This window comes from Collinsella aerofaciens, from assembly GCF_028209625.1.
GTDB classification, from domain to species: domain Bacteria; phylum Actinomycetota; class Coriobacteriia; order Coriobacteriales; family Coriobacteriaceae; genus Collinsella; species Collinsella aerofaciens_AM.
Window position 1 is genome coordinate 1 of record NZ_JAQLDU010000008.1, and the last position, 110,282, is coordinate 110,282.

General features: G+C 61.3%; 90 protein-coding genes and 1 tRNA gene. 60 read left to right on the forward strand and 31 right to left on the reverse strand.

What is annotated here, in order from left to right:
- The first annotated feature begins 214 nt into the window (after nt 1–214).
- The 3 genes from PMW70_RS05065 to PMW70_RS05075 all read left to right on the forward strand — a co-directional run bounded on the left by PMW70_RS05065 (nt 215) and on the right by PMW70_RS05075 (nt 5,001).
- A complete protein-coding gene (locus tag PMW70_RS05065; RefSeq protein ID WP_271744059.1) occupies nt 215–928 on the forward strand; it encodes an ABC transporter ATP-binding protein in 714 nt (237 codons plus the stop codon).
- Nucleotides 929–936: 8 nt separating this feature from the next.
- The gene (locus PMW70_RS05070; protein ID WP_271744060.1) at nt 937–3,603 is read left to right on the forward strand and encodes an ABC transporter permease; all 2,667 of its coding nucleotides are present in this window, start codon (nt 937–939) and stop codon (nt 3,601–3,603) included.
- Nucleotides 3,604–3,795: 192 nt separating this feature from the next.
- Nucleotides 3,796–5,001, forward strand: a complete 1,206-nt coding sequence (locus tag PMW70_RS05075; protein WP_271744061.1) for a DUF362 domain-containing protein — start codon at nt 3,796–3,798, stop codon at nt 4,999–5,001.
- 251 nt (nt 5,002–5,252) lie between these two features.
- Here PMW70_RS05075 and PMW70_RS05080 read toward each other — a convergent pair whose 3' ends face one another.
- Nucleotides 5,253–6,218 (reverse strand): alpha/beta hydrolase, encoded by a 966-nt coding sequence (locus PMW70_RS05080; protein ID WP_271744062.1) that lies wholly within the window; start codon nt 6,216–6,218, stop codon nt 5,253–5,255.
- A 186-nt stretch (nt 6,219–6,404) separates the two neighbouring features.
- Here PMW70_RS05080 and trhA point away from each other — a divergent pair, with 186 nt between their 5' ends.
- The 8 genes from trhA to PMW70_RS05120 all read left to right on the forward strand — a co-directional run bounded on the left by trhA (nt 6,405) and on the right by PMW70_RS05120 (nt 15,635).
- Nucleotides 6,405–7,088 carry a PAQR family membrane homeostasis protein TrhA gene (gene trhA, locus PMW70_RS05085; RefSeq protein ID WP_199407916.1) on the forward strand — a complete coding sequence of 228 codons (684 nt, stop codon included), beginning with the start codon at nt 6,405–6,407 and terminating at the stop codon, nt 7,086–7,088.
- A 111-nt stretch (nt 7,089–7,199) separates the two neighbouring features.
- Entirely contained in the window at nt 7,200–8,573 is a 1,374-nt protein-coding gene (locus PMW70_RS05090) for a hemolysin family protein (protein ID WP_271744063.1), read from the forward strand.
- A gap of 24 nt (nt 8,574–8,597) precedes the next feature.
- Complete coding sequence (locus PMW70_RS05095) at nt 8,598–9,431, forward strand: cyanophycin synthetase family protein (protein ID WP_233504106.1); 834 nt, start codon at nt 8,598–8,600, stop codon at nt 9,429–9,431.
- A 136-nt stretch (nt 9,432–9,567) separates the two neighbouring features.
- A complete protein-coding gene (locus tag PMW70_RS05100; RefSeq protein ID WP_117778776.1) occupies nt 9,568–9,957 on the forward strand; it encodes a YtxH domain-containing protein in 390 nt (129 codons plus the stop codon).
- The gene (locus PMW70_RS05105) at nt 9,957–10,712 is read left to right on the forward strand and encodes a PRC-barrel domain-containing protein (protein WP_271744064.1); all 756 of its coding nucleotides are present in this window, start codon (nt 9,957–9,959) and stop codon (nt 10,710–10,712) included. Before PMW70_RS05100 ends, PMW70_RS05105 begins: the two co-directional genes overlap by 1 nt.
- A 72-nt stretch (nt 10,713–10,784) precedes the next feature.
- Entirely contained in the window at nt 10,785–12,191 is a 1,407-nt protein-coding gene (locus PMW70_RS05110; RefSeq protein WP_271744065.1) for a polysaccharide deacetylase family protein, read from the forward strand.
- A 328-nt stretch (nt 12,192–12,519) separates the two neighbouring features.
- Nucleotides 12,520–14,364: a magnesium transporter gene (locus PMW70_RS05115; protein WP_271744066.1), complete on the forward strand. Its 1,845-nt coding sequence runs from the start codon at nt 12,520–12,522 to the stop codon at nt 14,362–14,364.
- Nucleotides 14,365–14,438: 74 nt separating this feature from the next.
- Entirely contained in the window at nt 14,439–15,635 is a 1,197-nt protein-coding gene (locus PMW70_RS05120; RefSeq protein ID WP_271744104.1) for an Nramp family divalent metal transporter, read from the forward strand.
- Nucleotides 15,636–15,767: 132 nt separating this feature from the next.
- Here the strand turns inward: PMW70_RS05120 and PMW70_RS05125 are convergent, their stop codons facing one another.
- Complete coding sequence (locus PMW70_RS05125; protein ID WP_271744067.1) at nt 15,768–17,984, reverse strand: acyltransferase family protein; 2,217 nt, start codon at nt 17,982–17,984, stop codon at nt 15,768–15,770.
- Between the two features lie 187 nt (nt 17,985–18,171).
- Here PMW70_RS05125 and PMW70_RS05130 point away from each other — a divergent pair, with 187 nt between their 5' ends.
- The 8 genes from PMW70_RS05130 (at nt 18,172) to PMW70_RS05165 (ending at nt 27,214) form a co-directional block, all read left to right on the forward strand.
- The gene (locus tag PMW70_RS05130; protein WP_271744068.1) at nt 18,172–19,134 is read left to right on the forward strand and encodes a ribokinase; all 963 of its coding nucleotides are present in this window, start codon (nt 18,172–18,174) and stop codon (nt 19,132–19,134) included.
- Nucleotides 19,135–19,164: 30 nt separating this feature from the next.
- Nucleotides 19,165–20,139: a nucleoside hydrolase gene (locus PMW70_RS05135; protein ID WP_271744069.1), complete on the forward strand. Its 975-nt coding sequence runs from the start codon at nt 19,165–19,167 to the stop codon at nt 20,137–20,139.
- A gap of 103 nt (nt 20,140–20,242) precedes the next feature.
- Nucleotides 20,243–20,731, forward strand: a complete 489-nt coding sequence (locus PMW70_RS05140; RefSeq protein ID WP_271744070.1) for an S-ribosylhomocysteine lyase — start codon at nt 20,243–20,245, stop codon at nt 20,729–20,731.
- A 144-nt stretch (nt 20,732–20,875) separates the two neighbouring features.
- Nucleotides 20,876–21,520, forward strand: a complete 645-nt coding sequence (locus tag PMW70_RS05145; protein WP_271744071.1) for a DUF4867 family protein — start codon at nt 20,876–20,878, stop codon at nt 21,518–21,520.
- 336 nt (nt 21,521–21,856) lie between these two features.
- Entirely contained in the window at nt 21,857–22,876 is a 1,020-nt protein-coding gene (locus PMW70_RS05150; protein WP_271744105.1) for a family 1 glycosylhydrolase, read from the forward strand.
- A 425-nt stretch (nt 22,877–23,301) separates the two neighbouring features.
- Nucleotides 23,302–25,101 (forward strand): histidine kinase N-terminal 7TM domain-containing protein, encoded by a 1,800-nt coding sequence (locus tag PMW70_RS05155; protein ID WP_271744072.1) that lies wholly within the window; start codon nt 23,302–23,304, stop codon nt 25,099–25,101.
- Nucleotides 25,102–25,103: 2 nt separating this feature from the next.
- On the forward strand, nt 25,104–26,597 hold the full coding sequence (locus PMW70_RS05160; protein ID WP_334203909.1) for a sensor histidine kinase: 1,494 nt from the start codon (nt 25,104–25,106) through the stop codon (nt 26,595–26,597).
- Nucleotides 26,594–27,214 (forward strand): response regulator transcription factor, encoded by a 621-nt coding sequence (locus PMW70_RS05165; protein ID WP_099432493.1) that lies wholly within the window; start codon nt 26,594–26,596, stop codon nt 27,212–27,214. The genes PMW70_RS05160 and PMW70_RS05165 overlap by 4 nt, the downstream gene beginning before the upstream one ends.
- A 109-nt stretch (nt 27,215–27,323) precedes the next feature.
- Here PMW70_RS05165 and PMW70_RS05170 read toward each other — a convergent pair whose 3' ends face one another.
- The 4 genes from PMW70_RS05170 to PMW70_RS05185 all read right to left on the reverse strand — a co-directional run bounded on the left by PMW70_RS05170 (nt 27,324) and on the right by PMW70_RS05185 (nt 31,621).
- The gene (locus PMW70_RS05170; RefSeq protein WP_271742817.1) at nt 27,324–28,166 is read right to left on the reverse strand and encodes a hypothetical protein; all 843 of its coding nucleotides are present in this window, start codon (nt 28,164–28,166) and stop codon (nt 27,324–27,326) included.
- An 80-nt stretch (nt 28,167–28,246) separates the two neighbouring features.
- On the reverse strand, nt 28,247–29,488 hold the full coding sequence (locus PMW70_RS05175; RefSeq protein ID WP_089573532.1) for an SPFH domain-containing protein: 1,242 nt from the start codon (nt 29,486–29,488) through the stop codon (nt 28,247–28,249).
- A 48-nt stretch (nt 29,489–29,536) separates the two neighbouring features.
- Complete coding sequence (locus PMW70_RS05180) at nt 29,537–30,859, reverse strand: hypothetical protein (protein WP_271744074.1); 1,323 nt, start codon at nt 30,857–30,859, stop codon at nt 29,537–29,539.
- A 24-nt stretch (nt 30,860–30,883) separates the two neighbouring features.
- Entirely contained in the window at nt 30,884–31,621 is a 738-nt protein-coding gene (locus PMW70_RS05185) for a DUF4428 domain-containing protein (protein ID WP_117758603.1), read from the reverse strand.
- Between the two features lie 164 nt (nt 31,622–31,785).
- On the opposite strand from PMW70_RS05185, the gene PMW70_RS05190 reads away from it, so the two are divergent.
- On the forward strand, nt 31,786–32,037 hold the full coding sequence (locus PMW70_RS05190; RefSeq protein WP_271744075.1) for a LuxR C-terminal-related transcriptional regulator: 252 nt from the start codon (nt 31,786–31,788) through the stop codon (nt 32,035–32,037).
- A 172-nt stretch (nt 32,038–32,209) separates the two neighbouring features.
- Here the strand turns inward: PMW70_RS05190 and mgtA are convergent, their stop codons facing one another.
- A complete protein-coding gene (mgtA, locus tag PMW70_RS05195; RefSeq protein ID WP_271744076.1) occupies nt 32,210–34,978 on the reverse strand; it encodes a magnesium-translocating P-type ATPase in 2,769 nt (922 codons plus the stop codon).
- 435 nt (nt 34,979–35,413) lie between these two features.
- Here mgtA and pyrE point away from each other — a divergent pair, with 435 nt between their 5' ends.
- Together pyrE and PMW70_RS05205 are read left to right on the forward strand one after the other, a co-directional pair.
- The gene (gene pyrE, locus PMW70_RS05200) at nt 35,414–36,097 is read left to right on the forward strand and encodes an orotate phosphoribosyltransferase (protein ID WP_117630014.1); all 684 of its coding nucleotides are present in this window, start codon (nt 35,414–35,416) and stop codon (nt 36,095–36,097) included.
- A 357-nt stretch (nt 36,098–36,454) separates the two neighbouring features.
- Nucleotides 36,455–37,075, forward strand: a complete 621-nt coding sequence (locus tag PMW70_RS05205; RefSeq protein ID WP_055250846.1) for a helix-turn-helix domain-containing protein — start codon at nt 36,455–36,457, stop codon at nt 37,073–37,075.
- Nucleotides 37,076–37,218: 143 nt separating this feature from the next.
- Here PMW70_RS05205 and PMW70_RS05210 read toward each other — a convergent pair whose 3' ends face one another.
- On the reverse strand, nt 37,219–37,371 hold the full coding sequence (locus PMW70_RS05210; protein ID WP_233540597.1) for a hypothetical protein: 153 nt from the start codon (nt 37,369–37,371) through the stop codon (nt 37,219–37,221).
- Between the two features lie 14 nt (nt 37,372–37,385).
- Nucleotides 37,386–38,072: a MurR/RpiR family transcriptional regulator gene (locus PMW70_RS05215; RefSeq protein ID WP_233540598.1), complete on the reverse strand. Its 687-nt coding sequence runs from the start codon at nt 38,070–38,072 to the stop codon at nt 37,386–37,388.
- A 326-nt stretch (nt 38,073–38,398) separates the two neighbouring features.
- Between PMW70_RS05215 and PMW70_RS05220 the strand changes: the two genes are divergently transcribed.
- Nucleotides 38,399–38,935 carry a PTS sugar transporter subunit IIA gene (locus PMW70_RS05220; RefSeq protein WP_271744077.1) on the forward strand — a complete coding sequence of 179 codons (537 nt, stop codon included), beginning with the start codon at nt 38,399–38,401 and terminating at the stop codon, nt 38,933–38,935.
- A 235-nt stretch (nt 38,936–39,170) separates the two neighbouring features.
- Nucleotides 39,171–39,728, forward strand: a complete 558-nt coding sequence (locus PMW70_RS05225) for a hypothetical protein (protein WP_117757704.1) — start codon at nt 39,171–39,173, stop codon at nt 39,726–39,728.
- Between the two features lie 493 nt (nt 39,729–40,221).
- On the opposite strand, the gene PMW70_RS05230 is transcribed toward PMW70_RS05225, so the two are convergent.
- The 8 genes from PMW70_RS05230 to trxA form a co-directional block, all read right to left on the reverse strand.
- Entirely contained in the window at nt 40,222–40,890 is a 669-nt protein-coding gene (locus PMW70_RS05230) for an HAD family hydrolase (protein ID WP_117757705.1), read from the reverse strand.
- A gap of 105 nt (nt 40,891–40,995) precedes the next feature.
- The gene (hypE, locus tag PMW70_RS05235; protein WP_271744078.1) at nt 40,996–42,030 is read right to left on the reverse strand and encodes a hydrogenase expression/formation protein HypE; all 1,035 of its coding nucleotides are present in this window, start codon (nt 42,028–42,030) and stop codon (nt 40,996–40,998) included.
- A 48-nt stretch (nt 42,031–42,078) separates the two neighbouring features.
- Complete coding sequence (hypD, locus tag PMW70_RS05240) at nt 42,079–43,191, reverse strand: hydrogenase formation protein HypD (protein WP_271744079.1); 1,113 nt, start codon at nt 43,189–43,191, stop codon at nt 42,079–42,081.
- Entirely contained in the window at nt 43,191–43,451 is a 261-nt protein-coding gene (locus PMW70_RS05245) for a HypC/HybG/HupF family hydrogenase formation chaperone (RefSeq protein WP_117773714.1), read from the reverse strand. The genes hypD and PMW70_RS05245 overlap by 1 nt, the downstream gene beginning before the upstream one ends.
- Before the next feature lie 131 nt (nt 43,452–43,582).
- Complete coding sequence (hypF, locus tag PMW70_RS05250; protein ID WP_271744080.1) at nt 43,583–46,030, reverse strand: carbamoyltransferase HypF; 2,448 nt, start codon at nt 46,028–46,030, stop codon at nt 43,583–43,585.
- A gap of 117 nt (nt 46,031–46,147) precedes the next feature.
- The gene (nikR, locus tag PMW70_RS05255; protein ID WP_271744081.1) at nt 46,148–46,657 is read right to left on the reverse strand and encodes a nickel-responsive transcriptional regulator NikR; all 510 of its coding nucleotides are present in this window, start codon (nt 46,655–46,657) and stop codon (nt 46,148–46,150) included.
- A 1-nt stretch (nt 46,658) separates the two neighbouring features.
- On the reverse strand, nt 46,659–46,907 hold the full coding sequence (locus PMW70_RS05260; protein WP_006235225.1) for a hypothetical protein: 249 nt from the start codon (nt 46,905–46,907) through the stop codon (nt 46,659–46,661).
- A 221-nt stretch (nt 46,908–47,128) separates the two neighbouring features.
- The gene (gene trxA / locus PMW70_RS05265) at nt 47,129–47,449 is read right to left on the reverse strand and encodes a thioredoxin (RefSeq protein ID WP_271744082.1); all 321 of its coding nucleotides are present in this window, start codon (nt 47,447–47,449) and stop codon (nt 47,129–47,131) included.
- Nucleotides 47,450–47,585: 136 nt separating this feature from the next.
- Between trxA and PMW70_RS05270 the strand changes: the two genes are divergently transcribed.
- Complete coding sequence (locus PMW70_RS05270) at nt 47,586–48,161, forward strand: hypothetical protein (RefSeq protein ID WP_117862665.1); 576 nt, start codon at nt 47,586–47,588, stop codon at nt 48,159–48,161.
- An 18-nt stretch (nt 48,162–48,179) separates the two neighbouring features.
- Here the strand turns inward: PMW70_RS05270 and PMW70_RS05275 are convergent, their stop codons facing one another.
- A complete protein-coding gene (locus tag PMW70_RS05275; protein ID WP_117843688.1) occupies nt 48,180–48,707 on the reverse strand; it encodes a GHKL domain-containing protein in 528 nt (175 codons plus the stop codon).
- Nucleotides 48,708–48,894: 187 nt separating this feature from the next.
- Here PMW70_RS05275 and PMW70_RS05280 point away from each other — a divergent pair, with 187 nt between their 5' ends.
- The 6 genes from PMW70_RS05280 (at nt 48,895) to PMW70_RS05305 (ending at nt 56,126) form a co-directional block, all read left to right on the forward strand.
- Nucleotides 48,895–50,001, forward strand: a complete 1,107-nt coding sequence (locus tag PMW70_RS05280; RefSeq protein WP_271744083.1) for a hypothetical protein — start codon at nt 48,895–48,897, stop codon at nt 49,999–50,001.
- A gap of 82 nt (nt 50,002–50,083) precedes the next feature.
- A complete protein-coding gene (locus PMW70_RS05285) occupies nt 50,084–51,265 on the forward strand; it encodes an IS3 family transposase (RefSeq protein WP_271744084.1) in 1,182 nt (393 codons plus the stop codon).
- Between the two features lie 994 nt (nt 51,266–52,259).
- The gene (gene nadA, locus PMW70_RS05290) at nt 52,260–53,285 is read left to right on the forward strand and encodes a quinolinate synthase NadA (RefSeq protein WP_117583639.1); all 1,026 of its coding nucleotides are present in this window, start codon (nt 52,260–52,262) and stop codon (nt 53,283–53,285) included.
- 55 nt (nt 53,286–53,340) lie between these two features.
- The gene (locus PMW70_RS05295; RefSeq protein ID WP_271744085.1) at nt 53,341–54,717 is read left to right on the forward strand and encodes an L-aspartate oxidase; all 1,377 of its coding nucleotides are present in this window, start codon (nt 53,341–53,343) and stop codon (nt 54,715–54,717) included.
- 3 nt (nt 54,718–54,720) lie between these two features.
- Nucleotides 54,721–55,581 carry a carboxylating nicotinate-nucleotide diphosphorylase gene (gene nadC / locus PMW70_RS05300; RefSeq protein ID WP_253056907.1) on the forward strand — a complete coding sequence of 287 codons (861 nt, stop codon included), beginning with the start codon at nt 54,721–54,723 and terminating at the stop codon, nt 55,579–55,581.
- Nucleotides 55,581–56,126, forward strand: coding sequence for a transcription repressor NadR (locus tag PMW70_RS05305; RefSeq protein ID WP_271744086.1), 546 nt, complete (start codon nt 55,581–55,583; stop codon nt 56,124–56,126). The genes nadC and PMW70_RS05305 overlap by 1 nt, the downstream gene beginning before the upstream one ends.
- A 204-nt stretch (nt 56,127–56,330) precedes the next feature.
- On the opposite strand, the gene PMW70_RS05310 is transcribed toward PMW70_RS05305, so the two are convergent.
- Complete coding sequence (locus tag PMW70_RS05310; protein WP_158564522.1) at nt 56,331–56,582, reverse strand: indolepyruvate ferredoxin oxidoreductase subunit alpha; 252 nt, start codon at nt 56,580–56,582, stop codon at nt 56,331–56,333.
- A gap of 477 nt (nt 56,583–57,059) precedes the next feature.
- On the opposite strand from PMW70_RS05310, the gene dnaK reads away from it, so the two are divergent.
- The 5 genes from dnaK to PMW70_RS05335 all read left to right on the forward strand — a co-directional run bounded on the left by dnaK (nt 57,060) and on the right by PMW70_RS05335 (nt 63,947).
- The gene (gene dnaK, locus PMW70_RS05315) at nt 57,060–58,952 is read left to right on the forward strand and encodes a molecular chaperone DnaK (protein WP_055310046.1); all 1,893 of its coding nucleotides are present in this window, start codon (nt 57,060–57,062) and stop codon (nt 58,950–58,952) included.
- 2 nt (nt 58,953–58,954) lie between these two features.
- Nucleotides 58,955–59,797, forward strand: a complete 843-nt coding sequence (locus tag PMW70_RS05320) for a nucleotide exchange factor GrpE (protein WP_271744087.1) — start codon at nt 58,955–58,957, stop codon at nt 59,795–59,797.
- A gap of 107 nt (nt 59,798–59,904) precedes the next feature.
- On the forward strand, nt 59,905–60,870 hold the full coding sequence (locus tag PMW70_RS05325; protein WP_271744088.1) for a DnaJ C-terminal domain-containing protein: 966 nt from the start codon (nt 59,905–59,907) through the stop codon (nt 60,868–60,870).
- A gap of 72 nt (nt 60,871–60,942) precedes the next feature.
- Nucleotides 60,943–61,359: a heat shock protein transcriptional repressor HspR gene (locus PMW70_RS05330; protein WP_089573643.1), complete on the forward strand. Its 417-nt coding sequence runs from the start codon at nt 60,943–60,945 to the stop codon at nt 61,357–61,359.
- Between the two features lie 287 nt (nt 61,360–61,646).
- Nucleotides 61,647–63,947 (forward strand): hydratase, encoded by a 2,301-nt coding sequence (locus PMW70_RS05335; RefSeq protein ID WP_271744089.1) that lies wholly within the window; start codon nt 61,647–61,649, stop codon nt 63,945–63,947.
- A 263-nt stretch (nt 63,948–64,210) separates the two neighbouring features.
- Here PMW70_RS05335 and PMW70_RS05340 read toward each other — a convergent pair whose 3' ends face one another.
- On the reverse strand, nt 64,211–64,879 hold the full coding sequence (locus tag PMW70_RS05340; RefSeq protein WP_117806535.1) for a hypothetical protein: 669 nt from the start codon (nt 64,877–64,879) through the stop codon (nt 64,211–64,213).
- A 234-nt stretch (nt 64,880–65,113) separates the two neighbouring features.
- Between PMW70_RS05340 and PMW70_RS05345 the strand changes: the two genes are divergently transcribed.
- The 4 genes from PMW70_RS05345 to PMW70_RS05360 all read left to right on the forward strand — a co-directional run bounded on the left by PMW70_RS05345 (nt 65,114) and on the right by PMW70_RS05360 (nt 69,185).
- The gene (locus PMW70_RS05345; protein ID WP_271744090.1) at nt 65,114–65,518 is read left to right on the forward strand and encodes a hypothetical protein; all 405 of its coding nucleotides are present in this window, start codon (nt 65,114–65,116) and stop codon (nt 65,516–65,518) included.
- A gap of 60 nt (nt 65,519–65,578) precedes the next feature.
- The gene (locus PMW70_RS05350; RefSeq protein ID WP_271744091.1) at nt 65,579–65,785 is read left to right on the forward strand and encodes a hypothetical protein; all 207 of its coding nucleotides are present in this window, start codon (nt 65,579–65,581) and stop codon (nt 65,783–65,785) included.
- Nucleotides 65,786–66,231: 446 nt separating this feature from the next.
- The gene (gene clpB, locus PMW70_RS05355; protein ID WP_271744092.1) at nt 66,232–68,859 is read left to right on the forward strand and encodes an ATP-dependent chaperone ClpB; all 2,628 of its coding nucleotides are present in this window, start codon (nt 66,232–66,234) and stop codon (nt 68,857–68,859) included.
- Nucleotides 68,860–68,990: 131 nt separating this feature from the next.
- On the forward strand, nt 68,991–69,185 hold the full coding sequence (locus PMW70_RS05360; RefSeq protein ID WP_232049598.1) for a hypothetical protein: 195 nt from the start codon (nt 68,991–68,993) through the stop codon (nt 69,183–69,185).
- Nucleotides 69,186–69,317: 132 nt separating this feature from the next.
- Here PMW70_RS05360 and PMW70_RS05365 read toward each other — a convergent pair whose 3' ends face one another.
- From PMW70_RS05365 to PMW70_RS05375, 3 genes are all read right to left on the reverse strand, one after another.
- Nucleotides 69,318–70,814 carry a hypothetical protein gene (locus PMW70_RS05365; protein WP_271744093.1) on the reverse strand — a complete coding sequence of 499 codons (1,497 nt, stop codon included), beginning with the start codon at nt 70,812–70,814 and terminating at the stop codon, nt 69,318–69,320.
- 254 nt (nt 70,815–71,068) lie between these two features.
- Complete coding sequence (locus PMW70_RS05370) at nt 71,069–72,022, reverse strand: DUF5692 family protein (RefSeq protein WP_271744094.1); 954 nt, start codon at nt 72,020–72,022, stop codon at nt 71,069–71,071.
- 116 nt (nt 72,023–72,138) lie between these two features.
- Nucleotides 72,139–72,801, reverse strand: a complete 663-nt coding sequence (locus tag PMW70_RS05375) for a TetR/AcrR family transcriptional regulator (RefSeq protein WP_271744095.1) — start codon at nt 72,799–72,801, stop codon at nt 72,139–72,141.
- 187 nt (nt 72,802–72,988) lie between these two features.
- On the opposite strand from PMW70_RS05375, the gene PMW70_RS05380 reads away from it, so the two are divergent.
- From PMW70_RS05380 to PMW70_RS05410, 7 genes are all read left to right on the forward strand, one after another.
- Nucleotides 72,989–75,766, forward strand: a complete 2,778-nt coding sequence (locus tag PMW70_RS05380; protein WP_271744096.1) for an FAD-dependent oxidoreductase — start codon at nt 72,989–72,991, stop codon at nt 75,764–75,766.
- A gap of 190 nt (nt 75,767–75,956) precedes the next feature.
- Complete coding sequence (locus tag PMW70_RS05385; protein ID WP_118377578.1) at nt 75,957–76,376, forward strand: hydrogenase maturation nickel metallochaperone HypA/HybF; 420 nt, start codon at nt 75,957–75,959, stop codon at nt 76,374–76,376.
- Between the two features lie 403 nt (nt 76,377–76,779).
- Nucleotides 76,780–77,769, forward strand: coding sequence for a PTS sugar transporter subunit IIB (locus tag PMW70_RS05390; RefSeq protein ID WP_271744097.1), 990 nt, complete (start codon nt 76,780–76,782; stop codon nt 77,767–77,769).
- A gap of 18 nt (nt 77,770–77,787) precedes the next feature.
- Nucleotides 77,788–78,606 (forward strand): PTS mannose/fructose/sorbose transporter subunit IIC, encoded by an 819-nt coding sequence (locus PMW70_RS05395; RefSeq protein ID WP_117564943.1) that lies wholly within the window; start codon nt 77,788–77,790, stop codon nt 78,604–78,606.
- Nucleotides 78,607–78,622: 16 nt separating this feature from the next.
- Nucleotides 78,623–79,543, forward strand: a complete 921-nt coding sequence (locus PMW70_RS05400; RefSeq protein WP_117564942.1) for a PTS system mannose/fructose/sorbose family transporter subunit IID — start codon at nt 78,623–78,625, stop codon at nt 79,541–79,543.
- Nucleotides 79,544–79,663: 120 nt separating this feature from the next.
- Nucleotides 79,664–80,062, forward strand: coding sequence for a DUF956 family protein (locus PMW70_RS05405; RefSeq protein ID WP_117564941.1), 399 nt, complete (start codon nt 79,664–79,666; stop codon nt 80,060–80,062).
- 303 nt (nt 80,063–80,365) lie between these two features.
- Nucleotides 80,366–80,441 (forward strand) — tRNA-Arg (locus PMW70_RS05410).
- Between the two features lie 283 nt (nt 80,442–80,724).
- On the opposite strand, the gene pknB is transcribed toward PMW70_RS05410, so the two are convergent.
- The 6 genes from pknB to PMW70_RS05440 form a co-directional block, all read right to left on the reverse strand.
- Nucleotides 80,725–82,686: a Stk1 family PASTA domain-containing Ser/Thr kinase gene (gene pknB, locus PMW70_RS05415; RefSeq protein ID WP_271744098.1), complete on the reverse strand. Its 1,962-nt coding sequence runs from the start codon at nt 82,684–82,686 to the stop codon at nt 80,725–80,727.
- A gap of 132 nt (nt 82,687–82,818) precedes the next feature.
- On the reverse strand, nt 82,819–85,689 hold the full coding sequence (locus tag PMW70_RS05420; RefSeq protein WP_117778759.1) for an FtsW/RodA/SpoVE family cell cycle protein: 2,871 nt from the start codon (nt 85,687–85,689) through the stop codon (nt 82,819–82,821).
- Between the two features lie 16 nt (nt 85,690–85,705).
- Nucleotides 85,706–87,505 (reverse strand): Stp1/IreP family PP2C-type Ser/Thr phosphatase, encoded by a 1,800-nt coding sequence (locus PMW70_RS05425; RefSeq protein ID WP_195404768.1) that lies wholly within the window; start codon nt 87,503–87,505, stop codon nt 85,706–85,708.
- Nucleotides 87,502–87,918 (reverse strand): FHA domain-containing protein, encoded by a 417-nt coding sequence (locus PMW70_RS05430; protein WP_006235180.1) that lies wholly within the window; start codon nt 87,916–87,918, stop codon nt 87,502–87,504. Before PMW70_RS05430 ends, PMW70_RS05425 begins: the two co-directional genes overlap by 4 nt.
- A 6-nt stretch (nt 87,919–87,924) precedes the next feature.
- Complete coding sequence (locus PMW70_RS05435; protein ID WP_035136732.1) at nt 87,925–88,938, reverse strand: FhaA domain-containing protein; 1,014 nt, start codon at nt 88,936–88,938, stop codon at nt 87,925–87,927.
- Complete coding sequence (locus tag PMW70_RS05440; RefSeq protein WP_117584196.1) at nt 88,935–90,788, reverse strand: serine/threonine-protein kinase; 1,854 nt, start codon at nt 90,786–90,788, stop codon at nt 88,935–88,937. Before PMW70_RS05440 ends, PMW70_RS05435 begins: the two co-directional genes overlap by 4 nt.
- Before the next feature lie 439 nt (nt 90,789–91,227).
- On the opposite strand from PMW70_RS05440, the gene PMW70_RS05445 reads away from it, so the two are divergent.
- The 6 genes from PMW70_RS05445 to PMW70_RS05470 all read left to right on the forward strand — a co-directional run bounded on the left by PMW70_RS05445 (nt 91,228) and on the right by PMW70_RS05470 (nt 97,063).
- Nucleotides 91,228–93,363 carry a helix-turn-helix transcriptional regulator gene (locus PMW70_RS05445; protein WP_271744099.1) on the forward strand — a complete coding sequence of 712 codons (2,136 nt, stop codon included), beginning with the start codon at nt 91,228–91,230 and terminating at the stop codon, nt 93,361–93,363.
- A 109-nt stretch (nt 93,364–93,472) separates the two neighbouring features.
- The gene (locus tag PMW70_RS05450; RefSeq protein WP_124785772.1) at nt 93,473–93,985 is read left to right on the forward strand and encodes a hypothetical protein; all 513 of its coding nucleotides are present in this window, start codon (nt 93,473–93,475) and stop codon (nt 93,983–93,985) included.
- Between the two features lie 54 nt (nt 93,986–94,039).
- On the forward strand, nt 94,040–94,921 hold the full coding sequence (locus PMW70_RS05455) for a hypothetical protein (RefSeq protein WP_089573265.1): 882 nt from the start codon (nt 94,040–94,042) through the stop codon (nt 94,919–94,921).
- A 38-nt stretch (nt 94,922–94,959) separates the two neighbouring features.
- Nucleotides 94,960–95,757, forward strand: a complete 798-nt coding sequence (locus PMW70_RS05460; RefSeq protein ID WP_147326479.1) for a hypothetical protein — start codon at nt 94,960–94,962, stop codon at nt 95,755–95,757.
- A complete protein-coding gene (locus PMW70_RS05465) occupies nt 95,754–96,398 on the forward strand; it encodes an ATP-binding cassette domain-containing protein (protein WP_271744100.1) in 645 nt (214 codons plus the stop codon). Before PMW70_RS05460 ends, PMW70_RS05465 begins: the two co-directional genes overlap by 4 nt.
- A gap of 5 nt (nt 96,399–96,403) precedes the next feature.
- Nucleotides 96,404–97,063, forward strand: coding sequence for a DUF5028 domain-containing protein (locus tag PMW70_RS05470; RefSeq protein WP_271744101.1), 660 nt, complete (start codon nt 96,404–96,406; stop codon nt 97,061–97,063).
- Between the two features lie 105 nt (nt 97,064–97,168).
- Here PMW70_RS05470 and PMW70_RS05475 read toward each other — a convergent pair whose 3' ends face one another.
- Entirely contained in the window at nt 97,169–97,885 is a 717-nt protein-coding gene (locus PMW70_RS05475; protein ID WP_089573261.1) for a hypothetical protein, read from the reverse strand.
- A 116-nt stretch (nt 97,886–98,001) separates the two neighbouring features.
- Between PMW70_RS05475 and dnaX the strand changes: the two genes are divergently transcribed.
- On the forward strand, nt 98,002–100,482 hold the full coding sequence (dnaX, locus tag PMW70_RS05480) for a DNA polymerase III subunit gamma/tau (protein WP_158551940.1): 2,481 nt from the start codon (nt 98,002–98,004) through the stop codon (nt 100,480–100,482).
- A gap of 21 nt (nt 100,483–100,503) precedes the next feature.
- Here dnaX and PMW70_RS05485 read toward each other — a convergent pair whose 3' ends face one another.
- Entirely contained in the window at nt 100,504–100,977 is a 474-nt protein-coding gene (locus PMW70_RS05485) for a hypothetical protein (protein ID WP_117648547.1), read from the reverse strand.
- A 349-nt stretch (nt 100,978–101,326) separates the two neighbouring features.
- Here PMW70_RS05485 and PMW70_RS05490 point away from each other — a divergent pair, with 349 nt between their 5' ends.
- The 6 genes from PMW70_RS05490 to nifJ all read left to right on the forward strand — a co-directional run bounded on the left by PMW70_RS05490 (nt 101,327) and on the right by nifJ (nt 110,133).
- Nucleotides 101,327–101,647 (forward strand): YbaB/EbfC family nucleoid-associated protein, encoded by a 321-nt coding sequence (locus tag PMW70_RS05490; protein ID WP_006235174.1) that lies wholly within the window; start codon nt 101,327–101,329, stop codon nt 101,645–101,647.
- 13 nt (nt 101,648–101,660) lie between these two features.
- Nucleotides 101,661–102,257 (forward strand): recombination mediator RecR, encoded by a 597-nt coding sequence (recR, locus tag PMW70_RS05495; RefSeq protein WP_089573257.1) that lies wholly within the window; start codon nt 101,661–101,663, stop codon nt 102,255–102,257.
- Between the two features lie 245 nt (nt 102,258–102,502).
- Nucleotides 102,503–103,408 (forward strand): hypothetical protein, encoded by a 906-nt coding sequence (locus tag PMW70_RS05500; protein WP_117564927.1) that lies wholly within the window; start codon nt 102,503–102,505, stop codon nt 103,406–103,408.
- Complete coding sequence (locus tag PMW70_RS05505; protein ID WP_271744102.1) at nt 103,405–105,249, forward strand: serine/threonine protein kinase; 1,845 nt, start codon at nt 103,405–103,407, stop codon at nt 105,247–105,249. The genes PMW70_RS05500 and PMW70_RS05505 overlap by 4 nt, the downstream gene beginning before the upstream one ends.
- A gap of 3 nt (nt 105,250–105,252) precedes the next feature.
- On the forward strand, nt 105,253–106,191 hold the full coding sequence (locus PMW70_RS05510) for an FHA domain-containing protein (RefSeq protein WP_022094220.1): 939 nt from the start codon (nt 105,253–105,255) through the stop codon (nt 106,189–106,191).
- 402 nt (nt 106,192–106,593) lie between these two features.
- Nucleotides 106,594–110,133 carry a pyruvate:ferredoxin (flavodoxin) oxidoreductase gene (gene nifJ, locus PMW70_RS05515; protein WP_271744103.1) on the forward strand — a complete coding sequence of 1,180 codons (3,540 nt, stop codon included), beginning with the start codon at nt 106,594–106,596 and terminating at the stop codon, nt 110,131–110,133.
- Nucleotides 110,134–110,282: the final 149 nt, after the last annotated feature.

A 110,282-nucleotide genomic window follows, 5' to 3' on the forward strand; every position in this document is an offset into this window, starting at 1 on the left:
TCTTCCTGCGGGGCATTTCCGATGCCTCCCTTTTCTCGAACCTTAATTTCAAAGTCCAAGAAATGGGATGCAGTTCAAATGAGTGGTTTCAGTCATTTAAGTCTGTCCCCAATGAGTAGGTTGGAAAATAGTTCGCGCACGTCGCTTAAAAATAGTTCGCCCGGGTTTACTATTAACCTAGAAAAGTAGCAGATGGCTAACAACGGGGGATAAGATGGCGACAAAGCGAGCCTATGTCCAGGTCAGCGGGCTTAAGAAACACTACGGCGACGGTGATGCGCGCCTGACGGTACTCGATGGCATCGACACGTCCATCAACCGCGGCGAGATCTGCGTCATGCTGGGGCCCTCGGGCTCGGGCAAGTCGACCTTTCTCAACCTCATTGGCGGCCTGGAGGATGCCGACGGCGGCTCCATCATGGTGGACGGCTGCGACCTCACCGTGCTCAAGCCTGCCGATCTGGGCGAGTACCGCCGCCGCGAGCTGGGCTTTGTCTTCCAGTTCTACAACCTGGTGCCCGACCTTACTATCAAGGAAAACATCGAGGTCACGGCGCACCTGTCCAAAAAACCGCTCAACATCGACGACCTCCTACGCTCGCTGGGCCTTTACGAACACCGCAACAAATTCCCGCGTCAGGTCTCGGGCGGCCAGCAGCAGCGCTGCGCCATCGGTCGTGCGCTCGTCAAAAACCCGGGCCTGCTGCTGTGCGACGAGCCCACGGGCGCGCTCGACTACAAGACATCCAAGGAAATCTTGCAGCTCATGGAGGACGTCAACCGCACTTACGGCTGCACCATCATCATTGTCACCCACAATGCCGCCATCGCGCGCATGGCAAATCGCGTGCTGCGCCTGCGCGACGGGCGCATCGTCGAGGACGAGCTCAACGAGTCGCCCGTCGCGGCCGCCGAGCTCGATTGGTAGGCGGCGCCATGACACCTCTCGCAAAACGTCTCCCGCGCGAGCTGCGCCGCAATATCGGCAAGTACCTGGGCATCTTTTTGCTTATGTGCGGAAGCATCGCCCTCACGTCGGGCTTTTTGCTCGCGGCGCATTCCATCGGCTGCCTCATTGACGACATGCGCGACGACTACACGATTGAGGACGGCCGCGTGACTACCTCCTTCGAGGCCACCAAAGATCAGCTCAAGGCTGCCGAAGACGCGGCTGAGGACGTCGGCGGCGTTACGTTCTACAAGAACTTCTCTATCGACGCCATCATCAAAAAGGCGGCTGGCGACGACGGCACCAAGCGCACCCTGCGCACCTACGCGCATCGCACCAAGGTTGACATTGCGTCCTACTGCGAAGGCAGGCAGCCCAAGACGGACGATGAGGTGGCAATCGACCGTGTCTTCGCCACCAACAACGACCTCGCCGTGGGCGATAAGGTCGAGCTTGAGGGCCGCACCTACACCATCTGCGGCATCATGACCCAGCCCGATAGCCAGGCGTTGTTCCTCGACAATTCGGACTTTACGGTGAACACCATCACGTACGGCGTGGCCGAGGTCACCGACGCCGGCTTTGCCGCGCTTGAGGACGCCGGCGGCGCGCCTGCCTACACCTACTCCTTCACCTTTGCCGATCGCGATCTCCCCACCGCGGATCGCATCGATGCGGAGCAGGATATGGTCGAGGCGCTGACCGATGCCGATGCGCGCGTGGACGATCTGATCGATGCCGATTCCAATCAGGGCATTGGCTATGCGCGCGACGACGTGGACGGCGACTCCATGATGTGGATGACGTTGCTCGACATCATCATCGTGATCATGGCGTTTGTCTTTGTGGTGCTCACCGACGCCACCATCGAGGAGGAGAGCGCCATTATCGGCACGCTGCTCGCCAGCGGCTATCGCCGTCGCGAAATCGTGCTGCACTACCTAGCGCTTCCCGCCATCGTAGGCGTGGCCGCGGCGCTACTGGGCACCGCTCTCGGCGTTGCGTTCTTTACCGAGCCCATGCGCGGTCTCTACTACGGCTCGTACAGCCTGCCGCCCTTCCAGGTGTACTGGAGCTGGGAGATCTTTGTGAAGTGCGCCGTGGTTCCCGCCGCCGCGCTCATTCTCATCACGCTGGTGGGCCTGCTTCGCAAGATGGGCAAGACGCCGTTGCAGTTCCTTCGTCACGAGGCGAGCGGCAAATCGGGCACCAAGCGCGGCCTGCAGCTGCCGGAGCGCATGGGCTTTGTCTCGCGCTTCCGCCTGCGCGTCTTCCTGCGCAACCTGGGCAACTTCGCCACGCTCTTCGTGGGCATTGCATTCGCCTCGCTGCTGCTGCTCTTTGGCCTGGCGATTTTGCCCACGATGACGCACTACGCGGACAACCTCGAGACGAGCCTGGTCGCCGAGCATCAGTACACACTCAAGGCGCCGCTGGAGCTCGAGGGCACTGCCGAGGAGCGCGAGCAGTGGTCGGCGCTCGAGCGCTTGCAGTCGATTGACGGCGCGCTGCTCTCCGCCGCCCAGGATGCCGATGACGAGCTTGACGACGCGGCCGATGCGGCGCAGACGGCAGCCGATGCCGCGACCGCATCTCCGTCTGCCGAGAGCCTGACTGCAGCGCAGGATGCGCTTGCTAAGGTCAAGGACAAGAAGGATGCGCTCTACGCACGCCTCGACGATCTTGCCGATGCCCTCGGCTGCGACCGCGATGAGGCCATCGACCTGATCGACAAGGCCTCTAAGATCGACACCGACAACGACGACATTCACCCGATCAACACGACCGACAACGGCGCGGGCGCAATCGCGCAGGCCGAGAAATATGCCTTTTACCAGCTGCAATACGACCGCGGCGATGGTAATGGCGAGGAGACGATTTCCGTCTACGGCATTTCATCTCATTCGCGCTATTGGAAAGACCTCAACGTCGGCGACGGGCGCGTCGTCTTTGGCGGCGGTCTGCTCGATAAGTTTGGCTGGAGCGAGGGCCAGAAGGTCGAGCTTCGCGACAAGTACGAGGCTCGGGATTATTCTCTTGAGTACGCGGGTAAGGACTGTATCTGGGGTTCAAAGTCGGACATGAATATCTATATGAGCATCGATGACTTTAACGAGCTGTTCGGCAACGACGCCGCCTACTTTAACGGCTATGTGAGCGACGAGAAGCTCGACCTCGATGCTCGTTACTTTGCCGGTGACACCACGCCCAACGACATGCGCGCCGTGGGTGACCAGTTCATCGGCATGATGAGCAAAATGATCGGCATGATGGTCGGGCTCGCGGTGTTTATCTTCCTGCTGTTTATGTACCTGCTGACCAAGGCGGTGATCGACCACAGCGCCCGTTCGATCAGCTACATGAAAGTCTTTGGCTATCGCGATAGCGAGATCTCGCATCTGTACATCCGCTCGATCACGCTGTGCGTGGCGGCGTCGCTCGTGCTGAGCCTGCCGGTCATTATTGGCTCGCTCACGGCCATCTTCCGCTCGATGCTGCTCGCCTATAACGGCAATATCGAGATCTACGTGCCCGCTTGGTCCATGGCTGCATGCGTCGGCATCGGCTTTGCGACCTACCTGGTCGTGGCGCTGCTACACACGCGCTCCATCAAGCGCGTCAGCCTGGCCGAAGCCCTCAAGGTGCAGGAGTAGTCATCGGGGACAGTCTTTGCCGATTCGCCGGCTCGCCGGCCGGACTGGCAAGGACTGTCCCTGGCGGCACTCATTTAAGTCTGTCCCCAATGAGTGGCCGTAGCGACTCGGCGTTGCGCTTGACTTCAACCCCACTTCAATGGGTACCATCCTCTATGTCTGTAACGCCATATAGACCGAGGGGATATAACTATGACCGCAACTGCACCCGCAGCACCCGCTAAGGTGTACTTCACCAACCTGCGCACGCATGCTCGCGAGAGCCAGCTTGACAAGCTTAAGCGCCTCATCCGTCGCGCCGGCATTGAGCAGATCGACTTTGAGAACAAGTTCGTCGCCATTAAGATTCACTTTGGCGAGCTGGGCAACCTGAGCTTTTTGCGCCCCAACTACGCCCGCGCCGTCGCGGATGTCGTGAAGGAGCTGGGCGGCAAGCCCTTCCTTACCGACTGCAACACGCTCTATGTGGGTAGCCGCAAAAATGCGCTCGAGCACATCGACACCGCCTACCAGAATGGCTTTACCCCGTATGCCACGGGCTGCCAGGTCATCATCGCCGACGGACTCAAGGGTACCGACGAGGCGCTCGTTCCGGTCGAGGGCGGCGAGTGCGTGCACGAGGCCAAGATCGGCCAGGCACTCATGGATGCCGATATCGTGATCAGCCTCACCCACTTTAAGGGCCATGAGCAGGCCGGCTTTGGCGGTGCCATGAAGAACCTGGGTATGGGCGGCGGCAGCCGTGCCGGCAAGATGGAGCAGCACGCCGCTGGCAAGCCGAGCGTCGATACCACCAACTGCGTAGGTTGCCGTGCCTGCGAGAAGATATGCGCGCACAGCGCCATCACGTTTGACGGTACGCGTGAGCGCGAGCTTGCCAACGGCAACACCCGTACGGTTCACGTCGCCGCTATCGACCACGATCGCTGCGTGGGCTGCGGCCGTTGCATTGCGGCGTGCAACCAGGACTGCATCAAGCCCGACTATGATGCCGCGGCCGACGTGCTCAACTACAAGATCGCCGAGTACACGAAGGCCATTGTTCAGGATCGCCCCAGCTTCCACATCTCGCTTGCCATGGACATCAGCCCCAACTGCGACTGCCACCCCGAAAACGACACGCCCATCGTCAACGACATCGGCATGTTCGCGAGCTTCGACCCGGTCGCCATCGACCAGGCCTGCGCCGACGCCGTCCTGGCGTCCGAGCCGCTGCCTAACACCGAGCTTACCGACAGCGCGGCCAAGATGGAGCATAATCACGAGCATCTGGAGGGCGAGCAGGCCAAGGATCCCTTCTGCATCACGCATCCCGACACCGACTGGCGCGCGTGCATCGCGCATGCCGAGAAGATCGGCCTGGGCACGAGCAAGTACGAGCTCATCGAGGTCAAGTAGCTCTTAGCTATTGGACAAAACAAGCGCCTTTGTGGCGCAAGTCGAGCAAAAGCCGCCCGTGAGCACAGCGCCCACGGGCGGCTTTTCGGAAGTATGCGGCAAATTTCGAGACCGCCGAGCACACGACGTTTTTTGGCAACAAAACCCCTGATAAATTGTTGATAAAACTGCGGTCTGGTCGGCAGTTCCAGATTTTGCCGCATACTTCCGAAAATAGGGGGCCAGATAAAGCCCCGGACGTTGCTTTTTGCCTAAAAATTCTTTCCGAGGAAGTCGTCGACCGTGTTCCAGTAGAGCTCGGGGTCAACTTGCGCACTCTTGGCGTGGGTGGCGCCATGAATGGTGAGCTTTTGCTTGACCTTGCTGGAGCACGCGTCGTAGTTTTGGTCGAGCATGTCGTACGGCACAAAGGTGTCCTGGTCGCCGTGGATAAACAGCATGGGAACCGTCGCGTGTTTGAGTTGCTCCACACTGCTTGCCTTATGAAAGTCGTAGCCCGCGCGCGCGTCGCACACCAAGTTTGCTACATCGAGCAAGGGAAAGCTGGGCAGGCCGAACACGTCCTTGAGCTGCAGGGAAAACTCGTCCCAAACACTTGTATAACCGCAGTCCTCGATAATGCATTTCACGTTGGACGGCAAAGATTCCCCCGCGACGTCCATGGCGGTTGCCGCACCCATCGACTCGCCAAAGACCAGGATGCGCGCCTCGGGGTCAGCCTGAACGATCCGCCCAATCCATGCAACGACATCGAGCCGCTCGGGCCAGCCCATGCCGATATAGTCGCCGCCGGAGCGCTCGTGGGCACGGGCGGCAGGCGCGAGCACGTTCATGCCGCGGTCATGGAATCGTTTGGCGTATCGGGCCATACCGATGGGCTCATCGGTGTATCCGTGTAGGCAGATAGCGTAATTGTGCGTGCTCTCTGGGGCGGCAAAATACCAAGCGGAGAGCTCGGTTCCGTCATCTGCGGTGAGGCTGCTGCTCTCGCGGTTCTCTTTAAACCATGCCCGCGCCTCGGTTCCCTCGGCATCCGGCTGCTCACTTTCTTTGTCGTCCTTGCCGTCCTGCATCATCTTCATGGTGTATGGCGCGCGGGGATTCAGCGCGAAGTCAAACAGAAAGTTGCCGGCAAATCCGAGCAGCACAATGACAACCACCAGTGCAACGATGCCGGCTATCTTGAGCTTTCGATGGGAATGTTCGTTTTGAGCCATGCGGTATTCTCCTATAAGATGTTAATACATCAACATTTAAAACAAGCGCATTATGGATGTTCGCCGTTGATGCGTCAACAAGCAAAGAATGGGTAAACAAAGGGTCACGTATGGTGCAAATTTCGCACGTACCCAGACGCTTTGATATAGTGTTGAGAACTCTTTACATTGGAGGATGTAACCGGCATGTCCGATTCGAGCGACAGTTCCAAGCCGCGACCCAAGATCGCGGCCGTTCCGCACTACACGGTGGGCGAGGAGATCATGAACTCCGTCACCCATGGTGTCGGCTGCTTGCTGGGTATCGCGGGTCTGGTGCTCCTGATCGTATTCGCTGCACTGCGCGGCGGTGGCCCGGCCCACATGGCCGCGGCAATTGTCTATGGCGTCAGCATCATCCTCGAGTACCTAGCCTCCACGCTCTACCATGCGATTCAACCCGCGCGCGCCAAGCGCGTGTTCCGCATCATCGACCACAGCTGCATCTACCTGCTCATAGCCGGCAGCTATACGCCGTTTTGCCTCATCACGCTCGCAAACGACGGCGGCGCTGTGCTGTTCTTTGCCGTATGGGCCATCGCCATTATCGGCATCGCCCTCGAGTGCTTTATGCGCGAGCGTCAACCGCACTGGGTAAGCGGCCTGGTCTACCTGCTGATGGGCTGGCTTGTCGTCTTTAAGCTGCCCGAACTTGTGGCACTGCTCAACCCCGTGGCACTTGCCCTGCTCGCCGTCGGCGGCGTGTGCTACACCGCGGGCGTGCCGTTCTATATCGCCAAAAACGTGCGCTATCTGCACAGTGTGTTCCACCTGTGGGTGCTCGCCGGCAGTATCTTCCAGTTCATGGCGGTGATCCTCTTCGTAATCTAGCGACCACGCCTGCGCGCTCGCGTCCTTGTTTGGGCGCCGGCGCAATTGCCCTACCCGTCACCTACGCTTACTACCCAACGTCCCGAATCTTGGAGGTTCGAGAAACTCCCGATGGACATAACCATCTCCCTTATCACCACCCTCGTTTTGACCCTCATCAACGGCTACTTCTCTATGTCCGAGATGGCGCTCACCACGGCCAAGCGCGCCGTGCTGGAGCACGAGGCCGAGGAAGGCGACAAGCGCGCCGAGCGTGCCATTAAGCTGGCTGCCGACTCCGACCAACTGCTCGCCACCATCCAGGTCGCCATCACGCTCGTGGGCTTCGCCTCGTCTGCCGTCGCCTCGACGAGCCTGTCCGACCCGCTCGCCACGTGGCTCATGAGCTTTGGCATCGCGCCGCTCTCCGCCATCGCGCGCGGCCTGGCGCCGGTCATCATCACCGTCGCCGTCGCCTTCGTATCCATCGTGATCGGCGAGCTCGTGCCCAAGCGCATCGGCCTTGCTAACGCCGAGGGCGTATCCAAGCAGGTCGTGGGACCGCTCTCCGTATTCCAAAAGATCGCCCGCCCGCTCGTGTGGCTGACCGGTGCCTGCTCCGACGGCCTGGCCCGCATCCTGCGCATCAAGAGCGCCGACGACCGCCAGAACGTCTCGGAGGAAGAGATCAAGTACATGGTCTCGGAGCAGGACGACCTGCTCGACGAGGAAAAGCGCATGATCCACGAGATCTTCGACCTGGGCGACACCGTTGCCCGCGAGGTCATGGTGCCGCGCGTGGACACCACCATGTGCGAGGATGACGAGACGGTCGCCGACGTGCTGTCCACCATGCGCCAGACCGGCTTTAGCCGCATCCCCGTCTATCACGAGGATCCCGACAACGTCGCCGGCATCGCGCACATCAAGGACCTGATCCAGCCTTCGCTCGATGGCAAGGGCGACCAGCCTATCGCCGACTTTTTGCGCGACGCCACCTTTGTGCCCGACACCAAGGACATCCTGCCGCTGCTGTCCGAGATGCAGACCTCGCACGACCAGATCGTAGTGGTCGTGGACGAGTACGGCGGCACGGCCGGTATTATCACCATCGAGGACATCGTCGAGGAGATCGTCGGCGAGATCGAGGACGAGTTCGACCCCGACAACAAGTACCTCACGCGCCTCTCACGCCGCGAGTGGCTCGTCGATGGGCGTTTTTCGTGCGATGACGCGATTGAGCTTGGTTGGCCGCTCGAGGAAAGCGATGATTATGAGACCATCGCCGGCTGGATTTTGGAGCTTTGTGACTCGGTGCCCGACATCGGAGAGGTGTTTGAGGTCGCGGGGTACAAGTTTAAAGTGCAGTCGATGCGTGGCCAGCGCATCTCGCTCATTCGCGTGATCGCTCCGGCCGAAACCGATAAGAAGGATTCCGAGTCTTCGGCAGACGAGCCGACGACGTCGGGTGCGGGTTCCGCGAATCCGCACGACGGCGACGAGTAGGACAAGGAAGAGTAGGGGAGAGTTATGGCAGGCCTGTTCAACATCCTTAAGGTCACCGTCAGCGAGGACAAGATCTGCGCGCATGTGCTGGTGAACCCCGGCATGCCGCTCATGACCTCGGAGGACATAGAGGCCACGGCGCGCGTGTACTACCTGGTGCCGGCGATTGCCAAGCACCTGTGCCTGGGCGATTCCGGCCGCGAGTTCCAGGACTGCATGGGTCAGACCGAGCTCTGCCACCTGCTGGAGCACGTGACGGTCGAGCTCATGAACGAGACCGGTCTTGCCGGTAGCATCTCGTGCGGCCGCACGCGCGTAAGCGAGCATGACGAGCGTGTCTTTGAGGTCGAGCTTTCGTGTCCCGACGACGCACTGGCCATCGGTGCGCTGTCGTCGGCCACCTTTATGATGGACTGGGCGTACCTGCACGCCGACCAGCCTGCCCCCGACGTGGAAGGCACGGTCGCGGGCCTGCGCAACCTGGTGCTGGGCATGCGCGCCGAGGCCGAGGGCAAGGATCCTCACGAGGCCGTCGCCGCCGCGAACGGCGAAGATGCTGCCGAGGACGAGGGCGCTGACGAGGGCGATGTGCCGGTCGACGCCGAGCCCGTTGCCGATGCGACCGCCGAGCCCGTTCCCACCGAGCCCCAGGGCGTCCCCAACTTTGACGACGAGCCCCAGGTGGCGATTGATACCGAGGGCGCGGTTGCCGAGAACCACGAGGCCTCCGCTGCCGTCTTTGGCGGTGCGGCGACGGTTCCGGCAGGACCTGCGCATGAGGGCGGCCTGCCGCTCGTGGACGGCGCCGGCGAGGACCCGGGTGCCACGGTGGCCATGCCGGCTATGCCTCAGGAGTAGGCCTACGCGTTTATCACCATCACGCACCTGCACCTTTGCCGTACGCAGATGAGCGGAGCGGCAAGTGATGCGCTGCGGGTATAATGGACAGCATTCAAACGGTGGGCACCGACGTGCCCGCAGGAGAGGAATGATCATGGGTAAGACTTTCAGCTTTGTCTCCGGCGCACTTTTTGGTGCTGCTGCCGGCGCTATTATCGGTGTTGCTCTGGCTCCGCGCTCGGGCGCCGAGACCCGCGCCATGGCTGCCGATATCGCCAACGACGCCTGGGACAATATGCGCGACACCTACGAGCACAGCGCCGAGGAGGCCCGTGCTGCGGTGAATGACTTTGGCCCGATGGTCGACGCCAAGACTGACGACCTACGCGCCAAGGTCGACCTGGCCCGCGAGCGCATGGACCAGCTGCGCGAGCAGCTCAACGACGCCATTTCGGGTGGCAACGTGACGCCTGCCGCCGACGTCGTGGTCGAGAACGCCGTCGAGGCTGATGCCGAGGCTGCGGAGCCCTCGACCGAGGCATAATGCGCGCCGGGGATTTTGTCGGCGCCAAGATCTATCGCAAGCCTACCGAGGACAAGCGCACCAAAAAGGACGGCACACCGCGCAGCCCTAAAAAGCTCGGAAAGATTCACTTTCCGGTCTTTACCCCGGGCGGTACGCGCGTGGTCGGCTTTATGGTCCGCCAGTCCGATATCGCGGGCATGATCGAGCGTCCCGATCGATTCGTAGCGCTCGACGCCATTGGTGTCTACGAGGGCGCCATTGCGGTCGATGACGTCAAGGACACGTACGATGCCGCCGCCGCCAAGCGCCTCGACATCAACCTGGACGATTGCATCATCTGGGTCGGTATGGACGTGCGCACGGAATCGGGCGACGTCGTGGGCTATTGCTCGGACGTTGAGTTTAAGCCACGCTCGGGCATCGTGCAGGCATTCTATGTGACCGCCGGTGCTGCTTCGAGTGTTTTGGTTGGTGACACGCAGGTGCCGCCGACGATGCTGCGCGGCTACGAGAACGGCGCGATGGTCGTCTCGGACGAGGTCAAGTCGCTCGGGTATTCGGGCGGTGCGGCTGCCAAGGCCGCCGAGGCCAGCGTCGTGGTGGGCGACAAGGTCAGAAAGGGCGCCAAGGTGCTCGACGACAAGGGGTCGGTTGCCGTGGACAAGGGCAGTCGCGCACTGGGCAAGCAGCTCGGCAAGACGCGCGGCATGTTCAAGGCCTTTAAGGACGAATACCAAAAGGCGAGCGGAGGCTCGTCTAAAGCTACAAAATAGCGACGTACCAAATGATGGGAGGCAAGCCGGAGACCTGTTGCTCCGGCTTGCTGTGTTTAAGGGGGAGGGCACATGCGCCAAAACGGATCCAACTTAAACGGGCGTTCGGGTGCGCGTCCGACGGCGCGCCGCGACCTGGGGCAGCTGCCCAGCGGTCAGCGCCGTCGCCGCCGTAAGCCCGGCGCGATGTACCTCAACCATAGCCGCGGGTTTAGCGACCGCAGCGCGCGCATCGGCAACGGGCGCTCGCCGCGCCGACCGTCCCGTCTGCCCTATGCGCTCATTGCCGTGGGCTGTGCGCTCGTGCTGTTTATCGCTGCCGTCGTGGGCTACGTCAACCGCAGCGTGGACGTGGAACTCAACGGGCAAAAGACCGCGGTGCGCGTGGGCTCTACGCTGCAGAATCTCATCGACGACCAGGAGTTGACTGACACCTACGACGCAGGCGACCTGCTGGCCGTCGATGACAGCGTGCTCAAGCGCCATGGCGGCGAAAAGCTGTCGGTTAAGGTGGACGGCAAGCGCATAAAACAGGGCAAATGGGATAGCCGCGAACTTGAGGGTGGCGAGAAGGTGACGGTCAAGGATGGCCGTAACACCTACGAGAAGCATGAGGTTCAGGCTACGGTTATCGAGCCCAAGCTCAAGGTCGAGGGCACGGGCGCCATCGAGTATGTGCAGACGTGGGGTGTCCAGGGCCGCTCCGAGGTGTGGGTCGGTGAGCAGTCGGGCAAGACGCAGGACCGCGGCGAGGTTGTGCCCGCCACCGATTGCGTCGTTGCGTGCGCCAGCGTGGCGCCCAAGGGCAACGAAAAGTACGTGGCGCTGACGTTTGACGAGGGTCCGAGCGGTGCGACCAAGCAGATTTTGCAGGTACTCAAGGAAAAGGGCGTCACCGCGACGTTCTTCCTGTCGGGCGATGCGGCCGAGGCCTCGCCTGCCACGGCCAAGGCGATTGTCGATGCCGGGTGCGAGATCGGATCCAACAGCTACAGCGACGATTCGCTCAAGGGTCAGGACCGTGAGGCGGTACGCGAGCAGATCGCGAAAGGCACCGATGCGATTAAGTCGGCGACCGGCGTGAAGACGATGCTGCTGCGTGCTCCCTACGCTGCCTTTGACGAGCAAAACTGGATTGATGCGATGGACCTGGTCTCCGCCGTGGTCTCGTGGAATATTGACTCGGGCGACTGGCTGCTCAACGGTGCCGACGAGCAGGTCTCAACGGTGCTCGATTCGGTGACGCCGGGCAATATCGTGCTGCTCACCGATAGAGACGAATGCGCCGAGCAGACGCTCGAGGCGCTGCCGCAGATTATCGACGGTCTTGTCGCCGACGGCTACAAGATCGTGACGCTCAGCGACCTGGTTAAGACGGACACGGCATTGAGCAAAAAGCTCACCTCGCTGACGAAGGTCACCATGCCCAAGGACGCCGTGTTCCCCCAACTTGCCGAGGACGATGACACCACAGAGTAGTCATTGGGTAGTCGTTTAAGAACGTCCCCAATGGCTATGTCACGGATACGTCAGCGTTTGGTATGCCTGCAATGTGCAGCGCATAAATTCGATGCCGCAGGGCGATGCTGATGCTATAGTTACTGCGGTTAATGAGGGTCAAGAGAAAGGTTACAGGTGAAATCCAAACCTCGACCATACAGTCGATGACCCCATGCAGGTGCTTTTTGCGCATGCACGGGGTGTAAGCGTCGAGCGGCGTGCCGCCCGCGCATGCGTATACATATCCAGAAGCCCCCGGACGCCGCACGCGCGGCCGCGCCCGGAGGAATAATGATGGGGAGCACCATTGAATTATCTGAGTGAGATGCTCAAATTGCCAGTCTTGGACGTCGACGGCGAAAAGCTCGGCGTGGTCAACGATTTTGGCATTGCAACCGGCGAAGTTTTTCCGCACGTGACGTCGCTCGCGTTCCGCGGTCCCGGCAAGACGCCGTTCATGATCAGCTGGCGCAAATGGGTCGACCGCATCGATGAGACAGGCGTGTATCTCAATACGTCTGCCACCAATATTCGCTTCTCGTACCTGCAGCCGACCGAGCTCCTGCTGGCGCGCGATGTTCTCAATAAGCAGATCGTCGACACGCAGGGCATGAAGGTCGTGCGCGTCAACGACATCAAGTTTTCCATGTCGGGCGAAAATCAGCTGCGCCTGCTGGGTGCCGAGGTCGGCGCCCGCGGTCTGCTGCGTGCAATCAGCCCCGCGCTCGAGCACGTCGTCGAGGGCTTTATGAAGCACCTGGGCAAGCCGCTCAGCGAGGACATTATCGCCTGGTCCTACATGGACCTGCTCGACCGCTCGACCAAGAACATTCAACTCTCGGTGTCGCACAAGACGCTCGGCGAGCTGCACCCTGCCGACATCGCCGACATTATCGAGCAGCTCGACCCGCGCTTGCGTGCGCAGGTGTTTGCGCAGCTCGATACTGCCCAGGCCGCCGAGGCCATCTCGGAGTTCGATGACGACGAGCTTATGACCGAGATGCTCGAGGGCCTGTCCGACACCGACGCATCGTCGATGCTGGCCATGATGGACCCGGACGACGCTGCCGACCTGATCGACGAGCTTGATTACGAGAAGGCCGAGAAGCTCCTGCGCCTGATGGGCGTCAAGGAGGAGAAGGCGATTCGTAACCTGCTGGGGTATGAGGACAACACCGCCGGCCGCATCATGACCTCGGAGTTTGTCTCCCTGCCCGCTACGGCAACGGTCGGTGACGCCATCGAGGCGATTCGCGAGCTCGACGAGGACTTCGAGAGCGTCTATTACGTCTATACCGAGGATCCGAGTGGCATGCTGACCGGCGTGCTTTCGCTGCGCACGCTGATCGTAGCCGACCGCGACGCCACGCTGGGTCAGTTGGCCTATCGCGACCTGGTCTATGTGTCGCCCGACGAGGACCAGGAAGACGTGACGGACGAGATGACCAAGTACGACCTGGTTGCCATCCCCGTCTGCGACGAGAACCGCCACATCCTGGGTATCGTGACCTTCGACGACGCCATGGACGTTATCGCCGAGGAGCATCAGGAGGACCTGCAGATCGCCGGTGTCGGCTCGGGCGATAGCGCGTCGGACGACTCGACGAACGTGCTCAGCTGGTTCGTGCATCGTCAGTACTGGGTTGTTGTATGGGGCATCGCATCGTGCATCATGGCGACCGTGCTGGGAACGGCGCTCGGCTCCGCGCATCTGGTGGTGTTCCCCATGTGCGCCATGCCGCTCGTGCTGCTGGCGGCCTCGCGCATGGTGTCGTTCGTCAAGAACTACTTCCTGGAGTATGACGGTCACGACGACGAGCCCAAGCCGTATCTGGGATTCTTCTTCCAGAGCACGGGCATGGGCCTGATTCTGTCACTCGTGACCTACCTGTGCGCCCAGCTGGTGCGCACCGCTGCATTCCCCGATGCGCCCATGTTTGAGGAGCAACTCTTTACCGGGTGCTTTAATATCGCTGCCATCATTTGCTTGGTTGGCAACATGAGTGCCGTGATTTACCTGACGGTGCTGTTCTGGCGTGACGAGCATGACCTCAACACGTCGGGCACCGCCATGAACGTTATTGCCGTCATGATCTCGTGTGTGGCGTATTGCATCGCCGCGGTGCTGCTCGCCATGTCAGTCATGGGCTAGGTGGTCGCGTGCAAAATACCAAGCAAAAGTCGGGCACCAAGCAAAAGCTGACCATCGCGGCCATCTTTGGTGCTATGGGTCCCGGTCTGCTGGCGGCGCTTTCGGGCAATGACGCCGGCGGCATTGCAACGTATTCCAGCGCGGGCGCCAGCTATGGCTATAAGATGCTCTGGATGCTTCCCGTCATGACTGTGCTGCTCATCGTGACGCAGGAGACTGCGGCGCGCTGCGGCTGCGTCACGGGCAAGGGCCTGGCATCGCTCATTCGCGAGCGCTTTGGCGTGCGCAAGAGTGTACTTGCTATGGCGGCGCTGTTGATCGCCAACACGGCTGTGACCATTTCGGAGTTTGCGGGCATCGCCAGCGGCCTTGCTCTTTTTGGCGTGCCGGCGAGCATCTCGGTGCCGTTGGTGGCGCTGCTGGTGTGGATGCTTACCATGTCGGGTAGTTTCCAGCGCATCGAGAAGATTCTGCTGCTGGTGAGCTGCGTGTTCGTGACCTATATCGTTGCCGCGTTTATGGCTGGCCCCAACTGGGGTGAGGTCGCGGTCGACCTGGTCGTGCCTAACATTCAAAATGATCCCAGCTACGTGTCGCTCGTGGTCGCAACGATCGGTACCACCATCGCGCCATGGATGATTTTCTTGGCGCAGAACAACGTGGTCGATAAGAACGCGGGCGAGGACGATATCGTGCTGCAGCGCATCGATACCGTGAGCGGCTCGCTTGCCGCCGATGTCATTGCCGGCTTTATTATCATCACGACCGGTACGGTGTTGTTCCCGGCGGGTATTCAGATTAGCGATGCTGCCGATGCTGCCCGCGCGCTGGAGCCTATTGCGGGTCAGTGGTCTACGGTACTGTTTGCCTCGGGCCTGGTCGCGGCGAGCTTCTTGGCTGCCTGCGTGCTGCCGGGCGTTACGTCGAGTGCTATCTGCGAGGCATTTGGCTGGGAGCGCGGTGCCGATCGCAGCTGGGACGAGGCCCCGGTCTATCGCGGCATCATTACGGTCATCATCGGCATCTCTGCCGTGCTGGTGCTTATGCCCGGTGTCGATCTGTTCCAGATTATGATGACCTCGCAGGTCATCAATGGCGTGCTACTGCCCGTGGTTCTGGTGTTCCAGGTGGTTATCGCCGCCGACCGTCACATTATGGGTGCCAACCGCAACGGCCGCGTGTGGAACGTGCTCACGTGGGCGACTATCGGCGTGATTACGGTGCTAACGGTCGTCATGTTTGTCCTGCAGGCGATGGGCTACAGCGCGTAGCGCCTCTTTTGGGTTTCGAGCGGGCCGCGGCCATGGGCTGCGGCCTCTTTTTTGCCCATGGCCTCTCGGAGCCGGCTCGAAAAGAGCGATTTTTGGTTGGTTGCTGCGGGTGTACACAGATTTTGCTGCGTGCTACTTGTCGGTGCCCAGCTTGTGTGGCTTGTAGGCGAGGGCATTGACGAGTGCGTCGGCGGCGGATTTGACGGCTGCCGGCTGCGGATCGTTGACGTGGTCCTCGGGGTGCACGGGCAGGTCTTTCTTGACCGCATCGTGGATCAGGTTGAGGTACTCGGTCACGCCGGTAGTCGACAGGTGCGTGCCGTCGCCGTCGAACAGGTCGTTGCGGTTGGCGCTGTACCCGTACCAGTCGACAACGCGTACATTCTTGTAGCGCGTGGCGGCGTTGGCGATGGCCTGGTTCGTGGACCCGACCCACGGCTGCGGGCTACGCGTGTTTACAAACACGACAGTACGCTGCTCGCCGGCGTCGGCCATGATCGCGTCGACCTGGTCGTCGGTTACCAAGCCGTTGGTGCCCAGTGCAAAGACCACGATCTTGCCGGCAAGGTTCTGTTGGAGATAGCCCTCAAATGTCGCGCGGCCCGCATCAAACTGGCGGCCCTTTTCGGCATCGATATGGCTGTGCGGGAACACGCCGTCAAAGGTGTCTACGGCACGCAGCGACACGGAGTCGCCGATCATAAGCAGATCGTAGGAGCCATCGGGGAAGCCGTCGTTGTCCTTGTCGGTGTCGTCGGCTGCCTGTTGGTCGGCGGGCGCGGTGTTTTTGGCTTCCTTGTTGAGGACTTCGGCGCCCTCGCCGCTCAGCGCAGACGTCTCGGGCACAAAGATCAGGCCGCCCAGTGCAACGACCAACACGACAGCGCAGGCTGCGCAGACAGGGGCGTGCGCGCGCACCCAGTTGGCGGGCGTGGTGGTGCCGTCGCGGAACTCGGATACGGTGCGCCCAAAGGCGCCCTTTCTAAACGGCGTCTCGATAAAGCGATATGAACATTCGGCTACGGCGACCACCAACAACACCTGCAAAATGTACTGCCACCACGGCGTATCGTTGATGTTGGCGACCGGGTTCATGAGCAGCAGTAGCGGATAGTGCCACAGGTAGATGCTGTACGAGCGCTTGCCAACCCACACGAGCGGCTCGGCGGACAGTGCGCGGGCAACCATTCCCTGGGGCTGCACGCAGGCCGCGATGACCATGAGCGTGAGGATGGAGCATAGCAGCGTGCCGCCGCGATACTGGAACGCGGTGTAGCCGTTGGTGAGCGCGACCATGGCGGCAAGGCCAACCAGACCCACGACGCCCAACACATCGATGGATGCGGGCGAGGACCAAAAGCGCACGAGGGCGCTCGGCTGTGCCGGGACGGTCTCGGCTGCGTTGTCGGCCTTCTCGCTAGGCTTGCCCTCGGCGTTCTTGCCGTGCTTGGCGGCGCCAGCCAGGCGATTGAGCCCCAAACGATGAGCGAGACGCACCGGCGCCAGGTCGCGATCGGGGATAAAGGCCATCCAGGCACCCAGCAGCAGCGAGAACACGCGGGTGTCGGTGCCGTAGTACACGCGGCTGGGGTCGGCGGCAGGGTTGTAAAGCACCATCATGGCGAGGGCAGATACCGCGGCAAGGCCCAGAACCACGCGGCGCGTGTTGGGTTTGCTCACATGCATGGATACCATGGCAAACAGCAGTGGCGGCCAAATCAGGTAGAACTGTTCCTCGATGGCAAGCGACCAAAAGTGCGTAAGCGGCGAGGGGTCGCCCAGAGCATTGAAGTACGAGACGTTTTGGGCAATCTGCCACCAGTTGTTGAAGAACAGCAGCGACGGCAGGATGTCGGGGCGCATCTTGGTGAGCATCACGTGGTTAAAGATGGTGCACAGCGCGCAGGTCACGAACACTACCGTTACCACGGCGGGGACTAGGCGACGGATGCGGCGAATCCAGAAGCTCTTAAGGTCGATGCGGCCGGTCTTAGCGACTTCGTTGAGCAGCAAGCGCGTGATCAGATAGCCCGAAAGCACAAAGAAGATCGTGACGCCAAGCAGGCCGCCCTGAGCCCACGTGAGGTTGAGGTGATAGAGCACCACTGCGACGACGGCAAGCGTGCGCAGGCCGTCAAGGGCAGGGATGTAGCGGGACTTGGGGCGAGCGGGCGTCTGCTCCGCGGCGGGAGTGTTGGCGCGGCCCGCGTTGTTGGCAGAAGCGCGATGGAGGCTCGCGGTGCGTCGCGGCTCGTTGGCACGGCGTTCGCCCTTCACGCGTTCGTGCGGCGCCGGCTCGTTGCCCGTGCGGCGTCGACCGCGCGAGCCCGATTGCGAGAATTGTTCCATAAAACATCATCCAATGACGAGAATAATCAGCACGTATTCATTGTAGCTGCCTGCCCCTGTGAATGCTTGCTGCTGGCGTAAGCTCAAGCGCGCGTCCACATCAAAGTGAACTAAAGTTATAGGGGGTGCGAGAGTGCACGATCGACGGCCGACGGTGGGCATAAGGCCCGCAGATGAGGAGGTTTCCATGGCAGATCGCGGCATCGTTGCGGTGTTCGGCAGTATGAACATGGACCTTTCGGTGGCGTGCGAGCGCATACCGCGTGCGGGCGAGACCGTCGGCGGCAACGGTTTTATCACCAACGCCGGCGGTAAGGGAGCCAATCAGGCCGTTGCCGCTGCGCGCATGGGTGCGCGCACGTGCATGATCGGCGCTGTTGGGCGCGATACCTTTGGCGATGCGCTTGTGGCAGGGCTCCAGGATGCCGGCGTGGGCGTTGAGTTTGTGGCGCGTCGCGATGACGTGGAGACCGGTACCGCGACTATCATTCGCTGTGAGAGCGACAACCGCATCGTGCTGTCGCCGGGCGCCAACCATGCGCTTGCGGGCGAGGACGTTGCCCGCGCACTGAGGCGCTTGGTGGCCGACGGGCTCGACGGCGATGCCAGCGAGATTGCCCCGGCTGTCGGAAGCGTCTTTATTGCCCAGGGCGAATGTGACCTTGCGGCGACGGCCGAGGCGCTTGCTTGTGCTCACGAGCTGGGGTTCTATACGATCTTTAACCCGGCGCCCGCCTGCGACCTGCCGGCAGGAGCGTGGCCTGCGGTCGACCTGGTCTGCCCCAACGAGACCGAGTGCCAGGTTCTGACGGGCATTCTGCCCATGGATGATGCGAGTTGCGTCGCCGCGCTCAATGCGCTGCTCGACAAGGGCGCCGGCGCCGCGGTCATCACGCTGGGCGGTGCCGGCTCGGTTGCGCTCGGCGATGGCGGTGAGCTGCTGCGCATGCCGGCACTTTCAAGTACGGTAGTCGATACCACGGCCGCCGGCGATACGTTTATCGGTGCGTTGGCGGCGGCTCGCCTAGAGGGCTTGCAACTCTTTGAGTGCATGGCCGCGGGTGCTCGCGCCTCGGCAGTGACGGTATCGCGCCTGGGCGCTCAGCAATCGATTCCCACGCGCGCCGAAGTTGAACATTGGTTTGGTTAAACGATAAAGACGGAGAAGCGGAGTAGAACAATGGCAACCAAGAAGCTGATCCTTGATCTGGATATGGGTGTGGACGATGCGATGGCGCTCGCCTATGCCATCGCGAGCCCCGAGGTGGAGCTCGTGGGCATCACCACGTGCTTTGGCAACGTGCGCGTCGAGCAATCGGCGCACAACTGCCTGGCGGTGCTCGATCTGCTGGGCCGCCCCGAGGTTCCGGTGTACCTGGGTGCCGACCGTCCTCTGCAGGCGACTGAGCCCTATACGCCGCCGGCGTCCACCGCGCTCATTCACGGCAAGAACGGCATCGGCGGCGCGAGCGTGCCCGCGTCGCCCTACGAGCCGGTGGGAGCGACCTCGGCCGACGGCAACGCGGCGGTCGATTATCTGATCGATGCCGCGCGTACCTATGGTCCCGATCTGGTCTACGTAGCGACTGGCCCGCTCTCCAACCTGGCGCTCGCCCTGGAGCGCGATGCGGCGGCGATGATGTCCATCGGCCGCGTGGTCGTGATGGGCGGCGCCCTTACCGTGCCCGGCAACGTGAGCGCGGGCGCCGAGGCCAACATGGCGAGCGACCCCGAGGCAGCCGACGCGGTGCTGCGCTCGGGCCGTAAGCTCACCATGGTGGGTCTGGATGTGACGCATCGCGTGGTGCTCACACGCCGCGACATTGCCGGCTGGACGGGCTCGGGCACTATGGCTGGCTGCGCATTTGCGAGCATGGTCGAGCACTACATTGGCTCGTACGAGATGAACGCGCCCTACCTGGGCGGCTGCGCGCTGCATGATCCGCTGGCGGTTGCCGTGGCGATTGATCCAACGCTCGTGGGTGCGCTCGGCTGTAACCTGCGTGTTGACTTGCTGGGTGAGTATCGCGGCCGCACCATCTGCGATGAGCGCCGCCTGTCCGATCCGGACAAGAGCGCGCTTGTGGCACTGACCGTGGATGCTCCGCGCTTCCTGTCCGAGTTCAAGACGCGTATGGCCCGTGTCCTTGGCTAAGTTGTCTTTTTGGGACGGGGCTTTTTTGACTGGTATGATTAGTGCGACCATTCGAACCAGCTAAAAGAGCCACGTCCCAATTTGACTATCGAGAGGATCTGCCATGGAGCGCATCGCCAGCTTTTCCGTTGATCATCTGCTGCTTGAGCCCGGCGTGTATGTGAGCCGCATCGACCGCGATCCGGCGACCGGTGCCGCCGTCACCACGTTTGACCTGCGCCTGACCACGCCCAACAAGGAGCCGGTCATGAACACGGCCGAGTGCCACACCATCGAGCACCTGGGCGCGACGTTCCTTCGCAATCATGCCGAGTGGTCGAGCCGCATTGTCTACTTTGGCCCCATGGGCTGCCGCACGGGCTTTTACCTCGTCGTTTTTGGTGAGCTGACGAGTGAGGAGATTCTGCCACTCGTGCGTGAGCTGTTCGAGTTTGTCGCCGGCTTTGAGGACGATGTCCCCGGTGCCGCTCCCGAGGAGTGCGGTAACTACCTGGACCAGAACCTTCCCATGGCGAACTGGCTCGCGCGTCGTTACCTCAACCGCGACCTGGCCGATATCGACGAGAAGCACCTGCACTATCAGCAGGCGTAAGGGCTTTATCGCCCAAAACGCGCGCATTGGGCGCCTTCGCTTATGCGGGGGCGCCTTTTTGTTGATTGGTCGGGACGAGCGTTCAAAATCGCTCATGTTTGTTCTAGAATGTTCGTATAGTCACATTTACGAACAGGAGTGAACATGCATATCTACTCTGTCAACGATCCCGAATTCAAATCCTATGGCAACGTTTGGGATGACGTTCCGTCCGAGCTCACGTCGCCCGTGCTCGAGGCGCTCTCTGCCACGCCCATTCCCGAGGGCAGCAAATACGTAGCAAGTGCGCCGGAGCTCGAGGGCGTCAAGGATGCCGATAAACTGGGCTTTCTCATGTTTGGCGGCCGTCCCTTCCAGCTCGGTTGGTGCAACGGCCACAACACGCGTCTCAACTGCCTGGAGTACCACCGTGCGAGCGAGTTCAACCTGGGGGCGCGCGACTTTATCCTGCTCGTGGCGCATCGCTGGGAGATCGAGGACGGCAAGCTCGACACCGCATGCGTCAAGGCGTTCCGCGTGCCGGCGGGCAAGGTTGTCGAGGTTTTCAACACCACGCTCCACTATACGCCCTGCATGGTCGACGACGGCGGCTTCCAGGTGATGGTGGCGCTGCCGGCGGGCACCAACGGCCCGCGCCCCGAGGCTGCAGCCGACATGCCTGCCGCCGGTGACAGCTACTGCTGCTGGAAGGCCGACAAGTGGGTTCTCTGCCACGCCGACAGCCCCAAGGCAGCCGAAGGCGGCTACGTAGGCCTCGTCGGCAAAAATCTCGACATCGCCTGCGATTAGAATCTTCCGTCTCAATCTGTTACATCTATCGGGCTAAATCGTCTCTACCTGTTACAGATCGAGACAAACTGCAGGGGAAAGACCGAACAATCTCAATCTGTAACACCAGTCCCGGTTTTGGCGGCCTACCTGTTACAGATCAAGACAAACCGCCCCCAACCACCACAAAGGTGCCTGTCCCCCTTTGTGGTGGTTGGGGGCGGAGGTATCAAAAAGTGTCAGACGGGGCGGCTGCCGGGCGCCTGCACGCGAAAAGAAGTATCGGCCTGTGCCGTTGCCGTTGAGTAGCGCGCTGCTTACGGGGATACTGAAGCCACGACAAACTTCGACTGCCCGATTTACCTCATCAAGGAGTACGGCGGCTGGCGCAACCGCAAGCTCATCGACTTCTACAAGAACCTCGCGACCACGATCTTCACCCGCTACAAGGGTCTGGTGAAGTACTGGCTTACCTTCAACGAGATCAATATGATCTTGCACCTGCCGTTTATGGGTGCCGGTCTGGTCTTTGAGGAGGGCGAGAACAAGGAGGCCGTCGAGTACCTGGCCGCCCACAACGAGCTCGTCGCCGGCGCTTGGGCAACCAAGATCGCTCACGAGATCGACCCTGAGGTCAAGATCGGTTGCATGCTTGCCGCAGGTAGCTACTACCCCTACAGCTGCCGTCCGGGCGATGTGCGCCAAGCGCAGATTGACAACCAGAGCAACTATTTCTTCGTCGACGTTCAGAGCCGCGGCTACTACCCGGCCTATGCCGTCAAGAAGCTCGAGCGTTTGGGCATCGATGTGGGCATGACGGATGAGGACCGCGAGATCCTGGCCGCCAACACCGTCGACTTCATCAGCTTTAGCTATTACAGCACCCGTTGCTCCGCCGGTGCCGATAACCCCGATGTCGAGCGCACCCAGGGCAACGCCTTCGCCGGCGCCAAGAACCCCTACCTGCAGGAGAGCCAGTGGGGCTGGGCCATCGATCCGCTGGGCTTCCGCATCACCCTCAACGACCTGTACGACCGTTATCAGAAGCCGCTGTTTGTGGTCGAGAACGGCCTGGGCGCCAAGGATGTTGTCGAGGAGGATGGCTCCATCAACGACGACTACCGTATCGACTACCTGCGCCAGCATATCGCCGCGATGCGCGATGCGGTGACCGAGGACGGCGTTGACCTGCTGGGCTACACCACCTGGGGCCCAATCGACCTGGTGTCTGCCGGCACGGGCGAGATGTCCAAGCGCTACGGCTTTATCTATGTCGACCGCGATGATGCGGGCAACGGCACCCTCAAGCGTTCCAAAAAGAAGAGCTTCGACTGGTACAAACACGTCATCGAGACGAACGGCGAGGACCTGGCCTAAGGCTTCCCAACAACCATAGCCTCCTAACCAAAACGCCCGGCGAGCAGTTAATGCCCGCCGGGCGTTTTGTTAAAAGAAGTGAAAGCACTCATTGGGGACGTACTTAAATGAGCGCCCGCAGAATGAGAGTGGATAATCTCCCGTTTTTAGCCTGTTTGTGGGCTCAAAGTGGGAGATTATCCACTCTCGCCATTTGGGCGTCCAAAAATCCTCGCTCGTTTTGTCTTAGTCATTGGGGACGTTCTTAAACGACTAGTCGCTGGCGACGTCCCTCGCCGTCGGCGGATTTTGGGACATGTGGCCCGCTTTTTGGGCCCGCCTGTCGGTACACTAAAAGCACTATGGGTACCTGCGAGCGACATATCGGCCACGCGGCCGCCCGATCCGCACCCGTGGCGGATCCCAGGGGCGGCAGGCTCTTCGCCATGCCGCGATTCCTTGTTGGCATATCGCATGGCGTGTATCGCCACCGCGTCTTTGTTATCGCCGGCGCCATTACCGCGCTGTTCCTTATGCTTTTGGCAGTCTTGCCGGCACTGTTCGCCTCCGACCCCAAGCTTTCCAACACCGTGCCCGCCTATAGCGAGGTGTCCGAAGAGGTCGTGGATGCGCTCGTCCACTCGAGCTCTCTCCCGCTGCTTGTCGCCGCAATTGCATTTTCAATCTGGGGTGTGTTGGCGTACCTACGCTGCTTGGACTACGTCTTGCGCCGCCGCCTTGTTGCCATCGCCGCCATTTGTGCCCTGTGGATGATCGAGGTCATCCTCAAATATAAGTCGTTCACGCCGTTCTATGCCACCGTGCTGTGGTACCTGTACTACGTGCCCATGACGCTCATTCCGCTGATCTACCAGCTGTGCGGTCTGCGCCTCGCGGGTTTGGAACAGCATCGTATGGGGCGTCGGTACCGCACCGTTTTGTGGGTCATGGCTGTCCTGCTTATCAGCTTTGTGCTTACTAACGATGTTCATCAGCAGGTCTTCCATTTCGATCGATCGAGTGGAACCTGGAGCAACGATTACACATATGGTTGGGGCTACGGTACCGTTCTGGTATGGACAGCCTTTAACTTCGTTGCCTTTTTTATCTTGGTAGGACGGTCCTCGTCTTTTCGTATTCAGCGTTTCTCGGGCACGGCCGCGCTTGTCCTATTGGGCGGCGCGTTCTTTGCCATTTCATATGCGCTGCGTGTGCCCTGGGCATGGAGGCTTAATTTTTCACTTGTCTACTGCGTCCTGTGCGTGGTGGCGATGGAAATCTGTCTCGATTGCGGTGTCATCCCGTCGTACCACGATATCGCCGGTATTTTCGGCACCTTGCCGCTTGACCTCAAAGTTCTAACGCGTGACCTGCAGGAAGTCTATGTCACGCCGGTGTCAAAGCCAATGCCGGTAGGCGTGCGTGAGGAGTTGCGGGTCCAAGAGCACGGGCACGCTCACGCCTTTGCCGTGGCGTCCGATCCCGATGTAATGTATCGCGCCTTTCCGCTGCTGGGTGGATCGGCTCTCCTTGCCCAGGACGTCTCGGAGCTCAACGAACTCAATCGCGAACTGGCGCATCGTCGCATGGAGCTGCAACGCCAAAATGAGCTGCTTGCCGCCGACTACGACCTTAAGACACATTTGGCAGACCAAGAGGCCGAGACCTTACTGGTCCAAGACGTGGACCAAGCGCTTGCCCGTGCGCTCGAAGGGATGTACGACCTGTTGAGCTCGCTGCCGCCGTTGACCGATGAGGCATCTTCGCACGAGCGTTACCGCATGCTGCAGCGCGCCAAGATGCTCGTCGCCTATTGCAAACGCAAGGGGTCGCTCACGTTGGCACAGCACGGGGAGAGCGGTTTTGACCGCGACCGCATTCAGCTCATCGCCAACGAGCTTGCAAGTGACCTGCGCACCATCGATGTCGATTGCGCCTCGATTATCGCCATACGGCGCCCGATGCACGCCAGTACGGTAAGCGCCCTGTACGACTGCGTGTATGACTTTGCGTTTTTTGCCTACACCACCGACCATCCGGCGCTTATGTATCACTTGGGCGACCATGACCGGTGCAGTGTCGAGCTGCGCGCCACGCTTTTTTCCAGCGATGATGAAGATCTTTCGCAGACGCCCGCTGCGCAAGAGCTCGAAAGCGCTCTGCAAGGGCGCAACGTGGCATACCGCCTTGAGGGCGAGCCCGGCCAGCTGCGCATGATCGTCTTGATGCCGAGGGCGGGTGAGTGACGATGCAGATTTCGTTCATCCTTCCCCAAATCGTTGCGCTCGATGTTGTCTTTGCCCTGGCTGCGTGTCTGCAGATGATCCACGTCCCGCTCATCGCATCGCGCCGCTCGTCCTATAACCGTAAGGTGATTTGCGCCTATGAGACGAGCCTCGTGCTTCACCTGATGATTTCGGCGCTCATCTTATTCGCGTCGTCTGGCTCGTATCTGGTGGCGCCGCTTGACGTTTGCGCCAGGGCAATGGGCGGAGTGCTGTGGCTCAATGCCGCGATCTTTGCCTATGGCGTGGTCCTCATGGTGCACTATCGTCGCCCTGTCATGCTGGCCGAGCTGCTGCTTGTTGGCGCCGTGACACCGTCGGTGGTTTTTGCCATGGGCTCGGTGTGGGCCGTTGTCCTTATCGCAGAGGGAGCGTTCTTCCTGTTCCGTTCCGTCGCGGCGCTCTTGATGGACGTCCGTAACCGCCAGGAGGATATCACCGCGTTCTCGACGATCGAAACCATCAACGTGATTCCCGTGGGCATCCTGTATCTGGACTCGAGGGGCCGTCCACTGCTTATGAACCGCTGCATGCGCAAAAACCTGGTGGAGCTTCATATGCCCACCGACCTAGGCGATATGAGCGGTACATGGAACGACCTGCGCAAGCTCAGCATGCAAATGCCCGAAGGCGGTAAGAACCGCGTGCGGATCAACCTGGACCGCTTTGGTGAGGCGCGTGCGGTGGTCGAGGTTTCTCCCGCCGAGATTCGCCTGTTTGTGTGCGATGACGTTATGGTCTTGGGCCGTTCGTTCGAGCGCATAATCGGTCTGGACGTGACAGAGTATGCGCATGCGCATGACCGCCTGGCGCAGGCCAACCACCTGCTTGAGCTTGCGGGCCAAGAGCTCCAGGCCCAGATCGAAGAAGTCAAAAAAGTTGCCGACAATGCGGCCTATCTGCGCATGCGCGCCCGCGTTCACGATGTGATCGGCCAACGCCTATCAATCCTTCATCGCTATTTGGAGGAGGGGCGCTTGGACGACGAGTCGCTCGAGCAGATCGACCCGCTGCTGCGCTCAATCGCTGCCGATTTGCGCAGCGGGGGCGACACCGAACCGGCAGAGCAACTGGGCGATATCGTCCATGCTTTTGGCCTGGTGAGCGTGCAGATCGATGTTGAGGGTGCGCTGCCTGAGGACGCGCGTGTCGCCGCCGCCTTTTTGCAGATTATCCGCGAGGCCTCGACCAACGCCACCAAGCATGCGCAGGCGCATCGGGTCCATGTGCGCTTGTGGCAGGAGAGGACGGATGCTGACGCCGTCGCGCACATGACGATTTCTAACGACGGGTCCCCGGCCCCCGTATCGTATCGCGAGGGAACGGGTATCCCAGGTATGAGGCATGTCGCGCAAGATCTGGGTGGCAGTCTAGAGGTCCACGCCACCCCGCCCTTTACGCTTACGGTATCCATTCCGCTTAACGCCAACGACACGTCCCAAAGGAGAAACTCATGATCCGCGTGTTAATTGTCGAAGATCAGGCCATCCTGCGCGAGAGCCTGGCGCGCTCCGTTGGCGACCAGCCCGATATGACCGTCGTTGCCGCGATCGCCGATGCCTCCGAGGCCTTGGGTGTCGCGCTCAAGGAGCGCCCGGACATGATACTGATGGACGTGTGCACCGAACACGATTCAAACGGCATCGTGGCGGCGGCACGCATCAAGGAACAGCTGCCCGAGTGTCGCATCATTATCATGACAGGCATGCCCGAGATCACCTTTGTCGATCAGGCTCGCGAGGCGGGCGTCGATAGCTTTGTGTACAAGAACGTCGGTATCGACGAGCTGTTCGCCGTGATGCGCTCCACGCTGGCGGGTTACTGCACGTTTCCCAAGCCGCCCGAGAGCATCTTCTCGGGCACGGCGGCCCTCGACGATGTCGAGCTGTCGATCTTGCGCCTTGCCTGCGAGGGTAAAAGCCGCCGCGAGATTGCGGCCGAGCTGTTTATGAGCGAGGGCACCATCAAGCGCCGCATCTCGGAGATCCTGAGCAAGACCGGCTACGACAACATCATGCGCCTGGCCGTGCATGCGGTGACCGAGGGCAGCATCGTTCCCAACATGGAGCGCTAGCGCTCGTTACGCATCGGCATACAAGCGACGGGGCCGCAGGATCATCTCCTGCGGCCCCGTCTGGTGTGCGCGGATGTGTCCGCCAATCCGCGGCTGTCGTGGTCTACCGCTACGCGATGGTTGCGCTGTAGGAGGCGACGTCCTCGTAGGAATCGGTCAGGTAGGCGTCGATGCCGATGGTCGTGTTGACCAGGTCGTCAAGGCTGTCAAGCTCGCCGCTCGAGAACGTGAATTCCTCGGTGGCGTTGGTGCCGGGCATCAGGTGAGCCGAGAACCAGGGTTCCTTCATGGTGCCGTTGACGTTGGTCTTGCCGCTGGGGGCGTAGAAGGTCAGGTCCTTGTCGCTCTTGTTGGTGATGTTGACGACAAAACCGATGTCGCCCCACTCGTCCTTGAACTTCTCGGTGATGGTGATGGTGCACAGGTCGTCATCGGCAACGGTGACGGCGGGGGAGATTTCAATCTTCTGGACGTCGTCGTCTTCGACGGCCTCGTCGATCTCTTCTTCCTTCTCGGCCGCCTCGCGATCCTTCTTCACCGTGCCGGACAGGTCCTTGTCGGACTTGGTAAAGACAAGATTGCCGTCATCCTCTTCGAGGATGAGCTTGCCGTCCTTGAGCTTCATGTCATGCGACTCGTCTTCGGCGGTGATGGTTACGGTGGTGGCGTCCTTTGCCTCCCATTTAAGGTCGACGACTTCAAGGAACAGGTCGAGGGCACCTGTACCGTCCTCATCGAGAATCAGGACGCAGTGCACACCCCAATCCTCGAGCATCTTCATGTACTCATCGGTCAGTTCTTCGCCCTCCAGGGTTCCACCCGAGAGTTCCCAGCTGCCGACGAAGTTGGCCTTGGGGTCTTTGCCGCCGCCGCTGCAGCCCGTCAGGGCAAAGACGAGCGCAAGGACGCATGTCAGAAATGCGAGTACGGACTTTTTGAACGTTGTCTTCATGGTGTCCTCCTTTATCGAACGAAACCCATAGAAGCAAATGCGGGGGTGGCGGATCCCCCGCCAATTACCAGATAGAGGGGCTAGGGCCTGGGCGTTCCGCAGTTGCTGCAGAACTTGCCGCCGTTTTCGCTGCCGCAGTTGGGGCAGAACCACTTGGCCGGTGCCGGGGCGGGTGCGGGACTGCCGCACTCGGAGCAGAACTTGCCGGTGTTGGTGGCGCCGCAGCTGCAGGTCCATGTGCCGGCCGCGGGGGCAGCGGCAGGAGCCGGTGCGGGAGCGGGTGCCGGAGCCGGCTGCGGGGCGGCCTGCTGCTGTGCCTGGCCGGCGGCGAACAGCTGGCTGGCGTTCATGCCGCCCATGCCACCTGCCATGCCCATGCCCATAAAGCCTGCCATCGCGCCGTTGGGATTGGCGGCTGCCGCGCGCATTGCGTCGCTCTGGGCGCTGGCAATGTTGGCTGCCGCCATGGTGGGATCGCGCATGACTGCGGCCTTCTGCAGGTCCTTGATCATCTGCTCGTCTTCTTGCGAGGCTGCGATGGAGTTGACGCCAAAGCTCACGATCTCGACACCACGCAGGTCGCGCCAGTCGGCAGAGAGGACCTCGTTGAGCGCGCGGGCGAGCTCGGTGGTGTGACCGGGGATGGCGCTGTAGCGGATGCCCATTTCCGAGATCTTGGCAAAGGCGGGCTGCAGGGCGGTGAGCAGCTCGGACTTAAGCTGGCTGTCGATCTTGTCGCGCGTGTAGCTATCGGTCACGTTGCCGCACACGTTGGTGTAGAACAGCAGCGGGTTGGTGATGCGGTACGAGTACTCGCCGTTGCAGCGCACGGAGATGTCAACGTCCAGGCCAATGTTGTTATCGACCACGCGGAAGGGCACGGGCGAGGCGGTGCCGTACTTGTTGCCGATGATCTCCTTGGTGTTGATGAAGTAGACGCGCTGGTCCTTGCCCGCGTCGCCGCCAAAGGTAAAGCGGCTGCCGATATTGGCGAAGGTCTCCTTGATGGAATCGCCCAGGTTGCCGCTAAAGACGCTCGGCTCGCTGCCGGTATCGAAGACGAACTCACCGGGCTCCAGTGCGACTTCGATGATCTTGCCGTTTTGCACCACGAGCATGCCCTGGCCGTCGTTGACGGCGATGACCGAGCCGTTGGAGATGACGTTGTCCTCGCCGCGCGTGTTGGAGCTGCGGCCACCGGTGCGTTTGCTGCCCTTGCAGGCCAAGACGTCAGCAGGCATCGATTCGCAGTAGATAAATTCCTTCCACTGGTCGGCCATGACGCCGCCGGCAGCTCCCAATCCAGCTTTCAAGAGTCCCATGGTGATCTTCCTTTCTCGTCAAAGACCGGGTGGTATTGGTTGGATTGCTTAGTCGTCCTTGTCGTCTTTCATGACAACGGTGGTCTCGGTGTGGCTGAAGGTGTCGTGCTTCTCGGTCAGGTCGAGCTCGCCGCAGTACTTGTCGGCGTGGGTGGCCTCGTTGGCCGTCTTGAGCTGGCCTACCAGTAGCACGTCTCCGATAATCACGATGATCAGCGGCGCGATGATGTTGATGAGGATGCCCTCGATATCAAAGGCGAGGTAATCCGGATCGAAGGCGTTCTCGCCCATAAAGAGAATCTGGGAGAGGACAAATCCGATCACAAAGAACAGCACCGAGGCAATGGCGAGCTTGGGCTTGGAGCAGGGGAGCTCGCCGACCAAGCGGCCGGTCTGGCCGTTCATGGCAAACAGGTAGCTCTTGCCGTTCCACGAGGTGGAGAGCATCCAGACGGGGAACAGGGCGTAGTCGCTGTCTTCCCAGGTGTAGTCGAGCTGCTTGCTTTCGACCGTGGCATCGTCGTATTCGTCGACGACGGTCTCGCGCAGGGCCGAGATCGTGCTCTCCTCCATGCGGCGCTCGGCGCGCGCCTTGCACGTCTCGCAATCCTCATCGTAACGGTTGGCGATGTAGCCGGGCATATAGGCGACCGAGAACGGGCGCAACGCGTCGTAGTCAAACGGCTCGATGGCGTCCATGTGGCCGTCGGGCATCTTGGACGATCCGTCGACGGGCACGCGCTTAAACGAGATATTGCCCTTGCGATAGGCATCGTAGTGGTCGGTGGTCGTGACGGTGCGATCGGATTTCTCGGTCACGGTCTCGTTGGTCGCGTCAAAATACACTTCGCCGTCAACGCGGGCGCCGTAGAGCCAAAACGGCACGTAGACACCTTGGACCTCGTCGATGTGGTTGCCGGTGACAAAGCTCTTGGGCAGCAAGATCTTGCCCTTGTAGTGTTCCTTGAGTGCGGCTGTGACGTCGTCGCGTCCGAGTTTAAACGGAATTACCAGGTCGGGTGAGAAGTCGCCCGAAAGCTGACCGGGCGCTACGGCGGAGTTGCCGCAGTACGGGCAGGTGGTGACGGCGACGGTGCCGTCGGACACCAGCTCGGCGCCGCACGACGAGCAGATGTAGCCGGCGTTTTGGGCGAGCTCCTGCACGGCATCATCGACAGCAGGCTTGGGGGCCGCTGCCGCGGCATCGGCTTTGGCATCTGCCTTGTCCTGGTGCTCGCGGTAGAGGGCCTCGACTTCTTCGACTTCAAAGCGCGAATCGCAGTAGTCGCAGACGAGCTTTTGCTCGGCACTGGCAAAGTGAAGGGGGCCGCCGCATGCGGGGCACTGATAGTTGACGCTCTCGAAGGCCATGATCGGTCCTTTCCGTGCCGGAGGCTATGCGCCGATGGCGCCGCCGCAGTATTCGCAGCGCCCGCTGGCATCGGGAATGGTGGTGGCTCCGCAGAAGGGGCAGGTCACTGCGGTCTTGGGGGCCTTGGCGGCCACGACGCTGTCGCGTGTCTCCTGTCGCAGCTGCACTAGCGCGTCGCGGACCTCGGTTGCCTGGCGCTTGGCCTCGCGGTATTCGATGGAACCGCGCTGATCGATGGTGGAGTCGTTCACGCGCAGGTTGATCTCGGTAAAGTACGGCGTGTTGACGTGGATGGTCAGATTAAAGTCGTAATCCAGGTCGTAGCGCGGCGGGTTGTAGCTCTCGCGCTCGCCGTCCTCGGTCTCGCGATAGATTTCGGTGCGATGCTCGTCGATATCCATATCGCAGCCGAGTACCTGCGAGAACTCGATGATGTCGGGATTGGCGTCGCGCCAGCGGCTCTGCGAGGTAATGATCAGCAGGCCCGCGTCCTCGTCGAGCATGATGTTGGTGCGCCCGGCAGAAAGCGTGCGCGTGGGGTTGAACGACGCCAGACGCTCGGCATTGGCCTCGCGGTAGGCGAGCTGCTCGCGGATATCGTCCGCGGTGCTGGAGCGATAGCCGTGAAAGTAGGGGGAGAGCTTGCCGGCGCACTCTTTGCACAGGTAGCCTTCATTGATTTTTGTCTTACCTAGAAGTCCCAGCTCGGTACCGCAAATCGCGCACTCTTTCTTCTCGAACATCTTGTCAAAGAAGCCCATGGCTGCCTCCCATCAACTGGTAGCGTGTGTCACCTTTGATGATGGGGGAGTGCGCAGCCTTTCACGATACCCAGACGGCTCAAGGAGTCTCCACAACTGGGACACATGGCCCATTTTTCCTACTCATTGGGGACGTACTTAAATGAGTGGTGCTTAAATGAGTGGTGGAGGCCGCGGGGCCCACGTCCGATGAACGCCTCGATGCCTTCGTCGTCACCTTTGGGCTTACAAGGCGCGAGCGCGATATGCTTGAGGTCTTGGTCGTTTCGGACCAGAGCGTCCAGGACATCGCCACAACGCTTTTCCTCTCGCGCTCCACGCTCTACCGCCACATTTCCTTGATCAACAAAAAGACCGACACCGCTTCGCGTGTGGCCCTTATCAACTTCTTCTGGTCCTGGACACCCAAGGACTAGCTAATCCCCCAATAAGTTGCGGTGGAATAGTCCCTAAATTAAAGTCACGGGGCTTTAAGCGGGAACTATTTCACCGCAACTGCTGAGGGGATAGACTGCGACAGCGGCAGAGGCAGCGGCATCGGTGGCGGCAGAGGCAACGGCAACTGGCAGGGTGTTTTCCGTCTGCTTGCTACAGCAGCTCGCCGTGGCGGGCAATGTAGTGGCGCTTGGCCAGCTGAGTGAGTGCGATGTAGGCGGCGACGATGCCGATGAGCAGCGCGAAGAAGCTCGTCGGCAGCGGCGTGAGGCCCAGTGCATCGGCGATGGGGCTTGCCGGCAGCCAGGTGACGAGCGCCAGACCCAGCACGGTGAGGACGCACAGCGCGGGCGCGGCGTGGTCGCGCGGGCTTGGCAGACGCGGGGAGCGCAGCATGTGGATCACGAGCGTTTGCGACCACATGGACTCGACAAACCAGCCGCTCTGGAAGAGCGCAGCAAAGGTCGCCATACCCGCGACGTCGCCCGCGGCGGCAAGCTCGGACCAGCTTGCGCCCACGGCGGCGGGGCACACCACAAAGAAGAGCGCGGCGAAGGTCACGATGTCAAACAGCGAGCTCACGGGGCCCAGCTCGAGCATAAAGCCCTTGATGGACGCGGCGTCCCAAGCACGCGGACGGGCAGTCCAGGCGTCGTCGACGGTGTCCCACGGCAGCGCGATGCACACGATCTCGTAGACCAGCGACAGCAGCACCAGCTGCAGAGCGCTCATGGGCAAGAACGGCAAGAACAGGCTCGCGACGGTCACGGACAGCACGTTGCCAAAGTTGGAGCTCACCGTGGTCTTGAGGTACTTGAGCAGGTTGCCGTAGGTGCGGCGGCCTTCGATGATGCCGCGCTCGAGCACGCCCAGGTCTTTCTGGAGCAAGATGATGTCGGCGGATTCCTTGGCGATGTCGACGGCCGAATCGACCGAGATGCCGCAGTCGCTCGCACGCATGGCGGCGGCGTCGTTGATGCCATCGCCCATAAAGCCCACGGTGTGGCCGAGCAGCTCGCGCATGACACGCACCAGACGCGCCTTCTGCAGCGGCGAGAGCTTGGCGAAGAGGTGGGTGTTCTCGGCGCGCTCGGCAAGTTCGGCGTCATCGAGCGCATCGATCTCGGAGCCGAGCAAGACGTTGCTCGCGTCGATACCGATCTGTTCGCAGACGGTGGCGGCAACGCGGTCGTTGTCGCCGGTCAGGACCTTGACCGCCACACCCTTGGCCTCGAGGGTGGCGACGGCGCCCGTGGCACTTGCTTTGGGCGGATCGAGGAAGGCCAAAAAGCCCATCAGCACCATGTCGCACTCGTCGGCGATGCCAAATTCGCCCACGCAGCGCGGATTGGTCTTCTGCGCCACGGCAATCACGCGCGGGCCCTCGGCGTTGAGCCCGGCGACCTGCTTGCGAATCTGGGCGAGCTTATCTTCGGTGAACGGCTGGGCGGCGCCGTCGACCTCGACAAAGGAGCAGATCTCGAGCATTTCCTCGGCAGCCCCCTTGGTGACCATCTGGGTTTTGCCCTGGGCGTCGGCGACAACTACGCTCAGGCGACGGCGCGAGAAATCGAAGGGCACCTCGTCGACCTTGGTATAGCGGTCGCGCAGGCTCTGGCCCAGCATAGAATCGGGCACGACGGTCGAGGGCGTCACATCGGCACGGTCGATGACGGCCAGGTCGATAAGGTTTTTGAGGCCGGTCTGGAAGAAGCTGTTCAAAAACGCATGGCGCAGCACGCGCGCATCCTCGTTGCCGTCGGTGTTGAGGTAGCGCTCGAGCACGATGCGGTCTTCGGTGAGGGTGCCGGTCTTGTCGCAGCACAGGACGTCCATCGCGCCGAGGTTTTGGATCGCCGGCAGCTCCTTGACGATAACCTGGCGGCGGGCGAGGTCCTTGGCGCCCTGCGACAGGCTCGTGGTCACGATGACGGGAAGCATCTGCGGCGTGATGCCCACGGCCACGCTCGTGGCGAACAACAGCGCATCGATGACGTTGCCCTTGGTGGCGGCGTTGATGGCAAAGACCGCCGGCGCCATAACGAGCATGAGGCGCACGAGCAGCATGGAGACGCTCGAGACGCCGCGGTCAAACGCGCTCTTCTCGCCGCGCCCGTTGAGCATCTTGGCGATGCCGCCCAGGTAGGTGTCCGAGCCGGTGGCAACGACAAGCGCCATGGCGGTGCCGTTTTGCACGGAGGTGCCGGTAAAGACGATGTTCTTGCAGGCAGAGAGTGGTAGCGCGGAGCCGTCGGCACCCTCGACGACGGTGATGGCAGCGGTCTTCTCGACGGCCTCGCTCTCGCCGGTGAGTGCGGACTCGATCACAAACAGGTCGCGCGCGGTGATGATGCGGGCATCTGCCGGCACCATGTCGCCGGCAGAGAGGCGGATTACATCGCCGGGGACGAGCTCGTCGAAGGGGATCTCGACGCGCTCGCCGTCGCGCAGGGCACAGCAGGTGTTGGAGACCAGGTCCTTAAGGGCCTCGGCCGTATTGCCGCTGCGGGCTTCCTGGATAAACTTCATGCCGCCCGATACCAGCAGCATGATGCCGATGACGATGACCGTGGAGGGGTCACGCTGCAGCTCGGGCACGGCGAGCACGTCGATGTAGAGCGAGACCAGTGCGAGGGCGGCGAGGATGCCAGCGAAGGGATCGACGAACGCGTCGGCGATGCGGCGGGCGAGCGTCTTGGTCGGCGCTTCGATGGTGTTGGGGCCGACGGCGCTCAGGCGCTCGGCGGCGTGCTCGGCGGTGAGGCCGTCGGCTGTGGCGTCGAGCAGCACGAGGGCATCCTCGGCGCTATGGGTGGCGGCGAATATGGTGTTCTTGGACATGCCGGTATGAGCGGCGGGGCGCGCCGTGCGGCGGCGCTTGGAGATGGCTTCGAGTACCGTGGCGGTTTTGAGCATCAGCATAGGGTCCTCCTTGTTGAAGGGAGTTAGCGTACGTGTCGTATGTGCTTCAAAAAACCTAGATGTCGCTCACGTCATGCTTTCGAACCACCACGAAGGGACAGGCACCTTTGTGGTGGTTTTGACGATCGGCTGTTGGCGCTTATGCGTGCGTGGAATCCTCGCGGCGTGCCGAGGGCGACATGCAGGTTTTTCGACTATGACTGCCTTCCATGGCACACCTCCTTAAGGCCGGGCGCGGCGCGCTTTGGGTATCTCGTACCCGTTACAATCCGCCCGTATTCTTGATGAGGGGGTTTGCCGTGTCAACCCCAATGTTTGGAAAACCATTGCCCCTGACAAAGCCTTTACAGAATGCCGAGGCCCCAAAGCGCGCCCGCAACGCGCCCTGCCTGCGCTAAACTGGAAGGCACGTACGCGATTACGAGAGGAGCCCGCATGGAGGCTTACAAGCAAGAGTTCATCAAGTTCATGGTTGAGTCCGACGTTCTTAAATTCGGCAGCTTTACGCTCAAGAGCGGCCGTCAGTCCCCGTTCTTTATGAACGCCGGCGCCTATGTGACGGGCTATCAGCTCAAGAAGCTGGGCGAGTATTACGCCCAGGCCATCCACGATAACTTTGGCGACGACTTTGACGTGCTGTTTGGACCGGCCTACAAGGGTATTCCGCTGGCCGTCGTGACCGCAATTGCCTACCACGAGCTGTACGGCAAGGAGGTCAAGTACTGCTGCGATCGCAAGGAGGCCAAGGACCACGGCGCCGACAAGGGCAACCTGCTGGGCTACGAGCCCCAGGACGGCGACCGCGTGGTCATGGTCGAGGACGTCACCACCAGCGGTAAGTCCATCGACGAGACCTATCCCAAGGTCAAGGCTGCTGCCGATGTCGAGATCAAGGGCCTCATCGTGTCCCTCAACCGCATGGAGGTCGGCAAGGGTGGCGTGACCACCGCGCAGAAGGAGATCGAGGCCAAGTACGGTTTCCCCGTCGCGAGCATCGTCTCCATGGCCGAGGTCGTCGAGACCCTCTACAACCACGAGATCGACGGCAAAGTCGTCATCGACGACGAGCTCAAGGCCGCTATCGACGCCTACTACGAGCAGTACGGAGCTCGGGAGTAGGTAGTTACGCGGTTTTACCAAACCGCGTAACCAGTTGACGCTGCGCGCCGCCCAGGGCGACAATTTGTCATTCAAAAGGCGAGGCATGACCAGAAGGTCAATGTCTCGTCTTTTTCACGCCAACTTGTTCGCCCTGGACGTCGCTCGCTGTCCGTCCTCTACTTGCGGCGTTGTCTTGCTCCGGATGCGGTGGTCATTGGGGACGTTCTTAAATGACTGCTCGAGATGAGCGTCCAAAAATCCGCGCTCGTTCGATTGACGCATGTCTACGCAGCGTAGGTTGTCGAGCCTGGCCTTCAAATGGATACTGACTGTCGAACCGGTTCACTCCATTTCTTCAATTTGATTGGACAGCCCATGAACCAGACACGGCAAACCAATGCCTCCCATACTTTTTTGGCAGCGCATGCCATCAAGCAGCTGCGCGAAGAGCGCGGCCTCACCCAGCGCGCCCTGGCGGAAAGCCTTGGCGTGACCGATAAAGCCGTCAGCAAGTGGGAATCCGGCCGCGGCCTTCCCGACATTTCCCTCGTTGAGCCTTTGGCCCAGAGACTCGGCATAAGCGTGGCTGAGCTTTTGGCTGGTGATATTCGGGCCAACGCCAACCGTGCAGGCAATATGCTCAAAGGCGTCTTTTACGTTTGCCCTATCTGCGGAAACGTTGTGCACGCGCTCGGAGAAGGCAGCTTTAGCTGCTGTGGCTCCACGATGTTTCCCCAGGAGGCCGAAGAGCCGGACGCGGACCACGCCTTTTCCATCGAGCGCATCGAGGACGATTGGTACGTCACGCTCGATCATCCCATGACCAAGGATCACTACATTAGCTTTGTGGCATATGCGACTATGGACGGCATCTGCTTCAAGAAGCTCTATCCAGAGCAATCGGTGCAGCCGCGCTTCCATATTACCGGGCGCGGCAGGATATATCTTTACTGCAACCAACACGGACTCTTTACGTCGCTGACGCCTCGCAAATAACGGCCGTCTATCCGCCCTCCTCATGCGTTCCCAGGGGACCCAAAATGAGCGTGGATAATCTCCCGGTTTTGGCCTGTGTGCGGGCTCAAAGTGGGAGATTATCCACGCTCGTTATCTGAGTGTCCAAAAATCCACGCTCGTCGCTACTTGAGTCCGGGCAGGCGGGTGTAGGGGAACGAACGCTCTAGGAACTCGGAGCAGCGGGCGTAATCTTTGGCAAAGTAGCTGCTATAGAGCGAATCGAGTACGTATTGCACGGCGATATGGCTTGCGAACCGCGTGATGCGGTGCGTCATGCTCTCGTGATCGCTCACCGTAAGGTAGGCAGCAAAGCCGGGGTGAATGCGCGCGCAGTATGGCGTGCCGATGACGATGACCGGGACATGCCGGCTGCTGAGGATCGGCAAGATTTCCTTGAGGTTGGGCGCAAGGCCGCTGTAGGAGATAACGATCGCCGCGCGGTCTGAATCCGAGGTGAGAGCCGTGCGCACCTGTGCCTCGATGTTGCCGTAGCATGTGGCGCTTTTCCGGACGAGAGTAGGCGGTCGCGGAACATCCTCGCTGGATACAGGTTATGCGAGCCCGTGTAGATGTCCACGGTGCCGGCGCGCATGACGAGCTTGGCGGCCTGGTCGAGCTGCGTGGGGTCGAGCAGCTCCTGCGTTTCGGCCAAAGTGGTCTGGTAGAGCCCCTCCATGCGTTCCATCACCTGCGCAGGGGTGGAGGTGACATCGAAGGGAAAGTTGATGTCCACGTCGCGCCGGTTGCCCGCCTCGGTCGCCAGACGGATGAGTTCGACTTTGAGGTCTTTGAATCCCTCGAGGCCGAGTTTTTTGCAAAAGCGGTGCACGCTCGCGACAGAAACGTTGGCGCACGCGGCAAATTCCTTAATGGAAAGCCCGCGGACGTTTTCGCCCATGGCAAGGGCCGAGATGCCGAGCTGTTGCTCGGTAGGGGTAAGGCCCTGTGCCTCGGAAATCTTGCGTTTGATATCCATGCGAACTCCCACACTCGCCAAACCTGCCAAAAAGGGACAGGTTTATTTTGGCACGTTTCGGCCGGTATCAGGAAGTGTCAGGGACGGAGCGGCGGCAGTCCGTGGGCGCGAAAAGAAGTGTCGGGTTTGGCGCGCCCGCTTCTGCCCGTCCCGCGCGTGGGCGATACTCGGCTTATCGACCCGCGATGCAAAGGAGACGCTCATCCCACGAGCACTACCGGGAAGGGCTTGCGATTCGAGCCCTCGCCTTAGTATTTTGGCCATTTAGCACTATAATCACCGTAGGCATGCGCATAACGTTGCGCTTAATCAAGAGGAGAAAACGTATGGGTCTGTTTGACATGTTCAAGAAGAAGGCTGAGCCTGCCGCTGCTACTGCTCCCGCCTCCATCTCTGCTTCTGCCGGCGCCGACGTGCTGTGCTCGCCCGTCAAGGGCAAGGTCATCAAGATGGCCGACGTGCCCGATCCCGTCTTTGGTGGCGAGGTTCTGGGCAAGGGCTGCGCCGTGTGGCCCGAGGACGACCTGGTCTACGCTCCCTGCGACGGCAAGGTGACCGTCACCATGGGCCACGCCGTGGGTCTGCAGTCCGATAGCGGCATCGAGGTTTTGGTGCACGTTGGCGTCGATACCGTCAACATGAACGGCGACGGCTTCGAGGGCTTCGTCAAGGCCGACGATGTCGTTAAGGCTGGCCAGCCCATGCTCAAGATCGACCGCGCCAAGATCGCCGCTGCCGGCTACAAGGACTGCGTCGTCGTGGCTGTGTCCAACACCGCCGAGTTCGCCGACGTCGAGCTCGCCGTCGAGGCTGACTCCGCTGTCTCCGCTGGCGATGCCATCGTCAAGGTCGTCCGCAAGTAGTCTGCGGCAACATAAGGGTGTTTTGGGGTGGTCGGGTTATCCGGCCGCCCTTTTTTATTGCAATGCGGCGGAACGTTTTATTGCGCGTTGGGCGGACCGGTAAACCGTTCGGACGTTAAATCGAGCCGACTGCGCCTTTGCTTTGCCGGGGGTGTTCGTTATCGGCTAGTATGGCCTTATTGTTACGACGCGCACCGCGTCGGGAAGCGCGGTGCCGCTTGTTGGGAGGAATGTCATGAAGAAGAAGCTGCTGCTTGCGCCCCTGATGGCTGTTCTGGTCGCGTGCGTGGTTGTGCTTTCCGGCTGCGGAGGTCCTTCGGTTGAGGAGCTCATCACCGAGGATCTTACGACGCAGTTTGACGAGGTCAAGAACGGCGGCGACGACTTCCTCGCCGGCCTGGAAGAGGCCTCGGGCGACGAGTTCGAGCAGCTGGGCATCGATCCCAAGGAGTACGCCAAGAGCTATCTCGAGGGTTTTGACTACAAGATCGGCGATGTGACGGTCGACGAGGACAAGGGCACCGCGACTGCCGATGTCACCATTACCTGCAAGTCCATGAACAAGATCGTTGAAGATTTCGCCACCCAGTATCAGGAGAAGATCGCGGCGCTCGATACGATGCCTTCCGAGGACGACCTGTACAAGATGGCCGGCCAGGTCATGGTCGACGTGACCAAGGCCGCTAAGACCAAGGACACCAAGGTTACCTTCAAGTACACCGCCAATGACGATGGCGAGTGGTCTGCTGACGATTCCGCAACCACCGAGATGATGAATGCGATGATGAGCTAGGGGAGTTACGCGGTAGTTCGTTACGGCGTTTTACCAAACGCCGTAACTGCCCGACGCTGCGCGGGCACCAGAGCGACAACTTGTCATTCAAAGAGGACGGCATGACCAGAAGGTCTATACCGTCCTCTTTTCATGCCAATTTGTTCGCACTGGTGCCCGCTCGCTGCCCGTCCTCTACCTGCGGCGTTGCCATGGTAGTCATTGAGGCGGCACTTGGGGACGTTCCTTTTCTGCCGGCAGTTGGGGACACTCCTTGTATCAACGCCGTATCAAATGCTCGGGAAAATGCGACCCGGTTTTTTGGCCGAATTCCGGGTCGCGGTTTCCGGATGGGGCGGGTTGCGGAAACCGCGACCCGGAATATTGCTCTGAAACGGGATACGGTTTCCCCGACGCGCCTCAAACGGAAAGTGCATCCCATTTCGGAGCTCCAAAACGGGATGCACTTTCCGCGTGGAAGAATTGTCGCAGCTGCGTTAAGCGGTGTCGCTCGCTACTCGCCCAAGATTAGCTCGGCGAGTTCGTCCTGCGTATCTACCACGTAGTCGGCGCCGGCGGCTTCCAGCTCTGCGCGGCCGCGGAAGCCCCAGCTGACGCCCGCGCTCTTAAGGCCGGCGTTGTGGCCGGTCAGAACATCGACATTCGAATCGCCCACATAGAGCGTGGTTGCCGGATCGGCGCCCAGCTCTTTCATCACATGCAACGTGACGGGTGCCTCGGGCTTGGGCGGAAATGCGCCCACACGGCCCTGTACCAGCGCAAAGCGATCGGGGCCAAAGTATTTCTCGATAAGCGGGGCTGCCGAAATATGATCCTTGTTGGTGAGCACGGCAAGCTGAACGCCCGCTGTGCGCAGACGGTCGAGCATCTCAATCGTGCCGGCGTAGGGTGAGGTGTGGTCCTCCTTGTGCTCGCCGTAATAGGCCCTAAACTCGGCAAGCGTCTGCTCAAACATACGGCCGTCGCCCGCGTACTCGGCGGGCATAAAGCGCTCGACCAGCTTGAGCATGCCGTTTCCCACCTTGTAGCGGTACTCGTCTACGGCAAACGTGGGCCAGCCGTGCATCTCGCAGGTATGGTTGCTGGCGGCCGCCAGGTCCTCGAGCGTGTTGAGGATGGTGCCATCCAGATCAAAGATCACATGGGAAAAAGCTGCTGCCATGGGTGCTCCTGCCGCTTGAGTTGTAAAACGCACCCCATGATACTGGGCATGCGTGCCGGGCATGTTTGGAATCTGAATATCTTTAATAGCCCTGAGCCTTTGTCGTTAGCAAATCCTCGGCAGTTGTTCTCCCACAAGCATGTCGAGGATACGGGTCGAGCCCCAGCCGGTGCGTACGCGCACGGCGGGACGGGCGCCCTCGGCAAGTGGCAGCACGCGACCGATGATGGCGGCGTTCTCGCCGTAGCGGGCGGCGCGCATGGCTGCCAGCGCGGCATCGGCTTGCTCGGCCGGCACCACGGCAACCATCTTGCCCTCGTTTGCCACCTGCAGCACATCGTAGCCGAGCATCTCACATGCCGCCTGCACGTCGGGGCGCACGGGCACGGCATCCTCGTCGATCTCCATGGCAACGCCGCTGGCCTGGGCAAACTCGTTGAGCGTGGATGCCAGGCCGCCGCGCGTGGGGTCGCGGAAGCAGCGGGTGTCGGGGGCGGCGGCGAGCACGTCGGCAATCAGATGATTGAGCGGCGCAGCGTCGCTTTCGATGTTGCTCGAAAACGCCAAGCCCTCGCGCTGGCTCATGATGGCGATGCCGTGGTCGCCTAGCGTACCCGACACCAGGATGACATCGCCGGGCCGACAGTTTGCGCCGCTGAGTGCCACGCCCGTGGGCACCTCGCCCACGCCGGCGGTATTGATATAGACGCCGTCGGCCCCGCCGCGCTCGACCACCTTGGTGTCGCCGGTGATAATCTTCACGCCTGCCTCATGTGCCGTTTCGGCCATGGTCTGCACAATCTGGCGCAGCTTGTCCATGGGATAGCCCTCTTCGAGGATAAAGCCGCATGAGAGGTAGCGCACGTTAGCGCCCGAGGTCGCGACGTCGTTGACGGTTCCGCACACGGCGAGTCGGCCGATATTGCCGCCGGGGAAGAACTGCGGCGAGACTACAAAGCTGTCGGTCGACATGGCGATGCGCCCGCTCGCGGGCAGCGCAGCGACGCCGGCATCGTTGCCCTCGAGCAGTTCGGGCGACCCAAAGGCATCCAAAAAGACCTCATCGATGATGCGTTTCATCATCTGGCCGCCAGAGCCGTGGCCCAACAGGACAGTGCTATCGGTGGCATTACGGGACATATCGAAAACTCCAATCGAGGGTGGTGCCGGTGTGCGGGTGCGTCTGGGCTAGTCGCGGTAGCGGTAGTACGCCGCGCAGCTACCTTCGGAGCTCACCATGCACGGGCCGACGGGATGTTCGGGCGTGCAAGCGCGGCCAAACAGAGGACAGTCGCTCGGCGTGATGGCTCCGCGCAGCACGTCGCCGCAGCGGCACCCGCGTGGTTCGACCGTCGGTTCAATGGGTACGTCAAAGCGGGCGCCGGCATCAAAGCGCGCGAATTCGGGCCGGATGGAAAGACCCGAGTTGGCAATCGGTCCCAGTCCGCGCCACGTGGTGTCGCACGGCTCAAATACCTGCTCGACCAGCTGGCGCGCTACGGGGTTGCCGTCAGCGTTGACGCCACGGCGGTAGGCGTTGTCGATTGCGGGCTGCCCCTCAACAACCATCTGGACCAGCATGCAGATGCCCTGCAGAATATCGACCGGCTCAAATCCGGTGACCACACCCGGGGTCTCGAACTCATCGACCAAAAACCCAAAGGGTGCCAGGCCCGTGATGGTAGCGACGTGTCCCGGAAGGATAAAGCCGTCGATAGTGGTCTCGGGATCGTTGGCGATGGCGCGCAGCGCCGGCGGCGTGGTCTTGTGAGCACAGTAGACCGAGAAGTTCTGGAGCCCGCGCGCGTCGGACTCCAGGATAGCGGCGGCAATGGTGGGCGTTGTGGTCTCAAAGCCGACGCCCATAAAGATGACCGGGCGATCGGGGTTGTGTTCGGCGATATCGAGTGCATCGAGCGGGGAGTACACAATGCGAATATCGCGCCCCGCCGCCTTTTGCGCGGCGAGCGAGGTAGACGACCCGGGCACGCGCATCATGTCGCCAAAGGTGGTGATGATGGCGCCGTCCATCTTGGCGAGCGCGATTGCATGGTCGGTATCGCGGTTGGCGGTAACACAGACGGGGCAACCCGGACCGCTCAGCAGTTTGAGCCCGGCAGGCATAATGGAGCGAAAGCCATAGCGCCCGATGCTCACGGTATGCGTGCCGCAGACTTCCATAAGGTTGATGCTGCGGCTGCCGACAAGCTCATGAATACGATCGATGAGCTCGCGAGCCAGCCCGGGGTCGCGAAATGCCGAGAAGTCGATACCGGAGCGCGCCGGCTGTCCGGCCGCCACTAGTATGCCTCGGCCGGATTGCTGGCCAGTTGGTCTTCTTCGACCAGTTCGGTCATGGCATTAACGAGCTCGAGCGTTTCTTGCGCTTCCTGCTCGTCGACGATCTGAATGCCAAAGCCGGCGTGCACGAGAATATAGTCGCCTACCTGTGCCGTCGGCACGAGGCGCAGCGAAACGGGGCGCTCGATGCCCATCATGTCGACGGTCGCCTTAAGGTCGTCGTCGCGTTTGACCACTTTACCGGGAACGGCAAGGCACATAATGTTCCCCTTTTATACGTTTTGCGCTGGATAGGCGCCTAATTACCCATCAGTTGATGGTAGCGCTCGCGGGAGTCACGAGCAAACGCGTTACACCTGTGAGACGGCGGCGCGCAGGCTGGCAAAACAGCCTATCGCGATGCTGTCTGCGCGAGGCGAGCGCGAGCGATGGCGGCCTGACCGTAGGCGATGCAGCCGTCGTTGACGGGCACGGCGTGGGAGACCAAGACGGCAAGACTGGCGTCTTTGAGTTCGTGGGTAAGGAGCCGAAGCAAAAGTCGGTTCATGAACACGCCGCCCGAGAGCGCGACGGTGTCGAGGTCTTCACGGACGCAGATCTCGCTTGCGATGCGGGCCGACGCGCGTGCGATGGTGACATGGAAGTCGAGCGCGAGCTTGCCGGCGGGCACGCCGGTCCTGATTCCCTCCAAAAGCGCCTCAAAAAGCGGTCTGGAGTTCAGAACATGGAAGTCGTCCGGACGGGATGATTCGGTTACGGAAAAGCTGGCCATATTGCCGGTGGGGCAGGCACTTTCACTGCTGAACGCGCACCAGGCGGCGGCTTCGAGTTCTATGGCAGGCTCGCCCTCGTAGGTTGCCTTGTCGCAGATGCCCAGAATTGCTGCCGCGGCATCAAAGAGACGCCCCATGCTGCTGGTGCGCGGGCTGTTGATGCCGTGCTCGATCATGGTGGCTGTCACGCAGCGTGTTTGCTCGTCGAGGGTGCCCAATAGCCCCGCGGCACCCGGATGCTCGAGCAGGCCGAGCTCGCTCAGCAGGGCAAAGGCATTGCGCCGGGCATCGCGTACGGATGCGGCACCGCCTGGCAGCGCCCAGGTGCGCAGGTGCGCGGCGCGTTCAAAATCGGCAAGGCCGGCGATAAGAAATTCACCGCCCCATATGGTGCCGTCGGTGCCGGCACCCGTACCATCGAAGGCAATACCGAGGACGCGTGCATCAGGCGCAAGCCGGCCAGCGACAATCGCCTCTGCCATTACGCTCGCGATGTGCGCATGATGATGCTGGATTTCGATAAGCGGCAGACTGTGCTCCCGTGCCCGCTCACGCGCCCACTGGCTCGATAGATAGTTGGGATGCATGTCGCATGCCAGGGCGGCAGGCGTCAGGTCAAAGAGGTTTTCTAGACGTGCGCGGGCGGCGCTCCAGGCATCGAAGGTCGCGCCGTTTTCGACATCGCCGATATGCTGCGACACAAAACAGGCTGTCTCGCCGTTCGCATCCTCGCGTGTGAATGCGATCGTTGCCTTTTGCTGTGGGCCGCAGGCGAGCACGCAGGGTGCAGTGCCGTCGAGCGCCGGCAGCGACAACGGCTGCGGCGCATATCCGCGTGCGCGACGCACAGGCATGACGGTGCCGTCGACCACACGCACCACGGAGTCGTCGTAGCGTGAGAGAATCGCACGGTCGTTGCCAAGTAGCGCGTCGGCGATGCCGGCGGCAACAAGATGCTCCCATGCAAGGGCATCGTCGGTCTCGATAGGTTCCTCGCTCAGGTTTCCGCTGGTCATGACCAGCGCGTGCATGCCATGCGACGCGGCAGCTGCAAGCAGCAGATGCTGAAGCGGTGTATAGGGGAGCATGACGCCAAGCTCGGGTAGATCGTGCGCGACGGATGGCGCGAGTGTAAGGCCGTCGGGGGAATCTCCTTCGCCAACAGCACGGCGGCGCAGCAGCACAATGGGGCGGATGCTACCGGCCAGCAAGCCGCGCTCAGCATCATCGACATGGCACAGGCGTTCAGTATCGGCAAGGCTGCGCACCATAACGGCAAGCGGCTTGTTGCTGCGGCGCTTGCGACGGCGCAGCTCGACCACCGCCTGCTCATTGGCGGCGTTGCAGGCCAGATGGAATCCGCCCAGGCCCTTGATGGCGACGATACTGCCACAGGCCAGCAGCTCAACACAGCGGTCGATAATGGCGTCACTGGTCTCGCGCGTGGTGCCGACGGCCGGCGACGCGGCGTCTTCGCCCGCCTCGCGCCACGTAATATGTGGCCCGCAGTCAAAGCAGGCATCGGGCTGCGCATGAAAGCGCCGGTCAAGCGGGTCGCCATACTCTGCAGCGCACTCGGGGCACATAGGAAAGCAATCCATCGACGTGGCCGCTCGGTCATAAGGCAGCGACCGGATGATGGTAAAGCGCGGCCCGCAGTTGGTGCAGTTGATAAAGGGGTAGTGATAGCGACGGTCGGCGGGGTCGAACAGTTCGCGCAGGCAGTCGTCACAGGTGGCGATATCGGGGGAGATGAGCGTCGTGTGCACGGTCTGATCCTGTGACGCTACAATACGAAAGACCTGCTCATCGTCGGCATCCCAAGCGTCGGGCTCCAGGTCTGCAACAGCGACATGCTCAACGCGGGCTGCGGCCGGCGCGTGCTCCGACAGCGCGGTGACAAATTCGTCGAGCGCCTCGCTCAAAGCATGCGCCTCGATGTGTACGCCATCGCCCGCGTTGAGCACCCAGCCGCAAATGCCATGCGCCATGGCCTCGCGATACACAAACGGTCGCATGCCAACGCCCTGCACAATGCCCGTTACATGAATATGCACATGCCGCATGCGACACCCCTCATCAAAGCCGACCAAAAAGGGACAGGTTTATTTTGGTAGGTAAAACTTCTAAACCTGCCAAAACAAACCTGTCCCTTTTTGGCAGGTGCGCTGCGGGAAATCCCGCTATAGCCCCAGGCTTTGCCTGGTGGCGGCGCAGGTGAGCTCGCCGTGCTTAACGCCGCGCAGGCCCAGCAGTCGGTCGGCCAGTTCGTAAACGCGCTCGCCGCGACCCTTGAGCGCCAGAATCTCCAGGCAGTTGTGGTGGTCCAGATGCACGTGCATGGTCGAGACGATCTCGTCGGTGTAGTCGTGCTGCACCTCGTCCAGACGGCGCGTCAGATCGCCGGTATGGTGGTCATAGATCATGGTGAGCGAACCGATGACCTGCTCGTCGGGCGTGCGCATCTGTTCCTTGGCGATCGAGGCGCGAATCAGATCGCGTACGGCCTCGGATCGGTTAGCCACGTCACCACGGCGCGCGATCTGCTCGTCAAAGCGGCGCAGTAGGTCATCGGGCGCGGTGACCGAAAAACGGACCAGCTCGGAGCCGCCGCCGCAGCGGCAGCTCGTCTCATCGCCCGTGCCGTTATGGTGGTCGTGCCCGCAGCCGTGCGCGTGCTCGTGCTCGGCCACGTTACACCAGTTTCACAGAGCCGACGGAGTTGTGGTCGGCCTCGATGGCTTCCTCGTAGCCCTCGAGCGCGTCATGCGCCTCGTGCAGTGCGGCCATGGCAGCTTCGAGCTTGGCGCCAATGCGCTCCATATCAAAGTTCTCGGTCGCATGCAGCAGCTGATGGCTCCACTCGTGGGCGAGCTCGATGGTGTCGTCGACCTGCTTGACGCTCATGGCAAGCTGGCTCATGTTCATTCCGACGTCATGCATGGGGAGTCTCCTTTTGTACGGGGCGATATGGTGGTTCAGATTCTACTACGCCCGCCTTGGGCGCCGCCGCATAAGAAAACGGGCGCGAGTCCGTCTGACCCGCACCCGTTCACTGGGGGCTGTTTGTGTTTACCATACTATCCGTGGTCGCATGCCTTGCGTTTGGCACTCCGGTGAGCGGTGCGAAACCGCTCATGGACGGCGGGTAAGTAACAAGCGTATTACAGATGCTTCTCCAGCAGCGCCTGCAGCCTCGCCTTGGGCAGAGCGCCAACCGAGCGGTCAATCTCCTCGCCGTTCTTAAACACAATCAGCGTGGGGATGCTCATGACGCCATACTTCATGGCCAGGTCCTGGTTGTCGTCGACGTTGCATTTGGCAACGGCAAGCTTGCCCGCCAGCTCATCGGCAACCTCGTCAACGATGGGCGAGAGGGATCGACAGGGCCCGCACCACGGTGCCCAAAAATCGACCAGCACGGGCAGGCTGTCGTTAACGACGGAATTGAAGTTCTCGGGGGTAATCTGCTTAATGTCAGCCATGGTGACCTCCATAATGTGACGCGGCTTGGCCGCGTAAAACTCAGTACGACCGTGCTTATACCCAGCCGCCCGCAAAGCAACCACTCGCGGGCAGCTCTTTTATATAATGGTGGGCACGCAAACGATTGGAGAGCGCATGTCCACGTCACAAAGCCAGAAAAAAGAAGCCATCGCCCAGGCGGCCGAGCAGGAGCTCACATCGCTTGCGGTCCGTGGCGTGCGCATCGTGGGCAACGCGTGCTCGCCGATCGTGCTGGTCAAAGGCGATTTGGACGAGGCCGAGCGTTCGGGTGGCGAGCTTGCCGCCGGTCCGGATGGCGCGGCGTTGCGCAAGGCGCTTGGGGCCATCGGCTACGCGCCCGAGGATTTTTGCGTGCTGGCAAGCGTCGCCGGCGCAGGCGATGGAGCGGTCGCGGTGGGCGAGACTCTGCCGTGCGAGCTGTTCCGCGAGGCGCTTGAGGCTCTGGATCCCGAGGCGGTGCTGCTGCTCGATAACAGCGCGGCCGATGTCATGCGCGAAACCTACGCCGATATGCTCGTGGCGATTGATGACTTCGACACCGCCATGCTCAAGCCCGGCCTGGTCGCCCATGTGCAGGGCCGCCGCGTGCTCGCGCTCGATGGCTTTGAGGCGGCGCTGACCGACAAGGCGGCCAAGCAGCGCATGTGGGCCTACATCAAGCAGCTGACTCCGGCGGCTGCACCGCTGTAGCGAGGTTGGCGGCAGCCCCTACATCACGGCGCGCAGCTCAAACCGGTCGCCGTTAATGCGGAACTGGCAGTTGCCGTTCATGCGCTCGACGGCAAGCATAATGCTCTTGGTGCCAAAGCCGTGCCCAGTGTGCTGAGCCACGGGCATGCCGTCGACCATGTGCGGCGCACGGCCAAACGTGTTGGAAACCAGCAATAGAAGCTGACCGTCTTCGTAGCGAAGGTCCAGGTCGACAAACCGCTTGCCTTCGGGGGCGGCGCTCGCCGCGGCGATGGCATTGTCCAGGGCGTTCGATACCACACTGAATAGATCGACATCGCCCACGTGGACGGTTTCGGGCACGGCGGCGTGCAGGTCGGCGGTGATGCCGTGCGCGTTGATGTCCGCGGAAAGCGACGAGAGCGCAATGTTGACCGTTTCGTTGGCGCAGTAGCGGCGCACGGCGGTGCGGTCGTTGGTCTCGCAGAGCGCGTCGATGCGCTCGAGTGCCTCATCGGTGTGACCCTCTTCGATCAGGGCCGCTAGACCGCGCAGGTAGTGGCGCATGTCGTATCACATTGAGACCAAGTCAAGAAGAATCGCTTCGGTCGAATCGCGTCTTTTGGGTGAGTTCTCAACGTCCGCTGCCGCTGGTTTCCACCGTATGCCGAAAACACCCGGACGATGCCGTGCAGATCGCTTCGCTCTGCTATAGTCTCTCCAATTCAAGTTCTCTATTGGGATGGTGGTTAATATGGGCGACATACTCGAATCGTTCCTGCGCGTGGCGATGGTGGTGTTCATCGTCGGTCCGCTCACTGCATGGGTCGCCCGTCGCGGCGCGCGCGAGCGCAGTGAGGCGACGGACAGCCTCGATCGCTTCACGGTGCGCATGCCCGCTGCCATTCGCACGATCATCGCCTGCTGCGCCGTCGCGTTCGAACTGCTCATGCTGGGTGTCTACGTCTGGCAGGGCGTCTCGTTGGGCGAGTGGGACCACGAACTTGTGTGGTTCGGTCACGCCATGGCGCTCGCGGGCATGGCCATCTGGGCCCTGCTGAGCATCCCGCGCATCGACGTGGACGGTGAGCGAATTCTCTCGCGTAACGCCTTCGGCATCCGCAAGGAGACGACGTTTGGCCACATCACCCGTGCAACGCTTCACACGCAGATGATGAGGATCGACCTGTTCGAGGGCGACCGGAAGTTCTGCTCGATAAGCCTCGAGGGGGTGTGCTCGCTCAACCTCCTCGCCCGTCTGGAGGAAGAGGGCATCGAAGTCTCGGACGCCGTCGACGGTCCCATGACCAAGGCGGGCCTGTGTTGGTCTGCCATCAAGCCGTTGACGATTGTTTTCAACGGCATGGCGCTCGTCTTCTCGCTCGTGATCGCCTTCATGGCTGTTTTCACCGATGCCGGAGCCCGCTTGCTCTTGCTCGTCCCGTTCCTCTTCCTGTTCATAGGGGGACTCCTGCCCCTGCTCATGCTCAGTATGCCCGCCCGCGGCATCCTCGAGATCGGCAGGCAGGAGCGCGAACTCGGCTTCTCCTTCGCCGAGGAGATGGCAAGTCGAGGTACCACGGGCACTTCGCTTGTCGACGATGATTGGTTCATCGAGATCAGCAATGCCCGCGTCGTGGCGTTCCGTCGCGATTACCTCAAGAAGGTCACGGCGCACGAGAACAGCGAGAGCGGCGACCGCTGCACGGTGACTACGAAGGGCGGTCGAAAAATCAAGGTGTATGCAGCGGGCAGCACCCTCGAGGACCTGCGCTCGTGGTTCAAGCAGGGCGCCAAGGTCAGAAGCACGGTCGACCGTGCAGAGGACGCGCTCGAGACGACGTCTGATTGGGTTGTCTGACCTGTATCGTCTTTTCGGACGCGCATGCTAGAGGCCCAATCCTTTAGAATGCATTCATCGACGACCGAGAGGACGGTATGCTATGTCCAACCCAGCCGCCAAGTACACCGACGAGTTCAGGTGCGAGACCGCCGACTACATCATCTCGACGGGCAGGCCGATAACGGAATGCTGCGCAGAACTGGGCCTGAATTCCAAGACCGTGAACAAGTGGGTGCAGAACCGCCGGCGCGAGCTTGCCGGCGGGCCCGACCCCAAGGCCGAGGACCGCGAGCTTCGCGAGGCGAAAAGGCGCATGCGCGAGCTCGAGATGGAGAACGCCTTCTTGAAAAAAAGCCGCGGCCTTCTTCGCCAAAAGCCAGGCGTAGCCGCATGCTACCGGATGATGTTGGCGGAGAAGGCCGAATTCCCGGTGAAAATGATGGCCCGCGTGCTCGGCGTGAGCCGATCGGGCTTCTGCTCGTGGCTCTCCAACGGCTGCCCGCGAGAAGACTGGTCGGCCGAGCGCGAGGCGGTCCGGCGCGTGTGGCTGGAGTCGGACCGCAGGTTCGGCTTCCGGTTCGTGAAATGCTTCCTGCCCGGCGAGTTCTCCGGATTGACCCTGTACAGGGTGCGCAAGCTGATGCGCGAGCTGGGAATACGCGGCTGCACGCCCAACGCCAGGAAGCGCACCACCATCCCCGACCCGAAGGCCAGGCCCCGGCCCGACCTGGTGCGCCGCGACTTCACCAGTCCCGTTCCAACCTGCAAGCTCGTGGGCGACATCACCTACCTGCGCACCGGCGAGGGATGGCTGTACCTGTCGACGGTCATCGACCTCAACACCCGCATGGTGGTGGGCTGGTCGCTCTCCGAGCGCATGACCGCCGACATCGTGGTTTCGGCGCTGGCGTCGGCCAAATCGCGCGGCTACGTGGCCGGCAACGCGATATTCCACGCCGACCGCGGCGCCCAGTACACCAGCAGGCTTCTGGCCGAATGGGCGCGCGACAACGACGTGCGGCTGTCCTGCAGCCGCGCCGGCAACTGCCACGACAACGCGGTGGCCGAGTCGTTCCTCGCCACGCTGAAGAACGAGATGTACTACAGGCGCAGCTTCCCGACCAGGGATTCCGCCAAGCACGCGGTGGTCGAGTTCATCGAGGCGTACTACAACCGCCGAAGGCCCCGCTCGACGATCGGCTACAAGGTGCCGGCCGAGGCCATGGCGGCCTTCTTCGAGAGAACCGAGCCCAAGCTCGAGGCCATGCCTATGGCCGCTTGATTTCTCGAGCATGCGTGTCCGAAATCTTGACACAGGTCAGAAGGCCTCGATGCCAGCGCTGCGCCGATATGGGGCAGCGGCCCCCCGTTGGCCGCCATGGCCCTGACTTCCGAGCGTATGCTGGCGCCGCTCGTCTTAAGACGTTGACCTCCATCCGGAGCCTGCGGTTCTCGCGCTCGGGCTCCAGGATCCGGTTCTACTCGGGCGTGCGGTTGTCGGCGGCGCGCGGCGAGCCGGTCTCGTTTATCGACTTGACCCGCCTCTCCACGGTGCTCTTGTCGAGGTCGCACTCGTCCATGGCCTCGCGCCTGGGCTTTCCGGCGTTGTGGAGATCGACTATCTTCCTCTTGAACTCGTCGGTGAAATGCCTCGGTCTGGGGCCGGTCGAGGCCGAGCCCCCGGTCCGGCTGGGGTAGCATGTCGCTGCGGACCATTGTCTTTCCTCTCGTTGAATATCTAGGCGCTGACGATTCTAGGCGATGGCCCTCTCTTGCTTCTTACACCTCGATTGTGCTCGCTACCCCCAGCGGGTCCGGATCGAGCGATTCGGGCCCGCTTTTGGGGTCTGCCGGAAGCCCGGTGGTCAAAAAAGGCCAAATATGAGTACTGTTACCAGTTTAGTGGCAGCAAAATGGCCTCCAAAATCGGTGCCAGCGGCCAAAAGCGCATCGATTTTCGTCCGTCAGAGTCACGATCGGGCTCCAAACAAGGCGATTTTGCTGATCTGGACCGGAAAATCGCTGCTACTAATTTGGTGACAGTACTCATATTTGGCCTTTTTTGACCACTGCCTCTCGGGCCAGGACAAAACGGGCTGCTCGAATCTTGAGGCGGGCCCATTTTCAACTATCCTCAGCTTGCCAGTTCGAAAATGGACCCGCCCCATGATTGAATCTTTATTCCAACTTTACACCTGGCTTTACAGCTGTCTTGTCAGCTGTAAAGCCAGGTGTCATACTAAAGCCCCAAGATTCGCCAAAAGAGAGGGGCCTTGATGGCACAGAGCGCGAACATGGATGCGTCGGAGCTTGCACGCGATATCGCGGCCGGCCTAGCATCGGCAACGACGGCAACGGAGCGCGCGGCACTGGTGCCCGCAGAGCTCGTCGAGGCCATTCAGCAACTAAAAACCCAACGTGACGCGGTGATCCTGGCGCACTACTATGTGGCGCCCGAGGTCCAGGCCGTTGCCGATTACGTCGGCGACAGCTTTTACCTGGCAAAGCTTGCCAAAAGCCTGCCGCAGCAGACTATCGTGCTGTGCGGCGTGGAGTTTATGGGCGAGAGCGCCAAGCTGCTCAACCCCACCAAGACCGTGCTGCTGCCCGAGCCGGGTGCGGACTGCCCCATGGCGCACATGGTCAAGCGCGAGACGGTCGACGCGGCGCGCGCCGAGTACGGCGACGACCTGGCCGTGGTCTGCTACGTCAACTCCACGGTCGAGATCAAGAGCTGGAGCGACGTGTGCGTCACCAGCTCCAACGCCGTCAAGATCGTGTCCGAGCTGCCGCAGCAGCATATCCTGTTCATTCCCGACCAAAACCTCGGCCGCTTCGTAGCCGAGCAGGTGCCGCAAAAGCACGTCATTCTCAACAACGGCTACTGCCCGCGCCATCACATCATCACCGTCGAGCAGATCGTCGACGCGACGGAGGCCCACCCCGACGCGCTCGTGCTGGCGCACCCCGAGTGCAAGGCCGACGTCCTGGCCGAGGCCGACTACATCGGCTCCACCGCCGGCATCATCAAGTATGCCGAGGAGTCCGACGCGAGCGAGTTCATTATCGTGACGGTTCGCGGCGTGCTCTACGAGCTCGAGCGCCGCTGCCAGGGCACCGGCAAGAAGTTCTACTTCCCCGCGGTGCAGCCCACCTGCGTCAACATGGACCTCATCACGCTCGAAAAGCTCGTGCGCTGCCTGGAGACGGGCGAGGGCGAGGTGCAGATCGGCGTCTCGGACGAGGCGGCAGACCAGGCCAAGCTCACGCTCGACCGCATGCTCGAGTACGCAGCACGCTAGAACAATGTGGCATGAGGGACGGTTCCTTATGTCACATTCAAGGGAGAGGATTCCTGTGGAAACCAAGCAATACCCCGATATGGAGTGCGACGTCGTTATTGCCGGCTGCGGTGTAGCGGGCCTGTATGCGGCTCTCAACCTGCCGACGAGCATGCGCGTGATCATGCTCTCCAAGGGCGCTGTCGACGAGTGCGATTCGATGCTCGCGCAGGGCGGCATTTGCGTGCTGCCCGAGGGCTCGGACTACGATGCCTTCTTTGAGGACACCATGCACGCCGGCCACTACGAGAACCGCCGCGAGAGCGTCGACATCATGATTCGCTCGAGCCGTTCGGTCATCAACGACCTGCTGGCCATGGGCGTGGATTTTGAGCGCAAGGCCGATGGCGGCCTCGACTTTACCCGCGAGGGCGCGCACAGCCGCCCCCGCATTGCCTTCCATGCCGACATTACGGGCAAGGAGATTACGACCAAGCTGCTTCAGGCCGTCCGCAAGCTGGACAACGTGCAGATTCTCGAACACGTTGCCATGACCGACATCCTGACGGCCGAGCGCGATGGGGCTACGGTGTGCACTGGTGTCGTCGCTGTTGCCGTGGACGAGGACGATTCAGCTCGCCCCGCCGACGAGCTGGCAAATGCCGCTGAGGGCGTGCATGTCGATAAGCCGTTTAAGATCCATGCCCGCCATACGCTGTGGGCGACGGGCGGCATCGGTGGCGTATACGACCATTCGACCAACTACCCGCAGCTCACGGGCGACGCCTGCTACATCGCGCAGGAGCACGGCATTAAGATGGAGCACCTGGACTACGTGCAGATCCATCCCACGGGCCTGTTCTCGCCGCAGCCAGGCCGTACGTTCCTGATCAGCGAGAGCTGCCGCGGTGAGGGCGCGATTCTGCTCAATGCCGCCGGCGAGCGTTTTACCGACGAGTTGCAGCCGCGCGACGTTGTCGCTGCCGCCATCCGCGAGCAGATGAAGCAGGACGGCACCGAGCACGAGTGGCTGAGCTTTGCCCCCGTCGAGCGCGACGTGGTGACTGGGCACTTTGCCAACATTCGCGCGCGCTGCCTTGAGGACGGCCGCGACATCTTGGACGAGCCCATCCCCGTTACGCCCACGCAGCACTACTTTATGGGCGGCGTATGGGTCGATAAGGACGGCCGCACTTCGATGCCCGAGCTCTACGCCGCGGGCGAGACGGCTTGCAACGGCGTTCACGGCAAGAATCGCCTTGCATCAAATAGTCTGCTCGAGGCGCTGGTCTGGGGTCGTCGCGCCGCGTGGTACATGCGCACCGGCGAGTCGCTGGCCGTGGAGCAGGCGGGCGAGCCCGCGCTCGATGGACGCCATCGCGCCCTGAGTTCCGATACCCTTGCAATCGATGATTTGGCCCGTGCCGCCGGCACGCAGGCCGTGGAGGAGTAGACCATGAATCCCATTACCATGAAGCTCGTCGTCGATGATCTGATTCTGCAGGCTCTACGCGAGGACATTACGTTTGAGGACGTGAGCACGGCGAGCGTGTGCCCCACGGCGCGTCCCGCCACGGTGGAGCTTATCGCCAAGGCCGACGGCATCATCGCCGGCTTGGATGTGTTTGCCCGTACCTTTGAGCTGCTGGATTCGCAGAGCTCGGTGCTGCTCGACGTTGCCGATGGCGAGGAGGTGCACGCCGGCGACCATGTGGGTCAGGTGCGCGGCGATGCGCGCGTGCTGCTTTCGGGTGAGCGCGTGGCGCTCAACTACCTGCAGCGCATGAGCGGCATCGCTACCTACACGCACAGCATGGCCGCGGCGCTCGAGGGAACCAAGACCGTGCTCGTCGACACGCGCAAGACCACGCCGGGCATGCGCGTGTTTGAGAAGGCGGCGGTTGAGATTGGCGGCGGCAGCAACCACCGCTACAACCTGTCGACGGCCGTCATGCTCAAGGACAACCACATCGATGCCGCCGGTGGCGTGACGCGCGCGATCGAGATGGCGCGCGCCCATGCGTCGTTTACCACGACAGTTGAGATTGAGTGCGAGAACCTGGACATGGTGCGCGAAGCCGTGGAGGCCGGTGCCGACATTATCATGCTCGACAACATGACCCATGACGACATGGCCGCCGCCATCGAGCTTATCGCCGGTCGCGCCAAGACCGAGTGCTCGGGCAACGTGGACGCCAGCAACATTCGCGCCCTGGCCGATCTGGGTGTCGACTATATTAGCTCGGGCGCCCTGACGCACTCTGCGCCGATCCTCGACCTCTCGCTTAAGCACCTGCGTCTGCTGGACGGTAAATAATGAACGCCCGCGAGCGTCGCCGTGCCATCATGGCCGTGCTCGAGGGAGCCAAGGAGCCCGTTTCGGGCAGCGCACTTGCCCGCGAGGTTGGCGTGAGCCGTCAGGTCGTGGTTCAGGATATTGCCCTGTTGCGTGCCGATGGGCACGATATCGTGGCGACCAACCGCGGCTACGTGCTGCAGGAAGCCGCGAGTAGCCCCGCCGTGCCCACGCGTCTTGTTAAGGTGCGCCACGGCGTGGAGCAGGCGGGCGACGAGCTTACGAGTATCGTCGACGCGGGTGGCGCCGTGCTCAACGTGATCGTCAACCATCGTGTGTACGGTAAGATCACGGCCGACTTGGACATTCGCAATCGTCGCGATGTTGAGCGCTACCTGCATGATATCGAGAGCGGCAAGAGCTTTCCACTACTAACGGTGACGAGCGGCTATCACTTCCATCGCATTGCGGCGGAGGACGAACAGACCCTCGACGAGATCGAGGCCATGCTTAAGGAGAAGGGCTACCTTGCCGATTTAATGCCCTACGAGGATGATTTGTCCTAACCCGATACTGTCTTTATAAGTTGCGGTGAAATAGTTCCTACAATCGGCACCTAAGCAATGAGCCAGGAACTATTCCACCGCAACTGCCAAGGTAGCCCCGTCCCCAATTAGCTGCCTGTACAAACAAAAGGAGGCCTCCGCGGCGATGCGGAAGCCTCCTTTTTTGCGCACGGTGTACTTTTGAGTGTGCAAGTGGGGGAGTTGTTACTCCTCGACGATCTCGGTGATCGCGCCAGCGGGGCAAGCGTCCTGGCAAGCGCCGCAGGCGACGCAGGAGTCCTCGTCGGCGACGGTAGCGACGTCCTGGAGCTCCAGAACGCCAGCGGGGCAGGAGTCGACGCAAACGCCACAAGCGATGCACTCGTCGGCATCAATTACGGGATGAGCCATGGTAGTTTCCTCTCTGTTGACCGACGCTACAGGCGATGCGCGCCGGTTTGATTCGGGCAAAAACATACCACGGGAGCGACCGTTTGCAATACCCTCTGGCCGGCATCTTCATACCGTTCGCCGAGTATGCCAAGGTTTACTAAAAAACGCGCAGGTGGGGCCGTTGAGCTGCGCAAATGTTAGCTATAGGTGACTTGAAATATAGGGCGATTGAGCGTGCTTGCGGAAACCGCATCCCATTATTTGGCCGAAAAACGGGTCGAACTTTCCCCAGGGAAGCCCGGGGCCGCCATGTGCGCTCCCAAGCCCAAACCTCAGCCATCTCTACATAGATCTCAATAGATCTGCCGAGAACTCAGACAGCGCATCTACCTGCGTATTTGTGAACCTAAACTCTCGGCAACAAGAAATCTTATATGAATTGACTTAGATTTTGTATATTCCGGCCCATAAGGGGATACACTACATCCTGAAAGACAAGCCGAAGCACTGCGCGGCAGACCGCCGAGGCGGTGCAAACGCACAAGAGAGAGGGAATTTCTAATGAGTAAGATTCTTGGTATCGACCTTGGTACTACTAACTCCGCAATGGCCGTTCTCGAGGGCGGTTCTCCGACCATTATCGTGAACGCCGAGGGCGACCGCACCACCCCGTCCGTCGTGGGCTTCCGTGCCGACGGCGACCGCGTCGTGGGTAAGGCCGCTAAGAACCAGGCTGTCACCAACCCCAAGAACACCGTGTTCTCCATCAAGCGCTTCATGGGCCGCAAGTACTCCGAGTGCACCTCCGAGATCAAGACCGTGCCGTATGAGGTCAAGGAGGGCCAGGGTGGCCGTGCCGTCGTCGATATCGAGGGCAAGGATTACACCGCCGAGCAGGTGAGCGCCATGACGCTCGCCAAGATGAAGGCTGACGCCGAGAAGTATCTGGGCGAGACCGTCACCGACGCCGTCATCACCGTCCCGGCCTACTTCAACGACGCCCAGCGTCAGGCCACCAAGGACGCCGGTAAGATCGCCGGCCTCAACGTCAAGCGTATCGTCAACGAGCCGACTGCTGCTGCTCTTGCCTATGGCCTGGACAAGCAGGGCACCGACCAGCGCATCCTGGTCTTCGACCTGGGCGGCGGCACCTTCGACGTCTCCATCCTCGACCTCGCCGACGGCGTGTTTGAGGTTCTGTCCACCTCGGGCGACAACCACCTGGGCGGCGACGACTGGGATCAGCGCGTCATCGATTGGATGGCCGATAAGTTCCAGCAGGAGAACGGTGTCGACCTGCGTCAGGACCCCATGGCCCTGCAGCGTCTGAAGGAGGCCGCCGAGAACGCCAAGAAGGAGCTCTCCGCCGCCCAGCAGACCACCATCAACCTGCCGTTCATTACCATGAACCAGTCCGGCCCGCTGCACCTCAACTACACGCTGACCCGCGCCGAGTTCGAGAAGATCACCCGCGACCTGCTCGAGCGCTGCAAGCAGCCTGTCACCAACGCCCTGCGCGACGCTAAGCTCAAGCTCTCCGATCTGACCGAGGTCATCCTCGTCGGCGGCTCCACCCGTATGCCCGCCGTCCAGGAGCTCGTCAAGACCATGACCGGCAAGCAGCCCAACATGTCCGTGAACCCCGACGAGGTCGTTGCCGACGGCGCTGCCGTCCAGGGCGGCGTGCTCACCGGCGACGTCGAGGGCATCCTGCTGCTCGATGTTACCCCGCTGTCGCTGGGCGTCGAGACTATGGGCGGCATCATGACCAAGATGATCGACCGCAACACCACGATCCCGACCTCCAAGACCGAGGTCTACTCCACCGCTGCCGACAACCAGACCAGCGTCGAGATCAACGTGCTCCAGGGCGAGCGCGAACTTGCCCGCGACAACAAGTCGCTCGGTAAGTTCCAGCTGACCGGTATCCCGGCTGCCCGCCGCGGCGTGCCGCAGATCGAGGTCACCTTCGACATCGACGCCAACGGCATCGTCAAGGTCTCCGCTAAGGACAAGGGCACCGGCAAGGAGCAGCAGATCACCATTTCCGGCTCCACCGCTCTGTCCGACGACGAAGTCGATCGTATGGTCAAGGACGCCGAGGCTCATGCCGAGGAGGACAAGAAGCAGAAGGAAGAGGTCGAGGTCCGCAACCAGACCGATAGCCTGTGCTACTCCACCGAGCAGACCCTCAACGAGCTGGGCGACAAGGTTTCCGCCGACGTGAAGTCCAAGGCCGAGGCCGCTATCGCCGACGCCAAGAAGGCGCTCGAGGGCTCTGACGTCGAGGCTATCAAGGCCGCCGGCGAGTCCCTGCAGTCCGTGGCCTACGAGCTGGCCCAGGTTGTCTACGCCGACGCTCAGCAGCAGACCGACGGTGCCGCTGGCGCCCAGCCTGCCGACGATGATGTTGTCGACGCCGACTACGAGGTTGTGGACGACGAGGACAAATAATCATGTCCGCCCGTAAAGCTCGCACGGAGGCGGCCGCCGCTGGCGCCGCCCCCGTTGACTCTGAGGAGAAGGACGTGAAGATTCCCGTAGAGGCCGTTGACGATACCGAGGCCAACGAGGCCCCGGCCGCCGAGGCTGCCGAGAACCAGGTAGAGGATTCCAACAAGGAGGCGACGATGACCGAGGACGAGATGGTGGAAGCCGCTATCCGCGCCGGTGAGGAAGCCGCCGACAACGACTTTAAGCTCAAGTTCGAGCAGGCTCAGAAAGAGCTTGCCGACGTGCGCAATGAGCTCGATGCTGCGGCAGAGGCTCAGAAGGCCGCCGAGGACAAGGCAAAGGACGCCACCGAGCGTACCGCCCGTCTGCAGGCCGACTGGGAGAACTTCCGTCGCCGCACCGCCAATGAGCGTATCGCCGAGCGCGAGCGCGCGACCGAGAAGCTTGTCACCGCGCTGTTGCCGGTGATTGACGATATCGAGCGCGCGATCGACCATGCCCGCAGTCAAGAGCTTTCCGACGACTTTAAGCAGTTCGTCGATGGCGTTGACGCGGTACATGCCAAGCTGCTCGACGTGTTTGCGCATGAGGGCGTTGAGTCCATCGACCCCAAGGGCGAGGCGTTCGATCCGCTCGAGCATCAGGCTGTGGGTCGCGTCGAGGACGCATCGCAGTACGACGAGACTGTCAACGACGTGTACCAGAAGGGCTACCGCATGGCGGATCGCATCCTGCGTTCCGCGATGGTGACGGTGACCTACGGTGGCGAGAAGCGCCCCGCACCGGAGCCCGAAGCGGCGCCCGAGGATGCTGCGGCCGATACGGCCGAGAGCACCGAGGAGTAATTGAGAAGGGCCCCGGGGCAACACCCGGGGCCCTTTCTGGCCTAGTGCCATATGAAAGCATGAGCCGCCGCCCGCTGGGCGGCGGATGAAACAGGAGAGGAGCTACGATGGCTGCAGGCAAAACCTTCTATGACATCCTGGGCGTATCCAAGAGCGCCTCCGACAAAGAGATCAAGAGCGCGTTTCGCAAGCTCGCGCAAAAATATCACCCCGATGCCGGCGGCGACGAGGCCAAGTTCAAGGAGATTAGCGAGGCCTACGAGACGCTTTCGGACGAGAAGAAGCGCAAAGAGTACGACCAGATGCTCATGTTTGGCGGCATGCCGGGCGCGGGCGGCGCGTATGGCGGCGGCTACGGTGCCGGCGCTGGTGCCAGCGGCTGGGGCGACATCTTCGACAGCATCTTTAGCGGCAACGGCGCCTGGGGCAGCGATTGGGGCTCGGGCTTTGCCGGGGCTGCGGGCGCTGCCGGTGCCGGTGCTGGCCGCAGCCGCGCTCGCAAGGGCGGCGACCTGTCGTTGACCGTCGATGTGACGGCCGAGGACGCGTTTCGCGGTGTGACGCACAAGGTCACCTACCGCATTCCCTCGACAGGCGAGCAGCAGACCATTACGGTCTCGGTGCCTGCAGGCGCGGTCGACGGCGGCAAGCTGCGTTACAAACGTCGCGGCGAGTATGGCGTTGCCGGCGGCGAGCGCGGCGACCTGGTCGTGACCACGCACGTGGAGGAGCATCCGCTGTTTAAGCGTAAAGGTGCCGACGTGACCATGGAGGTACCGGTCTCGGTCTATGAGGCGGCGCTCGGCTGCACGGTGGACGTGCCGACGCCCGGCGGTGCGACGGTTCGTCTGAAGGTGCCCGCGGGTACCCAGACGGGCAAGAAGTTCCGCTTTAAGGAAATGGGGGCGCCCGACGTTAAGCACCGTGGCCGTACGGGCGCGCTGCTCGTCGAGATCAAGGTGCAGGTCCCCACGAACCTATCCGATGACGAGCGCGATGCCATGACCAAGCTGCGCGAGGTCGACACGCGCGATTATCGCGAGAAGGTCAACCGTTACAAGGCGACGTACTAGGGCGGTCGTGGCGCACACCCGCGCACGCGGGCTTATGATGGACGATAACGAGACGGAAAGGGGTCAGGTAGCATGGCCGAGGACAATAGGAATAAACCGCTGTACATGATCAGCGTGGCGGCCGAGTTGACCGGCATGCATCCGCAGACTCTGCGCGTCTACGAGTCCAAGGGCCTGGTGAACCCCCAGCGCTCGGGCGGCAACACGCGTCTGTATTCGCGTGCCGATATCGAGCGCCTGGAGCTCATCAACCAGCTGACTGACGAGGGCATCAACCTTGCCGGCGTGGTGCGCATCCTCGATATGAAGGAGCGTGCCGAGGAGCGCGAGCGCGAGAACGAAAAACTCCGCGCACGCGTGCGCCAGCTCGAGGACGAGCTGCACGAGTACAAGATGCAGAAGAAGATCACCGCCCTGGCCCCGCGCGACGGCTCGGTCAACCCCGAGCAAGTCATGCGCAAGCTGCTAGGTACGGGTAGCGACCTATAGCTCCGCCGACGCTGCCGGGCACTCATTGGGGACAGACTTAAATGAGTGCCCGCAGAATGAGAGTGGATAATCTCCCGTTTTTGGCCTGTTTGCAGGCTCAAAGTGGGAGATTATCCACTCTCGTCATTTCGGCGTCTAAGTCTGCCCCCGGCACCTAACTCGTTCTTTGCTTTACTGAGATAAAGTGAACGTGCAGATTCGTAACCCACTCGCAACCGTTCTATGGCACGATATTGAACGAATGTATGCTATGCGCCCAAATCGTTTTGGGCAGAGTGGGAGACAGTATGGTCAAGCTGTACGAGGACGGCATCTACCTGCGCGGCGGCAGCGAGGTTGTGCCTGCGGCCGAGGCTGCCGAGCGCGGTATTACGCAGACGCCCGAGGATGCCAAGCGCGGCACCATCGCGTATTCGATCCTCCAGGCACACAATACGTCCGGAGATCCCGAGGCACTCAAGATTCGCTTCGACGCCATGGCGAGCCACGACATCACCTTTGTCGGCATCATCCAGACGGCGCGCGCCTCGGGCATGGAGCAGTTCCCGCTGCCTTACGTGCTCACCAACTGCCATAACTCGCTGTGCGCCGTGGGCGGCACCATCAACGAGGACGACCACGTCTTTGGCCTCTCGGCTGCCAAGAAGTACGGCGGCATCTTCGTTCCGCCGCACATCGCCGTCATCCACTCCTTTATGCGTGAGAACTTCGCCGGCTGCGGCAAGATGATCCTAGGTTCCGACTCGCACACCCGCTATGGTGCCCTGGGTACCATGGCCGTGGGCGAGGGCGGCGGCGAGTTGGCAAAGCAGCTGCTGCGCGACACCTACGATGTCGCCTATCCCGGCGTCGTGGCCATCTACCTCACGGGCGCCCCGCGCCCCGGCGTCGGCCCGCACGATGTGGCGCTCGCCATTATCCGCGCCGTCTTTGCCAAGGGCTATGTCAAGAACAAGGTCATGGAGTTCGTGGGCCCCGGCATCGCGAGCATGACGACCGACTACCGCAACGGCGTCGACGTCATGACCACCGAGACCACCTGCCTTTCCTCCATCTGGGCAACCGACGACGACACGCACGCGTTTTTGACCATGCACGGCCGTGGCGACGACTACCGCGAGCTCAAGCCCGCCGATGTCGCCTACTACGACGGCTGCGTCGAGGTCGACCTGTCGAGCATCAAGCCTATGATCGCGCTGCCGTTCCATCCTTCCAACGGCTCTGAGATCGACGAGCTCAACGAGAACCTCGAGGACATCCTGCACGAGGTTGAGCTCGAGGCCGCCAAGATCGGCGAGGGCAAGACACACTTTAGTCTGCTCGACAAGATCGTCGACGGCAAGCTGCACGTGCAGCAGGGCGTTATCGCCGGCTGCTCGGGCGGCAACTACGACTCCGTGGTTCAGGCTGCCCGCGTGCTCAAGGGCGCCAACACCGGCTGCGGCGAGTTCTCGCTGTCGGTCTATCCCACGAGCCAGCCCGTGGCACTCGAGCTTACACGCCGCGGCTATATCTACGACCTTATGGAGGCCGGCGCGATCGTGCGCACGGCATTCTGCGGCCCGTGCTTCGGTGCCGGCGACACGCCCGCCAACAACGGCCTGTCGATCCGCCACACTACGCGCAACTTCCCCAACCGCGAGGGCTCCAAGCCGGGCAATGGCCAGCTGAGCGCCGTGGCTCTGATGGACGCCCGTTCCATTGCGGCGACGGCTGCCAACGGCGGCATCCTGACGCCGGCGACCGACCTGCCCGAGGACACCTGGGACGAGGCTTGCGAGTACACCTTCGACGACGCGCCGTACAAGAAGCGCGTGTACTGGGGCTTTGGCAAGGCGGAGCCTGCCGACGAGCTGGTCGAAGGCCCCAACATCAAGCCGTGGCCCGCGATGGAGCCTCTCGGCGACGACATTCTGCTCAAGGTGTGCTCCAAGATCATGGACCCGGTCACTACGACCGACGAGCTCATTCCTTCGGGCGAGACGAGCTCCTTCCGCTCCAACCCGCTGGGCCTGGCCGAGTTTACGCTGAGCCGCCGCGATCCGGCCTACGTCGGTCGTTCCAAGGAGGTCGACGCCGTGGAGAAGCGTCGCGTGGCCGGCGAGGCCGCGGGTGACCTGGCGGCGCTCGATGCCGAGCTTGCCGGCGTGTTTGAGGCACTGGCTGGCGCGGGTGTCGCGGCCGATGCCAAGGCGACCGAGTACGGCTCCATGCTCTATGCCAAGAAGCCGGGCGACGGTTCTGCCCGCGAGCAGGCCGCGAGCTGCCAGCGCGTGATCGGCGGCCTGGCCAACATCGTTCACGAGTACGCCACCAAGCGCTATCGCTCCAACGTGATGAACTGGGGCATGGTGCCCTTCCAGATGGAGGCCGAGCCCAGCTTTGAGGTGGGCGACTACGTCTTTGTGCCGGGCATCCGTGCCGCGCTCGATGGCGACCTAAAGGACATCGCCGCCTACGTGGTGCGCGCCGATGGTGCGGTCGAGCAGATTGTGCTCTACATTGCCGATATGACGGCCGAAGAACGTGCCATCGTCAAGGCCGGCTGTCTGATCAACTACAACAAGTTCAAGGCCGCTGCCGAGTAACTCTGCTGTACGCCCCTGCCACACCTTTCCCTCGTGCTCACGCGCTTCGCGAGGGTCGCCCGAGGGAAAGGTGTGGCCGGGGCTACCGCGATGTTCTCGTTGGGTCTTGAGGGACGCCAAAAATAGACTTGCTTGATGCCGCCTCTGCTATCGGGGCGGCTTCTTTTTGTCGAAAACCACCACAAAGGGGACAGGCACCTTTGTGGTGGTGGGGACTAGCTCGATGTTGTTGTGATCGTTGAGCGGCATGTTAATGGGCGTCCCTACAGGATTTCATCCAAGCCGGGAGTCTTGGTTGTTTTGGGGATGCCGAGTTTGGATGACGCGAAATCGTCAACATTGTCCTTAATTCCGTCTTTGGTGTAGACAGTGACTATATAGGTGCTGTGCCCAAATTCGCTCTTGTCGCGTATCGCCCAGGCCTGCCAGTAGGCAGCTCCGCCTCGCTCTCTGATTTTTCCAATGCGGCGGAGTTCTGTTCGCTTTAATTTCTGGTCGCTGTCGACGGTTCGGCCGACCTCATCGGTGAGCCCGCACTGTTCAAGCAGTTTGTCGAGGACTTGGTTCATGTGACGCTCATCGGTGTTTGGAGCATAGTCGTAAGCGAGGGTGATGGAGTCGAGTGGCTGGTCGTCGATCAAATAATTCATCGTCTGAGGTTCAAGGCTGAAATGGGGGAAGCATCCGTCAATCGTTCCGAGCAGCGGTAACATTGACCGCCAAATTCCGGTGGGAATTCCATCTTCGTAGAACACGCCGCGACAGATAAAGGAGAGCGAGGTGGCACGCGAGCCGGCGTCGACCATTCCGCATAAATCGAAGGGCGAGGCGATGCCAAGGGAAAAGGGCGTGGCGACGATAAGGAAGAGCATCACGATGGGTATGGCGAGAATGGCGATGACGTTGCGACCGGTGGAATGAGACGGCTTCATATGCGCTCCTCGAGACAAAGATCTGTTGAGGATAGGCAGAAATGGATATGTTCAGAGAACAATTCAAGTTTAATCTCATGGCGCGAGATGGTCGACCGTTAGCGTCGAAAACCACCACAAAGGTGCCTGTCCCCTTTGTGGTGGTGAGGAGCGCGCGGCTTCTTTTGGTAATAATGCTGGCTGGCGATATCATTAGTGCAGGTAGCGAAGGTTTGCGTTGCGAGGTGCTTTGCTGTGAGAAGTCCTGCCCGTATTGGATTGATTGTTTTGGCGCTTGCGATTACCGTGGTTGGCATGGGCACTGTCGGCATGGCGTTTCTACCTGCTGCGGTGACGGAGCCGGTGGTCAAGCCTGTGACTCAATCTGTCGAACTTCTGACCGGCGACGACAAGCCCGAGACCATTACCGTTGATTTTGATGAGCAGCCGGCTGTGCTGGGTATTAGCAATTATCCGCGTATTCAGCTTGGGGCCATGCGCTATACCACGGATACAAGCCTGATCGATAGGGCGTCCGAGCTACTCAAGGGCAAACCATTTAAGCGTTGGTACGGATATGCGTCCTATCGGGCAAAAGCGAACGACATGGTTGGCGGATGCCACTCTTCCATCGAGCTGGACACTGCAAACGGCGCATAGTTATGTGATGTCTCGTACGATCCGGGCTACGAGGGCAATGAGGGTCCGGGCATCTACATCATGGACGGCGATGTCGCCTATGTCATGGAGGGCGACCAGACCGAGCTCAACGATTTTATGGGTCAGTGTATCCAAGATGCCTATAAACAGACCTGCTTGCCTGACCCGCAGACTGCACGCGATAGTGGGTCTGCCCGTACATGGCTGTTCGAGGATGAGATGCCCTGGACCGTCGAATCGGGAAGTACGGGTTCGGCGAAGGAGTAGAGACCGCGACTACCACAAAGGTACCCGTCCCCTTTGTAGTAGTTCTCGGTTTGTCTCGATCTGTAACATCTTGGCCGCTAAAAGTGGGCCTGGTGTTACAGATTTAGATTTTCGACTCAGGTGTCTTCGTTCGTCTCGATTTGTAACAGTTAGACCCTAATTTGCCGAGTAGATGTTACAGATTGAGACAAACGGTTGCCGCTGGTCATTTCATCTTGATCCGTAACATCTAGGATCAAAAATGGCTGCTAGATGTTACAGATCGAGACGGTAGTGCGCCTGGGCAGCGGCGGGCTGACATCTCAGTACCCTATCCATCAATCACTCAGAAAATCTTATATATAGAGACTTAGATTTGTGTATAAGATCGCGCAAAGCTGGCAACAATACTTCTCGAACAACGTGAAGCCGCCCCGTAGGGCGGCCGCCCCAAGAGAGGTGATTCCATGAGAATCGATAAGCTAGCAATGACGTCGCGCGAGGCGCTGCAGACCGCCATGAGCACAGCTGCCGACGCGCAGGCCGGCGCGGTGGAGCCGATTCACCTGCTGTCCGCCCTGCTTGGTGCCGGCGAGCGCAATATCTCCGTGATCATCGAGCGCATCGGCGCCGATCCGGCCCAGCTTGCACGCTCCACACAAGATGCCATCGACCGCGCGCCCAAGGTTTCGGGCGAGGGCCAGCAGATGGGCCTTTCCAATGAGCTCGTCCGTGTCATCGAGAAGGCCGAGAAGAAGGCCACCAAGATGGGTGACAGCTTTGTGGTGACCGAGCATCTGCTGATGGCGCTTGCCGAGGACAAGGGCGAGGCTGGTCGTGTACTGCGTGACGCTGGCGTGACCAAGGAGCGCATCGAGCAGGTCTACGAGGAGCTGCGTGGCGATGACCGCGTGACGTCTGCCGAGGACAAGACCCAGTTTGAGGCGCTGGAGCAGTACGGTCGCAACATCTGCGATCTGGCCCGCGCCGGCAAGCTCGACCCGGTCATCGGCCGTACCGACGAGATCCGCCGTACCATCCAGGTTCTGTCCCGCCGCACCAAGAACAACCCCGTGCTCATCGGCGAGCCGGGCGTCGGCAAGACGGCCATCGTCGAGGGTATCGCCCAGCGTATCGTGGCCGGCGACGTGCCGAGCACCCTGCGCGACCGCGACCTCATCGAGCTCGACATGAGCGCGCTGGTCGCCGGCGCCAAGTATCGCGGCGAGTTCGAGGACCGCTTGAAGGCCGTGCTCAAGGAAGTGCAAAAGGCGCAAGGCAAGGTCATCCTGTTCATCGATGAGCTCCACACCATCGTGGGCGCGGGTGCCACCGAGGGCTCCATGGATGCCGGCAACATCCTCAAGCCGGCGCTCGCCCGTGGCGACTTGCACGCAATCGGCGCGACTACGCTCGACGAGTACCGCAAGTACATCGAGAAGGACGCGGCACTCGCCCGTCGTTTCCAGACCGTGATGGTCAGCGAGCCTACCGTCGAGGACACCATTTCAATCCTGCGTGGCCTCAAGGAGAAGTACGAGATCTTCCACGGCGTGCATATCACCGATAGTGCGCTCGTGGCAGCTGCCGACCTCTCCGATCGCTATATCGCCGACCGCTTCCTGCCCGACAAGGCCATCGACCTGGTCGATGAGGCGGCAAGCCGCTTGCGCATGGAGCTCGACAGCATGCCGGTCGAGATTGACGCCACCACGCGTCAGCTCACCCAGCTGCAGATCGAGGAACAGGCGCTCATGAAGGAGACCGACGACGCCTCCAAGGAGCGTCTGGAGGCCCTGCGCCAAGAGATTGCCGAGGTCCAAGAAAAGCTCAACGTGCAAAAGGCCGGCTGGCTCAACCAGAAGAACGCCATCGACCACGTGCAGGAGCTCAAGGGACAGCTCGACGAGGCCAAGAGCGAAGAGGAGCGTGCGACGCGCAACGGCGACCTGGGCCGTGCGTCCGAGCTGCGCTATTCCGTGATCCCGGGTCTGCAGCAGCAGATTCAGGATTCCGAGGCTGCGCTCGAGGCACAAAAGCAGCAGGACGGCGAGGGCCTCAACGAGCAGGTGACCTCCGATGAGATCGCCGAGGTCGTGAGCGCCTGGACCGGCGTGCCCGTGTCCAAGATGATGCAGGGCGAGCTCGACAAACTGAAGGGCTTGGAGGACGAGCTGCATAAGCGCGTCATCGGCCAGGAGGAGGCGGTCTCCGCCGTGGCCGCGGCCGTGCGCCGCAGCCGTGCGGGCCTCTCCGATCCGGACAAGCCCATCGGCAGCTTCTTCTTCCTGGGCCCCACCGGCGTGGGCAAGACCGAGCTCGCCAAGGCACTGGCCGAGTGCCTGTTCGACGACGAGCGCGCGCTCGTGCGTATCGACATGTCCGAGTACATGGAGAAGTTCAGCGTCCAGCGTCTGATCGGTGCGCCTCCGGGATATGTGGGTTACGACGAGGGTGGTCAGCTCACCGAGGCTGTGCGCCGTCGTCCGTACTCCGTGATCTTGCTCGACGAGATGGAGAAGGCTCATCCGGATGTCTTCAACGTGCTGCTGCAGGTGCTCGACGACGGCCGCCTGACTGATGGCCAAGGTCGCCAGGTGTCCTTCAAGAACACGATCATTATCATGACGTCCAACGTGGGCTCCAAGGCTATCGCCGAGCTTTCCGGCAAGGACGAGGAAGAGATGCGCCATCAGGTCGACGCGGCCATGGCTCAGACCTTCCGCCCCGAGTTCCTCAACCGTATCGACGATATCGTGGTGTTCCATCCGCTCGGCATGGCGCAGATTGAGAAGATCGTCGATATCCAGCTCGCCGATGTCCGCGCACGTCTGGCCAAGGAGCGCATGACGCTGGCCATCACCCCGGCGGCCAAGCAGATGCTCGCCGTGGGCGGCCTGGACCCGGTCTTTGGTGCCCGTCCGCTCAAGCGTCTCGTGCAGCGCGAGGTCGTGGATGCCATTGCCGCCGCTATCATCGACGGCACGGTGCGCGAGGGCGATCAGGTGACGGTCGATGTCGACAAGGACGGCGGCTTTACCGTCGTGTGCGACAACACGCCGGCGGCCACCTACGAAGTCCCCGACGCCGAGTAGATTTTGGGCCGGCTTTAAAACCGCCCCTCATCGCAAAACGCCAAGGGCGGCGGATCCAATCGGGTCCGCCGCCCTTTTTCGTGCGACAATCGATGGTGTTGAACGTGAGTACATGGCAAGGAGCTATGCAGATGACAGACAAGAACAAGACGAACACGCCGGCGACCGATGCCGCACCCGCCGCACCTAAGCCTGCGCCTAAACCGGCGCCCAAGCCGCGCGACCCCTATATCCGTGCCGAGAACGAGGATGACGACGGCTACGATCCTTATAGCGATCGTCGCCCCGAGCGCGAGCCGCTGTTCGAAGCCGACCCGTGGCGCTGAGCGCCACCCAAAAGGCCACTAATAAGTTGCGGTGAAATAGGGACTGTTTTGCGGTTTGACCAGCAAAAACAGTCCCTATTTCACCGCAACTGCGTTAGGGATGTGGGTGTTGGGCGGCTGTCTTCGAGCTGGCTAGTCCTGGGCCTTGATGCTCGGCAGGAGAATCTGGGCGAGGTAGTCGGTCTCGAGTTTGGTCGCGGCGTCTGCCTTGCCGTCTTTGCCGACCAGTACGTTCTTGATCTGGCTATAGGTGTAGCGGTTACCGGTCGTGAGCTCGACAAGCTCAATGGCCGTGTCCATGGGGTAGGTTGACACGGGATTCTGCGTCCGTCCGTTGATGGTCTGGGGCACCACGTACGGATAGACGGGGCCGCTGGCGTAGACGGTATAACCGTTGCCTAGATTGGCCGCACCCAAAACCGTATCGCCCTCATCGGGCGTAAAGCTCTCGCCCTCGCGCACCGCGACGAGCGTCACAATCGGCGTATCGCTGTCGCCGGCAAGATAGATGCATAGCGTGCTGCCATTTTGCCAAGTCTCGACCTTGCCGTACCACTCGACGGGGATATCGAGCTGGTAGAGGTCGGTTGCCTTGTGGCGAGCGTCAGCATCGCGGGCTGCCTGTGCCTTTTGCGCGCTCACGGCATTGACGGCGGCGTCGCGCCGCGCGGTTGCCGCCTGCTGGAGCACCTTGGCGGTGGCGGAGGAGCTCGCGCCTCCCTCCTCGGCATATTTGGCGGCGGCATCGATCTGGTCGTCGGTTACCGTGTCGGCCGAAGGCACCTTGAGCTTAAAGGTGACCTGGGCACTTAAATCCTGTCCATCGCTCTTAACGGTGACCTGCGTCTTGGTGGTCGGGACGGTATAGATGGTGCCGTCGGCCGCGATGGGGGAGGCAGCGATGGAGAGCGTGTAGTCACCGGGTAGTAGTTTGATGCCACGGCCGTGCTCGTCAACATAGAGTGTTTCGCTTACGGAGGATCCGTCAGAATCCTGGCCACTTACCTGTACGGGAATCTTGGAGCCGGTGGAACAGTCGAGCCCCGCGGCATGTACGCCAATCTGCACCGACATCATCGTGTGGGCATTGGCGGCGACAGCGGCAGCCTGCTCTTGCTGATATCCGTTCCAGGCAGCATAGCCTGCACCACCGGCGACGAGCGCGACGGCCACGACACCGGCGACCATCAGATTGCGGCGCTTGGGCGACATCTTGCGATGGCGAACCTCGGCCTCGCGTGCCGAGGGAACGGACGGCAGGGGAATATCGCCCATGGCGATGGTCTCGTCCACGGCTGGTGCGGAACCCAGGCCAGGAAGCTCGCGGGTCAGCGAATCCTCGGCCGGCAAGCTGTCGAGCAAGACGGTTTCCTCGCCCGTGTCGGATTCGGGCTGATTGCCGGCCTCGCTTTCGGTACCTTCGTGACCTGCCTCATCTTCGGCAGGCTCAACGTCGTCTGCATCCTGATCATCGGACTGCGCCTCGGCTTCCAGCTCATCCTGCACATCAACGCCCGAATCGTCAAACGCAATCTCATCGAGTGAAATCCGGTCTAAGCTCTCCAAGGCCTCAGCGCAAGCTTCTGCATCTTGGGTCGCATCCTCTTGGCCCATCGTCTCATCTTTCATATATCCCCCAAGCTCAATATCGGGACAACAATGTACCCAAAAACAAGGTCATATAGAGCTGTCAGGCGATCGGAAATCTGATTTTATCTGTGCGAGAGGTTTTGAATGTGTGTGCGAATGGAATATGTGCGTGAATGCGTGCAACAACAAAAAGCCCCGGAAAGCGGGCGAATCGCTTTCCGGGGCTGCGCATGACGCGCGATTGCGGTATCGGCTAAGTTTGCCTACATTCAAATGTGGACGGAATAAACATGTTACTCGGCGTGAGCGTAATCAACCTTGGCGCGGCGGGCGGTAGCCTTCTCCCAATCGCTGGTGCCCTCAAAGACATCCTGCTTGTAGGGATTGCGGCCGAGCTTCTTGGCACGGTAGGCGATGTAGATGATCGCGGCGATGTTGGCGACCAGTGCGGCGATCGAGACCGCGGTAGCGGCACTGGGGTCGAGCGTGGAGTGGGTTACAAAGATGGACTCCTCCTGGAAGTAGGGGAACACCTGGGCAAACATGCACCAAATGGCAAGCGTAAAGGCGCGATTCTGGATCCAGCCGCCCTTGTTCCAGATAAAGGCGGCGACGGTGGGCGCCAGCAGCAGCGCAAAGCCGCAGAACCAGGAGTGGGTGGGCAGGCAGTTGTAGGTGTAGCAGAAGTTCCAGATATCGTAGGCGATGATGTAGACCCAGGTCATGTCGGGCCACAGCATGTCGGTCTGATCCTCGGAGGCGTAGACGCTCCACCAACCGGTCATGCAGAAGATGTTGATGATACCGGCGATGCCGTTGAACACGTTGTTCCAGCCGGCAAGCTGCGTGGCGCCCTCGGAGGTGACCCAGGTGGACTCGCCCAGGACAAAGAAGTGATAGGCGCTCTCGAAGTCGGATACGACGGCGATCATGATGTTGATGGCAACGATCACAAACGGCCACGCGCGGAACCAATGCGCCTTGCCGATCTTGCCCCACTGGTACTTAATGGCAATGAAGCCCCAGCAACCGGCCAGCGCCGCGTATACCTTGGCGTAGTGGAACCAGCTGTTCTGGTACACATGGGTGGGGTTGGTGAGCGCCCACTCGGCGCCCTGTGAGACGCCGATGGCGATGGCGACGCAGTAGATGGTCATGGCAAGCGGAGCTACGCCAAAGATGATTGCCGCGCCCAGCTTGGTGCGGCGGCCGACCTCGTTGAGCACGATCAGGCCGATAAAGACCATCGCCCAGCCGACCCAGTGGATAGGGTATCGCTACCCCAGACATCGAACAGCATGCTGCTCTCCTTTCATGCGCCCGCGGCCCCTCTTCTGATCGCGGGCAGTTTGGCCAAATGTCGTCAGTTCTGGGGCTTGCGCTCCTGATACTTGGCGGTATAGCCCTCGATATGGAGCGTCGAGGCGATGATTTCCTTGACTGTCTCGTCGGGCACATCGGGGTGCGTGCGGATATACATCAGCAGCCCCATGATGAGGGTGTAGAACGTCTCGTAGACATGGTCGATGCGTAGCTCGTGATGGGCGACAAAATCCACCACGGTGGTATCGCAGATATACTGCGCCACGCGCTGGACCACGTTGTGCAAAAAGCCGCCGTAGAGCGCGCCGCTGCTCGAGGTGAGCGTGCTCGGCAACTCGTGGCCGCTCACGACCAGGCGCTTAAAGAGCGGAGCAACGGTGTCGAGTGCGCCTTCGATGTCGCCAACCGTGCGGCTGGCGTTCCACTGCTCGAGCTCGGCGATAAAGCCGTCGATTGCCTCGTCCATAACGGCGGTGACGGCGGCATCCATATCGGCAAAGTAGTGGTAGAACAGCGAACGCGTGCAGCCAGCCCGCTTGGTCACGGCCGATACCGAAAGATGGGACACACCAAGCTCGGCGCTCACGGCGCGCACAGCGGCGAGGATCTCGCGACGGCGCTCGTCGCCCGTCAGGCGTTTTGCCGCGCTATCGGATGCGGGGACGGCATCGACCACAGAGATATCTGCTGCGTTGTCGCCCATGTTTTGCCGCCTTTCATCCTCTTTTGCCTGACCGTTCGCCTAACAGTCTTGAATATTGTTGACGGTTCGTCAATACTGTTTTTGACACAATGTCAACAATAGCGGGTGAACGGCATGGGGGCATGTCGAGCCCGTACAAAGAGGGGCGCCGCGGTCTCGCCGGGCTGTGGCAAGAGAAGGGACGACTATGATTCTCAACGGACCGGGGATTAGCTATACCGAGCCCGATATCGGCGCGGAGTTCGTGCCGCCGATACCGGAGCATCCGCGCGAGGCCATCGTCAAACTGTGTGAGCACTGCACCAACCGCCTGCTGCACCGCGACGAGCTGCTGGGCTACGAGTACTGGTCGTTTGCCGAGGCCGCAACCGACGAGCAGGCCGAAGTGCTCTGCAAGATGAAGATGCGCCGTCCCTATACGCTGCCCGAGATGGTCAAGCTCACCGGCATGCCCGAGGCCGATATCGAAAAAATGCTCGACGACATGAGCTACACGGGTCTACTCGAGTACAACTGGGAAAACCCCGAGCGCGCCAAGCAGTGGGTGCTGCCCATGCTGGTGCCGGGTTCCGCCGAGTTCCTCAACATGCGCGTGAGCCAGCTCGAGGAGCATCCGGTCTATGCCAAGTTCTTTGAGCAGGCGTCCAAGGGACCGCTGTCCAAGGCCACGCCGATGGTGCCGCCCGGCGGTGCCGGCATCGGCATGCATGTCATTCCGGTCGAGAAGGCCATCGATGCCGCGAGCACCTCGGTGCCGATCGAGCATATCGAGCATTGGCTCGACAAATACGAAGGTAAGTATGCCGCTAGCACCTGCAGCTGCCGCGCGAGCCGTCGCGTGATGGGAGAGGGCTGCGCCGACGACCCGGCCGATTGGTGCATCGCCGTGGGCGATATGGCCGACTACGTGGTCGAGACCGACCGCGGCCATTATGTGACGCGCGAGGAGGTCTACGACATCCTGCGCCAGGCCGAGGACAACGGCTTTGTGCACCAGATCACCAACATCGACGGTGAGAACAAAATCTTCGCCATCTGCAACTGCAACGTCAACGTGTGCTACGCCCTGCGCACTTCGCAGCTGTTCAACACGCCCAACCTGTCGCGCTCGGCCTACGTCGCCAAGGTCGAGAAGGACAAGTGCGTGGCCTGCGGTCGCTGCGTTGAGGTGTGTCCGGCCGGCGCCGCCAAACTGGGCCAGAAGCTCTGTAGCAAAAAGGCTGGCGGACAGGTGCCCGAGTATCCGCGCCAGGAGCTGCCCGATGCCACCAAGTGGGACCACACCAAGTGGTCGCCCAACTACCGCAACGACAACCGTATCGAGACGCATGAGTCCGGCACCGCTCCCTGCAAGACGGCCTGCCCCGCGCACGTTGCCGTTCAGGGCTATTTGAAGCTCGCGGCGCAGGGCCGCTATGACGAGGCGTTGGCGCTCATCAAGCGCGAGAACCCGTTGCCCGCTATCTGCGGCCGTGTGTGCAACCGCCGCTGTGAGGATGCCTGCACCCGCGGTCGCGTGGACGAGGCCGTGGCCATCGACGAGGTCAAGAAGTTTATCGCCCAGCGCGATCTGGATGCCGCGACTCGCTATGTCCCACCTGTGGTGACCCCGACGCGTGCCGGCGGCTTCGACCAGAAGATCGCCATCATCGGCGCCGGTCCGGCCGGTCTGTCCTGCGCCTTCTATCTGGCCGAGAAGGGCTACAAGCCCGTCGTGTTCGAGAAAAACGAGCGCCCGGGCGGCATGCTCACCTATGGCATTCCCAGCTTTAAGCTGCAGAAGGATGTTATCGAGGCCGAGGTCGAGGTTATTCGCCTGATGGGTGCCGAGTTCCGCTATGGCGTGGAAGTCGGTCGCGACGTGACGCTCGACGAGCTGCGCGCGCAGGGCTTTAAGGCCTTCTACGTTGCCATTGGCTGCCAGGGCGGCCGCCTTGCCGGCATTCCGGGCGAGGATGCCGAGGACGTGACCGTGGCCGTCGACTTCCTTCGCGAGGTTAACAGCGGCAAGATCGACGCGCTGCCCGGCCGCACCATTGTGGTGGGCGGCGGCAACGTTGCTATCGATGTCGCGCGCAACGCCTGCCGTCTGGGCTCTGAGCACGTTGAGATGTTCTGCCTGGAGAGTGAGGCCCAGATGCCCGCCAGCGAGGAGGAGCGTCGCGAGGCCATCGAGGACGGCGTGCACATCAGCTGCGGTTGGGGCCCCAAGGAGGTTCACCTGGACGAGGCCGGTCATGTGCGCGGCATCACCTTCAAGCGCTGCACGCGTGTCTTTGACGACGAGGGCCGTTTTGCGCCCGAGTACGATGAGAACGATCTGCGTCGTGTCGATGCCGACCGTGTCGTCATGTCGATTGGCCAGTCCATTGTGTGGGGCGACCTGCTGGCTGGCTCCAAGGTGGAGCTTGGCCGCGGTCAGGGTGCCCTTGCCGATCCTCAGACCTACCAGACCGCCGAGCCAGACATCTTTGTGGGCGGCGACGTCTACACCGGTCCGAGTTTTGCCATCGATGCCATCGCCGCCGGCCACGAGGCCGCCGTGTCCATCCATCGCTTTGTGCAGCCGGGGTCCACGCTCACCATCGGCCGCAACCAGCGCCGCTACACCGCGCTTGACCGCGACGATGTTGTGATTGAGAGCTACGACAACGCGAGCCGCGAGGTTGCCCATGTGGACCGCGAGCGCGAGAAGGCCGCGCCGTTTAGCGAGTACGTCGAGACCTTTACCGAAGAGCAGGTGCGCGCCGAGACCGCCCGTTGCCTGGGCTGCGGCGCCTCGATCGTCGACCCCAACAAGTGTATCGGCTGCGGCCTGTGCACCACCAAGTGCGCGTTCGATGCCATCCATCTGGATCGCGATCGCCCCGAGTGCTCCACGATGGTCAAATACGAGCAAAAGCTCCCCAGCCTGGGCAAGTACGCTTTGAAGCGTGCGATCAAAATCAAATTTGGGAAGAAATAAAAAACGCAACAAACAAGAGAACGGCGCAGAGAACGGTTGGACAGCGAGCGAGTCCCAGGCGTGGCGAGGTGCCTTGAAAGAGGAGGGCATAGGGCTTTTGCCCATGCCCGACGATTGAAAGGCAGATCGTCCGTCTGGGGCTCGCGCAGCGTCAAGTCGACCGCCGTTCGTTAGAACGGCGGAAGAAAAAGTGCATGAATTAGGAATCGTCTATCACATCATTCGCGATGTCGAGAATGTGGCGCGCGCCAATGGCGTGAGTCGCGTTTCGAACGTGACGCTGCTCCTGGGCGAGGTCTCGGGCGTCGTTCCCGATCTGCTGCTTGATGCTTGGCGCTGGGCGGCAGATAAAAAGCCTATCACGCAGGGCGCGGAGCTTATTGTGGAGCCTGTCGAGGCCGTGACGCATTGCGAGGCGTGCGGCTGCGACTACGCGACGGTCGAGCACGGCAAGACCTGCCCCCATTGCGGTAGCGGCGAGACCTATCTGCTGCAGGGCCAGGAGGTCATGATCAAGCAGATCGAGACCCCCGACGAGGACCCGACAGACGCTGCCCCCGACGGCCTATCCGATGCCGTCGACGCCGCCAACCCCCTCCACATCGCCTAACTTAGTCGTTGGGGACGTTCTTAAACGACTAGTCGAAAAAGAACGTCCCCAATGACTAGCCATTTAAGAACGTCCCCAATAACTACTTTGCTAGAGCATATCGCTCGCCATTAGTCAAGGCATAGCTGTTTAAACGAAATAGCCTCAGTCTCAGCACGTTTGCATCTGTTTAAAAGCGGTAATAATGACAGCATGCGCATATCCGTCGTGTAAGTATTGGTTGGGTATCAGTTATCAGCGGCAGATCAGCCAATGATGCTGGAATGTAATCAACTTGTAACAAATTAAGACGTTTAAACAAATAATGCTACCTTTTGCAGTTTTTCAAACAATTCTGCTGTATTTGCAGCTATACTCCATAACTGTCGTGTAGGAATTACGTAGACAAAAAGGAGGTTATGTGATGGTAAGTATTGTTCTTGCTAGCCATGGTGACTTGGCGGCTGGAATCAAGCAGACGGGCTCGATGGTCTTTGGCGATCAGCCGTCTGTAGCCGTGGTCTCGCTCGAGCCGAGCATGGGCCCCGACGACTTCCGAGCCAAGGTCGAGGAAGCAGTCGCTTCCTTCGAGGACCAGGAGCAGGTGCTCTTCCTCGTTGATCTGTGGGGCGGCACGCCCTTCAACCAGATCAGCGGGCTCATCGAGGGCCACGATTCCTGGGCTATCGTCACCGGTGTCAACCTGCCTATGCTCATCGAGGCATATTCGCAGCGCTTTGACGCAAAGAACACTGCACATGCGATCGCAAAACATCTCGTGACTGAGGCTAAGGCCGGCGTGCGCGTCAAGCCCGAGTCTCTGGAGCCCGAGGAGAAGAAGCCGGCTGCGGCCGCCGCTGCTCCTGCGGGTGCCATTCCTCCGGGAACGGTGATCGGCGACGGGCACATCAAGATCGCCCACGTCCGTATCGACACGCGCCTGCTGCATGGTCAGGTGGCCACCACGTGGACCAAGCAGATCAACCCCAACCGCATCATCGTGGTCTCCGACGGCGTTGCTCACGACGAGCTCCGCAAGACCATGATCGAGCAGGCTGCCCCTCCGGGAGTCCACGCCAACGTCGTGCCTATCAAGAAGATGGCCGAGGTCGTCAAGGACACGCGCTTTGGCGACACCAAGGCGATGCTGCTGTTCGAGAACCCGCAGGATCTGCTCAGGGCCATCGAGGCCGGCGTCGACATCAAGGAAGCCAACATCGGTTCCATGGCCCACTCCAAGGGCAAGGTCGTCGTCACTAACGCTGTCGCTATGGGCGATGATGACGTCAAGACTCTCGAGGCCCTCAAGGCCAAGGGCGTCAAGTTCGAGGTCCGCAAGGTTCCTTCGGATTCCTCCGAGGATCTCGACGCCATGTTGAAGAAAGCTAAGGCCGAACTGGCCGCTCAAGCATAGTAAAGGAGGGTCCGATACATGTCTGCAATCACTATTCTGCTTGTTGCGATTGTCGCGTTGCTTGCCGGTATGGAAGGCATTCTGGATGAGTTCCAGTTCCATCAGCCGCTCGTGGCATGCACGCTTATCGGTCTCGTAACCGGTCACCTTCAGGAGGGCATCCTCCTGGGCGGTTCGCTCCAGATGATGGCCCTTGGCTGGGCTAACGTCGGCGCCGCCGTCGCGCCTGACGCCGCTCTGGCCTCGGTCGCTTCTTCGATCATCATGGTGCTCGCCCTCAACGGTGGCGCCACCGATTCGGCCAAGGCCGTTACCGCCGCCATCGCCGTCGCCGTCCCGCTGTCGGTCGCTGGTCTGTTCCTGACCATGATCTGCCGTACCCTGGCTACCGCTATGGTTCACGCCATGGACGCCTGCGCCGAGAAGGGCGACTTCGCCGGCATCGAGCGTTGGCAGTACGCCGGCATCCTCATGCAGGGTGTTCGTATCGCCATCCCGGCAGTACTTCTGTGCATCATCCCGGCCGAGGCCGTTACCAACGCGCTTAACGCTATGCCCGATTGGCTGTCCGGCGGCATGGCTGTCGGCGGCGGCATGGTCGCTTCCGTCGGTTACGCCATGGTCATCAACATGATGGCCACCAAGGAGACCTGGCCGTTCTTCATCCTCGGCTTTGTCCTTGCTGCCATCCCTCAGCTCACGCTGATCGCCCTTGGCCTCATCGGCATCTCCCTTGCCCTCATCTACCTTGGCCTTAAGGATCTGGCCAAGCAGGGTGGCGGCATGGGCGGTGGCTCCGGTGACCCGCTCGGCGACATTCTGAACGATTACGAGTAGGAGGGGAGTGATACATATGGCAGAGAACAAGATTCAGCTCACCAAGGCTGACCGTAAGAAGGTTTGCTTCCGTCATCAGTTCCTTCAGGGCTCGTGGAACTACGAGCGTATGCAGAACGGCGGCTGGTGCTTCGCAATGATCCCTGCGATCAAGAAGCTCTACACCAGCAAGGATGACCAGATTGCCGCTCTTAAGCGCCACCTGGAGTTCTATAACACCCACCCCTATGTTTCCGCCCCCGTCATTGGCGTTACCCTCGCCCTCGAGGAGGAGCGCGCCAACGGTGCTCCGATTGACGACGTCGCCATTCAGGGCGTCAAGGTCGGTATGATGGGCCCGCTCGCCGGCGTCGGCGACCCCGCCTTCTGGTTCACCCTTCGCCCGATTCTGGGTGCACTGGGCGCTTCCCTGGCCCTGTCCGGCAGCATCGCCGGTCCGCTGCTGTTCTTCTTCGCGTGGAACATCATCCGTTACGCCTTCCTGTGGTACACGCAGGAGTTTGGCTACAAGGTCGGCTCCTCCATCGCCAAGGACCTCTCCGGCGGTCTGATGGGCAAGGTCACCGAGGGTGCTTCCATCCTGGGTATGTTCATCATCGGCGCCCTGGTCGAGCGCTGGGTGTCCATCTCCTTCACCCCGGTCGTCTCCAAGGTCACGCAGTCCGCTGGCGCCTATATCGACTGGGCCAACCTGCCCGCCGGTTCTGAGGGCATCAAGCAGGCATTGACGATGTACAGCTCTGTCGGTGCCAACGCACTCGACCCGGTGAAGGTCACCACGCTTCAGGCCAACCTCGATCAGCTCATCCCCGGCCTTGCCGCCGTGTGCCTGACCCTTCTGGTCTGCAAGCTCCTCAAGAAGAAGGTCAGCCCGATCGTCATCATCCTGGCTCTCTTCGCCGTCGGCATCATCGGTCGCGTCTGCGGCTTCATGTAAGCACGCTTCGGCTTAAGACCGAGAGTTGCTAGGCAAGGGCTTTTGAGCCATTGAAACGGACCGCACCCGGTGGGTACACTGGATGCGGTCCGATTGTTTTATTTGGAGGGCGAGGCGCGTATGGCGCAATCTCAGAACAGCACGGTCGATCTGGCAACGCCGGCAACCTGCCTGATGGGGCTTACCAGTCACGGTAACGTGATGGTGGGCAATAAGGCGTTTGAGTACTATAACGAGCGCAATCCCGAGGATTATATCCAAATCCCGTGGGACGAGGTCGACTATATTGCCGCCGAGGTTTTGCGCGGCACCAAGAAGATTACGCGTTTTGCCATCTTTACCAAAGAGAATGGCCACTTTACGTTTTCGACGCGCAATGACAAGGAAACGCTTCGCGCGGTGCGTAAGTACATTGACGAGGACAAGCTCGTGCGTTCGCCCGACTTTATCGATGTGACGGCCAAGGGCGCCAAGAGCATCCCCTCCGTCATCAAGAACCTTTTCCACAAAGGCAACTAGCCATTAAAGAGCGCCCCCTAAAGTGGGACGCGGTTTCCCATGAGGCTCGATCGGGAAAGTGCATCCCGGTTCGAGTGCCGATTGCGGGATGTAGTTTCCGGAACGGGCCCGTTTGGGAAACCGTGTCCCGTTTCGAGTCGAAATTCTGGGACACAGTTTCCCAGCGAGGTCCCATGGGGAAAGTCTGACCCAGAATTTGCCTGGATAGTGGGACGCACTTTCCGGAGGGCTGTTCCACCGCAACTTCGAAGAGTGGCTACACGCTGCATCACAACGTGTAAATCTGCTACACTAGTACAACATGCCTCCGTAGCTCAGGGGATAGAGCACCGCTCTCCTAAAGCGGGTGTCGACGGTTCGAATCCGCCCGGGGGCACCAGAAGATTATAACGGCGTCGCGAGAGCGGCGCCGTTTCTGGTTTGTGGGAGCTGCCGACGGATTAGGACCGTCGACACCCGCGTCACCAATTTCCCCGCGGGGGGAGTTTTCGAATCCGCCCGGGGACACCAGAGATTGATCGAGCCCGGTACACCGTCACGGTACCGGGCTCTTCTGGTTCATGTCATGTCAAAAACGAAGCGCCCGCTTGCTGGGGAAGCAAGCGGGCGCCTGTGAGCGAATATGTTTGCGGCGAGAGCCGTGATGAGCGGTGGGGTGGCGACTAGTTGGTCGTACCGGAATCGTCGCCCGTGCCCGAGCCAGAGCCCGAACCCGAACCAGAAAGTGCGACCGTCAGCGTAATCGTGCTGTCGGTGGACTGCTTGCCGGTGGGGGAGACGCCCGTAACGGTGGCGTTTTCGTTGCCGCTCACGGGGTTGCCGTTCTGGTCGCAGAACGCGATGTTGTAGAACCCGGCGTTGTTGAGCGCGGTGACGGCGGCGGAGATGCTCTTGCCGTACAGGTTACCCGGAACGCTGGCCTTGCCGGACTTCTTGGCAATGACGACGGTAATCGTGGCGCCGGGCTTCTGCTTACCGCTGGGGTTCCAGCTGATCACGGTGCCCTCGGTAACCGAGTCGTTCTCCTGGTAGCTCACGTCGACGCCAAAGCCTGCCATATCGAGGGCGTTGCGCGCCTGGGCCTCGGTCATGTCGGTCAGGTCGGGGACGGACGTGGTATCCGGGCCGCTCGAGACCTTGTACGAGATGGTCGTGCCCTTCTCGACTTCCTTACCGGCGTCGGTGCCCTGCTCAAAGACCTGGCCCTCATCGGCCTCGTTGGCCTCCTCGGTGGCGTTGCCCTTTAGGCCAACGCTTGCCAGTGCCGCCTCTGCCTGGTCCTTGGTTAGACCGACAAGCTGGGGAACCTCAACCTTCTCGGAGGGCTTGGGGCCCTTGGAGATCACCAGGTTCACCTTGGTGCCCTTGGCCTTCTTGGTGTGGCCGTTGGGCGTCTGCTCGGCGACCTTGCCCTCGTCGACATCGTCGTTGTAGCTTTGGTCGATGGTGCCGACCTCGAGGCCGGCTTCCTTGATCTGCTCGACGGCAGTCTGCTGGTCCTTGCCCAGCACATCGGGCACGGTGACCTGCTCGCCGCCAAAGAGTCCTGTGGCAAAGGCCACCACGATACCGATGACGGCAACGGCTGCCACCACGGCGGCGATGATCTTGTTCTTGTTGGATTTGGGCTTTTCGACCTCGTAGGAGCCGGTGGAGCCCGAAACCGAGCTACGAGCGGTATTCTGGCCGCTCACGCCCGAGACGGGACGTACCATGGCGCGCGTCTGATCGGAAAGCTCGCGAGTCTTGGTGGCGCCCAGCTCACCGGGTGCACCGATGATGCGCGTGGGCTCCGAGATGTTGACGGCACGGCCCGACAGGTAGCTGTTGAGCACCTGACGCAGCTCGTCGGCGGTCTGGAAGCGGTTTGCCGGGTCCTTCTCCATGCACTTGAGGATGATGCGCTCAAGGTCGGCGTCGACACCGGAGTTGATCTGGCTCGGCGGAATAGGCAGCTCGTTGACCTGCTTGAGTGCGACCGAGATGGCGTCATCACCGTCAAAGGGCACGCGGCCGGTGGCGCACTCGTACATCACGACGCCCAGCGAGTAGATATCCGAGGTGGGGCCGAGGTCCTGACCACGGGTCTGCTCGGGACTGACGTAGTGGGCGGTTCCCAGCACGTTGTTGTCTTGCGTGAGGTGGCTGTTCTTGGCGCGCGCGATGCCAAAGTCCATCACCTTGATGTTGCCGTCGGGCAGCACCATGATGTTCTGCGGCTTGATGTCGCGGTGGATGATCTCGTGCTTGTGGGCGACCGAAAGCGCGGAGCTGATCTGCGAGCCGATCTGGGCGACCTTCTTGGGGTCGAGGGCGCCGTGGCTCTTGATGCCGCTCTTAAGGTCGGTGCCGCGCAGGTACTCCATGACGATGTAATAGGTGTCGCCGTCCTTGCCCCAATCGTAGACGCCCACGATATAGGGGGAGGAGAGACCGGCTGCTGCCTGGGCCTCCTGCTTAAAGCGTGCGGCGAAGGTTGCGTCGCCAGCATACTGCGGCAGCATGATCTTGACGGCTACCGTGCGGTCGAGGACCTGGTCCTGCGCACGGTAGACGGTCGCCATACCGCCTGTCCCCACCTTATCCTTGAGGAGGTATCTTCCCCCGAGGACCCTCTGTTCCATTCCTGCTCCTAACATAACTATTCGCTCAACGATGTGTGTAGTACCTACGATGTGGCCGCTGGGGCCGTGTGGCGCGTTGCCGCTAACTCTTCGGCCGCGGCGCGCCTCGGGTGTCCGATTCGATCATGGGCATCACGCTCCCTGTGCGGCGAGCGCCGCGGTCAGGACGATGCCGGCAATCTTGGCCGCCTTGACGTCGTGTTTGTCGTAATCCTCCAAGGCCACCGAGATGGCGACCGTGGGTGAATCGTAAGGTGCAAAGCCAACGAACATCGAGTTGACGTTGGTGCCGCCGGTCTCGGCCGAGCCGGTCTTGCCGGCGACCTTGACGCCGGGGACCTGGGCATCGGTGCCGGTACCGGACTGGACGACGGCGAGCATGGCCTGCTTGACCTGGTCGGCCGTGGCGGAGCTGACGGCCTGACCCAGCGAGCGGGACTGCGTGGTCTTGACCACAGTTCCGTCCGGGGCGAGTACCTGGGCTACAAAGTACGGGTCCATGACCACGCCACTGTTAGCGATGGCGGCGGCAATCACGGCGTTTTGCATGACGGTGGTCTGCGGCCCGGGCGTGTGGTCCATGCCGACAGGCTGGCCGGCGCCGGCCCAGGCGGTCTCCCACTCGGTCATGAGCGACGGGTCGGCCATGATGGAGGCCGCGGAGGTCAGGTCTTGGCCGAGCTTTTGGCCGTAGCCAAAGGCGTTGGCAAACTGCACGAGCGTGTTTGCGCCAACTTCGTTTGCCACCTGGCCAAAGACGACGTTGGAAGACACGGCAAAGGCCTGCTGCAGGCTGATGGTGCCGTAGCTCTCGTTGGCATAGTTGGTGACCGGCGCGTTGCCGATGTCCATGGAGCCGGGCGCCTGGTAGGTGCTGGTAAGGCTGGCGGTGCCGGTCTCGAGTGCCGCGGAAAGCGTAACGACCTTAAACGTGGAGCCCGGCGTGTACAGCGCGTCCATGGCGCGATTGTACATGGAGCCGTCCTCGCCGCCGCCCGCCTGCAGCAGGGCGTCGATGTTGGTGTTGTCATAGGTGGGCGAGCTGGCGCATGCGAGCACCGCACCGGTACGCGGGTCGATGACCACTACAGCGCCCTTAAAGCCCTTGAGCGCCTGCTCGGCCGCCGTCTGGATACGCGAGTCGATGGTGAGCTTGGCGGTGTTGCCCGGCTGGGTCTGGCCCGCGAGCGAAGCGATGGCGTTGTTCCAGCTGGAGTAATCCTTAGAGCCGGTGAGCGTGTCGTTCATGACACTCTCGATGGCGGTGGTGCCATACTGCTGGCTCACGTAGCCAACCACGTGCGCTGCCAGGTTGCCGTTGGGGTAGGAGCGTACGTAGGTGCCGTCCTCCTGCTGCAGCGACTCGGCCAGCGTCACGCCGTCGGACGTGATGATGGAACCGCGCTGGATGTACTTGGAGCGGGCGATAGTGTGGTTGTTGGTCGGCATATCCTGATAGTCCTTGGCCTTGATGACCTGGACATAGGTGAGGTTGCCGATAAGGATGGCGAATAGCGCCGTAAAGGCGAGCACCGCACGGGTTAGACGGTTGGCGAGCGCAACGCGGCCGAGCACACCGGATTCAGGCGTGTCGAGCAGGCGACGGCGCATGCGCGAGCCGACGGAATGGCTGCCGCTGCCGTAGGAAGACGAGGTGGCAAAGCGCGTGCCCGTCGGGGCGGCGGCAGATGCGACCTGATCATCGGTGATGGCGGCCATAGTGCCGGTGCCGGTAAGCTCGGCCTCGCGTCCGGTCGCTTCGTCACCGGCGCGCAGCAGGAGCGCGACGATGATAAAGCTCGCCAGCAGCGAGGAGCCGCCCTGGCTCATAAAGGGCAGGGTGACGCCGGTCAGCGGGATCAGGCGGGTTACGCCGCCAACGATCAAGAAGGCCTGGAAGCTGATGGCGGCCGTAAGGCCCGTGGCACTAAAGGCTGCGAGGTCGGATTTAGCGCGGGCGGCCGTGGTGAGGCCACGCACGGCAAAGAGCATAAACAGGATGAGCACGGCGCCGCCGCCCAAAAGGCCCATCTCCTCGCCGATAGCCGAGAAGATAAAGTCGGACTCGACGACGGGGATGTTGTTGGCCATGCCGTTGCCGATGCCAACACCGACCAGACCGCCATCGGCAAGCGAGAAGAGCGATTGGACGATCTGGTAGCCCTGGCCCTGGGCGTCCTTAAAAGGATCGACCCAAACCTGGAAACGTACCTGAACGTGAGACAGGAACTTGTAGGCGCCCACGGCTCCAACGGCTAAGAGCGCAAGGCCGATAACGACATACGAGAATCGTCCCGTGGCAACGTAGAGCATCAGCAAGAAGATGGTGTAGAACAGCACGGCCGAACCCAGGTCGCGTTCGAAGACGACGACGAGCAGGCACACACCCCACACGGCAAACAGCGGCAGCAGCAGTCGCAGGCGAGGGATCTTAAAGCCCAGGATCTTGCGGTTGGAGATGGAGAGCAGCTCGCGGTTCTCAGCCAAGTAGCCGGCCAGGAACAGCACGATAAAGACCTTGGCGAACTCGCCGGGCTGGATGGTAAAGCCCGCGATGCGAATCCACAGCTTGGAGCCCGAGATCGTGGTGCCGATAAAGATAGGCAGCATCAGCAGAATGATGCCGATAATGCCAAAGGTGTACTTGTAGCGCATGACCACGTCGAGGTTTTTGACCAGTGCAAGCGTTCCCACCATGAGCGCCACCGAGACAAACAGGATGATGAGCTGTGAGATGGCGAGAGCGGGGGCGAGGCGTGTCACGAACGTGATGCCGATGCCCGAAAGTATAAATACGATGGGCAGGATGGCGGGATCGGCGCCAGGCGCCAAGATGCGCACGGCGATATGTGCTGCGGCGAAGGCGGCGAAGAGGCCGATCGGTACGGCGAGCGTCTCAAAGGAGATAGCGGCGCCCGCGGTGAGGACGTACATCGCATACAGCAGGATGACGGGGAACGCCGAGGCGATGAGCAAGAGCAGTTCGGTGTTGCGGCGACTCATAAGCGGCACTCCCTTTCTAATTCTTATCGGAGGCTTCGGCCTCGGCGGACTGTTCGGCGGTTTTCTCGGAATCTGATTCGGAGGTCGATCCCTGGTCGGTGTTGTCGCGAATCGTTTGCGCGTCGATCACCTGGCGGGTCTGCTCCTCGTCGATCTGGTGGCGGTACTTGGATATCGTGTCCTGCGCATCGTCGACACTTGTTTGCGGAATGCCCGCCTTGAGGCGGTTTTGCGTGTCTTCGGGCAGGTCGGACAGCTTGATACTGGTTTCGCTTTCGAGCCAGTGGAGCTTGAGTCCGAGCGGCTTGCCGGGCAGGCCGCGCCAGACGGCGACATTGCCCTGGTAGGTACCCAGGTAGTACGAGCCGGTGACACCCGTGTAGGCCCAGATGGCAGCCGCCAGCACCAAGACGAGACCTAAGACGACGCCGATGGTGACGTTGCGGCGACGCACGCGTTGCGCCTCGCGCATAACGCCATCGTCAACCAGGTCAACGACTACTACGGTCACGTTGTCGTGGCCGCCGGCGGCAAGCGCCGCGTCCACTAGGTTGTCGACGCAGATTTGCGCGGTTGAGGACTGCGTGGCGATGTTCTCGATATCGCTATCGGGAATCATGCTCGAAAGGCCGTCGGAGCACAGGATCAGGCGGTCGCCTTCCTCGATATGCAGAGTGAAGTGGTCGGCATACATGGCGGGGTCCGAGCCCAGCGCACGGGTGATGACCGAGCGGTTGGGGTGGACGCGAGCCTCGTCTGCCGTGATCTCGCCGGCGTCCACGAGCTCCTCCACGTAGGAGTGGTCGCGGGTCACGCGGATGAGCGTGCCCTCGTGGAGCAGGTAGGCGCGAGAGTCGCCCACGTGGGCGATGGCGAGCGTGTCGTTTTCGATATAGGCGCAAGTGGCTGTGCAGCCCATGCCGGGCTTGCCTAGGCCGTTCAGGGCCGCCTCGATTACGGCGGCGTTAGCTGCCTCGACGGCTGCCGCCAGGCGTGCTGCGTCGGCGGACTGCGGGGCCGTCTTGGCAATAGTCTCAACGGCGATGGAAGAGGCCACCTCGCCGGCAGCGTGACCACCCATGCCGTCGCATACGCAAAAGAGCGGCGACTGCACCAGGTAGGAATCCTCATTGTGCGGGCGTACGCAGCCAACGTCGGAGCGGGCGCCCCACATGAGTTGCGTGGTGGTGCCGGCATCATAGGTCGAGTCGGTCTCGATGCGCTCCTCGGTCAGGGGCTCAAAGCTCATGGTCGAGCCGGGGTCTTTGAGCTTGGCCTCAACGGCGGCAACGTCGATTTCGGCTGTGTCACCGGGAGAGACGGTGTCGGTCTCGGCGTTTGATTCGGAATCGCCGGTGTCCGGGGAGTCGGGCTCCTCGGACACGCGGGCGGTCGACTCGTCGTCTTGCGGGCTGACGTCTATAGGCTCGGGCGCCGGCGTAGACGCGGGCGCAACCTCGGATGCCGGGGCTATGGGAAACGCCGGCGCGGCGGGCTCGGGTGCCGCAAACACCGCAGCGCTCTCGTTAATTGCCGCGGCGACGGGCTCTGCAAAGTGAGCCGGCGCCGGGGCTGCTTCGGGCGCTGTGGGCTGTTCCGCAGCATGTGCGCCGATGGGCGCCGCTACGGCATCCTCTTCGTCCTCGTTATCGGCGAGATCCGAAATATCATGCGTTACATGCGAAAGAGGCAGGGAGAACACGGTGTCCTCGGGCTCCACGGGTGCGGAGCCCGCCGGAGCGGCGTGGGCCGGCGCAGCTGTGGCGGCGGCCGGTGCCTCGGTCATAGTTGCGGACTTGTTCTCCTCGTCGATCATCGACGGTTCACCTTCATGACCACATCGCCAATCTGGACTTCGTCGCCCTCGCGCAGCGTCGCGGGCTCCACGAGCTGGCGGCCGTTGACGAGCGTGCCGTTAAGCGAGTTGAGGTCCTCGATGATGAGCGCCGGGCCCTGCAGCGAAAAGCGCGCATGCGAGGCCGAGACGAACGGTTCGTTGATGCAGATGTCCGAAGATGGCGAGCGACCGACGATGACGGGGCCGAGCATGTCTACGTGGATGCCACGGATGCCGCGCGGGCCCTTGTCCACATCGATCGTCCAGATAGCCGAGTCGCGGCGCTGTCCGCGCACAAGTCCCACGCCGGTCTTCATGACGGCGAACAGGAAGATATAGAGCAGGGCGACCAGGACGATGCGGCCTGCAAAAAGGACGATATCGATGTTCATAAGCGACTATCCCCTAAATTCAAAGGTGCTCAGGCCAAACGTCAGCAGATCGCCGTTGCGCAGCGGGCAGCGCGTAATGCGGCGGTTGTTGACGAGCGTGCCGTTGGTGGAATTGAGGTCCTCGATCGACCAATCCGAGCCCGTAAAGGTGAGCTGGGCGTGGCGGCGCGACACGTTGGGGTCGCGCAGGGCAATATCGGAAACCGAGCGCTCGCGACCGATAGTCACCTGTGCGGAGGTGATGCTATGGCTCTCGCCGCTCACGACGTCGACGAGCTGGGCGAGCGGGCGCTGCGGGGCGCGAGTGCTCGCCATGTTGGAGGCGATGCCGGCTGCGGCGCCTAGGCCCACGGCGGCACCGGTCGCGGCGGCTCCGCCCATGCCGGCAAGCGCGTCGCGCGAGACGGTCTGCGGCACCGGGATGGGTGCGGCGGCGGGGTCGGGGACGCTAGGCGCGAAGGGGTCTGCCACGGCAAGCGGGTCGGGAGCGGCGGCGCGAGGCGTCGGCTGCTGCTGGGGCATGGCGGCGGGGCGCTGCTGCTGCGGGGCAGCAAACTGCTGCTGGCCGGCGCGCGGGGCGCTGGCGGCACGGCTTGCCGCGGAGTTGTTTTGGCCCAGACCGTTTTGATAGGCGCGCTCTTCTTCGTACAGGCGGCCGAGCGTGGGGGCATCGACGTTCTCGGCAAAGACCGAGAACTTGCCGGCGCGCAGCTGCGGATCGATCATAAAGCGCACGAGGGGCTCGCCGACAAAGACATAGCGGCGCTTTTCGGCCTGCGCCTTCACAAACTCGCGGACCTCGCGCGAAAGCTCGGGGTAGAACGGGGCGAGCATGGGATCGTCGTCGGCGGCGATCAGGATGGTATAGAGTGCCGGCGCCGTGTTGACGCCGTTGATCACCAGAGTCTGATCCTCCATGTCGCGAGCGGCCTGCTTGGCAAGCTTCTTAAAGGAGAACGGGGCACGGGTGGCACCGAAGATGCCGGCCACGTGGTCCTCGAAGATGTTCAGGAAGTTCACGAAAGATCACTCTCCGTATAGGTTCTTTGGTATCCGAGCAAATATAGGCATATCCCAACGATTATAGAGGATAGGGTTCCCGCAACCGCCGCCTTGGCGACGACCGCGGCTGCAAGGCTGGCAATTTCCATATGGTGTGCAAGACAGGACGCCGCTGCGCAGCCGATGCCGGCGACAGCGATGGCGGCGATTACGGCAAGGTTTGAGCCCTGATCGGCACGCTTGGCATGGGCGTTGAGCAGCGCAGATGACGCCGCGGCAGTTGCCGCTACCAGCACAAAGGCAGCCCAAAGGAGTGGGTCTCCCAGCGCTGCGGCAACGTTACCGAGCCCCAGCACGCCTCCGGCTGAAAGCGCGACCGTGGCCAGACGGGCAAAAAGTGCGCCCATGCCCGTTGCCGCGGCGGCGCTTGCCGGGCCGAGCCAAAATGACGCGACGCCGGCGGTGACCCCAGCTGCCAGGAAGGTATTGCCGGTCAGACAGCCAAGCGCGAGTGCACAGGTGAGTGCGGCGCTCGCGGCAGCCTCGGTGCGACCCCAGGCGATCCACCAACCGGACATGGCGGCGGCAAAGATCACCGCGACGGGCAACATCGACAGGACGCCCTGTGCCTGCATGGTGGCGTTTGCCATGAGCACCAAAAAGCCCACAGCCGAGATGGCCGAGCCAATCTGGGGGGCCAGGCCGGCCGCCGCTCCGATCGCGATAGCCGCAATGACCAGGCCGGGAAGCGCCGCGACGCCGGCCGTCTGCATCAGCAAAAAGCTAAAGGCGCCGCACGTTAGCGCCGAGATAGCGTGCATGGCGTAGTCGCGCGCATGGCTCCAGCGCGTGCCTGCCCAGCCGAGTGCGGGGTCGACTTCGATGGTGTCGTCCTCGTAGTGCGACGGCTCGATATCGTCGAGCTCCTGCTCGTCATCCGAAAGTTCGCCAACCATTTGCTCCAGGCTGCGACGGCCTTCGCGCACGCTGCCCAGACCGGCAAGGAGCTGGTCGCAAAATGCCTCGATGCTGTTGGGGCGGTCCTGCGGCATGGGGGAGAGCGCGCTCATGAGCGCGGCCTCGGCTCCCGGGGGAAAGTGTGGTATCAGCTCGCTGGGATAGGTGGCGCCGCCGATGATGCGGCCGAGCGAGTCGGCGGGCGTGGCCGCCATAAAAGGAGCGCTGCCGCACAGGCCCTCGTAGATCACACAGGCGAGGGCAAAGACATCGGCGCGCTCGTCGACCGTGCCGGTCTCGATATCGAGCTGCTCGGGCGGCATGTAGCCGATGGTGCCGCCGCGTGAGCCGCCAAAGCCACCGGCGGACGACAGCCGCGCCATGCCAAAGTCGGTGAGCTTTACATTGCCCGAGTGGTCGATGAGCACGTTGGCGGGCTTAATGTCCAGGTGGAGTACGCCATTACTGTGGGCGAAGGTGAGCGCCTGGCCCAGGGCATCGGCAATGGCCGCGGCCTCGTCAAAGGTAAGTGAGTGGCCGTCCGCGCGGTGCAAAAACTCGGCCAGCGACATGCCATCGACATATTCCATAACCAGGTAGGCATAGGCTGTGTCGTGCGTAAAGTCGATGACCTGCACGATGTTGGGATGTTGAAGCATGGCGGCAGTGTGCGCCTCGCGCAGGACATCCATGATGTCGCTAGCGGGCATGCCGGCACCGTTGATAAGGGGGATGCGTTTAATGGCGACGCGGCGGCGCAGGTGCGTGTCGCGGCAGATCTCGATGGAGCCAAAACCGCCGGTCGCAAGTGTCTCGAGCGGCTGGTACCGCTTGAGCAGCTCGCGAGAGCTGGTGCCCTCCAAAGGAACGTCCGGCGAGAACCGGGCGGTATGTTGCGAGAAAAGCGGCATGGCCAACCCTCGTGCGTTTAAAGTTCGTTTGCGAGCGGCGGGCGCGGGGCCGAGCCGTTCGCGGTGGCATAGATGCTGCTAGTGTAGCACGCTCGGGCAGATGGCGAGGATAGCGGGATGCGAGGTGGCCCGATCGATTCGGCCCGTTTCGGCTCGTTTGGAAAGCGCATCTCAGTTTTCAGCCAAATTATGGGATGCGCTTTCCAAATGGGGTGGGCTGCGGAAACTGCATCCCAGAATATTGCCCTGGAACGGGATGCGCTTTCCGAACCGGCGTCCAAAAGGAAACCGCATCCCGCTTTGATGTGGGGACTGCGAACAAAAGCCGGACCGTGATCTGGCGCGGATTGGAGTTCGCCTGAATCATTGATGCTGGCTGGTGTGAGAACAGAGATAAACGAGCGGCTCGAGCGATATAATGACACGCTATGGAGGCCGTATGCTCTTTTCCCGCCGTTCTGCTACATTTGCCTGCGCCATTGCGCTTGTCGTAATGGCGGTCACCCCTTATCACCGGTTTTCATCTTCAATCGGCCTAGCGTCAGGTGCAATGACCTGGCTCGTTATCCTGGGCGCATGCCTCGCGGCGTTTGTTCATGGTGCTGCGCTATGCAAGGGGGGAATGAGAAGGCCGAGGCATCTCGGTGCCATCGGTGTTTTCCTTGGTGTTATTGCAACGGTTCCCGAATGGGCCGACCTGGCTTTCTATGCTCGCGGAGACTCTATTCCAATCGTGTTTGCACCGATTTGGTTGTTACATGGCGTTTCGTGTGTCTCGTGCTTTGTTGGGTCGCTGCTTCTCTCATATGTTATTTGGGGCACGGCGGACTCTCCTTTGACGCAGAGGTCGACACGGACTGACGAAAGGGAAACTCGTCACCCGCAGGACGCGATTTTTACAGAAACAATAGCCGTCATGTCTTGCCTGCTGTTTTGCTGTCGAGTTTCATGGAGAGTCGTTCCCGAGCCATGGGGGATGCCCCCTGTAACGGCCGCGTCAATTGGCCTTGCGCTTTTAATTCCGTTGGTCTATCTCGCATTGACTGTGGCCCCGCCGTTTTGCCGCCCTCGTGCCTTTGGCCATGGGCGGCGCGACGTGTTTGCCTGTTCTGTGCTCGTAGCAGTTCCTATTGGTCTTATTCCGGCTGTTGAGGCGGCATACTTCGCAAGCGATGCCGTGGTCATTGCATTGCTGGCGATGGGGTCCGTTATCGCTGCTGCCTTCGTATGCATGTTGCTAAGGGGGAAACGGGACAACAATTCGGATATCGCCTGTGCGTCCGACACATTCGATGCGGGGGTGTTTTCCCCTGCCCTGTCGCCTAGAGAAGAGCAGTTTGTTCGACTGCTGCTCAAAGGGAAAACGCCGGCGGAAATTGCCAAGGAGACGGATACGAAGCCATCGACGGTGAGAACAACGCTTCACCGAGCATACGGGAAGGCGTCGGTTGCGGGCTCACGCGAGCTCGTGGCGCTGTTTGCGGGTGAGGGCGATACTGTAGGGCATGAGCTACCGCAGCGGCATGCTGACGATATAGTGGCATCAGCTCGAACGCGCCGGCTGTTTCGATACCTGCTCACATTATTCTTTATCCTCCTTGCGGCGGGGCCCTTGGTAATGGCGGATAGCGATTGGGGGTCCGGTGTTTCGCGGGCTGTCGCCTTTTCCCTCTTAAGCTACGCATTGGGTCTCGGACTGCTTCTGTCGCTACGCTACGCGGGTGGAAAAGCGAATCGTGGCGCTGCGCTGGATAGAGCGGGTGAAGCGATTTGGCTCGGAAGCCCGTACGTATGGGCGGTGCTATCTGCTGTGGAATGGTCTTTTATCTATATCGCGGCATTGATGTGCATACGCGTTCCGTTGATGGCTGTGCCGGTCCTGTTTTGCGGCGTGGCGTCTACGGCTTCGCTCGCTGTTGGGCTGCGTCCGTTTAAGGTGCATGCCCATGCTCGGGCTATCGTGCCGTTGGTGTCAATGGGCATGGTTGCCTTAATCTATGCGGTCGCTAGGGGGCGAATCCATGGACTTGCGGTGCTGACGGGGGTGCTGCTCACATATATAGTGATGCGAAGCTGTCCGCAGCGCAAAATGCTTGGGATATGGATGCTTTGCTTCGGGGCGACGGCTCCTGTTTGGGCTGTCTTGCTCAATATGGTGCAGGATCTGACGGTTTTCGAGCCGTTGTTCCTCGCGTCGTTGTTGGGGCAAAGTTCGGCTGTCAATGTCGTCGTGGCAACGGTGATTGTTTGCTGGTCTGTGCCCATGTTCGTTACGCACATCGCGCTCGCCCGCTCGGTTGAGGACGAGAAGGCCGTCTTGGAGTACCGGACGAACGGGTCCACCGAAACGGCCCGCGTGCGCCAGCTGGCCCTGCTTACGTCGCGCTCCCTTTCTGATGTTCAGTCGCAAATTTTGCTGATGACGGCAGAGGGGGCAACGACAAAGGCCATTGCGGAGGATGTCGGTTACGCTGCATCTACGGTGCAAGCGCTGCGGTCTGCATCTTACCGCCAGTTGAAGATCAAGAATAAGGCGGAGCTAATTTTATTGTTATCGCAGGTAAATAACGTGTAAACGCCTGAGCAATCAACTCAATAGCGGGTGTTTACAGACATCTTTCTCTATTCATGCGAAGGTTGCCGTGCGTCGACGCATTGTTAACCGCTTTTGATTGGAGAAGGCCATGATTAAGCCAAGGAGCGCTATTGCTCGAATCGGAGTCGGCTTGGTGATTGCAGCTGGTCTGTCCCTAGGGGTTCCCGCTGCATCGTTTGCACAAGAGGAGTTTGACACCTCTCAGGTTTCCAGCATTACTCAAAACGCCGATACGGGAATTACGACCTGTACGAACAATGCCGATAAGGCATTTAGTTTTCAATGTGCCGGGACGAGTGCAACTGGCTACCGTCAAAAGGATGATTCCTCATCGCTCTATCTGGATATCCAGGGCCATACGGGAAATCCGCTTCGGTTATATACAGACGGTGCGTATAACACAAGCGGTAGCGGCAGCATGAATTGTACTCAGGGAACGTATCGTTCGAATCACAAGGGACAGTGGGAAATGTATAACCTCGTCCGTGAGAACGGGCGATCTGCGGCGCGACTGACTGCATGGGCGGAGTCTGGCTACGGCACTGTTATTGGCGTATGGAGCCCCGACTGCGTCGGGCATTTCCACAAGCTTCCCGCATAGTTGTTTGAAATGGCTCCCTTCCGGCTTTCTGGGTCGGAAGGGGGAGGAGGACGTATGAACCAAAAGCTCGCAAGATACGAACTGTCGAAAACGATTAGACGTCCAGCTTTTATCCTTGCTCTCTTGATTGCGGTCGCAGTTGCAATAGCTGCCGCGCTGGAGCCGTGGGCAAATTTGGAAAAAGAGCGCCACAACCTTCTTTCTTTTGGTTACGGCGTTGGCGTGCAAGCCGAAAATTATCTCGGTCAAACACGTGAAAGCAGCTTCGGTAACTGGATTGTTGTGAGCGCGAACGCGCCACTGTCTGCGTCGGTGTTTTTCTATGCACTGCCCCTGCTTGCAATGTTGGCTGGATCTTGGTCGTGTCTCTTTGAGCGTTTGAGTGGTTATGACATGCAGATATGCACGCGCGTTTCCAGAAAGGCGTACGTGAACGTAAAGATGCTGTCTGCTTTCCTCTCCGCGTTTACAGTGACTGCCATTCCTCTGCTCGTCAATTTCCTGATCGTCTCGATGCTTTTTCCTGCGTATCTTCCTCGGGTCGATGAGTCGACTTACGTAGGACTTTACCTGCATAGCTACTTCTCCGGTCTATTTTATTCGCATCCTTTGTCATATGTGCTCGCATACACGCTGTTCGATGCTGTCACGCTCGGGACTTTATCCATGGCTGTAACTGGCTTCTCAATTTTGTTTCGTAGCAGAATCAAAGCGATAATTGTCCCGTATCTGCTAATGGTTGCGTGGCATTTTGCAAATGGCTGGATCTTCGGCGTAATGGCTTGTGTGGGGTTTAACTGCAATATCCTCAACAGCATCAGGTCGGAATCGCTGAATAACTGGCCAGACATTCGAGCCGGTTTTGCGGAAATCATATTATTGACCCTTGCTTCGTTGGCTTTTTCTGGGGCGTGGAAAAGACGCGAGGTGGTCTGATGCTGTTTAGGCTGGTCGCCGCGGACCTGAGGACCGTTTTGAAGAAGAACATCATCACTTTTATTGCAATTGCGGCAGTGACCGTTGCGAACTTGGTGTACGCCTACGGATTGTCTTCTGTGTATGGGGTTAGAACGGATACCTTGGGGTTTGCGGATAATCTTGCGCTCGTGTTTGCCGGATCTGCTCCGTTTGAGCCTAGGCCCGGGGTCATGTTTGTGCCTCCGCTAGGATGGCTATTTCTCATTCTGCTTATTCTCTATACAACACTCGACTATCCGACCGAATCGTTGCACGGGTTTGGTTTGCAAGCGCTTGTTCGATGCCGGGCAAGAACCCTTTGGTGGGTCTCGCGTTTTATCTTGGTGGCGGCAGTAACGGCATTTTCACTGCTCGTGGTGGTTTGCTCTGTTGTGATTTGGAGCTTGGTGGTGAGCTCCTCGTTCAGCGCGGTCATTCATGGTGAGTCGCTTCAACTGGCTAATTTGGCGCCGTGGTTTCTCAAAGCTGCCGAGGCAGATGCGCTGCCGTTTTTCATAGGTCTCTTATTTGCTTTTGAGGCGCTTGCGTTTGCGCAGGCAGCGGTTGGGTTTGTGCTTGGGTCGTCAGTCTCGTTTGTGGTTTTAATGAGCTACCTGATCTGCTCGGCATATGCACGACATTGGGCGCTATTGGGTAACGCCTTGATGCTGTTGCGCTGGGGTGGAATTGTCAAAGAGGGAATCGCGGCGGGCTCGAGTGTCTTGTCATCAATTGGGCTTATGTCGTTATGCCTATCGTTGGGTGGACTGTGGTTTCGAAGGGCCGACCTTATAGAAAAGGGGGACAAGATATGAGTGTGATCGTAAGGGGCGTATCGAAGCGCATGGGTAAAAACGATGTCCTGCGCAACGTGTCCATCGAGGTTGACCCTGGGACTGTGGTCGGGCTTCAGGGGATAAACGGTTCGGGTAAGACCATGCTCATGCGAGCGGTTTGCGGGTTGATCAAGCCTACCGAAGGCGAAATCTCTATCGATGGCCAAAGGCTTGGGGCGGACATCTCGTTCCCGCCGAGTCTGGGGATGTTGATCGAGGCGCCTTCCTTTTTGGGATATCTGTCTGGCTACGACAATCTGAAGCTCATCGCTCAGATCAAGGGCGTTGCCACCCCCGAGGACATTCGCTCTGCCCTGCGGCTCGTGGGGCTCGATGCAGACGAAAAAAAGAAGTTCCGAGCATACTCGCTTGGGATGAAGCAGCGTCTGGGGATAGCTGCGGCAATTATGGAGAAGCCGAAGCTGCTTGTTCTCGATGAGCCAACGAATGCCCTCGACGAAGCGGGCGTTGAAATGCTCAAGCGCGTTGTGGCGATGGCGGCATCAACGGGTCGTGAGGTCCTTCTGTCCAGCCATGACGGAGAGGTGCTCGAGGAACTGGCCGATCGGGTTTACTGTATGCGCGACGGTGCCGTTGTGAAAGCTCGGGAAAGGTCGTGAGCGCGATGAAGAAGACCCTGTGGACGAGAAGATCGGCGCTCGCGCTTTTTTGCTGTGCTGCTGCCGGCCTTGCGGGCATGAGGGTGAGCGTCGTTAACGGGAACCGGACGGTCATTCCTGAGAAATATTACGCGGAGGGCGAATGGCTCTCGATGGATGGAGCGTTTCTGGGGTCGAAGGATGTGGTGACTGATGGGTATTCGTTTTGCATAGACGGGGCAGAGTTGCTCACGCCGCGCGAGTATCTCAAACGAGCACATGACGATTATTCAAAATATGGCACCGTGGATACGAAAACGAGACTGAAGGATGCCGACATCACGTGCGTTATCGCCGTAAAGATGCGTGTCAGAAATAGGGATAATATCGACGGTGGAATCAAAGCGTATGTTTGGCATCTGGTTCCGGAGTCTGCGCCAAACTATGATTTTGTAGTCAATACCGATCTGATAACGCAAGCCATGCCGGTCCTTGGCGGCTCTGCTGCGTTTGCCGTGGAGGTTGGGGCAGAAAACGAGTTGCTCGTCCCATTTATGATGCAGAACACCAACGACTATTTCGAAGGTTACGAGACCGTCCGTTTTGAGAAAGCAATTCCCGGGACTTACACGATGAAGATGACCGATCTGCCGGAGCGGAGGCTCTTAAGGTTTGAAGTGAAATAGCTCGAGAGCAAGGCAAAACGGGTCCATTGGCGGTACGCGCGCCCGATTCCAGGCGCCCCGGCCCGGAATCGGGCGCGGGACGAGGCGCCTTCGGTGTCGGCCGGCCTACCGCTTCTTCTTGCTCTTCTTCTGCTTGCGCTGCTTGCCCTTGGTCTCCTGGGGCTTGTCGCCCTGTTTTGCTTCGGCAGCGGCCTTTTCTGCCTTCATCTTCTTGCGTTTGGTCTCGATGCGGAGTTTTTTGTTGATGCGCGCCTTAAGGAAGGGACCGAACTGCTCGGCATCGCCGCGGACAAAGGTGTCCTTAGGGATCGTCACGCCCTGGTCGGCGAACATGGCCACAAAGATGCGCTCGCCGTCGAGCACGTGGTCGAGCTTTTCAAACGGGAAGAACTGCGACTTGCCGCTCGTGCCCCAAACCATCAGGCCGTCCTCGTTGGCGGCGACGCGGCGATAGCGGCCACCCATGGACTCGTCGGCCTCAACGGCGTCGATAAAGTCGCGGGCGAGGGTGTGGTGCAGGTTTTTGCTCCACCAGGCCAAAAAGGCGCCGAATACGATCAAGACGACGCCAAACTTGATCCAGTTGCCGCCGGCCACCAGCATGCCGATGCCGATGAGCGCGGCAATTGCCGCGGCGACATACAGCGAGCCGCGACGCCTGGGCGAGGCGACCAGGCGGGCGAAGTCGGTGACGAGGTCGTTTTCGTATTGGTACTCGTTGAGGTACAGGATGCCGTCGTCGGCTGCGGCCTGCTCCTCGAGCGCGACCTCGACCTGGTCGGCTGCTTCGGAGGGAACGAGGTTGCTCTCTGCGTCTGCCATGCTCTTTGGACTCCTATCGCGGCGGGCTCGCCGTACGGGTTATTATGGAATGCAGTATGCCGTGCGACCGCATGGCCGCCGCGGCAACAAGACTCAGTATACCCGGGGGAGCACCCATGGAATCGTTGTACCGAAAGTATCGCCCGCTCACCTTTGACTCCGTGGTGGGCCAGCAGCATATCGTCTCGACGCTCGAGCACGCCATCACCGAGGGGCGCCTGTCCCACGCCTACCTGTTCTGCGGACCGCGCGGCACGGGCAAGACCACCATGGCGCGCATTCTGGCCAAGGCGCTGCTGTGCCGCAATGCCGAGGCGGCGCGCGCCGAGGGTGCAAGCGGCTGCATGCCCGACGGTACTTGCGAGGAGTGCGAGCTCATTGCCGAGGGTAACCACCCCGATGTCTACGAGCTCGATGCCGCCTCCCGCACGGGCGTGGACAATGTGCGCGAGGAAATCATCAACTCCGTCAACTTTGCCCCGGTGCGCGGCAAGTACAAGATCTATATCATCGACGAGGTCCACATGCTCACGACGGCGGCGTTCAACGCGCTGCTCAAGACGCTCGAGGAGCCGCCGGCACACGTGATCTTTGTGCTGTGCACCACCGACCCGCAAAAGATTCTGGAGACCATCCTCTCGCGCTGCCAGCGTTTCGATTTCCATCGCATCGGCAACGAGGATATCGAGCGTCGCCTGGCATACGTGTGCGAGCAGGAGGGCTTCGATTACGACGATGAGGCGCTGGCTATCGTGGCGCGCCATGCCAAGGGCGGTATGCGCGACGCGCTGTCCACGCTGGAGCAGCTGAGCGTCTTTGGCAACGGTTCTGTGCATGCGGACGACGCCCGCTCGCTTTTAGGCGAGGTTTCGGACCAGATTCTGGGCGAGTTTTCCCGCGCCATTGCCGATCGCGATGTTGCCGAGCTCTATGGACTGATCCGTGCGCAGGTCGAGGAAGGAAACGACCTGCTGGAGCTGACGCGCGACCTGGTGGCGCATGTGCGTGACGTGTACGTTGCCTGCGTTGCCGGTGCCCGTGCCGAGCTGTTTGAGGGCGGCTCCGAGCAGGCCGAGGCGCTTGCTGCCGAGGCCGCTGCCTTTGGCGAGCATCCTGCCGACCGCCTGGCCCGTGTGCTGACGGTGCTCGACGATGCCGCACTGGAGATGAGGGGCGCGAGCGACGTGCGCCTGGTGCTCGAGATCGCCTGCACGCGCCTGGCACGTCCCGAGGCCGATTTAACGATTGAGGCATTGGCCGAGCGCGTGGCCCGCTTGGAGGCCATGGTTGCCAACGGCGCCGTGCCGGCGAGCGTGGCTGCTGCTCAGGCCGCCGCGCCTGCAGCATCCGTACCCGCTGCTGCCCAACAGCCGACGCTAATTTCGGGCGCTCGTGCTGCCGCTCCGGCGGCATCCGCTGCCCCCGCTGCTACGTCCGCGCGCCAGGGCGGTATGCCTTGGGACCGTGGTGCTGCTGTTCCGGCTGCCCAGCCTGCGTCCCGTTCTGCGTCCGTGTCAGCTTCCAAGCCTGCAGCGCCTGCACCTCAGCCTGCGCCGACTCCGACGCCTCAGCCCGTTGCGGCTCCCGCGCCTGCCACCGCTCCGGCACCTAAGCCCCAGTCCAACAATGCCGCCCAGGTTGCCGCCGCCGGTACTGCCGAGACGCCCGCGGTCGAGGATGCCGGAGAGCTGCAGCGCAAATGGGCCGAGGTTGTCGAGCGTGTCAAGGCGCGTCAGGCTTCCTACGCGGGGCTTTTGCTCAATGCCCGCGCCACGGCTGACGACGGCTCCAGGCTCACGGTCTCGTTCCCCGCGGGCTCGACCTTTGCCATCAAGATGCTTGGACGCGCCGACACGCAGTCGGTGGTCCTGCCGACAGTCAGTGCGGTCTTCGGTCGTCGTACCGTCGACTATGTCCTGGATGGGGGTGGCACGCCGGCTCCTCAACATGAGGAGCATTCTCCATCTGCACGGGCTGCGGTATCTGCGGACCCGCAACCCGTGTCCTCGGCGGCCCCTGCATCCTCGAGCGCCAGCGCGACGCAGCCAAAAGCAGCACCGATAGCGGCGCCGACCCCGTCGGCGCCTAAGCCCGTCATGGCCAAACCGGCTGCTCCGACACCCGCGCCCAAGCCTGCCTCGCCCGCGCCCAAGTCGTCTGACCTGGGCAAAGCCCCCTGGCTGCGCTCCGACAACCCCGCCGGCGCTCCTGCCACGGGCAAGCTCCCGACCGAGCCCGCGCCCCGAGCGCCCGAGCGCGCGTCCGCTCCCAAGGCTCAGCCCGCCGCGCCGTCTGCGCCATGGGAATCCGAGCAGGTTCCCTACGACGATGCCATGGTTGGCGGTTTTGTTGCCGATGCTGGTGGGGACGATCTGCCTCCGTTCGACGTGCCGGGTGCGGCGTCCGCGCCCAAGTCCGCTGCAACTGCCCCCAAAGAGGAGGACGCTCCTGCAGCTCCCTGGGAGTCCAACTCCGGTGCGGGCGGCCCCTTCGGCCATCAGGGTGCAGCCCCGAGCATCCCGCAGACCGAGGACGAGGCCAAAGCCCTCATCCGCAGCGTCTTCGGCCAGTCCACCATCTTCAAGCCGGTGGAGTAGCTGCGCAGGCGGGTATACTGCTCAAGAAGAGAACCCCTTGCCCGGGCGCATCTGTATTTCGGACATGTGCAACGTGGTGCCGCGTATATCGCATTCGAGCAGACAGGCGCGTGACGGTCGGCCTAGGATGCTGAGGTCGATACGATACGTCGCATGGCTGTCCGTGTACTCGACTTGCTCGGCGTTGACGGTTGCTCCGATTGTAAATAAAGAGCCCAGTTCGGCATCGACAATCTTGGAGTCCTTTATCTTGACCTTGAACTCTTGGTAGAGGGACGGGCTGTTGTAGTAAATGGTTCGGGTTCCGTCGGTGCATTCATCGGTCGTCTCCCATTTGACGACGGGCTGGTCCGAGCTGGCTATCAGCAGTTCTGCTCCAAAAGCTATGGCATGGGTGATGATAACCAGTAATACCCAGACGACAAAGAGATAGAGAACCACATATGCAACGGGGTGTTTTGAGCGGATGTTTTGGAGTACGGCTGGGACATTCACGAGGGCACCTCCAAATCGTCATCTATGACAATCAAATTATACCCAGCCGCCATGCGTGCCGCCTCGAGCAGCGGCTCGGCATTTTGCCATGTAGCCTTGTAGCCCTACGCATAAACTGCCTGGTTCCAGCTCTGCTAGATGTAGCTTGAGATAATTATGCAACCTTGCATAATTCGACCTTGCATAATCTTGGGCGTGCGTCACGCTCAAGGACATGTATATCGACTGAGGTAGCGTGTCCGCCCCGCTTGCTTGCCCCGCGCCGTGGTACGATTTTTGAGTTTGAAAGTCCCGTCGCGCTCCGGCTGCCCTTGCAGCTTGTCGCGCGGCCGCACGTAAAGGAGCCATCATGGCCGGTATGAACATGCAGCAAATGATGAAGCAGGCTCGCAAGATGCAGGAGCAGCTTGCCGCCGCGCAGGAAAACCTTAAGTCCCAGACCGTCGACGCCTCTGCCGGCGGCGGCATGGTCAAGGTGACCGTTAACGGCGAGATGGAGCTCGTCAACCTCACCATCGACCCCGATGCCCTCGATCCCGAGGACGTCGATATGCTGCAGGACATGATCATGGCTGCCGTCAACGAGGCCGTCCGCGGTGTCAACGAGCTCGCCAACAAGCAGATGGGCGCCATCACCGGCGGCCTCAACATCCCGGGCATGCCGTTCTAAGACACGCATATATATGAGTGCCAACCATAGTCTGCAAAAATTGCTCGATGAGCTGGGCCGTCTGCCGGGCATTGGTCCCAAGTCGGCCCAGCGCATCGCCTATTACCTGCTCGAGGCCGATGCCGAGGAGGCGCGCCGCCTGGCCGAGGCTATCCTGGAGGTTAAGCAGGAGGTTCACTTTTGCAGCCGCTGCTTTAACTACGCCACGGCCGACGAGTGCTCCATCTGCCAGGATTCGATGCGCGATACCACTCGCATTTGCGTGGTGGGCGAGCCGCGCGATGTCCAGGCGATTGAGCGCACGGGCAGCTACCACGGTCTCTACCACGTATTGGGCGGCGTGATCAGTCCCATGGACAAGATTGGTCCCGAGCAGTTGCACATTCGTGAGCTGCTGGCACGCTTGGGCCACGAGGACATCCACGAGGTCATCATCGCCACCAACCCCAATATCGAGGGCGAGACCACGGCGAGCTACCTGGCCCGCACTATCAAGCCGCTGGGCGTTGAGGTATCGCGTCTGGCGAGCGGCCTTCCCGTGGGCGGCGACCTGGAGTATGCCGACGAGCTTACGCTTGGGCGCGCCATCGAGGCCCGTCGCACGATTTAGGTGGCGAGCCTGCTCCTGCCGTATGTCTTCATCGCGACGCACGGGGTAGCCATAATTTCCCCGTGCGACTGTAAGTTTGTTGTGCAACAAAGATGCTTTGTATCCGCTTATCGCATGGATGCTTCCACTCGCATCCTTAATTTGCCCATTCGTTGCGCAACCTTTTGGGTTCGCTGATACACTCAAATATGGATTCGAATGAATGCGCCGCTCCCGAGCGGCGTGTTTTTGTTGGAGGAGAACGCATGCGGCCCGGTGGTACTCAGACAAAGCGCGGCGCCGCGGTGCGCATGCGACGCCGACTGGGCTTGGCGCCGCGGGCGTACGCACTGCTGTCTTGCTCGCTGGTGCTGGTCATAGCTGGCGTTTCTGCCTATGGCATGACCGTGCCGTCCATGATGCAGGCACATGCCGCACGCGAACCGCGCGTGGGGCATGAGGTCAAAAGTGACCTGGGGACCACGACTGGATATGCTTGGGCAAGTGTGGTCGCGCATATTGTGTTTGGCACCGGCGACGCGGACGGCGCCGAGGCCCCGGACAACGAAGTCACGCTTGCCAATGGCAAAACCATCGTGCTCACCAACACCAAGATCATCGATCGGTTGTCCAACAATAGCGTGGCGGCAACGGTGAATAAGGTCGAGCAGCAGAAGGAGCAGGACGCCCAGCAGTCCGGAAAGCCCGGTAGCTCGGATACTTCTGGCTCCGGCTCGGATTCGTCGAGTTCGGGCGGTGGCTCTGGGTCGGGTTCCTCTGCCGGAGGGTCTGGAAACGGCGGCTCGACGGGCGGCAACACTGACAACGATGCAAACTCCGGTGGCCTTTCCGCTGCTGAGGAAGAGAGCATTCACAGCTGGCTTGTGACCAAGTACAACATGCTCGACGGCTATGTTTCTCGTGCCAATGACGTGGTCTCGACCTATAACTCTACGGGAGATCCCAGGCCGTGCGACAGCCTGGTCGGGGAGATGTTTGTCATTCGAGCCGAGTTCGGTCGTCAGACATTCTCGCCCCGGTCAAAGTGGTATCAGCAGTATGCCAATCTGTGGGGCTGTTACACCAACCTATGTCAATGGGTCGGCCATTACGGCGATGATGACGTCGCGCTCGGTAACTTCAACAATAACGTGGCGGCGCTTGCCCTATGATGACCGATCTTGCATCCACCACACCACAATCGCTCGGTCGCGATCCCATGGTCGGCCTGCGCCTGGCGCGTGTCGACGGGTTTGAGCCGGCCATTGCGCTCGGTCAGGGCGAACTGCCTGCCTATCTGCGTCGTTTTACGATGCTGTTTGCCGACGATGCCACCATGCGCCGTGGCGGTATCGGCCGCGTGACGCGTGCCGTCAACGCCCAAGGCGAGGCCGTGGCACTCAAACAGCTCATCTTGCCGACGCGCGATGAGTTTGACGACGATGCCGCTCACGAGGCGCTGGTCGCCAAGTTCAAGGCGGCGTTTCGCGAGGAATACGAATGCCATCGCGCCCTTTCGGGCCTTAAGGGCTTTCCCCGCCTCTATGGCTGGGGCGAGGTCGACGGTGTGCCTGCAATTGTCATGGAATGGGTCGAGGGCGAGACGCTTGCCCGCTTGCGTTCGCGACTTGCCGTGGACGATGCCGGACGCCTGTCGCCGCTTGTGGCGGCGCGTCTGGGTCGCGACCTGTTCGATCTGCTCTGCCGTATGAGCCTGGTGGGCGAGGGCTTTGTCCATCGCGATATCTCGCCCGCTAATATTATGGTGCGTACGGCGCGTCTACCGCTTGACCGGCAGCTTGCCGAGGGCACCTTTGACCTGTGCCTGATCGACTTTGGCTCGTCGCTGGCGCTTGAGCCTGCGTCGGCCGTGGCCGGTACCGGCGGCAAGGCGTCGTTTACGGAGCGTTATGCCACGCTGCGTCGCGCGACGGTTGCCTATGCCCCGCCCGAGATGCTCACCGACGATATTCCCGACCTGCGCGCTTTGCGTATGTCGCCGGCGATTGACGTCTATGCCGCGGCAAGCACGGTTTACGAGCTCATTGCCGGCATCGCGCCATACGAAACCGCGCCGAGCACTTCGGGCACCTCGGGTTCGCGCAAAAAGACGCGCGACATCGCGAGCCCCTACCGTCTCAAGATGGACACGCGGCCCGACTATCCCATTGGTGCCCATGCGCCCGGTTGCGATTTGACGCAGCTGCTTCGTCGTGAGCCCGATGTGGCGCTCGCCGCGGCCGAGCAGGCCCAGCAGCTGGGGCTTGAGCCGGATTCCGAGGAGCTACGCGATGCGCTGGCGTTTGTCGATGCCCAGCTGTTCAACGTGGTGATGGCCTGTCTGTCCAGCCATCAAAAAGATCGTCCCGAGCCGGCGGCGGTCGAGGCGGCGCTCTCGGCGTTTTGTGACCACTATGCGCAAAATGTCGGTCGTTCGCTCCGCGGCGAGCCGCTCACGCCGTGCCCCATGGATGCGTCCGGCCGCGCGGTTCGTCGCGCGCTGATGGTCGGCGCGGCGGTCGTCTGTGGCGTGGTTTGGGCTGCGGTCGTGGTTTCGGCCGCGCTGCTGGCGTCGGGCGCTCGCGTGACGGCGACTTTGGGATCGCTCGTGTGGCCTGGGTCGCTACCGGGTGTTATTGCCGCACTGGCGCTGGCGCTGCCAGGCATGGCCGGCGTTGTCGCGGGGGCACTTGCGCGCGATCGACGCTCGGGGTTCCTGCAGGGTGTGCTTGCGCTTTCTGCCTGCGAGGTTCCGGTACTGGCTGTGGCTGCATGTAGCGTATTTTCCCAACGCGCCGTGATGGGCGGCCTTGTTGCCGCTCTGGTTGCAACCTATACGCTTACGTGGTTTTTGCTTGCGATGGGCTTTGCCTTTGAACTTCCCGTTTCGGCACCGCGACGCACAAAAGCCCAGATGGCGACTCCGCTTGCCGGTGGAGCCGCAGCTGCCCGTACTTTTGGCGGACCTGTCGAAGTATCGTCCGATTCTATTTCTACGACCAAGGAGGCCTAGGTCATGGCATCTCAAGTTGAGCTCACCCCATGCGGGGCCATGTTTGACATCTTTAAGCGCGCGGCGCATCTGAGCCATATCGAGCTGTGCGGCTTGGTGCTTTCGTCCCGTCCGCTCGCCGACGGCCGCAGCCCGCAGAGCCGAGCCGCCGATCGCTCTTGGGTTTCCCGCTTTATCGTTCGCGCGCCGGTCGGCACGCTTCAGCAGCGCTACTTTGCCGAATACGGTACCTCGGCTGCGCGTATTATGTCGCAACTGGCCCTGCGCCAGCGCAATCCCATGGACTCCACGGCTGTGATCAATATGGTGTGCGGTCCTGCAGGTGAACCGATGGTACGCGCGCTCGAAGAGTGCCATCAGGACACGAATCTCTATCGCAACGCGCTCGATCGCCTGTCCCAGGCGGCGGAACTCATGCCCGCCGAGCGCGCCGAGGCCGTGCTGGTGCTGTTTGTCGCCGTCGGTTGTTCGGCGGATGTGCGGTCCTCGGTGAACTATGCCATCGACTACGCGCACGCGACCTGTGGCGGAGGCACCTCCACGCCGCGTTCGCTTGGCATGTCGATGACCGCGGGCGAACGCGAACCCGCTCCGGCGCACCCCTTGGGCTTGCTGCGCGTACAAAACAGTTTTGTCGTGAGCGCCCCGCGCTGGATTCAGCCGAGTGAGCAGGGTGTTGAGATTGGTGCGCTGGCCACTGGTGAGGGCGATATTACCGACGTCGGCGACGATGTCTCGGCCCGCCATGCCCATATCTGGTGCGATGCTCAAAATATCTGGCACGTCGAGGACTTGTCGTCCACCAACGGAACCGTGGTGGTAAACGGGGCCACGCGCGTCTGCATTCAGGTCGAGCCCGGCCGTTCCGCCCAACTCAATCCCGGCGACGAGCTCAAGCTCGGCGAATCCACTACCTACGCCATCCTCTTCGGTGCCCTCTAGCCAGTCCCGCCAAATGGTCCCTCCGTCCCCAAGGGATCATTTTGCTCCCGGCAGTCACCCGAGGTAAACCTTTACCGCCCGCCTATATTTGCCGAAATTACACTTGACGGCGGGGTACAATAAACCCGCATGCGGATTTCCGTTGCGGGCGCTTCCCATCGCCGGGGCGTGCCCGGGAGCATCCGGCATGCGGCCTTTGCGGCGCTCGGTCATGTGCAAGACGGGCGGTCGGGTCTGTGGGGCGCATCAGTTGCCCCTCGCCTCGGCATGTCTTCTCTCCACGCCACGTACCTGCTGCTGAGCCTGCCTGCCAGATGATTGGAAGCAACAGCGTAAATCCCATCACGCCAATATCCCGGCGATCGCCGGGGCCTGTATACCTATATGAGAGGAGAGGGGTATATGGCGCGTAAGTTTAAGTCTATGGACGGCAACGAGGCGGCCGCATATGTTTCGTATGCGTACACCGAGGTAGCGGGAATCTATCCCATTACGCCGTCCAGCCCGATGGCCGACCATGTCGACCAGTGGGCGGCCCAGGGTCGCAAGAACATCTTCGGCACCCCGGTCAAGGTCGTCGAGATGGAGTCCGAGGCAGGTGCGGCCGGTACCGTTCACGGTTCGCTGGGCGCCGGTGCTCTGACCACCACCTACACGGCTTCTCAGGGTCTGCTCCTGATGATCCCGAACATGTACAAGATCGCGGGCGAGCAACTCCCGGGCGTCTTCCACGTCTCCGCGCGTTGCGTCGCTTCCCACGCCCTGAACATTTTTGGCGATCACTCCGACGTCATGGCCTGTCGTCAGACCGGCTTCGCCATGCTCGCCGAGGGCAACGTCCAGGAGGTCATGGACCTCTCGCCGGTGGCTCACCTTGCCGCCATCGAGGGTAAGACCCCGTTCCTTAACTTCTTCGACGGCTTCCGCACCAGCCACGAGATCCAGAAGGTCGCCATGTGGGACTACAAGGATCTTGCCGAGATGTGCGACATGGACGCCGTCCAGGCTTTCCGCGACCATGCGCTCAACCCTGAGCACCCGCACACCCGCGGCAGCCATGAGAACGGCGATATCTTCTTCCAGAACCGTGAGGCCTGCAACAAGGTCTACGACGAGCTTCCCGCCGTCGTCGAGGGCTACATGAAGAAGATCAACGAGAAGCTCGGCACCGATTACGGCCTGTTCAACTACTACGGCGCTCCCGATGCCGACCGCGTCGTCGTGTGCATGGGCTCCTTCTGCGACGTGCTCGAGGAAGTCATCGACTACCTCAACGCTCACGGCGAGAAGGTCGGCCTGGTCAAGGTTCGTCTGTTCCGTCCGTTCTCCATCAAGCACTTCGTCGACGTTCTCCCCGAGACCGTCCAGAAGATCGCCGTCATGGACCGTACCAAGGAGCCGGGTTCCATCGGCGAGCCGCTCTACCAGGACGTCGTCTCCGCTCTCTACGAGGCTGGCAAGACGGGCATCAAGGTTGTCGGCGGCCGTTATGGTCTGGGCAGCAAGGACACGCCTCCCGCGTCCGCGTTCGCTGTCTTCGAGGAGCTCAAGAAGGACGAGCCCAAGCGTGAGTTCACCATCGGCATTGTCGATGACGTGACCAACCTGAGCCTGCCCGAGGCCGAGGATGCGCCCAACACCGCAGCCCCCGGCACCATCGAGTGCAAGTTCTGGGGTCTGGGTGGCGACGGTACCGTCGGCGCCAACAAGAACTCGATCAAGATCATCGGCGACCACACCGACAAGTACGTCCAGGCCTACTTCCAGTACGACTCCAAGAAGACCGGCGGCGTCACCGTCTCGCACCTGCGCTTTGGTGATTCCCCGATCCGTTCGCCGTACTACGTGACCAAGGCCGACTTTGTCGCCTGCCATAACCCCAGCTACATCGTTAAGGGCTTCAAGATGGTCCGCGACGTCAAGCCGGGCGGCACCTTCCTGGTCAACTGCCAGTGGAGCGACGAGGAGTTCGCCGAGCACATGCCCGCCGTGGCCAAGCGCTACATCGCGAACAACAACGTCAACGTCTACCTGATCGACGCTATCGACCTGGCCGCCAAGGTCGGCATGGGCAAGCGCACCAACACGGTGCTCCAGTCCGCCTTCTTCGCGCTGGCCAAGGTCCTGCCCGCCGAGGACGCCCTGCAGTACATGAAGGACGCGGCCACCAAGTCCTACATGAAGAAGGGCCAGGCCATCGTCGACGCCAACCACAAGGCCATCGATGCCGGCGCTACCGCCTTCCGTAAGTTCGAGGTTCCGGCCGACTGGGCAACTGCCGAGGATGCCGCTCCCGTCGAGCTCTCCGAGGAGACCAAGTCCGCCATCGCCCAGCAGGTCAAGAACCTGCTCGAGCCCATCGATCGCATGGATGGCGACAGCCTGCCCGTTTCCGCCTTTGTCGATTGCGCCGACGGCCAGTTTGAGCTGGGCGCCTCCGCATACGAGAAGCGCGGCGTCGCCGTGGTCGTTCCTCACTGGGACGAGACCAAGTGCATCCAGTGCAACCAGTGCGCCTATGTGTGCCCGCATGCCACCATCCGTCCGTTCGCGATGACCGAGGACGAGGCCGCCGCCGCGCCCGAGGCTACCCGCACGCTCGACGCTATGGGCCCCAAGGCCAAGGGCATGAAGTTCACCATGGCCGTGTCCCCGCTCGACTGCATGGGCTGCACCAACTGCGTCAAGGTCTGCCCCAAGGGTGCCCTCGAGATGGTTCCCACCGAGCAGGAGATGGACCAGCAGCCCGTTTGGGACTACATGGTCGAGAACGTCTCCGAGAAGAAGGAGCTCATCGCGGCCAACGTTAAGGGCAGCCAGTTTAAGCAGCCCTACCTGGAGTTCTCTGGCTCCTGCGCCGGCTGCGCCGAGACCGCCTATGCACGTCTGGTGACCCAGGTCGCCGGCGACCGCATGTTCATCTCCAACGCCACCGGCTGCTCCTCCATTTGGGGCAACCCCGCTGCCACCGCTCCTTACTGCAAGGACAAGGACGGTCACGGCCCGGCGTGGAACAACTCCCTGTTCGAGGACAATGCCGAGCACGGTCTGGGCATGGCCGTCGGCTATGAGGCTGTTCAGCACAAGCTGATTGCCGCCACCCAGGACATCATCGCCGCCGATGGTCCGTCTGACGAGCTCAAGGCTGCCGGCCAGGCTTGGATTGACTCTGTCAACGACGCCGAGGCCTCCAAGACCGCTGCCGCTGCCTACGTTGCCGAGCTCGAGAAGTGCGGCTGCGAGGCTTCCAAGGCGATCCTCGCCGACAAGGCTTACCTCACCAAGAAGTCCTTCTGGATCTTCGGCGGCGACGGTTGGGCCTACGACATCGGCTTCGGTGGCCTGGATCACGTCCTGGCTTCCGGCCACAATGTCAACGTCTTTGTCTTCGACACCGAGGTTTACTCCAACACCGGCGGTCAGGCCTCCAAGGCCTCGAACTTGGGCCAGGTCGCTCAGTTCGCCGCTGCCGGTAAGGTGACCAAGAAGAAGTCTCTGGCCGAGATTGCCATGAGCTACGGCTACGTCTACGTGGCGCAGGTCGCCATGGGCGCCAACCCGGCTCAGACCCTCAAGGCCATCCACGAGGCCGAGGCCTACGACGGCCCGTCCCTCATCATCGGCTACAGCCCCTGCGAGATGCACTCCATCAAGAAGGGCGGCATGCAGAACTGCCAGGCCGAGATGAAGAAGGCTGTCGAGTGCGGTTACTGGAACCTCTTCCGCTTCAACCCCGAGGCTGCTGCCGGCAAGAAGTTCTCGCTCGATTCCAAGGAGCCCGCGGGCGGTTATCAGGAGTTCCTGATGAACGAGGCCCGTTATGCTTCGCTGACGCGTTCCTTCCCCGAGCGCGCCGAGGAGCTCTTCAAGGAGAACGAGCAGGCCGCTATGGACCGCTACGCTCACCTGCTGAAGCTCAAGACGGTGTACAACGAGGCCTAAGTCTCCCACCGCAGGATCTGAGGGCTGACCTTCGCGGACGTCCTCGGACATGAAAGAACCCCCGCTGCGCACTGAACTGCCTCCCATTTCTTGGACACAAGAAATGGGAGGCCTTTTTATGGCTGGAAACGCTTTGTACGACGTCGGGA

Excerpts from the sequence above, each read along its gene's own strand:
- PMW70_RS05065 (WP_271744059.1), top strand. The coding sequence starts at position 215 with ATGGCGACAAAGCGAGCCTATGTCCAGGTCAGCGGGCTTAAGAAACAC.
- PMW70_RS05070 (WP_271744060.1), top strand. The coding sequence starts at position 937 with ATGACACCTCTCGCAAAACGTCTCCCGCGCGAGCTGCGCCGCAATATC.
- PMW70_RS05075 (WP_271744061.1), top strand. The coding sequence starts at position 3,796 with ATGACCGCAACTGCACCCGCAGCACCCGCTAAGGTGTACTTCACCAAC.
- PMW70_RS05080 (WP_271744062.1), bottom strand. The coding sequence starts at position 6,218 with ATGGCTCAAAACGAACATTCCCATCGAAAGCTCAAGATAGCCGGCATC.
- trhA (WP_199407916.1), top strand. The coding sequence starts at position 6,405 with ATGTCCGATTCGAGCGACAGTTCCAAGCCGCGACCCAAGATCGCGGCC.
- PMW70_RS05090 (WP_271744063.1), top strand. The coding sequence starts at position 7,200 with ATGGACATAACCATCTCCCTTATCACCACCCTCGTTTTGACCCTCATC.
- PMW70_RS05095 (WP_233504106.1), top strand. The coding sequence starts at position 8,598 with ATGGCAGGCCTGTTCAACATCCTTAAGGTCACCGTCAGCGAGGACAAG.
- PMW70_RS05100 (WP_117778776.1), top strand. The coding sequence starts at position 9,568 with ATGGGTAAGACTTTCAGCTTTGTCTCCGGCGCACTTTTTGGTGCTGCT.
- PMW70_RS05105 (WP_271744064.1), top strand. The coding sequence starts at position 9,957 with ATGCGCGCCGGGGATTTTGTCGGCGCCAAGATCTATCGCAAGCCTACC.
- PMW70_RS05110 (WP_271744065.1), top strand. The coding sequence starts at position 10,785 with ATGCGCCAAAACGGATCCAACTTAAACGGGCGTTCGGGTGCGCGTCCG.
- PMW70_RS05120 (WP_271744104.1), top strand. The coding sequence starts at position 14,439 with ATGGGTCCCGGTCTGCTGGCGGCGCTTTCGGGCAATGACGCCGGCGGC.
- PMW70_RS05125 (WP_271744067.1), bottom strand. The coding sequence starts at position 17,984 with ATGGAACAATTCTCGCAATCGGGCTCGCGCGGTCGACGCCGCACGGGC.
- PMW70_RS05130 (WP_271744068.1), top strand. The coding sequence starts at position 18,172 with ATGGCAGATCGCGGCATCGTTGCGGTGTTCGGCAGTATGAACATGGAC.
- PMW70_RS05135 (WP_271744069.1), top strand. The coding sequence starts at position 19,165 with ATGGCAACCAAGAAGCTGATCCTTGATCTGGATATGGGTGTGGACGAT.
- PMW70_RS05140 (WP_271744070.1), top strand. The coding sequence starts at position 20,243 with ATGGAGCGCATCGCCAGCTTTTCCGTTGATCATCTGCTGCTTGAGCCC.
- PMW70_RS05145 (WP_271744071.1), top strand. The coding sequence starts at position 20,876 with ATGCATATCTACTCTGTCAACGATCCCGAATTCAAATCCTATGGCAAC.
- PMW70_RS05155 (WP_271744072.1), top strand. The coding sequence starts at position 23,302 with ATGCCGCGATTCCTTGTTGGCATATCGCATGGCGTGTATCGCCACCGC.
- PMW70_RS05160 (WP_334203909.1), top strand. The coding sequence starts at position 25,104 with ATGCAGATTTCGTTCATCCTTCCCCAAATCGTTGCGCTCGATGTTGTC.
- PMW70_RS05165 (WP_099432493.1), top strand. The coding sequence starts at position 26,594 with ATGATCCGCGTGTTAATTGTCGAAGATCAGGCCATCCTGCGCGAGAGC.
- PMW70_RS05170 (WP_271742817.1), bottom strand. The coding sequence starts at position 28,166 with ATGAAGACAACGTTCAAAAAGTCCGTACTCGCATTTCTGACATGCGTC.
- PMW70_RS05175 (WP_089573532.1), bottom strand. The coding sequence starts at position 29,488 with ATGGGACTCTTGAAAGCTGGATTGGGAGCTGCCGGCGGCGTCATGGCC.
- PMW70_RS05180 (WP_271744074.1), bottom strand. The coding sequence starts at position 30,859 with ATGGCCTTCGAGAGCGTCAACTATCAGTGCCCCGCATGCGGCGGCCCC.
- PMW70_RS05185 (WP_117758603.1), bottom strand. The coding sequence starts at position 31,621 with ATGGGCTTCTTTGACAAGATGTTCGAGAAGAAAGAGTGCGCGATTTGC.
- mgtA (WP_271744076.1), bottom strand. The coding sequence starts at position 34,978 with ATGCTGATGCTCAAAACCGCCACGGTACTCGAAGCCATCTCCAAGCGC.
- pyrE (WP_117630014.1), top strand. The coding sequence starts at position 35,414 with ATGGAGGCTTACAAGCAAGAGTTCATCAAGTTCATGGTTGAGTCCGAC.
- PMW70_RS05205 (WP_055250846.1), top strand. The coding sequence starts at position 36,455 with ATGAACCAGACACGGCAAACCAATGCCTCCCATACTTTTTTGGCAGCG.
- PMW70_RS05210 (WP_233540597.1), bottom strand. The coding sequence starts at position 37,371 with ATGACGCACCGCATCACGCGGTTCGCAAGCCATATCGCCGTGCAATAC.
- PMW70_RS05215 (WP_233540598.1), bottom strand. The coding sequence starts at position 38,072 with ATGGATATCAAACGCAAGATTTCCGAGGCACAGGGCCTTACCCCTACC.
- PMW70_RS05220 (WP_271744077.1), top strand. The coding sequence starts at position 38,399 with ATGGGTCTGTTTGACATGTTCAAGAAGAAGGCTGAGCCTGCCGCTGCT.
- PMW70_RS05225 (WP_117757704.1), top strand. The coding sequence starts at position 39,171 with ATGAAGAAGAAGCTGCTGCTTGCGCCCCTGATGGCTGTTCTGGTCGCG.
- PMW70_RS05230 (WP_117757705.1), bottom strand. The coding sequence starts at position 40,890 with ATGGCAGCAGCTTTTTCCCATGTGATCTTTGATCTGGATGGCACCATC.
- hypE (WP_271744078.1), bottom strand. The coding sequence starts at position 42,030 with ATGTCCCGTAATGCCACCGATAGCACTGTCCTGTTGGGCCACGGCTCT.
- PMW70_RS05245 (WP_117773714.1), bottom strand. The coding sequence starts at position 43,451 with ATGTGCCTTGCCGTTCCCGGTAAAGTGGTCAAACGCGACGACGACCTT.
- hypF (WP_271744080.1), bottom strand. The coding sequence starts at position 46,030 with ATGCGGCATGTGCATATTCATGTAACGGGCATTGTGCAGGGCGTTGGC.
- PMW70_RS05260 (WP_006235225.1), bottom strand. The coding sequence starts at position 46,907 with ATGCATGACGTCGGAATGAACATGAGCCAGCTTGCCATGAGCGTCAAG.
- trxA (WP_271744082.1), bottom strand. The coding sequence starts at position 47,449 with ATGGCTGACATTAAGCAGATTACCCCCGAGAACTTCAATTCCGTCGTT.
- PMW70_RS05270 (WP_117862665.1), top strand. The coding sequence starts at position 47,586 with ATGTCCACGTCACAAAGCCAGAAAAAAGAAGCCATCGCCCAGGCGGCC.
- PMW70_RS05275 (WP_117843688.1), bottom strand. The coding sequence starts at position 48,707 with ATGCGCCACTACCTGCGCGGTCTAGCGGCCCTGATCGAAGAGGGTCAC.
- PMW70_RS05280 (WP_271744083.1), top strand. The coding sequence starts at position 48,895 with ATGGGCGACATACTCGAATCGTTCCTGCGCGTGGCGATGGTGGTGTTC.
- PMW70_RS05285 (WP_271744084.1), top strand. The coding sequence starts at position 50,084 with ATGTCCAACCCAGCCGCCAAGTACACCGACGAGTTCAGGTGCGAGACC.
- nadA (WP_117583639.1), top strand. The coding sequence starts at position 52,260 with ATGGCACAGAGCGCGAACATGGATGCGTCGGAGCTTGCACGCGATATC.
- nadC (WP_253056907.1), top strand. The coding sequence starts at position 54,721 with ATGAATCCCATTACCATGAAGCTCGTCGTCGATGATCTGATTCTGCAG.
- PMW70_RS05305 (WP_271744086.1), top strand. The coding sequence starts at position 55,581 with ATGAACGCCCGCGAGCGTCGCCGTGCCATCATGGCCGTGCTCGAGGGA.
- PMW70_RS05310 (WP_158564522.1), bottom strand. The coding sequence starts at position 56,582 with ATGTTTTTGCCCGAATCAAACCGGCGCGCATCGCCTGTAGCGTCGGTC.
- dnaK (WP_055310046.1), top strand. The coding sequence starts at position 57,060 with ATGAGTAAGATTCTTGGTATCGACCTTGGTACTACTAACTCCGCAATG.
- PMW70_RS05320 (WP_271744087.1), top strand. The coding sequence starts at position 58,955 with ATGTCCGCCCGTAAAGCTCGCACGGAGGCGGCCGCCGCTGGCGCCGCC.
- PMW70_RS05325 (WP_271744088.1), top strand. The coding sequence starts at position 59,905 with ATGGCTGCAGGCAAAACCTTCTATGACATCCTGGGCGTATCCAAGAGC.
- PMW70_RS05330 (WP_089573643.1), top strand. The coding sequence starts at position 60,943 with ATGGCCGAGGACAATAGGAATAAACCGCTGTACATGATCAGCGTGGCG.
- PMW70_RS05335 (WP_271744089.1), top strand. The coding sequence starts at position 61,647 with ATGGTCAAGCTGTACGAGGACGGCATCTACCTGCGCGGCGGCAGCGAG.
- PMW70_RS05340 (WP_117806535.1), bottom strand. The coding sequence starts at position 64,879 with ATGAAGCCGTCTCATTCCACCGGTCGCAACGTCATCGCCATTCTCGCC.
- PMW70_RS05350 (WP_271744091.1), top strand. The coding sequence starts at position 65,579 with ATGGACGGCGATGTCGCCTATGTCATGGAGGGCGACCAGACCGAGCTC.
- clpB (WP_271744092.1), top strand. The coding sequence starts at position 66,232 with ATGAGAATCGATAAGCTAGCAATGACGTCGCGCGAGGCGCTGCAGACC.
- PMW70_RS05360 (WP_232049598.1), top strand. The coding sequence starts at position 68,991 with ATGACAGACAAGAACAAGACGAACACGCCGGCGACCGATGCCGCACCC.
- PMW70_RS05365 (WP_271744093.1), bottom strand. The coding sequence starts at position 70,814 with ATGAAAGATGAGACGATGGGCCAAGAGGATGCGACCCAAGATGCAGAA.
- PMW70_RS05370 (WP_271744094.1), bottom strand. The coding sequence starts at position 72,022 with ATGGTCTTTATCGGCCTGATCGTGCTCAACGAGGTCGGCCGCCGCACC.
- PMW70_RS05375 (WP_271744095.1), bottom strand. The coding sequence starts at position 72,801 with ATGGGCGACAACGCAGCAGATATCTCTGTGGTCGATGCCGTCCCCGCA.
- PMW70_RS05380 (WP_271744096.1), top strand. The coding sequence starts at position 72,989 with ATGATTCTCAACGGACCGGGGATTAGCTATACCGAGCCCGATATCGGC.
- PMW70_RS05390 (WP_271744097.1), top strand. The coding sequence starts at position 76,780 with ATGGTAAGTATTGTTCTTGCTAGCCATGGTGACTTGGCGGCTGGAATC.
- PMW70_RS05395 (WP_117564943.1), top strand. The coding sequence starts at position 77,788 with ATGTCTGCAATCACTATTCTGCTTGTTGCGATTGTCGCGTTGCTTGCC.
- PMW70_RS05400 (WP_117564942.1), top strand. The coding sequence starts at position 78,623 with ATGGCAGAGAACAAGATTCAGCTCACCAAGGCTGACCGTAAGAAGGTT.
- PMW70_RS05405 (WP_117564941.1), top strand. The coding sequence starts at position 79,664 with ATGGCGCAATCTCAGAACAGCACGGTCGATCTGGCAACGCCGGCAACC.
- pknB (WP_271744098.1), bottom strand. The coding sequence starts at position 82,686 with ATGGAACAGAGGGTCCTCGGGGGAAGATACCTCCTCAAGGATAAGGTG.
- PMW70_RS05420 (WP_117778759.1), bottom strand. The coding sequence starts at position 85,689 with ATGAGTCGCCGCAACACCGAACTGCTCTTGCTCATCGCCTCGGCGTTC.
- PMW70_RS05425 (WP_195404768.1), bottom strand. The coding sequence starts at position 87,505 with ATGATCGACGAGGAGAACAAGTCCGCAACTATGACCGAGGCACCGGCC.
- PMW70_RS05430 (WP_006235180.1), bottom strand. The coding sequence starts at position 87,918 with ATGAACATCGATATCGTCCTTTTTGCAGGCCGCATCGTCCTGGTCGCC.
- PMW70_RS05440 (WP_117584196.1), bottom strand. The coding sequence starts at position 90,788 with ATGCCGCTTTTCTCGCAACATACCGCCCGGTTCTCGCCGGACGTTCCT.
- PMW70_RS05445 (WP_271744099.1), top strand. The coding sequence starts at position 91,228 with ATGCTCTTTTCCCGCCGTTCTGCTACATTTGCCTGCGCCATTGCGCTT.
- PMW70_RS05450 (WP_124785772.1), top strand. The coding sequence starts at position 93,473 with ATGATTAAGCCAAGGAGCGCTATTGCTCGAATCGGAGTCGGCTTGGTG.
- PMW70_RS05455 (WP_089573265.1), top strand. The coding sequence starts at position 94,040 with ATGAACCAAAAGCTCGCAAGATACGAACTGTCGAAAACGATTAGACGT.
- PMW70_RS05465 (WP_271744100.1), top strand. The coding sequence starts at position 95,754 with ATGAGTGTGATCGTAAGGGGCGTATCGAAGCGCATGGGTAAAAACGAT.
- PMW70_RS05470 (WP_271744101.1), top strand. The coding sequence starts at position 96,404 with ATGAAGAAGACCCTGTGGACGAGAAGATCGGCGCTCGCGCTTTTTTGC.
- PMW70_RS05475 (WP_089573261.1), bottom strand. The coding sequence starts at position 97,885 with ATGGCAGACGCAGAGAGCAACCTCGTTCCCTCCGAAGCAGCCGACCAG.
- dnaX (WP_158551940.1), top strand. The coding sequence starts at position 98,002 with ATGGAATCGTTGTACCGAAAGTATCGCCCGCTCACCTTTGACTCCGTG.
- PMW70_RS05490 (WP_006235174.1), top strand. The coding sequence starts at position 101,327 with ATGGCCGGTATGAACATGCAGCAAATGATGAAGCAGGCTCGCAAGATG.
- recR (WP_089573257.1), top strand. The coding sequence starts at position 101,661 with ATGAGTGCCAACCATAGTCTGCAAAAATTGCTCGATGAGCTGGGCCGT.
- PMW70_RS05500 (WP_117564927.1), top strand. The coding sequence starts at position 102,503 with ATGCGGCCCGGTGGTACTCAGACAAAGCGCGGCGCCGCGGTGCGCATG.
- PMW70_RS05505 (WP_271744102.1), top strand. The coding sequence starts at position 103,405 with ATGATGACCGATCTTGCATCCACCACACCACAATCGCTCGGTCGCGAT.
- PMW70_RS05510 (WP_022094220.1), top strand. The coding sequence starts at position 105,253 with ATGGCATCTCAAGTTGAGCTCACCCCATGCGGGGCCATGTTTGACATC.
- nifJ (WP_271744103.1), top strand. The coding sequence starts at position 106,594 with ATGGCGCGTAAGTTTAAGTCTATGGACGGCAACGAGGCGGCCGCATAT.